This window comes from Microbacterium sp. EST19A, assembly GCF_019969685.1.
Lineage (GTDB): Bacteria > Actinomycetota > Actinomycetes > Actinomycetales > Microbacteriaceae > Microbacterium.
This window is the reverse complement of the sequence record NZ_JAHXYZ010000002.1, coordinates 113,710-225,851: the sequence shown is the minus strand read 5'-3', so window position 1 is coordinate 225,851 and position 112,142 is coordinate 113,710. Positions and strand designations below refer to the sequence as shown.

Annotated in this window: 113 protein-coding genes and 3 tRNA genes (2 of these 116 only partly in view); 71 read left to right on the top strand and 45 right to left on the bottom strand. The window is 68.8% G+C overall.

All coding sequences use genetic code 11. From position 1 onward, the window contains the following. Positions 1-549: the 3' portion of a bifunctional DNA-formamidopyrimidine glycosylase/DNA-(apurinic or apyrimidinic site) lyase gene (gene mutM / locus LC452_RS11090; RefSeq protein ID WP_223625127.1), read on the top strand. Its footprint begins 315 nt before the window's first position; 549 of the gene's 864 nt are visible here — the last part of the coding sequence; the start codon falls outside the window, past its left edge; its stop codon occupies positions 547-549. A gap of 12 nt (positions 550-561) precedes the next feature. Here mutM and LC452_RS11085 read toward each other — a convergent pair whose 3' ends face one another. From LC452_RS11085 to LC452_RS11065, 5 genes are all read right to left on the bottom strand, one after another. Continuing rightward, positions 562-1,884, bottom strand: coding sequence for an FtsX-like permease family protein (locus LC452_RS11085; protein ID WP_223625126.1), 1,323 nt, complete (start codon positions 1,882-1,884; stop codon positions 562-564). Then, entirely contained in the window at positions 1,881-2,576 is a 696-nt protein-coding gene (locus LC452_RS11080) for an ABC transporter ATP-binding protein (protein WP_223625123.1), read from the bottom strand. Before LC452_RS11080 ends, LC452_RS11085 begins: the two co-directional genes overlap by 4 nt. Before the next feature lie 99 nt (positions 2,577-2,675). After that, positions 2,676-3,755 carry a GNAT family N-acetyltransferase gene (locus LC452_RS11075; RefSeq protein ID WP_223625121.1) on the bottom strand — a complete coding sequence of 360 codons (1,080 nt, stop codon included), beginning with the start codon at positions 3,753-3,755 and terminating at the stop codon, positions 2,676-2,678. Next, on the bottom strand, positions 3,752-4,840 hold the full coding sequence (locus tag LC452_RS11070) for a GNAT family N-acetyltransferase (protein WP_223625120.1): 1,089 nt from the start codon (positions 4,838-4,840) through the stop codon (positions 3,752-3,754). The genes LC452_RS11075 and LC452_RS11070 overlap by 4 nt, the downstream gene beginning before the upstream one ends. Before the next feature lie 14 nt (positions 4,841-4,854). Then, the gene (locus tag LC452_RS11065) at positions 4,855-5,136 is read right to left on the bottom strand and encodes a hypothetical protein (protein ID WP_223625117.1); all 282 of its coding nucleotides are present in this window, start codon (positions 5,134-5,136) and stop codon (positions 4,855-4,857) included. A 527-nt stretch (positions 5,137-5,663) separates the two neighbouring features. Between LC452_RS11065 and smc the strand changes: the two genes are divergently transcribed. Continuing rightward, entirely contained in the window at positions 5,664-9,209 is a 3,546-nt protein-coding gene (smc, locus tag LC452_RS11060; protein ID WP_223625116.1) for a chromosome segregation protein SMC, read from the top strand. Here smc and LC452_RS11055 read toward each other — a convergent pair. Continuing rightward, the gene (locus LC452_RS11055) at positions 9,146-9,508 is read right to left on the bottom strand and encodes a hypothetical protein (protein WP_223625115.1); all 363 of its coding nucleotides are present in this window, start codon (positions 9,506-9,508) and stop codon (positions 9,146-9,148) included. The two genes, smc and LC452_RS11055, sit on opposite strands and share 64 nt — an antisense overlap. Before the next feature lie 28 nt (positions 9,509-9,536). On the opposite strand from LC452_RS11055, the gene ftsY reads away from it, so the two are divergent. Genes ftsY through LC452_RS11040 form a run of 3 tightly spaced genes read left to right on the top strand, consistent with a single transcriptional unit; the run spans position 9,537 to position 11,885 of the window. After that, the gene (ftsY, locus tag LC452_RS11050) at positions 9,537-10,409 is read left to right on the top strand and encodes a signal recognition particle-docking protein FtsY (protein WP_223625114.1); all 873 of its coding nucleotides are present in this window, start codon (positions 9,537-9,539) and stop codon (positions 10,407-10,409) included. 43 nt (positions 10,410-10,452) lie between these two features. Then, positions 10,453-10,953 (top strand): DUF2004 domain-containing protein, encoded by a 501-nt coding sequence (locus LC452_RS11045; RefSeq protein ID WP_223625113.1) that lies wholly within the window; start codon positions 10,453-10,455, stop codon positions 10,951-10,953. A gap of 59 nt (positions 10,954-11,012) precedes the next feature. After that, positions 11,013-11,885: an aminoglycoside phosphotransferase family protein gene (locus LC452_RS11040; RefSeq protein ID WP_223625112.1), complete on the top strand. Its 873-nt coding sequence runs from the start codon at positions 11,013-11,015 to the stop codon at positions 11,883-11,885. Between the two features lie 22 nt (positions 11,886-11,907). Here LC452_RS11040 and lipA read toward each other — a convergent pair whose 3' ends face one another. Together lipA and lipB are read right to left on the bottom strand one after the other, a co-directional pair. After that, positions 11,908-12,897 carry a lipoyl synthase gene (lipA, locus tag LC452_RS11035; RefSeq protein ID WP_223625111.1) on the bottom strand — a complete coding sequence of 330 codons (990 nt, stop codon included), beginning with the start codon at positions 12,895-12,897 and terminating at the stop codon, positions 11,908-11,910. Beyond that, a complete protein-coding gene (gene lipB, locus LC452_RS11030; protein WP_223625110.1) occupies positions 12,894-13,553 on the bottom strand; it encodes a lipoyl(octanoyl) transferase LipB in 660 nt (219 codons plus the stop codon). Before lipB ends, lipA begins: the two co-directional genes overlap by 4 nt. A gap of 97 nt (positions 13,554-13,650) precedes the next feature. Between lipB and LC452_RS11025 the strand changes: the two genes are divergently transcribed. From LC452_RS11025 to ffh, 4 genes are all read left to right on the top strand, one after another. Further along, the gene (locus LC452_RS11025; protein ID WP_223625108.1) at positions 13,651-14,238 is read left to right on the top strand and encodes a TetR/AcrR family transcriptional regulator; all 588 of its coding nucleotides are present in this window, start codon (positions 13,651-13,653) and stop codon (positions 14,236-14,238) included. Positions 14,239-14,302: 64 nt separating this feature from the next. Next, on the top strand, positions 14,303-14,929 hold the full coding sequence (locus tag LC452_RS11020) for a hypothetical protein (protein WP_223625106.1): 627 nt from the start codon (positions 14,303-14,305) through the stop codon (positions 14,927-14,929). Then, on the top strand, positions 14,926-15,426 hold the full coding sequence (locus LC452_RS11015; protein WP_223625104.1) for an RNA polymerase sigma factor: 501 nt from the start codon (positions 14,926-14,928) through the stop codon (positions 15,424-15,426). The genes LC452_RS11020 and LC452_RS11015 overlap by 4 nt, the downstream gene beginning before the upstream one ends. 13 nt (positions 15,427-15,439) lie before the next feature. Beyond that, complete coding sequence (gene ffh, locus LC452_RS11010) at positions 15,440-17,002, top strand: signal recognition particle protein (protein WP_223625102.1); 1,563 nt, start codon at positions 15,440-15,442, stop codon at positions 17,000-17,002. A gap of 5 nt (positions 17,003-17,007) precedes the next feature. On the opposite strand, the gene LC452_RS11005 is transcribed toward ffh, so the two are convergent. Next, entirely contained in the window at positions 17,008-17,922 is a 915-nt protein-coding gene (locus LC452_RS11005) for an EamA family transporter (protein ID WP_223625100.1), read from the bottom strand. Between the two features lie 79 nt (positions 17,923-18,001). Here LC452_RS11005 and LC452_RS10995 point away from each other — a divergent pair, with 79 nt between their 5' ends. Together LC452_RS10995 and LC452_RS10990 are read left to right on the top strand one after the other, a co-directional pair. Continuing rightward, positions 18,002-18,883, top strand: coding sequence for a LysR family transcriptional regulator (locus LC452_RS10995; RefSeq protein ID WP_263294033.1), 882 nt, complete (start codon positions 18,002-18,004; stop codon positions 18,881-18,883). A 123-nt stretch (positions 18,884-19,006) separates the two neighbouring features. Further along, a complete protein-coding gene (locus LC452_RS10990) occupies positions 19,007-19,924 on the top strand; it encodes a hypothetical protein (RefSeq protein ID WP_223625098.1) in 918 nt (305 codons plus the stop codon). 67 nt (positions 19,925-19,991) lie between these two features. Here LC452_RS10990 and glpK read toward each other — a convergent pair whose 3' ends face one another. From glpK to LC452_RS10975, 3 genes are all read right to left on the bottom strand, one after another. Next, the gene (gene glpK, locus LC452_RS10985) at positions 19,992-21,506 is read right to left on the bottom strand and encodes a glycerol kinase GlpK (protein WP_223625096.1); all 1,515 of its coding nucleotides are present in this window, start codon (positions 21,504-21,506) and stop codon (positions 19,992-19,994) included. 46 nt (positions 21,507-21,552) lie between these two features. Then, on the bottom strand, positions 21,553-22,308 hold the full coding sequence (locus tag LC452_RS10980; protein WP_223625093.1) for an MIP/aquaporin family protein: 756 nt from the start codon (positions 22,306-22,308) through the stop codon (positions 21,553-21,555). A 92-nt stretch (positions 22,309-22,400) separates the two neighbouring features. Beyond that, a complete protein-coding gene (locus tag LC452_RS10975; RefSeq protein WP_223625091.1) occupies positions 22,401-24,110 on the bottom strand; it encodes a glycerol-3-phosphate dehydrogenase/oxidase in 1,710 nt (569 codons plus the stop codon). 102 nt (positions 24,111-24,212) lie between these two features. Between LC452_RS10975 and LC452_RS10970 the strand changes: the two genes are divergently transcribed. Then, positions 24,213-25,184: a sugar-binding transcriptional regulator gene (locus LC452_RS10970; RefSeq protein ID WP_223625089.1), complete on the top strand. Its 972-nt coding sequence runs from the start codon at positions 24,213-24,215 to the stop codon at positions 25,182-25,184. A gap of 3 nt (positions 25,185-25,187) precedes the next feature. On the opposite strand, the gene LC452_RS10965 is transcribed toward LC452_RS10970, so the two are convergent. After that, positions 25,188-26,339 (bottom strand): glutamate--cysteine ligase, encoded by a 1,152-nt coding sequence (locus LC452_RS10965; protein WP_223625086.1) that lies wholly within the window; start codon positions 26,337-26,339, stop codon positions 25,188-25,190. A 206-nt stretch (positions 26,340-26,545) separates the two neighbouring features. On the opposite strand from LC452_RS10965, the gene rpsP reads away from it, so the two are divergent. The 4 genes from rpsP to trmD are packed head-to-tail and all read left to right on the top strand — an operon-like array spanning position 26,546 to position 28,569. Next, a complete protein-coding gene (rpsP, locus tag LC452_RS10960; protein WP_223625084.1) occupies positions 26,546-26,986 on the top strand; it encodes a 30S ribosomal protein S16 in 441 nt (146 codons plus the stop codon). Positions 26,987-26,992: 6 nt separating this feature from the next. Then, positions 26,993-27,223: an RNA-binding protein gene (locus LC452_RS10955; protein WP_017830729.1), complete on the top strand. Its 231-nt coding sequence runs from the start codon at positions 26,993-26,995 to the stop codon at positions 27,221-27,223. A gap of 1 nt (position 27,224) precedes the next feature. Further along, entirely contained in the window at positions 27,225-27,839 is a 615-nt protein-coding gene (gene rimM, locus LC452_RS10950) for a ribosome maturation factor RimM (protein ID WP_223625082.1), read from the top strand. A 19-nt stretch (positions 27,840-27,858) separates the two neighbouring features. After that, positions 27,859-28,569, top strand: a complete 711-nt coding sequence (gene trmD, locus LC452_RS10945) for a tRNA (guanosine(37)-N1)-methyltransferase TrmD (RefSeq protein WP_223625080.1) — start codon at positions 27,859-27,861, stop codon at positions 28,567-28,569. Between the two features lie 11 nt (positions 28,570-28,580). On the opposite strand, the gene LC452_RS10940 is transcribed toward trmD, so the two are convergent. After that, on the bottom strand, positions 28,581-29,174 hold the full coding sequence (locus tag LC452_RS10940; RefSeq protein WP_223625078.1) for a histidine phosphatase family protein: 594 nt from the start codon (positions 29,172-29,174) through the stop codon (positions 28,581-28,583). Positions 29,175-29,216: 42 nt separating this feature from the next. Then, positions 29,217-29,999: a type I methionyl aminopeptidase gene (gene map, locus LC452_RS10935; RefSeq protein WP_223625077.1), complete on the bottom strand. Its 783-nt coding sequence runs from the start codon at positions 29,997-29,999 to the stop codon at positions 29,217-29,219. Between the two features lie 109 nt (positions 30,000-30,108). Between map and LC452_RS10930 the strand changes: the two genes are divergently transcribed. The 9 genes from LC452_RS10930 (at position 30,109) to LC452_RS10890 (ending at position 37,215) form a co-directional block, all read left to right on the top strand. Further along, on the top strand, positions 30,109-30,597 hold the full coding sequence (locus LC452_RS10930) for an MFS transporter permease (RefSeq protein ID WP_223625076.1): 489 nt from the start codon (positions 30,109-30,111) through the stop codon (positions 30,595-30,597). Between the two features lie 168 nt (positions 30,598-30,765). Next, a complete protein-coding gene (gene rplS / locus LC452_RS10925; protein ID WP_223625075.1) occupies positions 30,766-31,113 on the top strand; it encodes a 50S ribosomal protein L19 in 348 nt (115 codons plus the stop codon). A 118-nt stretch (positions 31,114-31,231) separates the two neighbouring features. Further along, on the top strand, positions 31,232-31,963 hold the full coding sequence (gene lepB / locus LC452_RS10920) for a signal peptidase I (protein WP_223625074.1): 732 nt from the start codon (positions 31,232-31,234) through the stop codon (positions 31,961-31,963). Beyond that, positions 31,960-32,619, top strand: a complete 660-nt coding sequence (locus LC452_RS10915; RefSeq protein ID WP_223625073.1) for a ribonuclease HII — start codon at positions 31,960-31,962, stop codon at positions 32,617-32,619. Before lepB ends, LC452_RS10915 begins: the two co-directional genes overlap by 4 nt. Before the next feature lie 69 nt (positions 32,620-32,688). Further along, a complete protein-coding gene (locus LC452_RS10910) occupies positions 32,689-33,015 on the top strand; it encodes a DUF2469 family protein (protein ID WP_045280377.1) in 327 nt (108 codons plus the stop codon). Between the two features lie 131 nt (positions 33,016-33,146). Beyond that, positions 33,147-33,509, top strand: coding sequence for a YraN family protein (locus LC452_RS10905; RefSeq protein ID WP_223625071.1), 363 nt, complete (start codon positions 33,147-33,149; stop codon positions 33,507-33,509). Beyond that, complete coding sequence (locus LC452_RS10900) at positions 33,506-35,035, top strand: YifB family Mg chelatase-like AAA ATPase (protein ID WP_223625070.1); 1,530 nt, start codon at positions 33,506-33,508, stop codon at positions 35,033-35,035. The genes LC452_RS10905 and LC452_RS10900 overlap by 4 nt, the downstream gene beginning before the upstream one ends. Further along, complete coding sequence (gene dprA / locus LC452_RS10895) at positions 35,032-36,228, top strand: DNA-processing protein DprA (protein ID WP_223625069.1); 1,197 nt, start codon at positions 35,032-35,034, stop codon at positions 36,226-36,228. Before LC452_RS10900 ends, dprA begins: the two co-directional genes overlap by 4 nt. A gap of 84 nt (positions 36,229-36,312) precedes the next feature. After that, positions 36,313-37,215, top strand: coding sequence for a tyrosine-type recombinase/integrase (locus tag LC452_RS10890; protein WP_223625068.1), 903 nt, complete (start codon positions 36,313-36,315; stop codon positions 37,213-37,215). Between the two features lie 25 nt (positions 37,216-37,240). On the opposite strand, the gene LC452_RS10885 is transcribed toward LC452_RS10890, so the two are convergent. Beyond that, a complete protein-coding gene (locus LC452_RS10885; RefSeq protein ID WP_223625066.1) occupies positions 37,241-37,765 on the bottom strand; it encodes a murein hydrolase activator EnvC in 525 nt (174 codons plus the stop codon). A gap of 306 nt (positions 37,766-38,071) precedes the next feature. Here LC452_RS10885 and rpsB point away from each other — a divergent pair, with 306 nt between their 5' ends. The 9 genes from rpsB (at position 38,072) to LC452_RS10840 (ending at position 44,826) form a co-directional block, all read left to right on the top strand. Next, on the top strand, positions 38,072-39,046 hold the full coding sequence (gene rpsB / locus LC452_RS10880; protein WP_223625064.1) for a 30S ribosomal protein S2: 975 nt from the start codon (positions 38,072-38,074) through the stop codon (positions 39,044-39,046). Positions 39,047-39,092: 46 nt separating this feature from the next. Then, positions 39,093-39,920 carry a translation elongation factor Ts gene (gene tsf, locus LC452_RS10875; protein WP_223625061.1) on the top strand — a complete coding sequence of 276 codons (828 nt, stop codon included), beginning with the start codon at positions 39,093-39,095 and terminating at the stop codon, positions 39,918-39,920. Between the two features lie 92 nt (positions 39,921-40,012). Continuing rightward, positions 40,013-40,729: a UMP kinase gene (gene pyrH, locus LC452_RS10870; protein ID WP_017202017.1), complete on the top strand. Its 717-nt coding sequence runs from the start codon at positions 40,013-40,015 to the stop codon at positions 40,727-40,729. A gap of 68 nt (positions 40,730-40,797) precedes the next feature. Then, positions 40,798-41,352, top strand: a complete 555-nt coding sequence (frr, locus tag LC452_RS10865) for a ribosome recycling factor (RefSeq protein WP_116635057.1) — start codon at positions 40,798-40,800, stop codon at positions 41,350-41,352. A 5-nt stretch (positions 41,353-41,357) separates the two neighbouring features. Continuing rightward, entirely contained in the window at positions 41,358-42,497 is a 1,140-nt protein-coding gene (locus tag LC452_RS10860; RefSeq protein ID WP_223625059.1) for a phosphatidate cytidylyltransferase, read from the top strand. Continuing rightward, positions 42,497-43,078, top strand: coding sequence for a DivIVA domain-containing protein (locus LC452_RS10855; protein WP_223625056.1), 582 nt, complete (start codon positions 42,497-42,499; stop codon positions 43,076-43,078). The genes LC452_RS10860 and LC452_RS10855 overlap by 1 nt, the downstream gene beginning before the upstream one ends. 66 nt (positions 43,079-43,144) lie before the next feature. Next, the gene (locus LC452_RS10850; RefSeq protein WP_223625054.1) at positions 43,145-43,810 is read left to right on the top strand and encodes a transglycosylase SLT domain-containing protein; all 666 of its coding nucleotides are present in this window, start codon (positions 43,145-43,147) and stop codon (positions 43,808-43,810) included. Positions 43,811-43,819: 9 nt separating this feature from the next. Further along, positions 43,820-44,107 carry a hypothetical protein gene (locus tag LC452_RS10845; RefSeq protein ID WP_223625052.1) on the top strand — a complete coding sequence of 96 codons (288 nt, stop codon included), beginning with the start codon at positions 43,820-43,822 and terminating at the stop codon, positions 44,105-44,107. A gap of 2 nt (positions 44,108-44,109) precedes the next feature. Beyond that, a complete protein-coding gene (locus LC452_RS10840; RefSeq protein ID WP_223627633.1) occupies positions 44,110-44,826 on the top strand; it encodes an alpha/beta hydrolase in 717 nt (238 codons plus the stop codon). A 6-nt stretch (positions 44,827-44,832) separates the two neighbouring features. Here LC452_RS10840 and LC452_RS10835 read toward each other — a convergent pair whose 3' ends face one another. Further along, positions 44,833-45,894 carry an AI-2E family transporter gene (locus LC452_RS10835; protein WP_223625050.1) on the bottom strand — a complete coding sequence of 354 codons (1,062 nt, stop codon included), beginning with the start codon at positions 45,892-45,894 and terminating at the stop codon, positions 44,833-44,835. A gap of 179 nt (positions 45,895-46,073) precedes the next feature. Between LC452_RS10835 and LC452_RS10830 the strand changes: the two genes are divergently transcribed. Together LC452_RS10830 and LC452_RS10825 are read left to right on the top strand one after the other, a co-directional pair. Further along, positions 46,074-48,080: a glycosyl transferase gene (locus tag LC452_RS10830; protein ID WP_223625048.1), complete on the top strand. Its 2,007-nt coding sequence runs from the start codon at positions 46,074-46,076 to the stop codon at positions 48,078-48,080. Next, entirely contained in the window at positions 48,077-49,000 is a 924-nt protein-coding gene (locus tag LC452_RS10825) for a tetratricopeptide repeat protein (protein ID WP_223625046.1), read from the top strand. Before LC452_RS10830 ends, LC452_RS10825 begins: the two co-directional genes overlap by 4 nt. A gap of 46 nt (positions 49,001-49,046) precedes the next feature. Here LC452_RS10825 and glgB read toward each other — a convergent pair whose 3' ends face one another. From glgB to glgX, 3 genes are all read right to left on the bottom strand, one after another. Beyond that, positions 49,047-51,251 carry a 1,4-alpha-glucan branching protein GlgB gene (glgB, locus tag LC452_RS10820; RefSeq protein WP_223625045.1) on the bottom strand — a complete coding sequence of 735 codons (2,205 nt, stop codon included), beginning with the start codon at positions 51,249-51,251 and terminating at the stop codon, positions 49,047-49,049. Next, entirely contained in the window at positions 51,248-53,245 is a 1,998-nt protein-coding gene (locus LC452_RS10815) for an alpha-1,4-glucan--maltose-1-phosphate maltosyltransferase (protein WP_223625044.1), read from the bottom strand. Before LC452_RS10815 ends, glgB begins: the two co-directional genes overlap by 4 nt. A 143-nt stretch (positions 53,246-53,388) precedes the next feature. Next, the gene (glgX, locus tag LC452_RS10810; RefSeq protein ID WP_223625043.1) at positions 53,389-55,461 is read right to left on the bottom strand and encodes a glycogen debranching protein GlgX; all 2,073 of its coding nucleotides are present in this window, start codon (positions 55,459-55,461) and stop codon (positions 53,389-53,391) included. 100 nt (positions 55,462-55,561) lie between these two features. Between glgX and LC452_RS10805 the strand changes: the two genes are divergently transcribed. Genes LC452_RS10805 through LC452_RS10790 form a run of 4 tightly spaced genes read left to right on the top strand, consistent with a single transcriptional unit; the run spans position 55,562 to position 60,663 of the window. Beyond that, the gene (locus tag LC452_RS10805; RefSeq protein ID WP_223625042.1) at positions 55,562-56,737 is read left to right on the top strand and encodes a cysteine desulfurase family protein; all 1,176 of its coding nucleotides are present in this window, start codon (positions 55,562-55,564) and stop codon (positions 56,735-56,737) included. Between the two features lie 9 nt (positions 56,738-56,746). Further along, positions 56,747-57,844, top strand: a complete 1,098-nt coding sequence (mnmA, locus tag LC452_RS10800; RefSeq protein WP_223625041.1) for a tRNA 2-thiouridine(34) synthase MnmA — start codon at positions 56,747-56,749, stop codon at positions 57,842-57,844. A 39-nt stretch (positions 57,845-57,883) separates the two neighbouring features. Then, positions 57,884-60,199 carry an NAD-dependent DNA ligase LigA gene (gene ligA, locus LC452_RS10795; protein WP_223625040.1) on the top strand — a complete coding sequence of 772 codons (2,316 nt, stop codon included), beginning with the start codon at positions 57,884-57,886 and terminating at the stop codon, positions 60,197-60,199. Next, the gene (locus tag LC452_RS10790) at positions 60,196-60,663 is read left to right on the top strand and encodes a hypothetical protein (protein ID WP_223625037.1); all 468 of its coding nucleotides are present in this window, start codon (positions 60,196-60,198) and stop codon (positions 60,661-60,663) included. Before ligA ends, LC452_RS10790 begins: the two co-directional genes overlap by 4 nt. Positions 60,664-60,762: 99 nt before the next feature. On the opposite strand, the gene LC452_RS10785 is transcribed toward LC452_RS10790, so the two are convergent. Beyond that, complete coding sequence (locus LC452_RS10785; RefSeq protein WP_374197770.1) at positions 60,763-62,610, bottom strand: DEAD/DEAH box helicase; 1,848 nt, start codon at positions 62,608-62,610, stop codon at positions 60,763-60,765. Between the two features lie 47 nt (positions 62,611-62,657). Beyond that, complete coding sequence (locus LC452_RS10780; RefSeq protein ID WP_223625035.1) at positions 62,658-64,358, bottom strand: long-chain-fatty-acid--CoA ligase; 1,701 nt, start codon at positions 64,356-64,358, stop codon at positions 62,658-62,660. A gap of 69 nt (positions 64,359-64,427) precedes the next feature. On the opposite strand from LC452_RS10780, the gene gatC reads away from it, so the two are divergent. The 6 genes from gatC to LC452_RS10750 all read left to right on the top strand — a co-directional run bounded on the left by gatC (position 64,428) and on the right by LC452_RS10750 (position 70,013). Then, positions 64,428-64,727 (top strand): Asp-tRNA(Asn)/Glu-tRNA(Gln) amidotransferase subunit GatC, encoded by a 300-nt coding sequence (gene gatC, locus LC452_RS10775; protein ID WP_136054997.1) that lies wholly within the window; start codon positions 64,428-64,430, stop codon positions 64,725-64,727. Continuing rightward, a complete protein-coding gene (gene gatA, locus LC452_RS10770) occupies positions 64,724-66,241 on the top strand; it encodes an Asp-tRNA(Asn)/Glu-tRNA(Gln) amidotransferase subunit GatA (protein WP_223625033.1) in 1,518 nt (505 codons plus the stop codon). Before gatC ends, gatA begins: the two co-directional genes overlap by 4 nt. Continuing rightward, positions 66,241-67,755 carry an Asp-tRNA(Asn)/Glu-tRNA(Gln) amidotransferase subunit GatB gene (gene gatB, locus LC452_RS10765; protein WP_223625031.1) on the top strand — a complete coding sequence of 505 codons (1,515 nt, stop codon included), beginning with the start codon at positions 66,241-66,243 and terminating at the stop codon, positions 67,753-67,755. Before gatA ends, gatB begins: the two co-directional genes overlap by 1 nt. 81 nt (positions 67,756-67,836) lie before the next feature. Then, positions 67,837-69,093, top strand: coding sequence for a DNA polymerase IV (gene dinB, locus LC452_RS10760; RefSeq protein WP_223625029.1), 1,257 nt, complete (start codon positions 67,837-67,839; stop codon positions 69,091-69,093). Positions 69,094-69,130: 37 nt separating this feature from the next. Beyond that, positions 69,131-69,448, top strand: a complete 318-nt coding sequence (locus tag LC452_RS10755; RefSeq protein WP_116635034.1) for a hypothetical protein — start codon at positions 69,131-69,133, stop codon at positions 69,446-69,448. Then, complete coding sequence (locus tag LC452_RS10750; protein WP_223625027.1) at positions 69,432-70,013, top strand: hypothetical protein; 582 nt, start codon at positions 69,432-69,434, stop codon at positions 70,011-70,013. The genes LC452_RS10755 and LC452_RS10750 overlap by 17 nt, the downstream gene beginning before the upstream one ends. A gap of 3 nt (positions 70,014-70,016) precedes the next feature. Here LC452_RS10750 and LC452_RS10745 read toward each other — a convergent pair whose 3' ends face one another. The 8 genes from LC452_RS10745 to LC452_RS10710 all read right to left on the bottom strand — a co-directional run bounded on the left by LC452_RS10745 (position 70,017) and on the right by LC452_RS10710 (position 73,563). Next, a complete protein-coding gene (locus tag LC452_RS10745; RefSeq protein WP_223625025.1) occupies positions 70,017-70,517 on the bottom strand; it encodes a DUF2017 family protein in 501 nt (166 codons plus the stop codon). Further along, positions 70,514-70,810, bottom strand: a complete 297-nt coding sequence (gene clpS / locus LC452_RS10740; RefSeq protein ID WP_223625023.1) for an ATP-dependent Clp protease adapter ClpS — start codon at positions 70,808-70,810, stop codon at positions 70,514-70,516. Before clpS ends, LC452_RS10745 begins: the two co-directional genes overlap by 4 nt. After that, the gene (locus LC452_RS10735; RefSeq protein WP_223625021.1) at positions 70,807-71,154 is read right to left on the bottom strand and encodes a metallopeptidase family protein; all 348 of its coding nucleotides are present in this window, start codon (positions 71,152-71,154) and stop codon (positions 70,807-70,809) included. Before LC452_RS10735 ends, clpS begins: the two co-directional genes overlap by 4 nt. Before the next feature lie 41 nt (positions 71,155-71,195). Next, on the bottom strand, positions 71,196-71,825 hold the full coding sequence (locus LC452_RS10730; RefSeq protein ID WP_223625019.1) for a LysE family transporter: 630 nt from the start codon (positions 71,823-71,825) through the stop codon (positions 71,196-71,198). A 77-nt stretch (positions 71,826-71,902) separates the two neighbouring features. Continuing rightward, positions 71,903-71,978 (bottom strand) — tRNA-His (locus LC452_RS10725). A gap of 36 nt (positions 71,979-72,014) precedes the next feature. Continuing rightward, complete coding sequence (gene orn / locus LC452_RS10720; protein ID WP_223625017.1) at positions 72,015-72,641, bottom strand: oligoribonuclease; 627 nt, start codon at positions 72,639-72,641, stop codon at positions 72,015-72,017. Between the two features lie 33 nt (positions 72,642-72,674). Next, positions 72,675-72,750 (bottom strand) — tRNA-Arg (locus LC452_RS10715). Positions 72,751-73,293: 543 nt separating this feature from the next. Beyond that, a complete protein-coding gene (locus tag LC452_RS10710; RefSeq protein ID WP_223625014.1) occupies positions 73,294-73,563 on the bottom strand; it encodes a hypothetical protein in 270 nt (89 codons plus the stop codon). A gap of 204 nt (positions 73,564-73,767) precedes the next feature. Between LC452_RS10710 and LC452_RS10705 the strand changes: the two genes are divergently transcribed. The 5 genes from LC452_RS10705 (at position 73,768) to LC452_RS10685 (ending at position 77,593) form a co-directional block, all read left to right on the top strand. Next, on the top strand, positions 73,768-74,313 hold the full coding sequence (locus LC452_RS10705; protein ID WP_223625012.1) for a single-stranded DNA-binding protein: 546 nt from the start codon (positions 73,768-73,770) through the stop codon (positions 74,311-74,313). A 77-nt stretch (positions 74,314-74,390) separates the two neighbouring features. Beyond that, a complete protein-coding gene (locus tag LC452_RS10700; RefSeq protein WP_223625010.1) occupies positions 74,391-74,888 on the top strand; it encodes a hypothetical protein in 498 nt (165 codons plus the stop codon). 63 nt (positions 74,889-74,951) lie between these two features. Beyond that, positions 74,952-76,631, top strand: coding sequence for an energy-dependent translational throttle protein EttA (ettA, locus tag LC452_RS10695; protein ID WP_223625009.1), 1,680 nt, complete (start codon positions 74,952-74,954; stop codon positions 76,629-76,631). Next, on the top strand, positions 76,631-77,107 hold the full coding sequence (locus LC452_RS10690) for a thioesterase family protein (protein WP_223625007.1): 477 nt from the start codon (positions 76,631-76,633) through the stop codon (positions 77,105-77,107). The genes ettA and LC452_RS10690 overlap by 1 nt, the downstream gene beginning before the upstream one ends. A 111-nt stretch (positions 77,108-77,218) precedes the next feature. Next, the gene (locus tag LC452_RS10685) at positions 77,219-77,593 is read left to right on the top strand and encodes an HNH endonuclease (protein ID WP_223625005.1); all 375 of its coding nucleotides are present in this window, start codon (positions 77,219-77,221) and stop codon (positions 77,591-77,593) included. On the opposite strand, the gene LC452_RS10680 is transcribed toward LC452_RS10685, so the two are convergent. Next, positions 77,590-78,474 carry an acyl-CoA thioesterase II gene (locus LC452_RS10680; protein ID WP_223625003.1) on the bottom strand — a complete coding sequence of 295 codons (885 nt, stop codon included), beginning with the start codon at positions 78,472-78,474 and terminating at the stop codon, positions 77,590-77,592. The genes LC452_RS10685 and LC452_RS10680 overlap by 4 nt on opposite strands. Before the next feature lie 50 nt (positions 78,475-78,524). On the opposite strand from LC452_RS10680, the gene LC452_RS10675 reads away from it, so the two are divergent. Beyond that, the gene (locus LC452_RS10675; RefSeq protein WP_223625000.1) at positions 78,525-79,190 is read left to right on the top strand and encodes a hypothetical protein; all 666 of its coding nucleotides are present in this window, start codon (positions 78,525-78,527) and stop codon (positions 79,188-79,190) included. Between the two features lie 12 nt (positions 79,191-79,202). Here LC452_RS10675 and LC452_RS10670 read toward each other — a convergent pair whose 3' ends face one another. The 4 genes from LC452_RS10670 to pepN all read right to left on the bottom strand — a co-directional run bounded on the left by LC452_RS10670 (position 79,203) and on the right by pepN (position 85,022). Continuing rightward, positions 79,203-80,861: an FAD-binding dehydrogenase gene (locus LC452_RS10670; protein WP_223624998.1), complete on the bottom strand. Its 1,659-nt coding sequence runs from the start codon at positions 80,859-80,861 to the stop codon at positions 79,203-79,205. Further along, positions 80,858-81,307 carry a globin gene (locus LC452_RS10665; protein WP_223624996.1) on the bottom strand — a complete coding sequence of 150 codons (450 nt, stop codon included), beginning with the start codon at positions 81,305-81,307 and terminating at the stop codon, positions 80,858-80,860. The genes LC452_RS10670 and LC452_RS10665 overlap by 4 nt, the downstream gene beginning before the upstream one ends. Continuing rightward, positions 81,304-82,374, bottom strand: coding sequence for a mechanosensitive ion channel family protein (locus tag LC452_RS10660; RefSeq protein ID WP_223624994.1), 1,071 nt, complete (start codon positions 82,372-82,374; stop codon positions 81,304-81,306). The genes LC452_RS10665 and LC452_RS10660 overlap by 4 nt, the downstream gene beginning before the upstream one ends. Positions 82,375-82,469: 95 nt before the next feature. Next, on the bottom strand, positions 82,470-85,022 hold the full coding sequence (gene pepN, locus LC452_RS10655) for an aminopeptidase N (protein WP_223624992.1): 2,553 nt from the start codon (positions 85,020-85,022) through the stop codon (positions 82,470-82,472). A 125-nt stretch (positions 85,023-85,147) separates the two neighbouring features. On the opposite strand from pepN, the gene LC452_RS10650 reads away from it, so the two are divergent. The 5 genes from LC452_RS10650 to LC452_RS10630 all read left to right on the top strand — a co-directional run bounded on the left by LC452_RS10650 (position 85,148) and on the right by LC452_RS10630 (position 90,015). Further along, complete coding sequence (locus LC452_RS10650) at positions 85,148-86,332, top strand: ferrochelatase (protein WP_223624989.1); 1,185 nt, start codon at positions 85,148-85,150, stop codon at positions 86,330-86,332. Between the two features lie 38 nt (positions 86,333-86,370). Next, entirely contained in the window at positions 86,371-86,856 is a 486-nt protein-coding gene (locus LC452_RS10645) for a ribose-5-phosphate isomerase (RefSeq protein ID WP_223624986.1), read from the top strand. Between the two features lies 1 nt (position 86,857). Further along, a complete protein-coding gene (locus LC452_RS10640; protein ID WP_223624984.1) occupies positions 86,858-87,856 on the top strand; it encodes an Fpg/Nei family DNA glycosylase in 999 nt (332 codons plus the stop codon). Positions 87,857-87,880: 24 nt separating this feature from the next. After that, complete coding sequence (locus LC452_RS10635) at positions 87,881-88,522, top strand: FMN-binding negative transcriptional regulator (RefSeq protein ID WP_223624982.1); 642 nt, start codon at positions 87,881-87,883, stop codon at positions 88,520-88,522. A 68-nt stretch (positions 88,523-88,590) separates the two neighbouring features. Beyond that, on the top strand, positions 88,591-90,015 hold the full coding sequence (locus LC452_RS10630) for an amidohydrolase (protein WP_223627629.1): 1,425 nt from the start codon (positions 88,591-88,593) through the stop codon (positions 90,013-90,015). A 65-nt stretch (positions 90,016-90,080) separates the two neighbouring features. On the opposite strand, the gene LC452_RS10625 is transcribed toward LC452_RS10630, so the two are convergent. After that, positions 90,081-90,566 carry a Dps family protein gene (locus LC452_RS10625; RefSeq protein WP_223624980.1) on the bottom strand — a complete coding sequence of 162 codons (486 nt, stop codon included), beginning with the start codon at positions 90,564-90,566 and terminating at the stop codon, positions 90,081-90,083. Positions 90,567-90,697: 131 nt separating this feature from the next. Here LC452_RS10625 and LC452_RS10620 point away from each other — a divergent pair, with 131 nt between their 5' ends. The 3 genes from LC452_RS10620 to LC452_RS10610 all read left to right on the top strand — a co-directional run bounded on the left by LC452_RS10620 (position 90,698) and on the right by LC452_RS10610 (position 91,724). Continuing rightward, complete coding sequence (locus LC452_RS10620; protein ID WP_223624978.1) at positions 90,698-91,234, top strand: gamma carbonic anhydrase family protein; 537 nt, start codon at positions 90,698-90,700, stop codon at positions 91,232-91,234. Between the two features lie 30 nt (positions 91,235-91,264). Then, positions 91,265-91,338, top strand: a tRNA-Ile gene (locus LC452_RS10615). 125 nt (positions 91,339-91,463) lie between these two features. Next, positions 91,464-91,724 (top strand): DUF6458 family protein, encoded by a 261-nt coding sequence (locus tag LC452_RS10610; protein ID WP_136054969.1) that lies wholly within the window; start codon positions 91,464-91,466, stop codon positions 91,722-91,724. A gap of 41 nt (positions 91,725-91,765) precedes the next feature. On the opposite strand, the gene LC452_RS10605 is transcribed toward LC452_RS10610, so the two are convergent. The 3 genes from LC452_RS10605 to LC452_RS10595 all read right to left on the bottom strand — a co-directional run bounded on the left by LC452_RS10605 (position 91,766) and on the right by LC452_RS10595 (position 93,996). Next, positions 91,766-92,083: a hypothetical protein gene (locus LC452_RS10605; RefSeq protein ID WP_223624976.1), complete on the bottom strand. Its 318-nt coding sequence runs from the start codon at positions 92,081-92,083 to the stop codon at positions 91,766-91,768. Positions 92,084-92,226: 143 nt separating this feature from the next. After that, on the bottom strand, positions 92,227-93,186 hold the full coding sequence (locus LC452_RS10600) for an AraC family transcriptional regulator (protein WP_223624974.1): 960 nt from the start codon (positions 93,184-93,186) through the stop codon (positions 92,227-92,229). A gap of 87 nt (positions 93,187-93,273) precedes the next feature. Beyond that, a complete protein-coding gene (locus tag LC452_RS10595; RefSeq protein ID WP_223624972.1) occupies positions 93,274-93,996 on the bottom strand; it encodes an exonuclease domain-containing protein in 723 nt (240 codons plus the stop codon). Between the two features lie 66 nt (positions 93,997-94,062). Here LC452_RS10595 and LC452_RS10590 point away from each other — a divergent pair, with 66 nt between their 5' ends. Continuing rightward, positions 94,063-94,962, top strand: coding sequence for an alpha/beta fold hydrolase (locus LC452_RS10590; protein ID WP_223624970.1), 900 nt, complete (start codon positions 94,063-94,065; stop codon positions 94,960-94,962). Here the strand turns inward: LC452_RS10590 and LC452_RS10585 are convergent. Continuing rightward, positions 94,934-95,407, bottom strand: a complete 474-nt coding sequence (locus tag LC452_RS10585; RefSeq protein WP_136054964.1) for an Lrp/AsnC family transcriptional regulator — start codon at positions 95,405-95,407, stop codon at positions 94,934-94,936. The genes LC452_RS10590 and LC452_RS10585 overlap by 29 nt on opposite strands. Positions 95,408-95,577: 170 nt before the next feature. On the opposite strand from LC452_RS10585, the gene pdhA reads away from it, so the two are divergent. Genes pdhA through LC452_RS10570 form a run of 3 tightly spaced genes read left to right on the top strand, consistent with a single transcriptional unit; the run spans position 95,578 to position 99,085 of the window. Next, a complete protein-coding gene (pdhA, locus tag LC452_RS10580) occupies positions 95,578-96,693 on the top strand; it encodes a pyruvate dehydrogenase (acetyl-transferring) E1 component subunit alpha (protein WP_223627627.1) in 1,116 nt (371 codons plus the stop codon). A gap of 2 nt (positions 96,694-96,695) precedes the next feature. Next, positions 96,696-97,706 carry an alpha-ketoacid dehydrogenase subunit beta gene (locus LC452_RS10575; RefSeq protein WP_223624968.1) on the top strand — a complete coding sequence of 337 codons (1,011 nt, stop codon included), beginning with the start codon at positions 96,696-96,698 and terminating at the stop codon, positions 97,704-97,706. Beyond that, positions 97,703-99,085, top strand: a complete 1,383-nt coding sequence (locus LC452_RS10570) for a dihydrolipoamide acetyltransferase family protein (protein ID WP_223624966.1) — start codon at positions 97,703-97,705, stop codon at positions 99,083-99,085. The genes LC452_RS10575 and LC452_RS10570 overlap by 4 nt, the downstream gene beginning before the upstream one ends. Here the strand turns inward: LC452_RS10570 and LC452_RS10565 are convergent. After that, on the bottom strand, positions 99,078-99,701 hold the full coding sequence (locus tag LC452_RS10565) for a TetR/AcrR family transcriptional regulator (RefSeq protein WP_223624964.1): 624 nt from the start codon (positions 99,699-99,701) through the stop codon (positions 99,078-99,080). The two genes, LC452_RS10570 and LC452_RS10565, sit on opposite strands and share 8 nt — an antisense overlap. 112 nt (positions 99,702-99,813) lie before the next feature. Between LC452_RS10565 and LC452_RS10560 the strand changes: the two genes are divergently transcribed. Genes LC452_RS10560 through LC452_RS10540 form a run of 5 tightly spaced genes read left to right on the top strand, consistent with a single transcriptional unit; the run spans position 99,814 to position 105,730 of the window. Beyond that, complete coding sequence (locus tag LC452_RS10560) at positions 99,814-101,367, top strand: carboxyl transferase domain-containing protein (RefSeq protein WP_223624961.1); 1,554 nt, start codon at positions 99,814-99,816, stop codon at positions 101,365-101,367. A gap of 5 nt (positions 101,368-101,372) precedes the next feature. Next, on the top strand, positions 101,373-103,277 hold the full coding sequence (locus tag LC452_RS10555) for a biotin carboxylase N-terminal domain-containing protein (protein ID WP_223624958.1): 1,905 nt from the start codon (positions 101,373-101,375) through the stop codon (positions 103,275-103,277). Positions 103,278-103,279: 2 nt separating this feature from the next. Next, on the top strand, positions 103,280-104,428 hold the full coding sequence (locus LC452_RS10550) for an acyl-CoA dehydrogenase family protein (RefSeq protein WP_308116485.1): 1,149 nt from the start codon (positions 103,280-103,282) through the stop codon (positions 104,426-104,428). Between the two features lie 10 nt (positions 104,429-104,438). Further along, positions 104,439-104,924, top strand: a complete 486-nt coding sequence (locus tag LC452_RS10545; protein WP_223624955.1) for a MaoC family dehydratase — start codon at positions 104,439-104,441, stop codon at positions 104,922-104,924. Next, complete coding sequence (locus tag LC452_RS10540; RefSeq protein ID WP_223624952.1) at positions 104,921-105,730, top strand: CoA ester lyase; 810 nt, start codon at positions 104,921-104,923, stop codon at positions 105,728-105,730. Before LC452_RS10545 ends, LC452_RS10540 begins: the two co-directional genes overlap by 4 nt. On the opposite strand, the gene LC452_RS10535 is transcribed toward LC452_RS10540, so the two are convergent. The 3 genes from LC452_RS10535 to LC452_RS10525 all read right to left on the bottom strand — a co-directional run bounded on the left by LC452_RS10535 (position 105,723) and on the right by LC452_RS10525 (position 108,552). Continuing rightward, positions 105,723-107,063, bottom strand: coding sequence for an erythromycin esterase family protein (locus LC452_RS10535; protein ID WP_223624950.1), 1,341 nt, complete (start codon positions 107,061-107,063; stop codon positions 105,723-105,725). The two genes, LC452_RS10540 and LC452_RS10535, sit on opposite strands and share 8 nt — an antisense overlap. Before the next feature lie 65 nt (positions 107,064-107,128). Further along, positions 107,129-107,716: a histidine phosphatase family protein gene (locus tag LC452_RS10530; RefSeq protein ID WP_223624948.1), complete on the bottom strand. Its 588-nt coding sequence runs from the start codon at positions 107,714-107,716 to the stop codon at positions 107,129-107,131. Beyond that, positions 107,713-108,552, bottom strand: a complete 840-nt coding sequence (locus LC452_RS10525; protein ID WP_223624946.1) for a Sir2 family NAD-dependent protein deacetylase — start codon at positions 108,550-108,552, stop codon at positions 107,713-107,715. The genes LC452_RS10530 and LC452_RS10525 overlap by 4 nt, the downstream gene beginning before the upstream one ends. An 81-nt stretch (positions 108,553-108,633) precedes the next feature. Here LC452_RS10525 and LC452_RS10520 point away from each other — a divergent pair, with 81 nt between their 5' ends. Further along, positions 108,634-109,434, top strand: a complete 801-nt coding sequence (locus tag LC452_RS10520; RefSeq protein WP_223624944.1) for an RNA methyltransferase — start codon at positions 108,634-108,636, stop codon at positions 109,432-109,434. Between the two features lie 13 nt (positions 109,435-109,447). Here LC452_RS10520 and LC452_RS10515 read toward each other — a convergent pair whose 3' ends face one another. Next, positions 109,448-110,275, bottom strand: coding sequence for an SGNH/GDSL hydrolase family protein (locus LC452_RS10515; protein ID WP_223624942.1), 828 nt, complete (start codon positions 110,273-110,275; stop codon positions 109,448-109,450). A 147-nt stretch (positions 110,276-110,422) separates the two neighbouring features. Between LC452_RS10515 and LC452_RS10510 the strand changes: the two genes are divergently transcribed. Beyond that, positions 110,423-112,142, top strand: partial view of a DEAD/DEAH box helicase gene (locus LC452_RS10510; protein ID WP_223624940.1) — the 5' portion only. It continues 23 nt past the right edge of the window; only the first 1,720 of its 1,743 coding nucleotides appear in the window; it begins with the start codon at positions 110,423-110,425; its stop codon lies beyond the right edge, outside the window.

Here is a 112,142-nt window from a genome sequence, read left to right as displayed (position 1 = left end):
CCGACGCACGGCGAGCTCGCCATCGTGTTCGCCGATCAGCGCACGTTCGGCTCTCTCGCCGTCGACGCTCTCATCCATGACGGTCCGTCGCTCATTCCGACGCAGGTGGGCCACATCGCCCGAGACCCCGTCGACGAGGCCTTCGACGACGATCGCTTCCGGCATGCTCTCACGCGCAAGAACAGCGCGATCAAACGGGTGCTGCTCGATCAGGGCGTCGTCAGCGGGATCGGGAACATCTACGCCGACGAGGCTCTCTGGGCGGCGAAGATCCATCCGGAGACACCGGCGAATCGTCTCTCCACGCCCGCGGTGCAGCGACTCCTCGCCGAGGTCCGTGCCGTCCTCGCGAAGGCTCTCGCCGAGGGCGGGACCAGTTTCGACGCGCAGTACGTCAACGTGAACGGCCAGGCCGGCTACTTCGCGCACTCCCTGAACGCCTACGGCCGCGGCGGGCAGCCGTGTCCGCGCTGCGGGACCCCGATCCGCCGCGAGTCGTTCATGAACCGCTCCTCGCACTACTGCCCGCGCTGCCAGCGTCGCCGCTGACGCTCGGCTCCTTCACGCCTCCTGGAACGCGCCGGTCAGCAGCGGGCGCGTGGCCCAGGTGCTCGCCCAGACGACGCCGATCCCGACCGCGACGACGGCCGCGATGGTGAGCAGGGAGACGGGTGCGGTGATCAGCGCGATCCCGACCAGGGGGAGCACCAGCACGCCGCCGCACAATGCCGATCCGATCGCCGTGACGAGCAGCGGCGACATGATGGCCCGGCGGCGGGCGCGGTCGACGGTCTCCAGCGGCATCCCCAGATGATGCAGGCTGCGGTGCAGATCACGCTGATCGAGCACGTCCGATGCCTGATTGACACCGACGGATGCCGCCACCATGAGGAACGACCCGATGAGGGTGATGACGAGTCCGGTGCGGATGTCGTCTGCCAGGGCGAGGTCAGACGCGGCGGCGCCCTCGGCGCTCATGACGTTCAGGAGCGCGACGCCCGTGCCGGCGAACACCGCCATGAAGCTGGCCATCGCGATGCCGCCCACCTGCCGCCATGCGGCCTTCGGGGAGTCCAGGACGATGCGGGCGGCGAGGAGTCGCTCGGGCTTCTCGGCGCGACGCAGCTGCCGCGATGCCGACACTTTGAGCACCCAGGGGCCGACGACGTTCAGCACGGCCAGCACGCCGGCGAACAGGCCCGCGAGGACCACGATCGTGCCGACGAGGCCACCCACCGACGGGAACACCTTGATCACGACGAACGCGATCGCGATGACCCCCGCGGCGATGACAGCCCGGATCCAGTGCACTTTCGACGCCGTGGTGCGAGTGCGCACGCCCAGCGGCGAGATCACGACGCGTCGGAGCCCGATGACGGCGCTGGCGGCGGCGAGGAGCAGCACTCCGCCGAACACCGCGACGATGTGCAGCGGCGACAGGACCACGGCCGCGAATCCGAGCGGCTCGCCGCGGAACGGGATCAGCCCGATCAGAGGACTGAGCGCGAGGTGCCCGACGACACCGGCCAGGGCTCCGGCTCCGGCCACGAGGACAGATTCGGCGACGGTCGCCACGGTGACGCCGGCGGGGGAGACACCGAGAAGGCGGAGGGTCGAGAGCCGTTCGTCCCGGCGCCGGGCCGAGAGGCGCGCTGCCGCACCTCCGAGCGACATGAGCGGGACGACGAGCAGCACGAGGGCGATCGCGGCCAGCGCCTGATAGACCGGCGCGAACTCGTCGGTCCAACCCCAGAACGACTGCGCACCGCCGATCACCGTGAGCACGAGCGTCGTGACCACGCCGAAGGCGACGACCGGAAGCGCGAGCACGCTGTTCTGCCCGGGCGCCGGACGCAGCAGCAGGGCGAGCACGTTCACGTTCATGCGGCCACCGCCGAGGAGACGATGCGGCCGTCGCGCACGGCGATCGTGCGCGTGCAGCGTGCGGCGACCTCGGGGTCGTGGGTGACCACGACGAGCGTGCGTCCCTGCCCGGTCGTCGACCACAGCAGCGCGTCCATCACCTCCGCCGAGGTGTGCGAATCCAGCGCGCCGGTCGGCTCGTCGGCGAACACGAGTTCCGCACCGGTCGCCTGCGCGCGCGCGATCGCGACACGCTGAGCCTGGCCGCCGGAGAGCTCGCCGATGCGGCGGTCCTCCATCCCGGCGAGGCCGAGTGCCGCCAGCCAGGCGGCGGCATGCTGCACGGCATCCTGGCGCCGGACCTCGTTGATCATCGACGCCAAGACGACGTTCTCGACGGCGGTCAGCTCGGGGATCAGCAGACCCTGCTGGAAGACGAACCCGAAGCGCTCCCGTCGCAGTCGAGAGCGAGCCGATTCTCCCAGTGCGGTGACCTCGACGGGGGCGCCCTCCGCCGGACGGAAGGTCACGGCGCCGGCATCCGGAGCGATGATCCCGGCCAGCACGTGCAGGAGCGTTGTCTTGCCGGACCCCGACGCTCCCATGATCGCGACGGACTCGCCGCGCGTGACGGCGAGGTCGACACCGGCGAGGGCGCGGGTCGAGCCGAAGTTCTTGAGCAGGGCATGGGCTTCGATCACGGGGATGTTCATATATCCAGCGTCGTCGCCTGCCGCGCCGTCGTCGTCCGTCAGGCGGATGAGGATGCGGACCCGACGTCATCCCGGAGAATGAGATCGGGTCCGCCGCCGTCAGATCCTCTTCTGCCACGCTCCCGCGTAGGAGACGGGCACGAAGCCGATGGCCTCGTTGATGCTCAGCATCGGCCGGTTCTCCTCGGCGTTGAACGTCGAGACGACCGCCGAAGCCGGCATCAGCTCGCGCCAGTGCAGCAGGTTGGCGCACTTCACGATCATGCCCAGCCGGTGCCCACGGTGCTCCTTCGAGACCAGCGTGCCGAACTGGTGCGTGACGCCGGCACGGTCCGCCGAGATCAGCAGCTCGTTGTAGGCCACCAGGTCTCCGGTCGGCATGTGCTCGACGGCCACCACGGACACCGCCTGACCCGCGCCCGTGAGCTGAGCCTCGCGCCGCACCACGCGGTCTGCGTCCCATTGCTCCGCGACGAAGTCCATGTCGCCGCTCGGCGCATCCGTCGACAGTCGAGCGAGCACGGCGGCGAAGCCGTCGCGGAACTCCGGCGGCGTCGGGAGCATCCACTGGACGACACGGTAGTCGGCGCCGGCGAACGACTGCGCCTCGGCGAGGGCACGACGCAACGGGGTGGGATCGGCGCGCAGGTCGAACTCGCTGTTGCGTTCGACCTGTTCGAGGTCGTAGCCACGCGCCTCGAGCAGGTCGCTGAGACCGATGGCGGGTACCCGTCCCCAGCCGGTGCGAGGGACCAGCATCCGCTCCGACTCCTCAGGACGGTGCAGGCTCCAGATCTGCAGGATGCTGCGCCCGCGCACGCGCGCCTCGTCCTCGGCTCGCGCGAGCAGCGCGTCTTCGATGCCGCGGCCCCAGTGTTCTGCCGGAACGAGCATGTCGATCTCGGCGGCGTGCGCCTCGGCCTCCTGCGCGAAGGACGCCGTCACCATGCCGACGATCCTCCCGTCCGCGCGCGCGACGAATCCGGTCTGCAGCGTGTCGGTGCTGTCGTGCCAGGCGGGGAGCATCTGCGCGGCATCCGGTGCCAGGTCGGGGAGCCCGACCGCTTCGTCGCAGATCTGCCGGTTGAGTTCCCCGTAGGCGAGGAAGTCGGCGGCATCGGCGTCGTCGAGAGAGCGGGGGACGGTGAGCGGCGCGATGGTCAGCGCGATGGTGTTCATGTCAGTTCCTTCTTCCAGGCCCCCTCGTAGGCGGTGGGCGTGAAGCCGATGGCCTCGTTGATGGAGAGCATCGGCCGGTTCTCCTCGGCGTTGTAGGTGATCACGCGGGGTGAGCCAGGCGCGATCTGGGGCCAGGCGAGCAGAGCGGCGGTCTTCACCAACAGGCCGAGTCGGTGGCCGCGATGCTCGCGCAGGACGAGCGTGTCCTCCTGGTGCGTGACCTCGTGCGTGTCCGGTCCGATGGCGAGTTCCGAGAACGCGCACAGCTCGCCGGACGCGATGTGCTCCGCCGCGGTCACGAGCACGGTCCGGCCCATCTCGGCGATGCGCTGCTCACCTGCCGTCAGGCGGTCGACATCCCACTTCTCCTCGTCCATCTCGAGACCGGCCGCGGGGGCGTCGGTCGACATGCGCGACTTCATCCACGCATACCCGGCCGCTCGCTCGGGCGGTGTCGGGAGCATCCACTGCACGACGCGGTAGTCGGCGGATGCCGCGCGCGCCTGCGCGCCCAGTTCGTGCGCGCGTTCCAGAGCGCCCGCCGTCAGCTCCAGATGGCTCACGCGGTAGACCTGCTCGAGGCGGAAGCCGTGCCGGACGAGGAAGCGCGCCACGTGATCTTCGGGAACGCTGCCGAAGCCCGTCGGCGAATCGATGCGCGGGCCGTCGCTCGGCTGCTGCTCATTCCAGTTCTGGATGACGGTGCGGCCGTGCTCACGTGCCACGGCCTCGACATGCGGCAGCACTGCGCTTCCGATGCCGCGTCCCCAGACCCGCGGGAGCAGTTCGATCATCGCGACGGCGACGCGCGAACCCTCCTCGTGCGGGATGTTGACGACTGCACGGCCGACGATCCGATCATCGATACGGACGACCCAGGAGACGGTCGTGCGCTCGGGACGCGAGCGCAGGATCGGCAAGAGGGCCTCGGGAGTCAGGTCTTCTTCGCGACGACCGGTGATCTCCCGGTAGACGGTGTTGCGGACGCGGGCGAGTTCGCGGAACTCGCCCGCGTCCGCTGCATCCGCCCGTGCCGGGAGCACGAGCGGATGCAGGGTCGCGCCTGCGATGAGCGGGATTGTCATGTTCCGATCTCCGATCAGCGCATTCCACGCTGCATGTCGTAGGTGAACAGCGCGTAGGTCTCCGCAGCGGAGCGATCGCGCTCCCCGAGGAACCACGAATCGGCGGATGCGATGTGCAGGCTCCTGCGTTCACGCCGAGGACGCTGCGCCCTCTGGAACAGCCAGAGGCCGATCCGTAGGGAGAGACGATCAACGAGAGCGAGCTCTCGCAGTTCGTCGGGGCGGGGGATCTGGAGGACCGTCTGGTCCTCGATATCGGGCGGGTGGGTGATGCCGCGGTGCAGCGTCGTATTCACGATGATTCCTTCGAGATGTGAGGGAGATGGGTGCGGAAGCGCCGTCGCAGGACAGCGGATGCGGTCCGGGAACGGAGCGGAAGCGGGCCACGGAGACGGTCGCTGGAGTCGCGGAGCCGAGAGTGGCGGGGACCCATGATCCGAGGTCGGATCAGAGGGGGAGCGCGGCGGAACCGACGAGCGAGGGGCCCAGGACGGGCCCGGATACTCGGGATGCGGTTCTATGCGAGCGCGCTGGAACGGTCGCCGAAGGCTACCGATGGCGCGAGGCGCGGCGCAGAGTGCGCGGGCGCGACGAGGCCTGTGGCCTGAGCGTTGAGCTGAATGAACATCATGGGTAACCTCCTTTCGTGTGGCGATCCGGACGTTACCGTAGCGAACGTCAGCGGGTGCCGTCAAGCACATCGGCGTGGGATCGGCGTGTCGCGTCTGTGCCGGGTTCTGCCCGTGACCGCGCGGGATCACGGGACTGCGCCGGGATTCCGGTAGCGTAGCGGCGTGATTCTCCCCGGACGAGCGGTGCCCGCATGCATCTGAAGAGCCTGACGCTCAAGGGGTTCAAGTCGTTCGCCCAGCCGACCAGTTTCGTGTTCGAGCCGGGCGTCACCTGCATCGTCGGACCGAACGGATCCGGCAAGTCGAACGTCGTCGATGCACTCGCCTGGGTGATGGGCGAGCAGGGCGCCAAGACGCTTCGCGGCGGCAAGATGGAGGACGTCATCTTCGCCGGCACGTCGACGCGCGGGCCTCTCGGTCGCGCGGAGGTGCAGCTGACGATCGACAACGCCGACGGCGCCCTCCCGATCGAGTACGCGGAGGTCACGATCAGCCGCACGCTCTTCCGCAACGGATCGAGCGAGTACGCGATCAACGGCGACAGCTGCCGCCTGCTCGACGTGCAGGAGCTGCTGAGCGACTCGGGGCTCGGGCGGGAGATGCACGTCATCGTCGGGCAGGGTCGGCTCGATACCGTTCTTCAGGCGTCGCCCGAGGATCGCCGCGGCTTCATCGAAGAGGCCGCAGGCATCCTGAAGCATCGACGTCGCAAGGAGAAGACTCTCCGCAAGCTCGATGCCATGGAGGCGAACCTCACGCGCCTCAGCGATCTCGCCGGCGAGATCCGACGTCAGCTGAAGCCGCTCGGACGCCAGGCCGAGATCGCTCGCGAAGCGCAGACCATCGCCGCCGTGGTGCGCGATGCGAAGGCGCGCATCTTCGCCGACGACGTCGTCGCCCTGCGATCCGCTCTCGCCGACCACACCCGCACCGAGCACGAACGGCACACCGAGCGACTGGTGCTCTCCGATCAGGCCGAGACCGTGCGTGCGAGCATCGCCCGGCTCGAGCAGGACCAGAACTCCGTCGCCGTCGACCAGGCGCGGGGAGTGGCTTTCGGGCTCGAGCAGGTGCAGGAGCGCATGCGCGGTCTGTACACGCTGGCGAACCAGCGTCTCGCACTGCTGGGCTCCGAGGAGGACGACGCCGCGGTCACCGCGGTGACCGTGACCCAGGGCACGATCGATGAGGCGAAGGAGGAGATCGACCTGATCTCCGCCGGCCTGGGTGACGCGCAGGATGCGGCGGTGGCGGCGAGTCGGGAAGTTGTGCACGCCAGGGCCGAGCTCGACACGCTCGACGTGGACATCGCCGAGCAGAGCGCTCTCGTCTCGGAGTACGACATGCGACTCTCGACGCTGCGCGGAACGGCGGATGCCGCGGCTTCCGCTCTCGCCGCCGTACGGGGGGCCGTGCTCCGGCAGGAGAATGCGCTCGAAGCGGCGAACGTGCGCCGCAGAGAGGCCACGGAGGCGCTCGAGGCGATCGACGATGCGGAGGCCCCGGAAGGAACAGCGGCCGAACACGCCGCGTCGTACGACAGCGCGCAACGGGCGTCGTCGACCGCCGAGGCGGAGCGCGAGGCGCTGCGGGAGCGGCTGCATGCCGCCGAGCGTGAAGTCGACTCCCTGACGGCGAAGGCGGCGGCGCTGAGCAGCGCATTGGCGTTGTCGGGCGGTGCAGCCGAGATCGTCAAGGCGGGTGGCGCCGGTGTGCGCGGGCTCGTGGGCGATGCCGTCCAGGTGCGCTCCGGGTTCGAAGCGGCCATCGCGGCCGTCCTCGGCCCGCTCGCGGAGGGCGTGCTCATCGATTCCTCGGCCGATGCCTTCGACCTGGCCGCCGAGGCCGCGGAACAACGTCGGGGCGTCGTCGACTTCGTGGTGGCGGATTCCCTTCGTCCCTCGGTCGCCCTGCCCGTGATCGATGGCGTGACCCCGGCCATCGAGACCGTCACGGCGCCTGACGGCGTGCTCGGCATCCTCTCGCACGTGCTGATCGCCGGCGACCTCGACGCGGCACGCGCGGCACGTGCGGCTCTCGACACCGCGGGCGACACGACGACGACCATCGTCACGATCGGCGGGGACGTCGTGACCGCCCAGACGCTCCGGACCGGCTCAGGTGGCGAGAGGTCGCGTCTGGAGCTCGCGGCCGAGCGCGATGCCGCGCGCGAGCGTCTCACCGAGATCCAGATCGTCGTCGATTCGCTGCGAGAAGCCCGCGAAGACGCGAACGAGGCCGTTGAGATGACGCGCCGCCAGGCGAAGGACGCACTGCGCGCGCTTCGCGAGCACGACGCGGCGCTGGCGAGCCACGCGGAGCAGGTGAACCGGATCACCGTGCGCCATGAAGCCGCCGTCGCGGAGTGCGAGCGTCTGGAGACCGGGCTCGCGCAGGCACAGGCTGCGGTGTCGGATGCCGAGGCGAAGGCGCAGGCTGCGAAGGACGAGGTGGATGCGGCGATCGCGGCGCCGCGTCCGGTGCTCGACGCGACGGCGCGCGATGGACTGCTCGACGCGCTCGAGGCGGCCCGCGAAGACGAGGTGCGAGCGCGACTCGAGATCGAGACGCTCAGAGAGCGCGTCCGTGCCGCGCAGGCGCGGGTGATGAGTCTCGAGCGTCAGCGCGAGCAGGAGCGAGACGCCGCGGCCGAGACTGCGCGCAGGGCGGTCATCCGTCGGGCCCAACGTGAGGCCGCTTCGGGTGTCGCGGCGGAGCTGCCCCGCATCCTCGACTCGCTCGATCGCTCCGTCACCGAGGCGCGTGTCGCGCTGGGGGAGGCGGAGGCCGCGCGCTCGGCGCAGAACGAGGAGCTCGTCGCGCTGCGCGCGCAGGAGACCTCGCTGCGAGAGCGGCTGACCGGGCTGACCGAGAGCGTGCACGGGCTCGAGCTGCAGATCCACGAGAAGAAGCTCCACCTGAACAGCCTGCTCGAGCGAGTGGCTTCGGAGTTGGCGCTCGACGAAGATATTCTCGTTGCGGAATATGGACCTGATCAGCTTGTTCCCCGCGATCCGGGCGTCGAGCCCTCGGCCGAAGAGCTCATCGACGACACGGCGATTCCGTTCGACCGTCGCATTCAACAGCGTCGGCTCGCCGAGGCCGAGCGCAAGCTCGCGCAGCTCGGTCGAGTCAATCCGCTGGCCCTTGAGGAGTTCGCCGCGCTCGAGCAGCGTCATGCGTTCCTGACCGAGCAGCTGGCCGACCTGACGCAGACGCGGCAGGATCTGCTGACGATCATCGGCGACCTCGATGAGCGGATGCAGACGATCTTCGCCAGCGCCTTCGAAGACACCAGGGAAGCGTTCCACCAGGTGTTCCCGCTGCTGTTCCCCGGTGGAGTCGGGAGCATCTCGCTCACCGATCCCGAGAACATGCTCACCACGGGGATCGAGGTATCGGTGCGGCCGGTGGGCAAGAAGATCGAGCGCCTGTCCCTGCTGTCAGGTGGTGAGCGCTCCCTCGCGGCCGTCGCGCTGCTCGTCGCGATCTTCAAGGCGCGGCCGAGCCCGTTCTACATCCTCGACGAGGTCGAGGCCGCGCTCGACGATGCCAACCTCGGACGCCTGCTGACCGTGTTCGAGCAGTTGCGCGAGAGCTCCCAGCTGCTCGTCATCACGCACCAGAAGCGCACGATGGAGATCGCGGATGCGCTCTACGGCGTCTCCATGCGTCAGGACGGCGTGTCGGCCGTCGTGGGCCAGCGGGTCGGCGACAGGGCGGCCGCCGCGAGCTGACCCCGCTCAGCCCAGGGACCGCTCGAAGCCCTCGACGGCAGCGCGAACGGCGGCAGGTCCTGCGGCCGATGTGCGGCGCCGTCGATCACGACGTGCTGTGCGCCGCGCGCGTCGAGGATCGCGGCGATCCTCTCGTGCTCGGCGTTCCAGCCGCCGGTCACCACCAGGGTCGGGATGCCGTCCAGCATCCGGTCTCGCACGCCGTGCCCCCAGGGCAGGTTGATGGTCGCCCAAGCGTCCTCGCCGCGACGTCCACCGCCGTGGACGTAGAGACGGTCGAGGGGCTGCGCGCGTTCCATCCCGGGATGCTACCCGTAGGCTGGAGTCATGGCGGAGAAGTCCTGGTCTCTCGGTCGCGCACTGCGCGGCATGTTCGTCAAGCCCACCATCGACGAGACGACCTGGGAGGACCTCGAGACCGCGCTCATCACCGCCGACTTCGGTCCGGACATCAGCGAGCGGGTCGTCGAGGAGCTCCGCGAGAAGGTCGAGCGCTTCCGCACGACCGATCCGCAGGACCTGCAGCGGATGCTGCGCGAGACGCTGGAAGAGCATTTCGCGAAGTTCGACACCACGCTCAAACTCACTGAGCGCCCGGCCGTCGTGCTGGTCGTCGGTGTGAACGGCGTCGGCAAGACGACCACGATCGGCAAGTTCACCAAGTTCCTGCGGGGCTATCAGCGCAGTGTCGTGGTCGGCGCGGCCGACACGTTCCGTGCCGCAGCCGTCGATCAGCTCGCCACGTGGGCGCAGCGCGGGGGAGCAGCGATCGTGCGTCCTCAGCAGGAGGGTCAGGATCCGGCATCCGTCGCCTTCCAGACCGTCGACTACGCCAAGCGCGAGGGGATCGAGATCGCGATCATCGACACTGCGGGACGGCTGCACACCAAGGGCGGCCTCATGGACGAGCTCGGCAAGATCCGCCGCGTGGTCGAGAAGCAGGCCCCGATCAGCGAGGTGCTGCTGGTGCTCGATGCCACCACGGGGCAGAACGGCGTCATGCAGGCCGAGTCCTTCCTGGAGCACGCCGGCGTCACGGGTCTCGTCCTGACCAAGCTCGACGGCTCCGCCAAGGGCGGTTTCGTCCTCGCCGTGCAGGAGCGCACCGGCATCCCCGTGAAGCTCCTGGGGCAGGGTGAGGGCATCGACGATCTGACCGGTTTCACCCCCCACGTCTTCGTCCAGTCGCTGGTCGGCTGAGACGGGACTACCGCCGTGAGCACGAGGCTGGTTTCATAGCGTTATGGCGATCGAACACGACTACTTCGGACTCCTCTCGTCAGGACCCGACGGCTCGATCTTCTGGTCGGAGACCGTGGAGCTCGGCGACCAGAGCGTCACCGTGGATCTGACGGCTCCTGACCAGGACGACGTGTCTGCGGACGCGCTCGACATCGCCGCGAGCCTCATCGCGGGCTTGGAGAGCGTCGACGACACCGCCCGGCGAGGAATGCTCGCCGAGGTGGACGATCGCACCAGCGAGGTGACGGAATACATCCTGCAGCAGCAGGAGACCTACGGCGAGGATCTGCCCGACGTCCTCGTCGATGTCTCCGGTGACGCGGCGGTCGACATCATCCGCTCCCTCCGCCTGATGAGCATGACGATCCTGGCCGACGAGCACGGTGGCTCGGAGCCGTTCGCCGTGCTCGAGTATGCGCTCGACGACAGCTCGACCGACGACGTCCTGCTCGTGAACCTCGGCTCCGACGGAAGTGTGCAGTCGGTGATGAGCGCCGACTAGGGCGTGTCTCCGATATCTCGGTGAGGGTCGCGTCAGTCTGGTGCGAAAGACGGGACGCGATGGACAGAGTCACGATCGACGAACGACTGGTGGCGGGACTGGTCGCCGACCAGTTCCCGGAGTGGGGCGCGTTGCCGGTCAGGGCGGTCGTGCCGGGTGGCAACGACAACCGCACCTTCCGCCTGGGCGCCCATCTTGCGGCGCGCCTGCCGAGCGCCCCCGGTTACGCGGCTGCCACCGAGAAGGAGCAACGATGGCTCCCGGTCATCGCGCAACACACGCCGCTGCCCGTGCCCGTTCCGGTCGCGATCGGCGCCCCCGGGCGCGGATACCCGTTCGCCTGGTCGGTGAACCGATGGATGCCGGGGGAGACCGCCGATGTGGGCAGGGTGGGCGATCTGGTCGAGTTCGCCGTGGACCTGTCAGGCTTCCTGCGTGCGTTGCAGACCGTACCGACTCGGGGAGCCCCGCCGGCCGGCGAGCACAGCTTCTGGCGCGGTGCCGGTCTCGAGCACTACGACGAGGAGACGCGACGCGCGATCGCAGCTCTGGGCAGCCGGATCGACGGCGCACGGGCACTCGCGCTGTGGGAAGAGGCTCTCGGGGCCACCTGGCGAGGCGACCCCGTGTGGTTCCACGGCGACGTCTCGTCGGGCAACCTGCTGGTGAACGGCGGCAGGCTCTCGGGCGTCATCGATTTCGGGACGAGCGGCGTCGGCGACCCGGCATGCGACTGCTACATCGGGTGGACCTTTCTCTCGCCCGAGGCGCGGCGCGCGTTCCGTCTCGGGCTGGGCGCGGATGAGGGTATGTGGGCGCGCGGGCGCGCGTGGACCCTGTGGAAGGGCCTCATCACGGCCGCGAACCAGATGGCGGACCAACCGTCGTGGGGAGTCAGGGTCGTCGAGGAGATCATCGCCGACCCCGGATGAACGGGGCGGCCCGAGACAGGCCCTAGACAGCCTGTGCGAACCCGAGATCGGCGCTCTCGGCGATGTGCGAGAGGTGGGCGGGGATCTCGCGTCCCTTCGAGACCATGGACTGCGCCCACAGGCGTCCGGCACGGTACGACGAGCGGACCAGCGGACCGGCGAGCACTCCGAGGAACCCGATGCGCTCCGCCTCCTCCTTGAACTCGACGAACTCCGCGGGCTTCACCCAGCGGGACACCGGCAGGTGGCGCGGCGTAGGGCGGAGGTACTGCGTGATGGTGATGATGTCGCAGCCCGCGTCGTGCAGGTCGTGCAGCGCCTGCACGACCTCTTCCGGCTCCTCGCCCATGCCGAGGATGAGGTTGGACTTGGTGATGAGTCCCGCGTTGCGGCCCTGTGTGAGCACGTCCAGCGACCGCTCGTAGCGGAAAGCCGGGCGGATCCGCTTGAAGATGCGCGGCACGGTCTCGACGTTGTGCGCGAACACCTCGGGCCGCGCATCGAAGATCTGGCCGAGGAAAGCCGGATCGGCGTTGTGCTCGTTCGCGAGGAGCTCGACGCCGGTGTTCGGGTTGAGCTCGTGGATCTTGCGCACCGTCTCGGCGTTGAGCCAGGCTCCCGTGTCGGCGAGGTCGTCGCGCGCGACGCTGGTGACGGTGGCGTAGCGGAGTCCCATCTTCTGCACGCTCTCCGCGACGCGCCGGGGCTCGTCGGTGTCGTAGGCGTCGGGCTTGCCGGTGTCGATCTGGCAGAAGTCGCAGCGCCTCGTGCACTGCGAGCCGCCGATGAGGAAGGTCGCCTCTCGGTCCTCCCAGCACTCGAAGATGTTCGGGCAGCCGGCCTCCTGGCAGACCGTGTGCAGGTCCTCGCTCTTCACGAGCGAGTGCAGGGCCGTGTACTCCGGACCCATCTTCGCTTTGGTCTTGATCCACTCCGGCTTGCGCTCGATGGGGGTCTCGGCGTTGCGGATCTCGAGACGGAGGAGCTTGCGTCCCTCGGGTGCGGCGGTCATGCGGATGCTCCTGCGAGGTCGGCGCCGGCGTCGGCGTAGTCGGCGGTGAAGGCGGTGATCACGGCGTCGACGAGGTCGGCCGGGGTGACCGTCCGACCGGCAGCCTCGCTGACCGTGGTGACTCCGGCGTCGGTGATCCCGCAGGGGATGATGCCTCGGAAGCCGGCGAGCGAGTTGTCGCAGTTGATCGCGAAGCCGTGCATCGTCACGCCCTGCTGGACGCGCACGCCGATGGCGGCGACCTTGTCTTCGGAGAGCGGGCGGCGCACCCAGACGCCGCTGCGCCCCTCCACCTGATAGCCCTCGACGCCGAACGGTCGGAGCACGTCGATCAGGAGCCGTTCCAGGCGCCGTACATGGGCGACGACATCCATCGGCTCGGGGAGCCGCACGATCGGGTAGCCGACGAGCTGCCCGGGACCGTGCCAGGTGATCTTTCCGCCGCGGTCGACATCGACCACGGGTGTGCCGTCCTGCGGGCGCTCCTGGGGCTCGGTGCGCTTCCCTGCCGTGTACACGGCCTCATGCTCGAGCAGGATGAGCGTGTCCGGGCGGGTGCCTTCGACGACGTCGGCATGGATGCGTCGCTGCAGCTCCCAGCCCTCGGTGTACGGGACCGGGTTCGGCGTGAATCCGGGAGTGAGGATATCGAGCATCAGGTCCCCCTTCATGGGGTAGTTGGGTTGGGTCTAACAATACTCCTGATCGTGGATCCGGATCTCATCACGCCGCGCCGGGCGGTAGCGTGAGGGCATGAACTCCACCGGTCGCGCAGGTCGCCCCAAAGCGTCATCGCGGGAGACACTGGCCGAGGCCGCGTGTGAGCTCTTCCTCGAGCGGGGGTACGACGCGACGTCGGTGGCCGACATCACCCAGCGAGCCGGCGTGAGCCGCTCGAGCTTCTTCAACTACTTCACGTCCAAGAGCGACGTGCTCTGGTCCGGCGTGGACGAGCGCATCGGGCAGGCGATCGCGTCGCTCGAGAGCCTCGGCAGGGAGGCGACCGGAGACGCCGTGCGCGGCATCCTGCTGGTCGTCGTGCGGGATTTCGAACCGGACCCCCTCGCCCTCGCCCTCCGCAACGCGGCGGCGATGGGCCTGCAGGAAGAGCTCGTGCGCGACACCGGCCTGCGCCTCGCTCGACTCTCGACCGCGGTCGCCCGAGCCGCGAACGCGTCGGGCGTCGACATCGTCCGCGCCGACATCCTGGGCGCGGCCCACGCGGCCGCCGTGTTGTCCTCCCTGCGCGTCTGGGCGGAGCACGGTGCCGGCCAGGGCACGCCCGAGGCCGTGCTGCTGCAGGCGCTCGGCACGATCCACGACCTTCCGTGGTCAGGCTGACCCGCGCGGACGAAACGCCGTGTGCCGGACACGTCATGAGTGAACCCACCCCGAGGAGGAACTCATGACCCGCGATCAGCTGGACGATCTGCTGGATGCATCGGCGCCGGCCGCGCGCGCGATCGACCCGAATCATCTGCACACGATGGTCGTCGAGGCGCGGGCGGAGTCTTCCACGCCGAAGCGACGGCGACGGGTGGCGATCCTCACGGGCACGCTGGCCTTGCTCCTCGCCGGGGGCGCCGGGGTGGCAACTGCTGCCGGAGACTGGCTCTGGGGCGACGGTCTCGAGAACCCTGATCGCAGCTACACGTACACCTCGCCGACCTGGGGTCAGTGCGAGATCCGGTTCAGCGGCCTCGAGACCCACAACATGTTCACGCAGGCCGACGTGAACACGATCGTCGATGAGTGGTTCGCGACGACCGATGTGGAGGCTGCCGCCGCGCCGTTCGTCGACAAGCACTTGGCGGTGGTGGAGGAGTCGCAGGAGGCCGCCCCGGAGGTGCAGAACGACCCGCGCGCGGCGGATCTCAACGCCTGGACGGCTCACGAACAGGCCCTGGGTGAGGCGCTCTACAACGAACTGCGCGAGCAGGGGTTCGACTCCGATCGGCTCGCGGGATCGGAGTCGCACAGCCAGGTGCACTGCGACGGGGAGGACTGGGGCGGCGAAGGCGGCGCGCCGTGAGCCGGTCCGAGGAGCCGCTCACCCGAGCCCTGATGCACAGCAGCGCCGACATCCTGAGCTATCTCACTCGACGCGTCGGACACGACGACGCGCCCGACCTGCTCGGCGAGACGATGGTCACGGCCTGGCGCCGGGTCCGCGAGCTTCCGGACGACCCTGAGCGCGCGCGGATGTGGCTCTTCGGCATCGCTCGCGGGAATCTGCAGAACCATGCTCGGGGCGAACGCCGCCGATGGGCGCTGGCCGACCGCGTCCGCGGACACGTGCGCGCCGACGCGTCAGCGCCCGCTTCGGATGCCGGAGCCGAAGTCCGCGACGCGATCGCGCGGCTCGAGCCCGATCTCGCCGAGCTCGTGCGGTTGGTCCACTGGGACGGGTTCTCGCTGACGGATGCCGCCGACCTGCTGGGCATCCCCGCCTCCACGGCGCGCGGTCGGTACCAGCGGGCGAAGAGCGAGCTCCGTGCCGCGCTGAGCATGGAGGCTCCGCTCGCGTAGAATCGACAGCACCATGGCTACCTTTGGCACGCTCTCCGATCGGCTCACCGAGACCTTCCGCAATCTGCGCACGAAGGGGAAGCTCACCGCGGCCGACGTCGACGGCACGGTGCGCGAGATCCGTCGCGCCCTGCTCGACGCCGACGTCGCGCTCGTGGTGGTGAAGGACTTCACCGCCAAGGTGCGCGAACGCGCGCTCGGCGACGAGGTGAACAAGGCGCTCAACCCGGCTCAGCAGGTCGTGCAGATCGTCAACGAGGAGCTCGTGCAGATCCTCGGCGGCGAGCAGCGTCGCCTGCAGTTCGCGAAGACCGCACCGACGGTCATCATGCTCGCGGGCCTCCAGGGCTCCGGAAAGACGACCTTCGCGGGCAAGCTCGCCAAGCAGCTCGAGTCTGAGGGACACACCCCGCTTCTCGTCGCGGCCGACCTTCAGCGTCCGAACGCGGTCAACCAGCTCCAGGTCGTGGCGCAGCAGGCGGGTGCCGCGGTCTACGCGCCGGAGCCCGGCAACGGAGTCGGAGACCCGGTCAAGGTCTCCCGCGACGGCGTCGAGCACGCACGTCGCCAGCAGCACGACGTCGTCATCATCGACACGGCGGGTCGCCTCGGCGTCGATGCCGAGCTCATGAAGCAGGCCTCCGACATCCGCAAGGCGGTCGACCCCGACGAGGTCCTGTTCGTGATCGACGCCATGATCGGTCAGGATGCCGTCAGCACGGCGAAGGCATTCCAGGAGGGTGTCGACTTCACCGGTGTCGTGCTGTCGAAGCTCGACGGCGATGCGCGCGGTGGGGCGGCGCTTTCCGTGGCATCGATCACCGGCCGCCCGATCATCTTCGCGTCGACCGGTGAGCGTCTCGAAGACCTCGAGCCCTTCTACCCCGACCGCATGGCGAGCCGCATCCTCGACCTCGGCGACATCCTCACCCTCATCGAACAGGCGCAGAACGCCTTCGATGAGGAAGAGGCCACGAAGATGGCCGAGAAGCTCGCCAACGAGGCGTTCACTCTCGAGGACTTCCTCGACCAGCTTCAGCAGATGAAGAAGATGGGCTCGATGAAGAAGATGCTCGGGATGCTCCCGGGCATGGGGCAGATGAAGCAGCAGCTCGACGACTTCGACGAGCGCGAGATCGACCGCACCGAGGCCATCATCCGTTCGATGACGCCCGGCGAGCGGCGCAACCCGAAGGTGCTCAACGGCTCACGTCGCCTGCGCATCGCGCGAGGTTCCGGCATGACCGTGACCGACGTCAATCAGCTCGTGCAGCGCTTCGAGCAGGCCGCGAAGATGATGAAGACGGTTGCCCGCGGCGGCACGCCGAACATCCCCGGCATGGGGCCGGTCCCGGGCATGGGGCGCCCCGGCGCCTCGTCGAAGCGAGGCAAGAAGGGCAAGACCTCGGGCGGCTCACGGTCGGGCAACCCGGCCAAGCGGGCAGCCGAGAACGCCGGCCTCGCCCCGGCGGCGACGCCCACGGGTTCCGGCTTCGGTCTCGGTGGCGGCAACGCGGCTCAGGCTCCGAGCGAAGCCGATCTCGCCGAGATCCAGAAGCTCTTCGGCAAGGGCTGATCCGTTCAGCGCGGGGCGACCAGCGCCGGTGCCGCAGCGGGTTCCGCCGCAGGCGGTGTCACGCGTCCTCGGCGGGCGAAGAACTGTCCTGACACCAGCGCGGCGAGTGTGATGGCGAACCCGATCGCCTGGATCGGGGTGAACGCCTCTCCGGCGACCAGTGTGCCCAGGACGGTCGCGACGATGGGGGAGAGCAGAGCCAGAAGACCCGGGGCGATGACCGGGAGCTGCTGGATGCCGCGGAACCAGAGCGTGTACGCGACGATCCCGCCGGCGGTGCCCAGCCACAGGTAGCCGAGGATGGCCCCGCCGTCGATGGCCGCGGGCACGCCCTCGACGAGGAGCGTCACCGGCAGCAGCAGGAGGCCGCCGGACGTGAGCTGCCAGCCCGCGTAGGCGATCGGACCGACTCCGCTCGGGCGCCCCCAGCGCTTGGTGAGGATGATCCCGACGCCGGTGGCGGAGACTCCGCCGAGCGCTGCCAGGATGCCCCAGAGATCGAGCTCGGCAGCAGGGCCCAGCACGACCAGCGCCACGCCACCGGCGCCGGCCACCGCGGCCGCCGCCGTCGTCGCACGGATCCGCTCCTGCAGGACGAGGGCCCCGAGCGCGAGGACGATCAGCGGTTGTGCGCCCGCCACGGCAGCCGCCACACCCCCGGGGAGCCGCTCCGCCGCGAGGAACAACAGCGGGAAGAACGCTCCGATGTTGAGCGCGCCGAGGGCGAAGGCCTTCCACCACCATGCGCCGTGTGGGAGCCGACGACTGATCGCCACGGCGAGAAGCCCGGCGGGAAGGGAGCGGAGCAGGCCCGCGAACAGCGGATGCCCGGCAGGCAGGAGCTCGGTGGTGACGAGATACGTCGTTCCCCAGGCGATCGGCGCGAGTGCGGTGAGAAGCACGATGGTCAGTCTGTTCATGCTTTCCAGATTCCTCGCACGATGATCATGAGTCCAACGCATGCTTGTCACGCTCTTGATGAGCAGGGATCATGGATGCATGGACCTCCAACAGCTCCGCTACGTGGTCGAGGTGGCAGCCACGTCGAGCTTCACGCGCGCGGCCGAGCGCTGCTTCGTCACGCAGTCCGCGCTCAGTCACCAGATCGCCGCACTCGAGCGTGAACTCGGTCAGCGGCTCTTCGTGCGATCGAGTCGCAGTGTGCGTCTGACCGAGGCGGGGGAGGCGTTCGTGGTGCCGGCACGCACCGCTGTGCTGGCGGCCGAGCAGGCCAAGGAGGATGCGGCGGCGGCCGTGGGCGATGTCGTCGGCACGCTCCGACTGGGTGTCATCCCCACGGTCACCGCGGTCGACGTGCCCGCGCTGCTGCTCGCCTACCGTTCCGCGCACCCCTCGGCGAGGGTCGAACTGCGGGTCGGGAACAGTGATTCGCTGATGGCGGCGATCCGGCGTGGTGGCCTGGATGCGGCTCTCCTGGGCCTCCGCGAAGAGGTTCAGCCGACCGGCGTCGCCTCGCGGCTGCTCGCCTCCGACCACCTGGTGGCCGTCGTCCCGTCCGCACATGCCTTGGCGGAGGCGGCATCCGTCGGGATCCGAGACCTCGCCGGGATGACGTTCGCCGACTTCCCCGCGGGCACATCCGGGCGGGCGCAGAGCGACGCCGCTTTCGCCGCCGCAGAGGTGGAGCGAGATGTCGCGTTCGAAGCGGACTCTGCGGAGCTCATCCTCGGTCTCGTCGCGGCCGGTCTCGCCGTCACGCTGCTGGCGCCCGGAGTGGTCGCCCGTGCGAAGGCCGACGTCGTCACGGTGGATCTTCATCGGGGACCCGTCCGGAACGAGTACGTCGCGTGGGACGCAGCCGCACCTCGCAGCGTCGCCCGGGCATTCCTCTCTGTCCTCGCGGGACACGAACCTCGCTGACCGCGGGTTCGACGACTGTCCACAGGGCGGCCGACCCTCGGCGGCGCGTTGCGCTACTCTGGGCGGCTGCGAGTCGGGGCAGAAGAGATCCTCCTGCCGACGACCGCAGGAGGAGAGTACGGCGTGGGATTCCTGAACTTCGGAAAGAAGAAGTCGGCGCAGCAGATCGACGCCGATCTCGACGATCTGACCGTCGAGGAAGCGGACTTCCTCCGCCGACTGTTCGCCGAGATGTGGCCGGCATCCGAGGGAACGATCACACTCCACGGGGAGTACGCGCAGAGCTCGTCCGGAGGGCAGTTCGGGCTCTACAACCTCTCGCGTGCGGTGAAGCTCGAACCGCAGCAGAACTGGCCGCAGGTCGTCGAACGGCACATCTCGGGGCTGCTGAGCCGCGGCGCTGCGCCGAAGGACGCGGAGCTGACCGACGACGAGGTCCTGTCGCTCGTGAAGGCCCGACTGGTTCCGAGCACGTACCTGCCCGAGAGCCACCGCGAGGCGTTCACGTATCGGCGCACGATCGCCGACGGACTCGAGGCCATCCTCATGCTCGACTTCCCCGAGACCACGAGCGCCATCCCCGATGCCATCGTCAGCCGGTTCGAGGCGGATTCGCTGTGGAGCACGGCGATCGCCGCGGTGACGGCGGAGCCCCTCGGGGAGATCCAGACCGTGGATGCCGGATCAGGACCGTTCGCGATCGCGATCACCGACTCGATGTTCACGGCGAGTCACGTTCTCGACCTCCCGGCGCTCCTGACTCAGGCAGGCATCGCGTCGGCACCGCAGGGAGTGCTGTTCGCCGTGCCGTCCCGTCATCACCTCGCGTTCCATGTCGTGGAGAGCGTGAGTGCGATCCACGTCGCGCACGAGATGTCCCAGTTCGCTCAGATGGCCTTCGGGCAGGGCGTCGGCGAGATCTCGCCGAACATCTACTACTGGAGCGACGCCGGGTACGAGCAGGTCACGTCTGTCGATCAGGAGGGAAACCTTCGCGTCGACGGCACGGGGGCATTCTTCTCGGCCGTCAACAGCTTCTGAGCGCCCGCGCGAAGACACGAAAGCGGGCCCGGAGAATCCTCCGGGCCCGCTTCTGCGTGATGTGCGACTACTTGACGTCCTCGTCGACCCAGTCCATGGACTTGGTGACGGCCTTGCGCCACAGCCGCAGCTGACGGTCGCGCTCGGCGTCTTCCATCGAGGGCTCCCAGCGCTTGTCCTCCTGCCAGTTGGCGGACAGGTCGTCGAGACCGCTCCAGAAGCCGACCGCGAGGCCCGCGGCGTACGCGGCGCCCAGCGCCGTCGTCTCCGCGACCACCGGACGGACCACCGGAACACCGAGCACGTCGGCCTGGAACTGCATGAGCGCGTCGTTCGCGACCATGCCGCCGTCGACCTTGAGCTCGGTGAGATCCACACCGGCATCCGCGTTCACGGCGTCGAGCACATCGCGCGTCTGGAACGCCACGGACTCGAGTGCCGCGCGAGCGATGTGGTTCTTGTTCGCATAGCGGGTGAGGCCCACGATCGCGCCGCGGGCGTCCGGCCGCCAGTACGGCGCGAACAGTCCGGAGAACGCCGGCACGATGTAGACGCCGCCGTTGTCCTCGACCTGCTCGGCCAGCTTCTCGACCTCGGGGGCCGAGGAGATGATGCCGAGCTGGTCGCGCAGCCACTGGATCAGCGATCCGGTGACCGCGATGGAGCCCTCCAGTGCGTAGTGCGTCGGGCCGTCGCCGAGCTTGTACCCGACGGTCGTGAGCAGCCCGTTCTTCGAGTGGACGATCTCCTCGCCCGTGTTGAAGATCAGGAAGCAGCCCGTGCCATAGGTGTTCTTGCTCTCACCCGTGTTGAAGGCCGCCTGCCCGAACGTCGCCGCCTGCTGGTCGCCCAGGATGCCGGCGATCGGCGTCTCACGCAGCAGCGAGGAGTCCTCCGCGTTGCCGTACACCTCGGAAGAGGAGCGGATCTCCGGCATCATCGAGCGCGGTACGCCGAACACCTCGAGGATGTCGTCGCGCCACTCCAGCGTCTCGAGGTCCATGAACATCGTGCGGGAGGCGTTGGTGACGTCGGTCGCATGCACGCCGCCGTCGACGCCGCCGGTGAGGTTCCACAGCACCCAGCTGTCGGTGGTGCCGAAGGCCAGGTCGCCGGCTTCCGCCTTCTCCCTGGCACCTTCGACGTTCTCGAGGATCCAGGCGATCTTCGTGCCCGAGAAGTACGTCGCCAGAGGCAGGCCGACGATGTCCTTGAACCGGTCGCCGCCGCCGTCCGCCGCGAGGCGGTCGACGATCTCCTGGGTGCGCGTGTCCTGCCAGACGATCGCGTTGTACACCGGCTTGCCGGTGGTCCTGTCCCAGACCACCGCGGTCTCGCGCTGGTTCGTGATGCCGATCGCGGCGATGTCGTGACGGGTGAGGTCGGCGCGGCTCAGCGCCAGGCCGATGACCTCCTGGACGTTGCGCCAGATCTCGGCGGCGTCGTGCTCCACCCAGCCGGCCTTCGGGAGGATCTGCTCGTGCTCCTTCTGACCCGACTCGATGATGCTCCCCTTCTTGTCGAAGATGATGGCGCGGCTCGAGGTCGTTCCCTGGTCGATGGCGATGATGTAGTCAGCCACTGTGCTTCTCCTTTGAATAGCGTGCGGATGCGTGATGCGTCAGGTGTCAGCCGGCGAGGCCGAGCAGCGCGGGTGCGGCGAGGGCGGCGATGACACCACCGATGAGCGGACCGACGACGGGGACCCACGAGTAGGACCAGTCGCTGGCGCCCTTGCCCTTGATGGGCAGGATGGCGTGGGCGATGCGCGGACCGAGGTCACGGGCCGGGTTGATCGCGTAGCCGGTCGGTCCACCGAGCGAGGCGCCGATCGCGACCACGAGCAGGGCGACCGGAAGGGCCGTGAGCGGTCCGAGGCCTCCCGGCGTGCCGACCTCGATGTCGCCGTAGTCGGCGAACGCGAAGATGACGAACACCAGCACGAAAGTGCCGATGATCTCCGTGATGAGGTTCCAGCCGTAGGAGCGGATCGCAGGACCGGTGGAGAAGACGCCGAGCTTGTTGGCGGGCTCCGGCTCCTCGTCGAAGTGCTGCTTGTACGCCAGCCAGACGAGGATCGCTCCCAGGATCGCTCCGAGCAGCTCCGCGCCGGTGGCGACGAGGAACATCACGAAGGAGATCTTGCCGGCGACCAGGAGGCCGATGCCGACGGCGGGGTTGAGGATCGCACCGGAGTACGCGGAGACGAGCACACCGGCGAAGACCGCGAGGCCCCATCCCCAGTTGACCATCAGGAAGCCGCCGCCGAAGCCCTTGTTCTTGGCGAGGGCGACGTTGGCGACGACACCACAACCCAGGAGGATCAGCATCGCTGTGCCGACGAGCTCCGACAGGAAGTAGAGACCGAGATTCACATCAGCCATGTCTTCATTGACCTTTCTTGAGTGCCGGGGCCCCTCTGCCCCGACACGGTGAGGGAGATGCGCCGCGAGGAGGGCGGCGGTCGGATATCTCGTCAGCCGCGGGTGCGGGACGGGATGTGGAGCCCATGTCGTTCGTTCAGCAGCACGCGGGTCTGCTCGAGCTCGGCGTCATGCCGCGCGCGGTCCCAGCCGAGGAGCGGTGCGAGCGCGTCGGCGATCTCGTCGAGCACCTCGGCATCCGCGTTTCCGAGGAAGGCGATGCTCGTGCGGCGCAGCACGACGTCCTCCAGGCGCGCGACCATCTCGTGCTCGACCATCCACTCCAGTTCACGGGTGGAGAGGTCGCCGCCGGCCAGAGGTGCGTCCGCACCCTGCTCGACGTACTCCCAGACCTGCGCCGCGCGGGTGCCGTAGCGCGCGAGCAGTCGCTCCGCACGCGGGCCGGCGCCCGGAAGGTTCTCCTGGATCCAGATCCGCCTGGCCTTCTCGGTGCGCGGGAAGTCGCGTCCGCCGCCGATGGCGCGTCCGACCGTCGAGACGGTCCGGGTGCGCTCGACGAGTCCGAGCACGATGTCGGACAGCGACTCTCCCAGCGCACGGAACGTCGTCCACTTGCCTCCGACGAGGCTCACCAGGGGAACGGAGCCCTTGTCGTCGACCTCGATGCGGTAGTCGCGCGAGACGAATCCGGGAGCCGTGTCCTCGTGCCGGGGCAGCGGGCGGATGCCGGAGAACTTGTAGACGATCTGGTCCTTCGAGACCGGGATCGACGGGAAGACGTGGTGCACCAGCTCGAAGAAGTAGTCGACCTCCTCGTCGGTGCACACCGCGACCTCGCTCGGGTCGGCATCGATGTCGGTCGTGCCGACCAGCACGCGCCCCTTGAGCGGGTAGATGAGGACGATTCGGCCGTCGGAGTGCTCGAAGAAGATCTCGCGTCCCTGCGTCGCCTCGAGCAGTTCCGGGTGATCGAGCACGATGTGGGAGCCCTTGGTGCCGCCCATGAAGCGGCTGTCGACGCCCAGCGCGTCGTTCGTCAGGTCGGTCCACGGACCGGAGGCGTTCACGACCACGTCGGCCTTCACCGGGAACTCGGTGCCGCTCTCGCGGTCGCGCAGCACGACCTCGTCGCCGTCACGCGCGATCGCCTCGACGTAGTTGAGCGCCTGCGCTCCGGGATGCGCCGCGAGACCGTCCTGCAGGACGTCCAGGGCGAGGCGCTCCGGGTCGTGCATGGAGGCGTCGTAGTACGTCGCGGTGTACTTGATGTTCGGGTCGAGCGAGGGCAGCTCCGCCAGCGCCTTCTTGCGGCCGAGGAATCGGTGCCGGGGAACCATGCCGCCGTCGCGCGAGAACGTGTCGTAGATCGTCAGGCCGACCTTGATCAGGAATGCGCCGCGCTCCTGCGGCTTGCCGCTCTTGTGCGTGAGGAAGCGCAGCGGAGCCGAGAGGATGCCCGAGAACGTGGAGTAGATCGGGATCGTCGTCTGCAGCGGCTTGACGTAGTGCGGCGCGATCTTCAGGAGGCCGTTGCGCTCCTGCACGGATTCGCGCACGAGCCGGAACTCGCCGTTCTCCAGATAGCGGATGCCGCCGTGGATCATGTGGCTCGACGCGGACGAGGCACCGGAGGCGAAGTCGCCGCGCTCCACGAGGAGCACGTCGACGCCCTGCAGCGCCAGATCCCGGAACGTCGAGATGCCGTTGATCCCACCGCCGATGACGAGGACGCTCGTCCGGCCGGATTCGCGGACTGTGCGGACCTCGGCCCGCTCCGCCGATGAGTGTGTCGAATCGTTCATTCTCGAACTCTCTTCCTTGCTTGCCCCCAGCATCGACCTCCACGACCATCGTGCGCAACCCCACTGCACATATGTGCAAGGATCGAGGTCGAGGAGGATGTCATGGCCGGTCCCGGAGCGCAATCACGCGACGCGAAGCTGATCGCGGCGCTCACCGCCGCGCAGCTCTACTACATGCAGGACAAGACCATGGAGGTCATCGCGCAGGAGCTGCACACGTCGCGCTCATCGGTCTCGCGACTGCTGAGCTTCGCGAGGGAGAGCGGACTCGTGGACATCCGCATCAACTCGCCGCTGGAACGCCTCGGCATGCTGGAGCAGCGCATCCGCGACCGGTACCGCGTCGCGGCCCACGTGGTCCCGATGCCGGAGATCGTGAGTGAAGTGGAGCGCCTCGAACGCGTGGCGCTGACGGCGGGCCGACTGCTCTCGCAGTTCGTCGACTCGAACATGATCATCGGTGTCGCCTGGGGCTCCACGATCAGCGCGGTCAGTCGCGGTCTCACGCAGAAGCAGACCCACAACACGACGTTCGTGCAGCTCAACGGCGCCGGCAACACGCAGACCAGCGGCGTGGAGTACTCCAGCGACATCCTGCAGCGTTTCGGCAGCGCGTTCGGCGCGCAGGTGCAGCAGTTCCCGGTGCCCGCGTTCTTCGACGACCCCGCGACGCGGGAGGCGATGTGGCGGGAGCGGAGCACGCGCCGGGTGCTCGACCTGCAGGCGAAGATGGACATCGCGGTCTTCAGCCTCGGCTCGCCGGCCGCCGAGGTGCCGAGCCGCGTGTACGTGGGCGGCTACCTGGGGCGCGAGGACTATCGGAGCCTGCGCGAGGACCATGCCATCGGCGACGTCGCCACGGTGTTCTTCCGAGCTGACGGCACCTGGCGCGACATCCGAGTGAATGCTCGGGCGACGGGCCCCGGACTCGACCGCCTCCGTCGCGTGCCGCGGCGGGTGTGCGTGGTCTCCGGCATCCCGAAGCTCGTGAGTCTGCGTGCCGCGATCGCGGCCGAACTCATCACCGACGTCGTGCTGGACGAGGGACTCGCCCGCCGCCTCGTCGAGGACTGAGGCCTACGGCTCGTCGATCGACGATTCCGGTCCGGAGCGGAACTCCCGGATGAGGTGCTGCACGACAGCGCCGAGGTCGCCGCCGGTCGCGTTCGCGATCGTGAGCTGGCGCTCATAGCTCGCGCCGTCGTCGAGCGTCGTGGCGACGCCGCCGAACTCGCGGCCGCAGCCGAGTTCGACCGCCACGGGGCTCAGCCGCTCGAGGATCTCCGTGAGGTGCTCCCGCACCGGGCGCTGCGTTCCGGCCGCATCCACGATCACCCGGGCATCCATCCCGTATCGCGCCGCTCGCCACTTGTTCTCCCGGTGGAACCACGCCGGCATCTCCGGAAGAGTGCGCCCCTCGTCGAGTTGACGGGAGAAGTCCTCCACCAGCACCTGGACGAGCGCGGCGATCGACGCCAGCTCGGGAAGCGACGACATGCCGTCGCAGGCCCGCACCTCGATGGTGCCCCAGCGCGGCGCCGGACGGATGTCCCAGCGCACCTCCGTCGCGTCGGCCATGACACCCGTGCGCACCATGTCGTCGAGATAGGACTCGTACTGCGACCAGTCGTGCAGTGGCCAGGGGAGTCCGGCGGTCGGCAGCTGCTGGAACACGAGGGCGCGGTTGGACGCATACCCCGTGCGCTCGCCCGCCCAGAACGGGCTCGAGGCCGCGAGTGCCTGCAGATGGGGGAGGTAGCCGGACAGGGCGTTGACGATGGGGAAGACCTTGCGGTGGTCCTCCACGCCGATATGGACGTGGATGCCCCAGATCATCATGTTGCGCCCCCACCACTGGGTGCGCTCGATGAGGGTGTGGTAGCGGGTCTTGTCGGTCACCTCCTGGTCGAACCACTGCGCGAAGGGGTGGCTGCCGGCGGACAGGAGCTCGATTCCCGCAGGGTCCGTGGCCGAGCGGACGGCCGTGATCGCACTCGCGATGTCGTCGATCGCGTGAGCGACCGAGTCGCCGACGCCGCTCGTGACCTCGATGGTGTTCGTGAGGAGCTCGCCCGTGACGGTGTGCCGTTCATCCTCGCTCTCGGCCTCGAGCGCGGCGAGCAGCTCAGGGGCGCGGCCGACGAGGTCACCGCTCTCGGGGTCCGCGAGCATGATCTCCCATTCGATGCCGACGGTGGATCGGGCCGAAGGAGCGAATTCGAGCTTCACGAGCACAGTCTGACACGCACGCGCCGCGACACGATCAGCGCGGTTTCCCCGCGTTTCGCGCCTGGGGCGGGCATCTGGCAGAATAGAAGGTCGGACGACCTGCTCGACCCTCTATCCAGCAGTTGACCACTCATTGAGCTTCCGCCGGGTGTGCACCCCACGCTCCAGGCGATCAGTTCCTTCCTTCCACACAATTCAGGAGAATCGTGGCTGTAAAGATTCGTCTCAAGCGCCTGGGCAAGATCCGCGCGCCGTACTACCGCATCGTCGTCGCCGACTCGAAGACCAAGCGCGACGGTCGCGTGATCGAGGAGATCGGCAAGTACCACCCCACCGAGGAGCCCTCCTTCATCGAGGTCGACTCCGACCGGGCGCAGTACTGGCTCTCCGTCGGCGCGCAGCCGACCGAGCAGGTCGCCGCCATCCTCAAGCTCACGGGCGACTGGGGCATCTTCAAGGGTGACAAGGACGCGAAGTCCACCGTCAAGGTCAAGGAGCCCAAGGCGCCCTTCGAGATCGACGGTTCGAAGAAGTCGGTCGTCAAGCCCAAGGTCGAGAAGAAGGCAGAGGCTCCCGCTGAGGAGGCTCCCGCCGCTCCCGCCGCCGACGCGGAGGCCGCTGAGGCTCCCGCCGCCGACGCAGAGTAATCCGTCGTGCTCGCCGCCGCGCTCGAACACATCGTCAAGGGGATCGTCGATCACCCGGAGGATGTCCGCATCAACGAATCCACTTCGCCGCGAGGCGACCTCCTCGAGGTGCGTGTGCACCCCGATGACCGTGGACGCGTGATCGGGCGCGGCGGCCGCACCGCGAAGGCTCTTCGCACCCTCGTCAGCGCTCTGGCCGACGGGCGTCGCGTCCGCGTCGACGTCGCGGACGACTGACGTGGTGCCGAAAGACCGCAACCAGGGCAAGAACCAGCTGCGCGTCGGGCGTCTCGTCAAGGCCCACGGCCTCAAGGGCGCGCTCAAGCTGGAGCTGTACACCGACAACCCGGAGCGGCGATTCGTCCCCGGGGCCTCATTCACGTTGCAGGTGCCCGAGGCATCTCCGTGGCACGGCAAGGAACTGACTGTCCGCGAATACCGCGTGATGAACGGCAACCCCGTCGTGTTCTTCGACGACGTCGACGACCGCGACGGCGCTGAGAGCCTGGTCAAGGCGATCCTCTGGATCGATCAGGACGAGAACGAGGTCGAAGACGACGCCTGGTTCGACCACCAGCTCGTCGGACTCGACGTCGTCCGCGACGACGTCGTCGTCGGTCGCGTCGCACGGGTCGAGCACTTCCCGGCACAGGATCTCCTCATCGTGAACACCTCGTCGGTCTCGGCATCCGGTCATGAGGTCATGGTGCCGTTCGTGTCGGCCATCGTGCCGACGGTCGACGTCGCGAACGGCCGCGTCATCGTGACGCCGCCTCCCGGTCTCTTCGAAGAGCTGCCGGATGCCGTCGACAGCGAAGCGGACGACGCAGCGGCCGCCGCCGCGTCCGAGTGACCGCTGATACGGTTCCCCCGTGCGCATCGACGTCCTCTCGATCTTCCCGTCGTACTTCGACGGCCTGACGCTCTCCCTGCTCGGGAAGGCGCAGGCGACAGGTCTCCTCGACCTGAAGGTGCGCGATCTTCGGGAGTGGACGTCCGACCGGCACCGCACCGTCGACGACACGCCGTACGGCGGCGGCGCCGGCATGGTCATGAAGCCCGAGCCGTGGGGTCTCGCCCTCGACGAGCTGGCGGCGACCTCGTCGGACGAGCCGCCGACGATCATCTTCCCCTCGCCCGCCGGCGAGGTCTTCACGCAGAAGACCGCGCGCCAGCTGTCCACGCGTCAGCACCTGATCTTCGGCTGCGGACGCTACGAGGGCATCGACGAGCGGGTCTTCGAGTACGCCGCCGCGCTCGGCGAGGTGCGCCTGGTCAGCCTCGGCGACTACGTCCTCAACGGGGGAGAGGTGGCGACCATGGCGATGATCGAAGCCATCGGGCGCCTCATCCCCGGTGTCGTGGGCAATCCCGAGAGTCTCGTCGAGGAGAGCCACGAGGACGGTCTCCTCGAGTACCCGTCCTACACGAAGCCGTCGGTGTGGCGGGAGCGCGCGGTGCCCGACGTGCTCCTCAGCGGCAACCATGCGGTCATCGCCTCCTGGCGGCACGAGCAGCAGCTCGAGCGCACGCGGCGCCGTCGGCCCGACCTGCTGCCTGACGAGGAGCCGACCGAGCGCTGAGCGCCGTGCGCTCAGAGCATCCGCTCGACGCCGCGCTCGATCTGGAAGACCACGCCCTGCGGATGCCGGAGCGACAGCGCGGTGGAGGCATCGAGACCGCGCAGCTCGGCGCGCAGCATCCGTCCGATCATCTCGTGGCTGACGAGCAGAGGGACACCGGCCGACGCCCAGCCGCAGCTGCTGAGGGCTTTGCGGGCGCGCGCTCGCGCCTGGGCATAGCTCTCGCCGCCCGGGAACGCCCACCCGTAGCGGTTGGCGGCCCGTTCCTCCCTGGCGCCGGGGAACTCCTCGTCGATCTCGTCCCAGGTCTTTCCGGCCAGTGTGCCGTGATGCACCTCGGCGAGCTCCGGAACCTCGACCAGGTCGGCGCCGAGCCGATCGGCGATGATGACCGCCGTGCGCAGCGCTCTTCCGAGCGGGCTGCTGCAGACCGTGACGACGCCGGAGTCGGCGAGGTGCTCCGCCATCGCCGTGGCCTGCGCGATCCCGTCGGCGGTGAGCGGGGAGTCGAGCTGACCCTGCAGGCGATGCTCGAGATTCCAGGTCGTCTGGCCGTGCCGGGCCAGGAAGAGGCGCTCCGGCACGTGACGGTCCTGCGGGATCATGGACTCAGGATGGCACAGAGGATGTGCCGACGTCGTGTCCGGTCAGTCGACGCCGAGGAACGACCGGTCGGTCAGGACGATCGGGCCGGTCTCGGTGATCGCGATCGTGTGCTCGGAGTGCGCGCCGCGCGACCCGTCCACACTGCGCAGCGTCCATCCGTCGGGATCGGTCACCAGCTCATCGGTGGTCGCGAGGAGCCAGGGCTCGAGCGCCAGGACGAGACCGGAGCGGAGGGGGAAGCCTCGGCCCGCGCGCCCGTCGTTCGGGACGTGCGGATCTCCGTGCATCGTGCGGCCGACGCCGTGGCCGCCGAAGTCGGTGTTGATCGAATAGCCCTCGCCATGGGAGATCTCAGCGACGGCGGCCGAGATGTCGCCGATGCGGTTGCCGACGACAGCGGCAGCGATCGCGGCGTCGAGGGCGCGCTCCGTGGTCGCGATGAGTCGCAGATCCTCCTCGCGCGGTGCGCCGACGACGAAGGAGACCGCGGAGTCCGCGACCCAGCCGTCGACCGACACGGCGAAGTCGAGGGTCACCAGGTCGCCGTCGCGCAGCGTGTAGTCGTGGGGGAGGCCGTGCAGCACGGCGTCGTTGACAGAGGTGCAGATGACCTTGCCGAACGGGCTCGCGCCGAACGACGGGTGATAGTCGATGTAGCAGGACTCCGCGCCGGCCTTCCGGATCATGTCGTGCGCCCGGCGGTCGATCGAGAGAAGGTTGGTCCCCACCTTCGTCTCGTCGCGCAGGGTCGCCAGGGTCTCGGCCACGAAGCGCCCGGCGGCGCGCATCTCGTCGATCTCGGCAGGGGTGCGCAGTTCGATCATCGGGTGTCCTCTCGTCACCTCCATTCTCCCTGATGGGACGACGGACGGATCCCGCGCGCTCACAGCGAACACCGGGACTCGGACCGGATCGGCGACGTACGATCTGAGCATGTGGTTGCGTCAGGCGTTCTTCCGGTGGCTCTTGCCGGCCGCTTTCCTGCTGCCTCTGTGGCTGCTCGTCGGATGGGGCGTCTTCCAGGGCGGCTGGTCGATCCTCTGGGTGCTCTTCATCGCCATCCCGTCGGTCTTCGTCGGACAGCTCGTGCTCACCCTCCTGACGCGTTCCCGCCCGTCCGTGCGGATCGAGCGTGCGGTGTCCTGGTGGGATGTCGCCGGCTTCACCCTCTGGCACGGCCTCACCATCGCCGTCGGGTTCTTCATCGACGGTGCTTTCGGCTGGCTGCTCGCCGCCGCGATCGTCGTCGGCATCGCACTCATCTGGCTGCAGCTGTGGCAGCTGTGGAACGAGGCCAAGGGGAGTGGCACGCGACTGCGCGAGACGATCTCCTGGTCCACCATCCCGACGGTCGATGAGCAGGCTCCGCCGACGCGCGCGCACGAGGTCATCGTGGTCAAGGAGACCGAGCACCGCGACTGACGCCGCCGTTTTGGCCGCCGGCGGCATCCATGGCAGAATGGATCTTTGTGCCGTGACCGGCTCTGCCTCAGGGGAGCTCGCGGTCGCGTCAGCGCCGTACGGCACAACCCATTCTTGTTCCTTTGAATTCATGCACCCGACCTGTGGCGAGTGCAGAGAGAGATGATCATGCACATCCTCGACGCTGTCGACGCGGCTTCACTCCGCTCCGACATCCCCGTCTTCCACCCCGGTGACAACGTGAAGGTCCACGTGAACATCACCGAGGGAAACCGCTCCCGTATTCAGGTCTTCCAGGGCGTCGTCATCGGCCGCCAGGGCGACGGTGTGCGCGAGACCTTCACGGTCCGCAAGATCAGCTTCCAGGTCGGCGTCGAGCGCACCTTCCCGGTGCACTCCCCGGTGATCGACCACATCGAGGTCGTCACCCGCGGTGACGTGCGCCGCGCGAAGCTCTACTACCTCCGCCAGCTCCGTGGCAAGAAGGCGAAGATCAAGGAGAAGCGCGACCGCTGAGTCGCAGCATTTCCACAGCACCCCGGGACACGATGTCCCGGGGTGCTTTGTTGTGTCCTGGGTGTGCGAACCTTGATACGTCCGCGATCTCGGCGGTGTAAGACTGCGAAGGAACCTGATGACCGAATCCCCGACAGCGCCCGCGTCCGCGTCACGACGACGCCGGGGGTTCCTCGTCTTCCTTCGCGATGTTCTCGTCATCATCGTCATCGCCGCGCTTGTCTCGTTTGTCGTGAAGTCCTTCGTCGTGCGGTCGTTCTACATCCCGTCGGCATCGATGGAGCGCACTCTGCTCATCAACGACAGGATCCTCGTCGACGAGCTCACCCCGCGGTGGACCGGATACGAGCGCGGCGACGTCGTCGTCTTCAAGGACCCGGGGGGATGGCTCGACCCCCAGCCCCAGAAGCCCCCGCAGCCCCCACTGATCCAGGCGGTCGACTGGGCGCTGAACTTCGTCGGCATCTCGGCGACGGACTCGCAGGACCATCTCGTCAAACGTGTGATCGGTGTGGCGGGTGACCGCGTCGTCTGCTGCAACGCGCTCGGACAGATCACCATCAATGGTGCGCCGATCGACGAGCTCGACTATCTGAACCTTCCCGAGGGCGACACGGCCGCCTCGAACGAGCCGTTCGATGTCGTCGTGCCGGAGGACTCGGTGTGGCTGCTGGGCGACAACCGGGACCGTTCCCGCGACTCGCGCGCTCATCAGGAGCTGCCGAGCGGCGGCTTCGTTCCCCTGGGCAATGTCGTCGGGAAAGCCTTCCTCACCACCTGGCCGCTCGATCGGATGGGGGCCATCGACGGCCACCACGAGATCTTCAACGGAGTTCCGGATCCGGAATGACCGTCGCGACGCCGAGACTGACCCTGGAGCGCAGGCTCCTGGGCGAGTGCGAGCTGATCATCTCGCTCGACGAGGTGGGTCGCGGGGCACTCGCCGGGCCCGTCGCGGTCGGTGCGGCGGTGATGGATGCCGCCGGTGCGCGTCGTCGTGTGCCCGAAGGTCTTCGCGACTCGAAGCTGGTCACAGAGAAGCGCCGACCCGACGTCGCGGCTCGCGCAGCGGCGTGGGTCCAGGCTTCGGCGGTCGGTTGGGCGACAGCGGCCGAGATCGACGAGGTCGGAATCATGCGGGCGCTCGGCCTGGCGGCCTCTCGCGCCGTGCAGGCTGTGGTCGACCAGGGCGTGCTCGTGGAGAATGCGCTCGTGCTCCTCGACGGCAACCACGATTACGTGTCGAAGGTCCACCCCGTACCGCTGCAGGTGCGGCCGGTGATCAAGGCGGATCGCGACTGCGCGTCGGTGTCGGCGGCATCCGTCATCGCGAAGGTCGCGCGCGACGGCCTCATGACCGAGCTCCACGACAGCCATCGCGAGTACCAGTGGGACCGCAATAAGGGGTATGCGAGCCTCGAGCACCGCGAGGCGATCCGCAGCGTGGGCCTGTCTCCGTTCCACCGGGCATCCTGGGCGATCACCGACGCGCCCACTCTGTTCTGATCGACGACGGCGCCCCACGGCTCCACGGATGCCGCGCAGCGCGTCGCGCGACTCTAGGATGGACACATCATGGATGAGGAAGCCTTCGACGACTACGACCGCGAGCTCGAGCTCGCGCTGTTCCGTGAGTACCGGGACGTCGTGTCCCAGTTCCAGTACGTTGTCGAGACCGAACGCCGGTTCTATCTGGCGAACGAGGTCAACGTCGTGCGCCGCGACACCGAGCACGACTTCTACTTCGAGATCTCGATGAGCGACGTGTGGGTGTGGGACATCTACCGCGCCGATCGTTTCGTCAAGGCCGTGCGGGTTCTCACGTTCAAAGACGTGAACGTCGAGGAACTGCAGCGCCGCGAGTTCGAGATCCCGCAGGAGCTCTCCCTCGACGGCGAGTGACGTCTGCCGCGGTTTCGCCGCCGTGTCACTTCTTCTGCACGAGGGCGCTCGATGGAGCTCTTGTCCCGAGCCGCCGTGAGTAGCCCGGATCCGCGTCTCGAATCGTCTGCGGATCGCAGGATGCTGTCGACATGGCAGCGAAGGACGATCTTGGAAGAGCCGGTGAAGAGCGCGCAGCGCAGCACCTGACGCAACACGGCTACACCGTGCTGGACAGGAACTGGCGGTGCACGCAGGGCGAGATCGACATCGTCGCCGAGCATGGCGCGCATCTCGCCGTGGTCGAGGTGAAGACGCGGCGCTCTGCGGCGTTCGGGCATCCTTTCGAGGCGATCGACGAGAGGAAGCGCCGCAGACTCTGGGCTCTCGCCTTCGCATGGCGGGCCGAGCATCCCGACCTCGCCCGCGGCCTCCACATCCGCGTCGAGGCGATCGGCATCATCGGGACGGATCCGGCGGTCGGCGTCCTCGAGCACCTCGTGGACATCTCGTGACCACGGCACGCACGTGGGCGGTGGCTCTCACCGGCGTGGATGGGCATCTGATCGAGGTCGAGGCCGATCTCTCGAACCAGACGCCCGAGTTCAAGATCATCGGTCTCCCCGACAAGTCGCTCGGCGAAGCGGTCCAGCGCGTCCACAACGCCTGCAAGAACGCCGGGCTCGATCTGCCTCGCCGCCGTCTCACGGTGAACCTGTCGCCGGCCAGCCTGCCGAAGCACGGGGCCGGGTTCGACCTGAGCATCGCCGTCTCGACTTTGGCCGCCGGCGGCTCGATCGAACGACGCGCCATCGCTCACACGGTGCACATCGGCGAGCTCGGTCTCGACGGTCGGATCCGTCCGGTTCCCGGTGTGCTTCCTGCCGTGTTCGCGGCTGTCAGGGCGGGATTCGAACGAGTGATCGTCCCGCGAGGCAACGAGGCCGAGGCGCGGCTCGTGCCCGGCGTGGAGGTGCGGGCCGCCGCGTCGCTCGCCGAGGTCGCGGTCTGGCACGGCGCCGACGTCGAGGTGCCCGACATCGAGACGGTCGCCGTGGCCGCAGGCTCATCGGTCGACGAAGAGGTCCTCGACCTCGCTGACGTCGTCGGACAGGAGGATGCCGTCGAGGCGCTGATCGTGGCAGCCGCGGGTGGCCATCACCTGCTCCTGAGCGGACCGCCGGGGGCGGGGAAGACGATGCTCGCCCGGCGGCTCCCCGGAATCCTTCCGCCTCTGAGCGAGCAGGAGGCCCTCGAAGTCGCGTCGATCCGGTCGCTGAGCGGTGAGCCGGTGACGTCCCTCGACTCGCTTCCTCCGCTCGAGGCGCCGCATCACAGCGCATCCGTTGCGGCGCTCGTCGGTGGCGGATCGCGGGTCGCGCGACCGGGAGCCATCGCCCGCGCGCACTGCGGCGTGCTTTTCCTCGACGAGGCGGCGGAGTTCTCGCGGGTCGCTCTCGACGCACTTCGGCAGCCTCTCGAGGCGGGCGTGATCGAGGTCCACCGCGCCGGCTTCACCGCGAGGTTCCCGGCGCGGTTCCAGCTTCTCCTGGCGATGAACCCCTGTCCGTGCGGGAACTACGGCCTGCGCGGCGCGGAGTGCGTGTGCCCGCCGGCGGCGATCCGACGCTACGCGACACGTCTCTCCGGGCCGCTGCGTGATCGCGTCGACATCGACCTTCCCGTGACGCGGGTCGCTGCGTCGAGGGCGACATCCGGAGGGCGTGCCGAGGTGACCACCGCCCAGGCGCTGACTCGCGTCTCTGAGGCACGGGAACGCGCCGCTCACCGCTGGAGGAGCACGCCCTGGCGCCGCAACGCCGACGTTCCGGGTACCTGGTTGCGTCAGGGTGCCCTTCGCCTTCCGCCGGCTGTGCGGACGTCTCTGGATCGGGCGCTCGAACGAGGGGCGCTGACGCTCCGGGGGTACGACCGCGTGCTGCGGCTGGCGTGGACGATGGCCGACCTGGCAGAACTCGAGCGCCCGGGGATCGACGAGATCGGGCGGGCGCTGCACCTGAAGAGAGGAATGAACCCATGATGGAGGAGCTGCTCGGCGACGCCGAGATCGTCGACGCCGCACGTCGGCTTCGACGGGAAGACGATATCGGAGAGGCTGTCGCGAGGGCGGCCTGGTCGGTGATCGCCGAGCCCGGGGATGCCGTGGTCGGGACACTGATCCACGAACTCGGTGCCGCGGACGCCCTGACCTTCGCGCTGAGAAGCCGCCCCGAGGGCACGGTCGCCTCGAGTGTCGATGGGAGTGCCGTCGCTGCGCGGCGCGCTCTCTCCGAAGGTCGCAAACGGTGGCGTCCTCGAGCCGATCCTCGGGGCGTGCGGGACGCCTTGCGAAGTGCGCACGATGTCGAGGCAGTGCTGCTCATTCCCGGCGACGAGAACTGGCCCGAGGCACTCGACGATCTGGGCGCGAGTGCACCGAGCGCTCTGTGGGTGCGCGGGCGTCCGGAGCTGCTCATCGCCGAGCCTCGAGTCTCGCTCGTCGGCGCGAGAGCCTCCAGCGGATACGGAGAGCACGTGGCAGCCGAGATCGCCGGAGACCTCGCCGCGACCGGTGCGGTCGTCGTGTCCGGCGGGGCCTACGGCATCGACGGTGCTGCACACCGTGCGGCGCTGGGCGTGCAGGGGGCGACCGTCGCCTTCCTCGCCGGGGGCGTCGACCGCGCGTATCCCGCCGGACATCAGCAGCTGATCCGTCAGATCGCCCAGGAGGGTGCGGTCGTCAGCGAAGCTCCCTGCGGCGCGGCTCCCACGAAATGGAGGTTTCTCGCGCGTAACCGTCTCATAGCGGCACTCGGGCAGGCGACCGTCGTGATCGAGGCAGGGTGGCGCAGCGGATCTCTCAACACCGCCGGGCATGCCGCAGCGCTGGGGAGGCCCCTCGGCGCCGTGCCGGGGCCGGTGACATCCGCATCGTCCGCGGGCTGCCATCGTCTGCTGCGTGAGTACGACGCCCTGTGCGTGACATCGGCGGCCGAGGTGCGAGAGCTCTGGGGGACGTCTGCTGCCGCCGCATCGCTGCACCAGGACCCGGTCGACCCGGAGCGCGTCCGCCTCTTCGATGCGATGAGCACGAGGTCGAGCGTGTCCGTCGAGGAGCTCGCCCGCCGGGCGGGACTCGCACCTGATCGGATCCGAGCCCTGCTCGGACTTCTCCAGCTCGAGGGTGAAGTCCGACGTGACGAGGACGGCTGGCGGCGCGTGTCCGGCGCCTGAGACCGAGGCGAGGCACGATCGAGATCACCACGGTCGGCGGCGAGGCGACGGCCGCGGCGTGGCCATGGCGGGCAAGCTGGGGGCATGGAACTCGCGGTCGCTGCCGAGGCGTTCGCCGATCACCTCGAGAGGGTGCGACGACTCTCGCCGGCGACCGTCAGGGCCTACCGCTCGGACCTGCGAGACCTCGGTGCCTCGGCCGGAGCGATCGCGCTGGAAGAGGTGGATCTCGAGGTGCTTCGAGACTGGCTCTGGCACGCCACGCAGCGCGGAGATGCGCGATCGACTCTCGCGCGACGTGCCGCCGCTGCGCGGTCGTTCTTCAGCTGGGCGCAGGAGCAGGCGCTCATCGTCCACGACCCCAGCCTTCGGCTGATCGCACCGAAGAAGGGCCGGACGCTCCCGACCGTCGCGTCGCGAGACGGCATGGCGGAGCTGCTCGACGCTCATCGTTCCGCCGCAAGCGCAGGAGACCCGGTCGCGATGCGGGACCATGCGATCCTCGAGATGCTCTACGGCTCCGGCATCCGCGTATCGGAGCTCTGCGGTCTCGACATCGACGACCTCGACCTCGATCGGGCGACAGCGCGCGTGCTCGGCAAGGGCGCCAAAGAACGCGTCGTGCCGTACGGAGCGCCGGCGCGCGACGCCCTGCGCGCCTATCTGACCCGTGCGCGTCCCGCCCTCATCGCTCGGGCGACCGCGACGACGCCCGCCGTGATGCTCGGCTCGCGGGGCGGGCGAATCGGTCCGCGCACCGTGTACACGCTCGTGGCGAGGGTCCTTGCGCCGATCGTGGGTGCCGAGACCGTCGGCCCACACGCTCTGCGTCACACCGCGGCCACCCATCTCCTCGACGGCGGAGCAGACCTGCGCGCGGTCCAGGAGATCCTCGGGCACGCCAGTCTCGGCACCACCCAGATATACACGCACGTCTCCGCAGAGCGGTTGACCGTCACCTACCGCCTGGCGCACCCGCGAGCCTGACCGCAGCGGGCTGCGCTCATCGGGCTCACAGTGGCGCGCAGCAGGGGAGGAGAACTGCTCTCGGCACGCCTCCGAACAGGAGCATCGGGTTGATGTACTCCCCGTCGAGTCGCACGCCGAGATGCAGCGCCCCCACCGTCGCGTGGCCGCCGGTCGCGACGACGCCGACCTCATCCCCGGCCGCCACCGCGTCGCCGGGCTGCAACGTCGACTCGAGAGGTTCGAACGTCGTCACCAGGCCTCCCGCATGCTCGATCGTCAGCAGCGGGCGGTCGACGACGACGCCGCGAAAGGCGACGATTCCGTCGGCGGGAGCGCGGACGACACCATCCGGAGGCGCAGCCAGATCGATGCCCCGGTGCCCCGCGCCGAACGCGTGCGCCGGGGCCCGGAACGGTTCCAGGACCTCGCGGTCGCCGTGCACCGGCCAGAGCCAGGACGGCTGATCGTCGGATCGGGCCGCAGGGCTCGCCGGGATCGGATCGGAAGTGCTCAGGGCCACGGTGACGGCGAGGAGGACCCCGAGGAGGAGCCGTGAGGAGGCGTGCATATCGGCATCCTGATCGCTCGAACGGTCATGCCGGGAGCAGGAGGCTCCCGAGAGGCGCGAACGGGGGAGAAGCCCCGAGGATTCCGTGGAGTGCAGCGCGAGTCGGGCCCCCGGCATCCTGTATGCTGGAGGAGCACCTCGATATCGGGGTGACTACGCGTGCCCAGAGCGACTTCGGTCGTGGCATCCACTCCCACAGGTCCCCTCCATGAGCGGGCGGGTGTGCGCCGGGCACCAGGAAGTCCGATCACACGATCGGCAGACAACCTCAACGGCGCAGTAACGCGCCAGAACCAGGAGACGACCATGGCTGTGGTCACCATCCGCCAGCTGCTCGACAGCGGCGTGCACTTCGGACACCAGACCCGTCGGTGGAACCCGAAGGTGAAGCGCTTCATCCTCACCGAGCGCAGCGGCATCCACATCATCGACCTGCAGCAGTCGCTGGGCTACATCGACAAGGCCTACGACTTCGTCAAGGAGACCGTCGCCCACGGTGGCACGATCCTCTTCGTCGGCACCAAGAAGCAGGCGCAGGAGATCCTCGCCGAGCAGGCCACGCGCGTCGGCCAGCCCTTCGTGAACCAGCGCTGGCTCGGTGGACTCCTCACCAACTTCCAGACGATCTCCAAGCGTCTCGCACGCATGAAGGAGCTCGAGGAGCTCGACTACGAGACCCCGGCGAACAGCGGCTTCACCAAGAAGGAGCTCCTGCTCAAGAAGCGCGAGCTCGACAAGCTGCACAAGTCGCTCGGCGGAATCCGCAACCTCACCAAGACGCCGTCGGCTCTCTGGGTCGTCGACGCCAAGCGCGAGCACCTCGCCATCGATGAGGCCAAGAAGCTCGGCATCCCGGTGATCGGCATCCTCGACACCAACGCCGACCCGGACGACTTCCAGTACCCGATCCCCGGCAACGACGACGCGATCCGCTCCGTCTCGCTGCTGACCCGCATCATCGCCGACGCTGCGGCCGAGGGCCTGCAGCAGAAGCACAACCCGGAGTCGGGCGACGCCGAGCCGCTGGCCGAGTGGGAGAAGGAGCTTCTCGAGACCCCGGCCGACGAGGCACCCGCCGCTGAGGCTCCCGTCGTCGAAGAGTCCGCTGACGCCGCCGAGATCGTGACCGCCGAAGACGAGGCTGCCGTCGTCGAGACCCCTGCTGCCGACGAGACGGCCGCTGACGAGGCCGGCGCCGAGGCGCACGACGAGGCGATCGCCGCCGCTTCCGGTGAGGAGACCGCCGAGGTCGCCGCCGCCGAGGCTGAAGACGCCAAGTAATCCCCTCGTACACACACATACATAACGAAGCAAGGAGCCACCACACATGGCCAACTTCACCATCGCCGACCTCAAGGCGCTGCGCGAGCAGCTCGGCACGGGCATGGTCGACACCAAGAAGGCGCTCGAGGAGGCTGACGGAGACGTCGAGAAGGCCACCGAGATCCTGCGCCTGAAGGGTGCGAAGGGCAACGCGAAGCGCGCCGACCGTTCCACCAGCGAGGGACTCATCGTCGCTCGCGAGCAGGACGGCACCGTGACGCTCATCGAACTCGCCTGCGAGACCGACTTCGTCGCGAAGAACGAGCGCTTCATCACGCTCGCCGACAAGGTCGCCGACGCTGTCGCAGCCGTCAAGGCCGACTCGGTCGAGGCCGGCCTCGCCGCCGCAGCCGGTTCGCAGACCGTCGAGCAGCTGATCTCGGAAGAGGCGGCGATCATCGGCGAGAAGGTCGAGCTGCGTCGCGTGCGCACGATCTCGGGCGACAAGGTCGAGGTCTACCTGCACCGTACGAGCAAGGACCTGCCGCCGCAGATCGGTGTCGTCGTCGCGTACAGCGGTGACGACGCGGAGACCGCGCGCAGCATCGCCCAGCACATCTCGTTCGCCAACCCGTCGTACCTCGCCCGCGAGGACGTTCCGGCGGACGCGGTCGAGAAGGAGCGCGAGATCGTCACCGAGATCTCCCGCAACGAGGGCAAGCCGGAAGCGGCTCTGCCCAAGATCGTCGAGGGCCGCGTGTCCGCGTTCATCAAGCAGGTCGCCCTGCTCGAGCAGGACTACGCGAAGGACAACAAGCTCTCCGTCGCCCAGGTGGCGAAGGACGCCGGTATCACCGTGACGGACTTCGCGCGCTTCAAGGTCGGCGCGTAACACTGTCGAAGGGGTTCGGATCATCGAGATCCGAACCCCTTCTTCGTGCCCACGAGGCACTATCTTGAATCGGGACGAGAGGACACCCCCACATGACTGAACGAACCGGACGCCGCCGCGTCCTTCTCAAGCTCTCCGGAGAGGCATTCGGAGCCGGTCAGCTGGGCGTCAGCCCCGATGTGGTCTCTCAGATCGCGCGCGACATCGCCGCGGCGGTCGACCGTGTCGAGGTCGCGATCGTCGTCGGCGGCGGGAACTTCTTCCGCGGCGCAGAGCTCAGCCAGCGCGGCATGGACCGGGGTCGCGCCGACTACATGGGCATGCTGGGCACCGTCATGAACGCCCTCGCCCTGCAGGACTTCCTCGAGCAGGCGGGTGCCGCGACGCGCGTGCAGTCGGCGATCTCGATGACCCAGGTCGCGGAACCGTACATCCCGCGCCGCGCCGAGCGCCACCTCGAGAAGGGCCGCGTCGTGATCTTCGGCGCCGGCGCCGGACTCCCGTACTTCTCCACCGACACCGTGGCGGCGCAGCGCGCCCTCGAGATCGGTGCGCAGGAGGTGCTCGTCGCCAAGAACGGCGTCGACGCCATCTACACCGCGGATCCCAACAAGCACGCCGACGCGGAGCGCATCGAGCGGGTCACCTACCGCGACGCTCTGCAGCGCGGTCTCAAGGTCGTCGACTCGACGGCATTCAGCCTGTGCATGGACAACAGCATGGACATGCGCGTGTTCGGCATGGAGCCCGCAGGCAACGTCACGCGGGCTCTGCTGGGCGAGCCCATCGGCACACTCGTCACCGCCTGAGCGCAAGACCGGGCGGAGTGCGCTTCGCCCGATAGAATTTCCAGAACACCCCGACGATAGGAGTCACCGTGATCGCGGATGTCCTCGCTGAAACCACCTCCCGTATGTCGCGGGCGGTCGAGGCTGCCAAGGAGGACTTCTCCACGGTGCGCACCGGCCGTGCGAACCCGCAGCTGTTCCAGAAGCTGCTCGTGGACTATTACGGCACGCCGACCCCCTTGGCCCAGCTCGCCTCGCTGGCCAACCAGGAGGCTCGCACCCTCATCATCACGCCGTACGACAAGTCGGCGCTCAAGGCGATCGAGCAGGCCGTGCGCGACATGCCGAACCTCGGCGCCAACCCGACCAACGACGGCAACCTGGTCCGAGTGACGATGCCCGAGCTCACCGCCGAGCGGCGCAAGGAGTACGTGAAGCTCGTCAAGTCCAAGGGCGAGGACGCCAAGGTGCACGTGCGCGGCATCCGTCGCAAGGCGAAGGACGAGCTCGATGCGCTCAAGAGCGAGATCGGCGAGGACGAACTCGCGCGCGGCGAGAAAGAGCTCGATGCTCTGACGCGCCAGCACGTCGACCTCATCGACGACGCTCTCAAGCGCAAAGAGGCCGAACTCCTCGAGGTGTAGTCCGGATGTCCGACGACACGCGAGATGCCGAAGAGGGACAGCCGCAGACGCGCCGAGACGGGCGCGACGCGGTGACCTCCGACGACGGCATCCCGCTCGCAGATGCGGCGTTCCCGTCGTTCGATGCGGCGAGCATCCCGCCGCGGCCTCCGCTGCCGCCCGCCGAGCCGGAGCCCGGCGCAGGGCCGCTGGACACCGCCGACCACAACGCGATCAGGGAGCAGTGGCGGGTACGACGTGACGAGCTGAACAGCCACGTCTCGTACGCACGCGACCAGATCGATCAGGCGAACGAGCGCATCAAGGAGCGCACGGGCCGTGATCTGATCGTGGCGATCCTGATCGGCCTCGCCTTCGGTGCCGCCCTGCTGGGATCGCTGCTCTTCATCAAGGTTCTGTTCGTGCCGTTCGCTCTCGCGGCGGCGCTTCTCGGGGTGTACGAGCTGTCCCGCGCGCTGCGCGCCTCCGGCCGACGAGTCGACGTGGTTCCGCAGCTCATCGCGGCATCGGTGCTCGTGCTCTCCGCATATTTCGCGGAGCCGTGGCTCTGGTGGGTCGTCCTCTTCGTCGCCGTGGCGTTCGTCATCGTGTGGCGCCTGATCGGCCAGATGGTCGTCAAGGACGGCCGCACGTACGGCGAGGTCCTGGCGGATGCCGTCATCGGCGGATTCGTGCAGATCTATGTGCCGTTCCTCACCGGTCTCGCCCTCATCCTGCTCGGACAGGAGGGCGGGCAATGGTGGGTCCTCGGGTTCATCGCGATCGCCGTCGCCGTCGACACGGGCGCGTACGCGGCGGGTGTGGCGTTCGGTCGTCATCCGATGGCGCCCCGGATCAGTCCGAAGAAGACGTGGGAGGGCTTCGCCGGCGCCGTCCTCGCGTCTCTCGCCGTCGGCGTGCTGCTCGCGCTCTTCCTGCTCGATCTTCCCTGGTGGGCGGGGCTCATCTTCGGCGCGGCCATCCTGCTCACGGCGACGCTCGGCGATCTCGGCGAATCGATGCTCAAGCGCGACCTCGGCATCAAGGACATGAGCTCCTGGCTTCCCGGGCACGGCGGGCTGCTCGACCGGCTGGACAGCATCCTGCCGTCGACCATCCCCGCTCTCGGCCTGTACTTCCTCCTCTCTCCCTGGGTGGTTCTCTGATGAATGAAGACCTGATCGACGAGCAGACGGACCCGGAGGCCCCGCCGGCGTTCGCGCTCACCACCGGGCGAACGCGCGGTTATCACCGAACGGCTGTCGACACCTTCCTCGCCTCGGCTCGCCGGGCTTTCGAGACGGGACGCGATGACCTCGGTGCCGTCGACGTGCGCACCGCCTCGTTCCCGCTCGTCAAGAACGGCTACGTCGTCGCCGACGTCGATGCGGCGCTCGGACGGGTGGAAGACGCGTTCGCGGCGCGGGAGCGAGAGCGCGTCGTGCGCTCCCGTGGCGCGGGAGTGTGGGTGGAGCAGGCCCGAGAAGACGCGCAGCTCATCCTCGATCACCTCGCCCGCCCTCGTCGCCACCGCTTCGCGCGCACGGGTGTGCTCACGTTCGGCTACCGGGTCGACGAGGTCGATCACGTCGCCACGCGTATCGTGCGATACCTCCGCGACGGCGAGGGTCTGACGGCCGAACAGCTGCGCTCTGCGGCGTTCCGGATGCAGCGCGGCGGCTACCGCGAGGAGCAGGTCGATGCCCTCCTCGACGCAGCGATCGACGTCATCCTGGCCGTCCGCTGACGTTTCTGATGGCCGTCTCAGCAAGGTCTGCGTAGACTGTCACCCATCGTGAACTCCCGAAACGACATGACTCTCGAACGAAGCCACTCCTCGCTTGTGCCCGCAGCGACGGTGAATTCGGCGCGCAAGGGCACGCGACGGTGGTCGCGACGACGCGGTGTGGTGGGCGTGTTCAGTGCCCTGGCCGTCGTCGGCTTCGCCGGTGCGCTGGTCGCTCCGACGGGCGTGGCACTGGCCGAGCCCGCGCAGGCCGAGGCACCGGATTCGGTGTACGCGGCTGCTCTGGCCGACACGCAGAACCTGACCGTGACGGTCGAGGGCGCGGAGATCGCACCCGTCGTGCGCGGCACCTTCGAGGTCTACGTGAAGCCCAAGCCGAAGCCCGTCCCCGTGGTCGCCTCTTCGCCGACCGGCGGATCCTCGGGCGGCGGCGGACCCCTGTACTACACGGGTGGAGGCGCTCCGGCCGAATGGATGGCCGCCGCCGGCATCGCCGAGGCCGACTGGGGATACGTCGACTACATCGTCTCCAAGGAGAGCGGCTGGAACCCCAACGCGACGAACAAGTCGTCCGGGGCCTGCGGCTTGGTGCAGGCGCTGCCGTGCAGCAAGGTGCCCGGCAACGGATACGACCCTGTCGACAACCTGCGCTGGGCCACCGGTTATGCGACCGGTCGCTACGGCAGCTGGGCCGGCGCGTACGGTTTCTGGACGAAGAATCACTGGTGGTGAGCCGGCATCGTGCCACGCTCCCATCGACGCCGTCCGACGCGCCCTGACACCGAAGACTCCCTCGACCGCCTGATCGCGGGCTGGAAGCGCACGGAGACCCGCCGCGGCACCGAATGGACGGTGCAGCCCGTCTCCGCACCGCAGGCGCAGAAGGACTACCGGTGCCCCGGGTGCGCACAGGACATCGAGGCCGGTACACCGCACCTCGTCGCCTGGCGAGCCGACGGCGTCCTCGGGGATGCCGCGGATCTCGCGGCACGTCGTCATTGGCATACGCACTGCTGGAGGATCGCATGAGCATGGAGATCAGGGGACCGCTGGAGCTTCCCGCGCTGCGCGAGGAGATCGAACTCCAGACGGCGGACGGCCTGACCCTCGTCGGCGAGCTCGCCCAGCCGGAGCACGCCGCGCCGGTCGCGACGCTCGTGACGCTGCATCCCTTGCCCACCGCAGGCGGGTTCATGGACTCCCACATCCTCCGGAAGGCGGCGGCACGTCTGCCCGCTCTCGCCGATCTCGCGGTGCTGCGCTTCAACACCCGAGGCACGAGCTCGCAGCGCGGCACGAGCGACGGTGCTTTCGACGGCGGTGCGGCCGAGCAGTTCGACGTGGCTGCCGCCATGGACTTCGCACGCGATCGCGCGCTCCCTCGACCGTGGCTGCTGGGCTGGTCGTTCGGTACCGAGCTCGCTCTGAAGTACGGCCGTGAGCACGACATCGAGGGCATCATCCTGCTCTCGCCGCCGCTGCACAGGGCGACGGAGGCAGAGGTCGCCGCATGGGGGAGCACGGATCGTCCTGTCGTCGTGCTGGTGCCCGAGCTGGACGACTACCTCCGCCCCGAGGAGGCGCGCGAGCGGTTCGCGTCGATTCCGCAGGCGCAGCTCATCGCGGTCGACGGGGGCAAGCATCTCTGGGTCGGCGAGACGCAGACCCGGCGGGTGCTCACCGAGATCGTGGCCGCCGTGAATCCGGCAGCGCTCCCGCTGGCGACGCACTGGCCGCCGCTCGACTGAGACGCGTCAGAGCTCGTTCATCCGCGGAATGAGCACCTGACGATAGATGATCAGGATGCTGGCCGCCACGGGGATCGCGATGAGGGCGCCGAGCAGACCCAGCAGACTGCCGCCCGCGAGCGCGGCGACCACGACCACGGCACCAGGAACGGAGACCGCGCGGCTCATGATGCGCGGGGAGATGATGTACGCCTCGATCTGCATGTAGATCAGGTAGTAGATCCCGGCGGCGATAGCCGTGGCCGGGGAACCCAACCCCGGGATGAGGCACACCAGGACGATGATCGTGGATCCGGTCAGCGTTCCGACCAGGGGGATGAGCGAGAAGAAGAACGCGATGACGGCGAGGACGGCCGGGAACGGCGCCTTGATGATCGACAGGTAGATCGCACTGAGCACGCCGTTGATCACGCCCTGCGTGACCTGTCCCATGACGTAGTAGCCGACGGAGTCGGTGATCTGATCGGCGAGGTCGATGAACCGGTCGCGCTTCGACGCGGGGGAGAGCTGGTAGACCGCCCGCTTGAGCGACGGCGTCGAGGCGGTGAGGTAGATCGTGAGGATCAGCACGATGAAGGCGCCGAACAGGCCACTGAGGACCGCGCCGCTCGCGACGAGGACGCCCTGGCCGATGGATCCGCCGATCTCAGCGAGGTTGGTGTTCAACCAGTCCTCGACGTAGCTGAAGACGTCGTCGACGCGCAGGTTCGGGAACGCGCCCTTCATCCATTCCTTGAGGTCGTCGATCGCTGTTCCGCGCTGGACTATCGCCGAGATCTGGGCGATCAGCTGGGAGATCTGGTCGACGAGAACCGGAAGGACGATGAGCACGATCCCGACGAACACGGCGAGCACCGCGACGATGGTCGTGAGCACCGCGAGCCAGCGGGGGAGCCGGCGCCGCTCGAGGAACGAGACGAGCGGGTCGAGACCGAGACTCAGGAACAGCGCCGTCCCGAGGTACAGGAGCACGCTCGAGAGCGTCTGGACGCTGCCGATCAGCAGGATGCCCAGACCCACGCCGAGCGTCGCCACCAGGGCGGTGCGGAAGGGATTGTGGATCTTCATCGGGGCTCCTCGAAACGGCTGTGTTCAGGCTATCGAGCCGCGCCACGAGGTCGCGTGCGACGTGCCGGGAGGGAGTGCAGCGGGACCTGCTCGTGGGCAACACACAGGAGGTTTCGCTAGTCTGAAATGTCGAGTGTTGCGGCCCGGGTGGATATCCGCGCTGCGTGAGGAGACTATTCGTGCGTTTCGTATGGGCCGTTGTGGCCTTCGTACTTGCCGCGGCGCTGATCGGGGCCGGGATCGCCCAGCGAACCATCTTCCTGGGTCCGGAGTCGCAGAAGACCCAGGTCGAGATCGAGGAACCGGCGCCCTTCGTGCTGCTGGACGGCGACGTTCTCCGGGCTCACCCCGGGGCGCAGACGCTGCTCATCAAGGGCGAGGGAGAGATCTTCGCGAGCTATGGTCGCACCCCCGACATGGAGGCGTGGCTGGCCGACTCCGACTACAACCACGTGACAGCGGGCAAGAACGGAGCCCTCGACGTCGAGCACGTGACGGCATCCGCCACCGAGGAGACCGCCCCGTCGGACGAGGCGGACGCGACGCCCGCCCCCGAGGACACCGCCGCGCCCGAAGCCACCACCGAGCCCGAAGCGGGTACCGACGCCGAGGCCGGAGACGCCGACGCCGAGGAGCCCTCCGGACGCAATCCGGCCGGTTCCGACCTGTGGCTCGACTCGTTCGGCGACGAGAACTCTCTGATCGCCGACAACATGCAGCTCCCCGAGGGCACCAGCATGCTGATCGCCTACGACGGCACGAAGGACGCCCCCGACGACATCGCGGTCTCGTGGCCGCTCGACACCACGACGCCGTGGGCGGGTCCGCTCATGGTGGCCGGTGGTCTCGTGCTGCTGGTCGGCCTCATCCTCTACGTGCTCGGCATCCGGCACCAGCGTCGCGGCCGTGGTCCGCGTCGCAAGGGTCCCGGTCCGCTTCCTGTGACGGAGCCGATCGATGTCGCCGCACTCCCGCCGGCCGAGCGTGCCGCGATCGAATCGTCCGAGCCCGACGCGCCCGTGAGTGCTCCCGAGCAGCCCGCGATCGAGGATGCCGAGATCGTCGACGAGAGCACCGAGCCGGAGTCGAAGAATTCGATGCGCGCGGAGCGTCCGGCACGTCGCCGGCGGCGGATGCTGGTGATCCCCGCCCTGGGGCTCACCGCACTGCTCGCCGCCGGGTGCTCGGCGGAGTCCTGGCCTCAGTTCGGCGCGGAGTCGCCGTCGCCGTCGCCGAGTCCGACTGTCATCGCGCCCGACAATCAGAAGCCGCCTGCCGTCACCGACGCCCAGGCGACGCGGATCCTGCAGACGATCTCCAGCACGCTCGAGGAGGCCGACACCGCCCTCGACGTGGATCTGGCGTCGACCCGCCTCGACGGGCCGGCCCTCGCCGCGCGCACCACCGAGTACGCGCTGCGGACGCAGATCACCGATTCGCCGCTCCCGTCCGTGATCCCGACCGATGAGGTCGAGGTCGTGCTCCCGGAGGCGACCGACAAGTGGCCGCGCACGGTGCTGATGCTCTCCAAGGGGACCAGCGACGACACGGTCCCGCCGGTCATCCTGACGATGACGCAGGCAGATCCGTGGTCGAACTACAAGGTCACCAACATGGCCGAGATGTCGGCCGACGCCGCATTCCCGGCTGTCGCGGCCACGTGGCTCGGCACGTCGCTCGTGCCGCAGGACTCCGCGTTCCTGCGGGTGGCGCCGGGTGAACTCGCCACCACCTTCGCCGACATCGTCGATCAGGGCGAGCAGAGCCCCTCGTACGACCTGTTCGACGAGCAGTCCCTCAACCTGGCCAAGTCCATCGTCGACAGCCGCCAGGCGGTCGTGCAGACGCTCGCCGACAACGGCGCGGCGGAGACATCGCAGGCGACCTTCGACATGGCGCCCACGACGTCCGTGCCGGTCTCGATGACCACTCTCGACAGCGGCGCGATCGTCTCCGTGTCGTTGACCGACACCGAGACCGTGGCGCCGACCTCGGCCGATGCGGTGATCCGGTTCGGCGACAACGCGCAGGCCAAGGCGCTGACGGGGGTCTCGGAGTCCGCCAAGGGCGTCGCCACGACGTACGAGTTCCAGCTGTTCTTCTCGGTCCCCGCTCAGGGATCGACGGAGCAGATCAGGCTCCTGGCCGTCCGCCAGGATCTTCTGTCCGTAGAGGTGATCAAGTGAGTGAAATCTCCCCGGCCGCGCTCCGCGGCGCCGTCGACCTGTCGAGCCTGCGCAATCGCCCGGCTCCCGCTCCCGCCGGAGCCCCGGCGCCCGGCGTGGTGGATCTCGTGGTGGATGCCACCGACGAGACGTTCGGCCAGATCCTCGAGCTCTCGCGCACCGTGCCGGTCGTCGTCGATCTGTGGGCCGAGTGGTGCGGGCCCTGCAAGCAGCTGAGCCCGATCATCGAGAAGGTCACGCGTGAGCTCGGCGGACGCGTGCTGCTCGCCAAGGTCGATGTCGACGCGAACCCCCAGCTCGCCCAGAGCTTCCGCGCGCAGTCCATCCCGATGGTCGTCGCGCTGATCGCCGGCCAGCCCGTCCCGATGTTCACCGGTGCCGTGCCGGAGGAGCAGGTGCGCGAGGTCTTCGCACAGCTGCTCCAGGTGGCCGCGCAGAACGGTGTCACCGGGACGCTGTCGGTCGGCGGAGACGCCGATCCCGAGGCTCCGGTCGAGGAACCGCCGCTTCCGCCGCTGCATGCCGAGGCGTTCGCCGCGATCGAGACGGGCGACTACGCCGCCGCCATCCGCGCGTACGAGAAGGCCCTCGCGGAGAACCCCCGCGATGAGGATGCGATCGCCGGCCTTGGGCAGGTGCGCCTGCTCGACCGGGTGCAGGGCCTCGATCTGCAGGAGGCTCGTGCGGCGGCCGCCCAGGCACCGCTGGACGTCCAGGCGCAGTTCGCCGTCGCCGATCTCGACCTCGCCGGCGGCCACGTCGACGACGCCTTCGGACGACTGCTCGATCTGTTCGCCCAGCTGCCGTCCGACGAGCGTGCGCCCGTCCGTGAGCGTCTGGTCGAGCTGTTCGGGCTCATCGGCGCTGCTGATCCTCGGGTCGTCTCGGCGCGCAACCGCCTGTCTTCACTGCTCTTCTGACCGCCTGAGAGTGCTCCGACCGGCCGTGCGCCGGCCGGAGCGCGGCTCAGCCGTGGCTGATCGTCGGGACGTGCGGGTCCTGCTGATGACGCAGCCACAGCGTGGAGAGCGCGGGAAGCGTCAGTGTCGCCGTCGGTGCTCCGTCGTTCTCGGCGCGGGCGACGACCACTCCGAGGTTCCCCGACCCGCGTCCGCCGTAGTCTGCGGCATCCGTGTTGAGGATCTCCTGCCACACGCCCTCGCGGGGCAGCACGAGACGATGCCCGGTGCGCTCGACGCCGGAGAAGTTGCTGATGACGACCACTCTGCCGCCGTGGGCGTCGCGGCGTTCGAACGCGATGACCGTCGGCTCCCAATCCGGCGCGCCGAGACGGGAGAAGGAAGAGCCGTCGCTGTCGCGCTCCCACAGCGGGGCCTGCGCGCGATAGGTGTGGTTGAGGGCTCCGACGAAGCTCTGCAGCTGCGCGTGCGAGGGCTGATCGAGGAGCCACCAGTCGAGCTCTCGCCCCTCCGACCACTCGGCCAGCTGCCCGAACTCCTGCCCCATGAACAGCAGCTTCTTGCCCGGGTGACCCCACATGTAGGCGAGGTAGGCCCGCACGTTGGCGAGTTTGTGCCAATGGTCGCCGGGCATCTTCGCCAGCAGGCTGCCCTTCCCGTGCACGACCTCGTCGTGGCTGATGGGCAGCAGGTAGTTCTCGCCGAACGCGTAGACGAACGAGAAGGTCATCTCGCCCTCGTGGTGCGAGCGGTACATCGGGTCGCGCTCGATGTACTGGAGCGAGTCGTTCATCCACCCCATGTTCCACTTGAAGCCGAAACCGAGACCGGCGTGGTCGGTCGGCGCGGTCACTCCGGGGAAGCTCGTCGACTCCTCGGCGATCATGACGATGCCGGGGTTCAGACGGTAGGCGGTCGCGTTGACCTCCTGCAGGAAGCGGATCGCCTCGAGGTTCTCGCGGCCGCCGTGGATGTTCGGCTCCCACTCACCGGCGTTGCGGGAGTAATCGAGGTACAGCATCGAGGCCACGGCATCGACCCGGAGCCCGTCGACGTGGAATTCGCTGAACCAGTAGAGGGCGTTCGCGACCAGGAAGTTGCGCACCTCGTTCCGGCCGTAGTCGAAGATGAGGGTGCCCCAGTCCTGGTGCTCGCCGCGCCGCGGATCCGGGTGCTCGTAGAGGGCCTGCCCGTCGAAGCGGGCCAGCGCGAAGGCATCCTTCGGGAAGTGGCCGGGGACCCAGTCCATGATCACGCCGATGCCGGCCTGGTGCAGCCGGTCGATCAGGTGGCGCAGGTCGTCGGGTGTGCCGAACCTGCTCGTCGGTGCGTAGTATCCGCTGACCTGGTAGCCCCAGGAACCGCCGAACGGGTGCTCGGCGAGCGGCATGAACTCGACGTGCGTGAAGCCGGCATCGGTGACGTGCTGGATCAGCGGGTCCGCGATGTCGCGGTAGCCGAGGCCGGCTCGCCACGACCCGAGGTGCACCTCGTAGATGGAGAGCGGCTGCGCGACGGCGTGGGTCGCCGCCCGGCGCGTCATCCAGGCGCCGTCGGTCCAGTCGTAGGACGACTCCGCGACGACGGATGCCGTGTTCGGCGGGACCTCCGCCGCGAGAGCCATCGGGTCCGCCTTGAGGATCCAGGAGCCGTCGCGGGTGCGGATCTGATACTTGTACTTCGAGCCGGCGGTGAGATCCGGGATGAACAGCTCCCAGACGCCGCTGCCACCCATGGAGCGCATCGGGTGGGACTCGCCGTTCCAGCCGTTGTGATCTCCGACGACGCGCACGGCGGAGGCGTTCGGAGCCCAGACGGCGAAAGAGACGCCCCGCTCGCTGTCGAGCGTGCGCGGGTGCGCGCCCAGCACCTGCCACAGGCGCTCGTGCCGCCCCTCGGCGATCAGATGCAGGTCGATGTCGCCCAGGACGGGGGAGTGGCGGTAGGGATCGCCCTGGACCGTCTCCTCGTCGTCGCCGTACGCCGTCGCGATGCGATACCGGACCGGGGGTCCTGCGTGCTGGGCCTCCCAGATGCCGTGGGCGACGTGCGCGAGGGCCAGGCGGCTTCCGTCGTCGAACACGGCCTCCACGGACGACGCGAGAGGACGACGGGCCCGGACGACCGTGACAGTGCGATCGGCCGCATCCTTGATCGGATGGGCGCCGAGAACGGCGTGCGGGTCATGGTGCTCGGCGGAGGCGACGGCCTCCCAGTCGGCGGACGCGGTGGCGTCTTCCACGTAACTCATGATCGCTCCCTCACCTTCAGGATGTGCACCGGCTCGGCGAAGGCGTCGAGCCGCACGTAGTTGTGGTCGCTCCAGTCCCACACGGCACCGGTGAGCAGATCCTCCACGACGAAGGACTCGCCGAGCGGCACGCCCCAGAGCGTCGTGTCGAGATGGACCGTCGTCTCCCGCACGGAATGCGGATCGACGTTGGCCACGACGATGATCGTGTCGTCGCGACCGGTGCCGGTGAATGCGGCATCCAGGTGCTTGCTGTAGACGAGGACCGAGTCGTCGTCGCTCCAGTGCGCCGAGAAGTTGCGCAGCTGCCGGAGGGCCGGATGCGCGGAGCGGATCTCGTTGAGCCGGCGCAGCAGCGGCGCGAGCGACTCGCCGCGCTCTTCGGCACCTGCCCAGTCGCGCAGCTTGAACTCGTACTTCTCGTTGTCGATGTTCTCTTCGGAACCCGGTCGGGCGACGTTCTCGAACAGCTCGTAGCCGGCGTACACGCCGTAGATCGGAGCGGCCGTGGCGGCGATGCACGCGCGGATGCGGTACGCCGCCCTCCCGCCGAACTGCAGGTACTCCGTGAGGATGTCGTGCGTGTTCACGAACAGGTTCGGCCGCATGTAGTCGCTGGTCTCGTGCGAGACCGAGGTCAGGAACTCCTCGAGCTCGGCCTTGGTGTTGCGCCACGTGAAGTAGCTGTAGCTCTGCTGGAAGCCGACGGCGGCGAGTGCCCGCATGACCGCCGGGCGGGTGAACGCCTCGGCGAGGAAGATGACGTCGGGATCGGCGGCGTTGACGGTGCCGATGAGCCACTCCCAGAACTGCAGCGGCTTGGTGTGCGGGTTGTCGACGCGGAAGATCTTCACGCCCTGGGCGACCCAGTGCTGCACGATGCGGAGCATCTCGGCGTAGATGCCGGCGGGGTCGTTGTCGAAGTTCAGCGGATAGATGTCCTGATACTTCTTCGGCGGGTTCTCCGCGTAGGCGATGGTGCCGTCGGGGAGTGTGGTGAACCACTCGGGGTGCTCGGCGACCCAGGGGTGATCGGGCGAGGCCTGCAGCGCGAGGTCGAGGGCGACCTCGAGCCCTTCCTTCTGCGCGGCGCGGACGAACGCGCGGAAGTCCTGGGCGGTGCCCAGGTCGGGGTGGATGGCGTCGTGCCCGCCCTCCGCGGCGCCGATCGCATACGGTGAGCCCGGATCGGTCTCTTCGGCGACGAGGGTGTTGTTGCGACCCTTGCGGTTCGTGGTGCCGATCGGGTGGATCGGCACGAGGTAGATCACGTCGAAGCCCATCTGCGCCACACCGGGCAGCCGCTTCGCCGCGGTGCGGAAGGTGCCGGTCTTCACGCTGCCGTCCTTGAGGCGCTTGGCGCCCTCGGACCGGGGGAAGAACTCGTACCAGGCGCCGACTCCGGCGGTGACGCGCTCGACCAGCAGCGTCTGCTCCGGAGCGGCGGAGCGGAGACTGGCGACGGGGCGCTCCGCGAAGATCTGCGCGAGTGCGGGATCCGTGGAGAGGGCGATGGTCGTGGCGGCATCGCCGTCGGCCAGAGACGCGGCATCCGCCTGCAGGCGCTTGCGCTGTGCTGCCGGGCGGTCCTTCTCCGAAGCTGCGGCGGTGAGCAGCTGCGCACCGAGAGCCGCCATGATCGGCACATCGACGTCGGCAGCGACCTTCAGCTCGGCGGCATGCGCCCAGGTCGCGAAGTCGTCGGAGAAGGCCTCGAACCGATATCGCCACGGTCCCTGGGCGTCGAGTGCGATCTCGGCCGACCAGGTGTCGGTGCCGTCGAGCCGCGGTGCGAGGCGGTGCAGGGTCTCCTCGCCACCGGGCGACGTCAGCCGCACATGCACGCCGATGATGTCATGGCCTTCGCGGAATGCGACGACGCTGAACGGGACCACCTCGCCGACGAACGCCTTCGCGGGGAAGCCGCCGGGCACCGAGGGAGAGCCGTTCAGGAGCGGGATGCGCGGCGCTCGCGTATCCGTGACTCTCGTCATCTGACCCGATGGGCGCGTCGGGATCTGCGCGGGACTCCGGAGAGCCGGGGGCGGGGTGTTTCCAGCGCGTGCAGCCACAAGCCGAATCTACCTCCCTGGTCGAATACGGCGCAGCGGGTGGACAACGGCGCCGTCGCTTGACATCATTCGACGCGGAACAGCCGCATGGACGTTCCGGAGGTCGGCAGGACATCGCCCGGCGCGAAGACTTCGGCGGCGTCGGAGGGCTGCTCGTCCGCGCTCGACCACAGCGACACGAAACGCGTCGCGCCCTCGATCTCCTCGGGAAGACGCACGTCGATCGGCGACTCCGTGCCGTGCACGATCAGCAGGATCCTGTTGGCGGCTTCCTTGTCGGGTGTGGATGCAGCCACGTACTGGAGCGTGCGGTTGCGGGGATCGGCCCACTGCGCGCTCTCCATGGTCTCGCCGTTCTGGTCGTACCAGTCCATGACGGACGCGTTCGGGATGTGCTCGCCGAGCCGTGCGTACTTGCTCGGCCGGAGCGCCGGATTCTCCGCACGGAGGCTGATCAACCGTGCCACGTGCGCACGGAGGTCCTTCTGCCAGGGCTCGAACTCCCAGGCGAGCCACGTCATCGCCGAGTCCTGCGCGTAGGCGTTGTTGTTCCCGCGCTGCGTGCGTCCCACCTCGTCGCCCGCGGTGAGCATCGGGATGCCCGCCGAGAGCAGCAGGGTGCCGAGCAGGTTGCGCATGGCCTTCCTGCGGGCCGTGAGGATCGTCGGGTCGTCCGTCGGTCCTTCGACGCCGTGGTTGAACGCGCGATTCATGTCGGCGCCGTCGCGGTTCTGCTCGCCGTTCGCCTCGTTGTGCTTGACGTCGTACGAGACGAGGTCGTGGAGGGTGAATCCGTCGTGGGCGGTGACGAAGTTCACGCTCGCGAGCGGACCGCGTGCCTCGCTGAAGGTGTTCGACGATCCGGCGAGCCGGGTGGCGAAACCTCCGATGCCGACCGGGGCGGATGCGCGACGTGCATAGTCGATGTCACTGAGCCAGAAGTTGCGGACGCGGTCGCGGTACCGGTCGTTCCACTCGTGCCATCCGGCCGGGAAGTTGCCGGTCTGCCAGCCGCCCATTCCCACATCCCACGGCTCGGCGATGAGCTTGGTCTCGGCGAGGATCGGATCGTTCGCGATGGCGGTGAGCAGCGGATGCTCCGGCGTGAAGGTGTGCGCGCCGTCCCGGGCGATAGCGGCGGCGAGATCGAAGCGGAAGCCGTCGATCTGCATCTCCTGGGCCCAGTAGCGGAGGGAGTCGAGAACGAGCCGTGCACCGGCGTCCGTCGACGTGTTCACGGTGTTTCCGCAGCCGGTGGTGTCGATGTAGACGCCGGTGTCGTCCTGGCGGTAGTAGCTCGAGTTGTCGATGCCGCGGAAGCTCGATCGAGGACCGCCGATGCCTTCCTCGGAGGTGTGGTTGTAGACGACGTCGAGGATCACCTCCAGGCCGGCTTCGTGGAGCAGGCGCACCATGCCCTTGAACTCGGCGAGGATCGCCTCAGGGCCCTCCTTGCGCGACTCCTCCGTCGCGTAGGCGGTGTGCGGGGTGAAGAAGTTGAGGGTGTTGTATCCCCAGTAGTTCGTGAGGCCGCGCTCGAGAAGGCGCGGCTCGGGGACGAACGCGTGCACCGGCAGCAGCTCGACGGATGTGACGCCGAGGGAGTGGAGATACTCGATCATCGCCGGGTGCGCGAGACCCGCATAGGTTCCGTGCAACGCCGGCGGCACGTCCGGGTGGCGCTTCGTGAGTCCCTTGAGATGACCTTCGTAGATCACGGTGCGATCGAGGGGCACGCGCGGCTTCTGCGAGTCGCCCCAGTCGAAGCCGTCGACGATGACGACCGAGCGCCATTCCTCATACCCGTCGCCCTGTGCCAGGCCTCGCGCGTACGGGTCGAGGAGCAGGCTCTCCGGGTTGAACGTGTTGCCGGGACCATGCGGGCCTCCGACGCGCACCGCGTAGCGCACGCCGGCCTGCAGCAGCGGCGTCGTGATCTCCCAGATTCCGCCGGGACGGCGTTCGAGGGGTGCGACGTCGGTCGCCCAGTCCAGGTCGGTGGCATCGAACACGACGAGCTCGACGGAGGAGGCGTTCTGCGACCAGATGCGCAGCGTTCCGACGCCGTCATGCAAACGGACGCCGAGGTTGTCGAGGGCTGGACCGCCGGGCGCGGTGAAGTCTCGGGACTCGGGCATGAGTACACCTTAGGGGTGCGCGTCCCAGTCCCACGACCCAGCGCACTCAGTGCCAGGAGGTCGTGGCCGCGGAGGCTCGGATTCGCGAGAGAATCGAGGGATGCGGCACTATCTGGACCATGCGGCGACCACGCCTCTGCGGCCCGAGGCGCGCGATGCGTGGCTGACGGCGTCCGAGACGATCGGCAACGCCTCGTCGACCCACGGGGCCGGCCAGGACGCGCGTCGTCTGCTGGAGGAGTCGCGCGAGCGCGTGGCGGCCGTGCTGGACGCCGACCCGATCGAGGTCGTCTTCACGTCCGGCGGCACCGAATCGATCAATCTCGCTCTGCAGGGGCTGTGGCGTTCCCGGCTCGACGGCACGGACGCGATCGTGCTGCCGGATGCCGAGCACCACGCGACGATGGACACCGTTGCGGCCCTCGCCGACGAGGGCGCCCTCGTGCGCGTCGTCGGCGTCACGCCGTCGGCCGGCATCGACGTCCCGTCGTTCGCCGCGCAGCTGCCGGGCGCCGCCCTCGCGACGGCCCTCGTCGCCAACAACGAAGCGGGCACGCTCAACGATGCATCCGCTCTCTCTGCTGCGAGTGCGGACGCGGGGGTGCCGTTCCACCTCGACGCGGTCGCCGCGCTCGGCCACGTCGCGCTGTCCTTCCGTCGGCTGCGATCGGATGCCGCGCCCGGAGTCGGGCTCGTCGCGATGAGTCTTGCGGGGCACAAGATCGGCGCGCCGGTCGGCGTCGGCGTTCTCGTCGCCGCGCGGACCGCCCGGCTCACCGCGCTGCTCCGTGGCGGCGCTCAGCAGCGCGGGCTCCGCGCCGGTACGCAGGACGTGGCAGGCGCTGCCGCGTTCGCCACCGCACTGGAGCTCGCCGAGGCGGAGCGTGAGGCGGAGGCGGCGCGGCTCTCGGCGATGCGTGACCGTCTGGTGACCGGCATCCGCGCCGCTGTTCCTGCCGCGCAGCTGCTCGGCGATCCGATCCACCGGCTTCCCGGCAATGCGCACGTGCTCTTCCCCGGCGCCGTGGGGGAGAGCCTCCTGTTCCTGCTCGACGTCGCCGGTGTCGCGGCATCCACCGGTTCGGCATGCCAGGCGGGCGTCGCCGAGCCCTCCCACGTCGTGATGGCGATGGGCAGGAGCGAGCGCGATGCGCGGAGCGTGCTGCGATTCTCGCTCGGCCGCACCTCGACGGATGCCGATGTCGACGCGGTCCTCGCCGCGATCGCCGACGCCTACCTCCGCGCATCCGGGTCCGGCACAGGCGCGCGCTCGTAGACTGGACCCATGCGGATCCTGGCAGCCATGAGTGGGGGAGTGGACTCCGCCGTCGCGGCCGCACGTGCCGTGGAGGCGGGGCATGACGTCGTTGGCGTGCACCTGGCGCTCTCCCGAGCCGGCGGCACGCTCCGCACCGGCAGTCGGGGCTGCTGCACGATCGAGGACGCCCTCGATGCCCGTCGCGCCGCCGACCTGCTCGGCATCCCCTTCTACGTGTGGGACTTCTCCGAGCGGTTCCGCGACGACGTGATCGGCGACTTCATCGCCGAGTACCAGGCCGGCCGCACGCCGAACCCCTGCATGCGCTGCAACGAGAAGATCAAGTTCGCCGCTCTCCTGGAGCGCGCGATCGAGCTCGGCTTCGACGCGGTGTGCACCGGTCACTACGCCACGCTGATCGACGGCGAGCAGGGGCTCGAGCTGCATCGCGCGTCGGACAACGCCAAGGACCAGTCCTATGTGCTCGGCGTGCTGACCGCGGAGCAGCTGGCGCACACCTACTTCCCGCTCGGTACCACCCCGTCGAAGGCGATCGTGCGTGCCGAGGCGGAGGCACGGGGGCTCACCGTGGCGCAGAAGCCCGACAGCCACGACATCTGCTTCATCCCCGACGGCGACACGCGCGGCTGGCTGGCCGAGAAGGTCGGCACCGCCACGGGCGAGATCGTCGATCGCAGCGGAGCGGTCGTCGGCTCGCACGAGGGAGCGCACAGCTTCACGGTCGGGCAGCGCCGCGGGCTCAAGCTCGGCGTACCGGCGTCAGACGGGAAGCCGCGTTTCGTGCTCGAGGTCCGTCCCGTGTCGAACACCGTCGTCGTGGGCCCGAAAGAGGCGCTGGCGATCGCGGAGATCGCGGGCGAGCGGTTCAGTTGGGCCGGCGCGGCGCCGACGGACGAATCGTTCGCGTGCCACGTGCAGATCCGCGCGCACTCGGAGCCCGTCCCTGCGATGGCATTCGTGGGCCCCGACGGCGTGCGGGTCGTCCCCGAGGTTGCGCTCGACGGTGTCGCACCCGGGCAGACGGCCGTGCTCTACACCGGCACCCGGGTGCTCGGTCAGTTCACGATCGACACCACGGTCTCGGCCGTCCCTGTCGGCGCGTAGGTCTCGATGGATGTCGGCGCCCGCTCCTAGACTGGCGGGGTGCCGGAGAACATCTCGCTGGAAGACGCCCGAACCGAAGCCGAAGAGCTGACCACTCGCATCCTCGAGGCGAAAGACGCCTATTACGGGCGCGACACCTCGGTGGTCGACGACTTCACGTATGACGGGTGGATGCATCGCCTCGAAGAGCTCGAGCGTCTGCATCCCGAGCTGCAGGGTCAGGATTCCCCGACGCAGATGGTCGGTGCCGCCGAGGCGACCGGCCTCGCGACGATCGAGCACGCCGAGCGCATGCTGAGCCTCGACAACGTCTTCTCGATCGAGGAGCTGAGGGAGTGGGCCGCGAAGACGCAGGCGTCGGCTGGGCGTCAGGTGGCCTGGCTCACCGAGCTGAAGATCGACGGACTCGCGATCAACCTGCGCTACGAGAACGGCGTGCTCACCTCGGCTGCCACCCGGGGCGACGGGCGCGTCGGAGAGATCGTCACGGAGAACGCGCTGCGGCTGCCCGAGATCCCCGCACGCCTCACCGGCGAGGGGCACCCGACGATCGTCGAGGTCCGCGGAGAGGTGTTCATCCCCGTCGCCGCGTTCGAACGTCTCAACGCCGCGCAGGCGGCGTTCCGCGAGCGCGCCTACACCGACGCCCTCGCGCGCTGGGAGGCCCGTGGCGGCGCGAAGAAGCCGTTCGAGGAAGAGAAGGCCCGCACCGCCGCCGCACGGCGATTCCCCTCGTTCGCGAACCCGCGCAATGCGGCGAGCGGCGGTCTCCGCCAGCAGATCGACAAGAAAGACGGCCTCGAGCTCGAGGCCGGTCTCCTGCGCATCGAATCGCTCGCCCTCTACGTGCACGGCGTCGGCGCCTGGACGAACCCGCCGGTCGAAGCCCAGAGCGAGGTCTACGAGCTCCTGGCCGGATGGGGCCTCCCGACGAGCCCGCACACCAAGGTCTGCGCGTCGATCGACGAGGTCGCCGCGTTCGTGGAGTACTTCGGCGAGCACCGGCACGACATCGAGCACGAGCTCGACGGGATCGTCGTGAAGGTCGACGAGCTCGAGCTGCACGATGAGCTCGGAGCGACCAGTCGCGCGCCGCGCTGGGCGATCGCCTACAAGTACCCGCCCGAAGAGGTGCAGACGAAGCTGCTCGACATCGTCGTCTCGGTCGGTCGCACCGGTCGCGCGACCCCGTTCGCGGTGATGGCCCCGGCGCAGGTCGCGGGTTCGGTCGTGCGGCAGGCGACCCTGCACAACAAAGACGTGGTGAAAGCGAAGGGCGTGCTCATCGGCGACACCGTCGTGCTGCGGAAAGCGGGCGACGTCATCCCCGAGGTCCTCGGCCCGGTGGTCGAGAAGCGCGACGGCACAGAGCGCGAGTTCGTCATGCCGGTCGAATGCCCGGAGTGCGGCACGCCCCTGCGCCCCATGAAAGAGGGCGACATCGACCTCCGCTGCCCGAACGCCCGATCGTGCCCTGCACAGGTGCGCGGACGCGTCGAGCACATCGGGTCGCGCGGAGCTCTCGATGTCGAGGCACTCGGCGAGGTGACGGCCGCGGCGCTGACCCAGCCGACCTCGCCCGAGGTGCCGCCGCTGCAGACCGAGGCCGGACTCTTCGCCCTGACGATCGAGCAGCTCGTGCCGATCGAGCTCTTCGTGCGCGACGCCGAGACCGGACTCCCCAAGGAAGACGAAGACGGACTCGTCAAGACGCGGGCGCCGTTCCGACGGAATCCGACGGCCGCCGAGAAGAAGAAGGGCGTCGAGGGGCCTCAGCCGTCGTCCCAGGCCATCACGCTCCTCGCCGAACTCGAGAAGGCGAAGACCAAAGACCTCTGGCGCCTGCTCGTGTCGCTGAACATCCGTCACGTCGGTCCGTCCGCGGCTCGGGCACTGGCGCAGTGGTTCGGCTCACTCGAAGCCATCCGCGCGGCATCGCGCGATGAGCTCGCATCGGTCGAGGGCGTCGGCGGCATCATCGCCGACTCGCTCCTCGCGTGGTTCGAGATCGACTGGCACCAGGAGATCGTGCAGCGCTGGACGGAGGCGGGCGTGCAGTGGGCGACGCCCGGGCACCCGGGTCCTGGCGGTGCGATCGCGGCGGGCGGGGTGCTCGAAGGCCTCACGATCGTCGCCACCGGGTCTCTCGACGGGTATACCCGCGACGGGGCGCAGGAGGCCATCATCACGGCGGGCGGCAAGGCGGCCTCGAGCGTGTCGAAGAAGACGGACTTCGTGGCGGCCGGACCGGGTGCGGGCTCCAAGCTCGCGAAGGCCGAGGAACTCGGCATCCGCATCCTCGACGCCGCGCAGTTCCACATCCTCGTGACCGAAGGGCCCGACGCCCTCGCATGAAGCGCTATGGACCGCTGATCGCCGTCCCCGATGCTCTGGCCGTCGGCGACCCCGGCCGGAATCACCTGCGGCTGACGCCGGATGCGGTGATCCTTCGGGCGGGAGTGGAGAATCGCGGCATCGTGACGTGGGGAGGGCTCGACAGCATCACGCTCGAGGTGCCGACCACGAGGTTCCGGTTGCCGGGGCTCGTGGGCACCATCGTGCTCGGGGCGTTGACGGCGATCTCGCTGTCCGACCTGGGCGTCGACCCCGACGACGGGTCGGTGACGCTCGTCGTCGACGGGGAGCCTCGCGTGACGCCGCTGAGTCGCCATCACGTCGGGGGCTACTGGGGTCCGACCGTGGACGGCGCGCATCGCCTGCTCGCGCACCTCATCGCCAACCCCGAGCAACGGGCGCTCCTCGCGCACCCTGAGCCGTTGATCGACATCGCCGCACAGCTCGCGCGCGAATCCGTCTGAACGTCCGGGGCGCAGCCGAAACCTCGCAGAACGACACGAACCTCGCAGAGATCCCGGGGGATTCCTGCGAGGTTCGTGTCGTTCTGCGAGAGTTCTTCGTCAGCCCTTGTGCCGCGGCTTGCGGAACGGCTTCTCGTCGCGGTCGCCGTTGCGCGCCGGTCGCTCGTCGCGGCGCTCCGGACGGTCGCGACGCTCGAACCGATCGCCGCGGTCGTCACCGTCGCGCGGGCCGCTGCGGCGGGCACCGGGACCGCGGTCGGGCTTGATCTCGATCAAGCGGCCGGAGATGCGGGTGTCGCGCAGCTTCTCGAGCACCGCAGAGCTGAGGTTCGCCGGCAGTTCGACGGTCGAGAAGTCGGGACGGATGTTGATCACGCCGAAGTCATCGCGACCGAGGCCGCCCTCGTTGGCGAGAGCACCGACGATCTGACGCGGCTCGACGCGGTGACGACGGCCGACCTCGATGCGGTACGCCGTGTAGTCGCCACGGCCACGACGTTCGGTGCGCGGCTCGCGGGCGTCACGGGTTCCGCGCTCGCGCGGCGGTCGGTTGTCCGCCTCCACCGCCTTGCTCAGCGGATCGTTGGCGGGGTCGAGGAGCAGCGGCTTGTCGCCCTGCGCGACGACGGCCAGGGCGGCGGCCACGTCGCCCTCGGGAACATCGTGGTGACGCACGTAGTGGGCGACGATGTCGCGGAACGCCTCGATGCGACCGGTCTCGGACAGCGCGGTGGTGATCGCGTCGTCGAAGCGGTTGAGGCGCGTCGTGTTCACGTCTTCCGTGCTCGGGAGTTCCATCTGCGCCGGCTGCTGCCGGGTCGCCTTCTCGATGTGCTTGAGCAGGTAGCGCTCGCGCGGCGTGATGAAGCTGATGGCATCGCCCGAGCGTCCGGCGCGTCCGGTGCGACCGATGCGGTGCACGTACGACTCGGTGTCGGTGGGGATGTCGAAGTTGATGACGTGGCTGATGCGCTCGACGTCGAGGCCGCGGGCAGCGACATCGGTGGCGACGAGGATGTCGAGCTTGCCGTCCTTCAGCTGGTTGACGCTGCGCTCGCGCTGCACCTGGGCGACGTCACCGTTGATGGCTGCGGCCGAGTAGCCGCGGGCACGGAGCTTCTCGGCGAGCGTCTCGGTCTCGTTCTTCGTGCGGACGAAGACGATCATGCCGTCGAAGTTCTCGACTTCGAGGATGCGGGTGAGCGCGTCCACCTTCTGCGCGTACGACACCACGAGGTAGCGCTGCGTGATGTTCGTGCCGGTCGCGGTCTTCGACTTGATGCTGATCTCTTCCGGATCGCTCAGGTACTTCTGCGCGAGGCGGCGGATCTGCGGCGGCATGGTCGCCGAGAAGAGGGCGACCTGCTTCTCGGACGGGGTCTGCGCGAGGATCTGCTCCACGTCCTCGGCGAAGCCCATCTTCAGCATCTCGTCGGCCTCGTCGAGTACGAGGTACTTGAGTTCGGAGAGGTCGAGGGTGCCCTTCGCGAGGTGATCCATGATGCGACCGGGGGTGCCGACGATCACGTGCACACCGCGACGAAGCGCGGACAGCTGCACGCCGTAGCCCTGGCCGCCGTACACGGGGAGGACGTGGACGCCCTTCATCTTCGAGGCGTACGACTCGAACGCCTCGCACACCTGCAGGGCGAGCTCGCGCGTCGGCGCCAGCACGAGAGCCTGCGGGATCTTCTGGGAAACGTCGAGGCGCTCCAGCACGGGGAGCGCGAAGGCCGCGGTCTTACCCGTTCCGGTCTGCGCTTGTCCCACCACGTCGCGACCCGACAGGAGAGTCGGGATGGTCGCGGCCTGGATCGGCGAAGGCGTCTCGTAGCCGAGATCCTTGATGGCTTTGAGGACGGGCCCGGTGATGCCGAGTTCCTCGAATCCGGGGGTCGCGGGGGAGTCCTCGGGGGCGTCGGTCAGCACTGCATCTTCAGGAGTCACTTCCCAAGGGTAGCGCCCCGGCGCTGTCACCGCCTGTGAGGGCGTCCTCAGGAGCCCGTCGTCAGCGCGACCAGCTTCTCCTTCACCTGCCGGCGGAGGACCTTTCCGATCAGCGACTTCGGCAGTTCGTCCACCACGAAGATGCGCCGCGGCACCTTGTACGGCGTGAGGATGCTGCGCGCGAACTCGCGGATCGCCTCGACGTCCACGTCGGCCTCGCTGTCGACGACGATCGCCGCGACGACCTCTTCGCCGGAGTGCTCGCTCGGAAGACCCACGACCGCGGCATCCGCCACCTGAGGATGCTGACGCAGGGCGTTCTCGACCTCGGTCGGTGCGACGTTGAAGCCGCCGGTGATGATGAGCTCCTTGATGCGATCGACGATCCGGATGAAGCCCTCTTCGTCGATCCTGACGATGTCGCCGGTGCGGAACCACCCGTCGACGAACACCGCGTCCGTCTCCTCCGGCTTGCCGTAGTAGCCCGAGAAGACCTGCGGCCCACGCACCACGAGCTCACCGGGAGACCCGTCCGGCACGTCTGCCGTCGGGTTCTCCGGGTCGACGACACGGCATTCGGTGCCGGGCAGCGGCAGCCCGACCGTGCCGGGCACGCGGTGCGCGGCGACCGGATTGGCCATCAGCACGGGCGAGCACTCGCTCAGCCCGTAGCCCTCGACGAGGTAGCCGTGCGTGGCCTCCTCGAAGGGCACCACGAGTTCGTGCGGCAGCGCCATCGCACCGGAGATCGCGACCTCGATCCCGTCCAGCGACACGCCCTTGGACCGGGCGGCGGCGAGCAGCCGGTCGGCGATGGGCGGGACCAGCGGCAGGAAGGTGGCGGGGTGCTTCTTCATCACGTCGAGCACGAGGTCGGGGTCGAACTTCGGGAACAGCACGAGGCGGGCGCCCATCGACATCGCGAAGGTCAGGCACAGCGTGAGCCCGTAGGCGTGGAACATCGGCAGCACGGCGTAGACGACGCAGCCCTTGCCGCGCTGGATCGACGGCACCCAGGCCTTCGCCTGTGCGGCGTTCGCGAGCAGATTCCGATGGGTGAGCGAGGCGCCCTTCGGGGTGCCGGTGGTCCCGGAGGTGTACTGGATGATCGCCAGGTCGTCGGTCGACGGCTTCGGATGGGATGCCGCGATCGGTTCGGAGCGTACGAGGGCATCCCATGTCACGGTGCCGCGCACCTTCTCGGTGAGCGCCGTCCGGGACTCGCGGGCCTTGGCGACCGGCAGCCGCAGCGCGACGCGCGTGAGGAAGGGCATCGCGCGCGTCACGTCGACCGAGATGAGGTTCGTGACGGCGAGGTCGGTCGGGAACTCCTGAACAGTGCCGACGACTTTGTTCCACACGATCGCGTGCTTCGCGCCGTGGTCCTCGAACTGCTTGCGGAGCTCGCGCGGCGTGTAGAGCGGGTTGTGTTCGACCACGACGGCACCGAGACGGAGCACGGCGTAGAACGCGACGATGTGCTGCGGGCAGTTCGGCAGCACGATCGCGACCGGATCACCCGCCTTCACGCCCAGATCGCGAAGACCCGCAGCGGCACGATCGATCGCGTCCTGGAGCTCGGCGTAGCTCGTCTCCCTGCCGAAGAACTGGAGAGCAGGAGCCTCGGGATAGTCCCTGGCGGATGCCGCGACGATGTCGATGAGCGAGCCCTCGACGGGTGCGAGGTCTTCCGGGACTCCGGCGGCGTAGCTGGCGACCCATGGGCGAGGAGGCTGGAACTGGCTCACGTGCCCAGCATAGGGGCGTGGGGTCGCCTCAGGGATGGGACGCACGAGGACGCCAACTAGACTGGGGACGTGTCTGAAATCACCCCTGATCTCGTGCGCCATCTCGGCGTGCTCGCGCGTATCCAGCTGAACGACGACGAGGTGACGCGGCTCACCGGCCAGCTCGACGCCATCGTCGACAACATCGCCAAGGTGTCGGAGGTCGCGACCGCCGACGTCGTCGCGACGAGTCATCCGATCCCGCTGAGCAACGTCTTCCGCCCCGACGTGGTGGGCGAGACCCTGACGCACGAGCAGGTGCTGCAGAACGCCCCGGATGCGGCCGACGGCCGCTTCCGCGTCACCGCGATCCTGGGAGAAGAGCAGTGAGCGACATCATCCGCCTGACCGCCGCGGAGCTTGCAGAGAAGCTCACCGCCCGCGAGATCTCGAGCGTGGAGGCCACGCAGGCCCACCTCGACCGCATCGCGGCCGTCGACGGCGATGTGCACGCCTTCCTGCACGTGAACGAGGGCGCTCTGGCGGCGGCCGAGGCCATCGATGCCCGGCGCGCAGCGGGCGAGCAGCTCGGTCCGATCGCGGGTGTTCCGCTGGCGATCAAGGACGTGCTCGTCACCGACGATCAGCCGACCACGAGCGGATCCCGCATCCTCGAGGGCTACCGTTCGCCGTACGACGCGACGGTCGTCGCCCGCTCACGTGCGGCCGGCCTCATCCCGCTCGGCAAGACCAACATGGACGAGTTCGCGATGGGTTCCTCCACGGAGCACTCCGCATACGGTCCCACCCGCAACCCGTGGGACCTCGACCGCATCCCCGGCGGCTCCGGCGGAGGCTCCGCTGCCGCTGTCGCCGCCTTCGAGGCGCCGCTCGCCCTCGGCTCCGACACCGGCGGCTCGATCCGCCAGCCCGCGCACGTCACGGGCACGGTCGGCGTGAAGCCCACCTACGGAGGGGTGAGCCGCTACGGCGCGATCGCCCTGGCATCGAGCCTCGACCAGGTCGGCCCCGTCACCCGCACGGTGCTCGACGCCGGTCTCCTGCACGATGTGATCGGCGGACACGACCCGAAGGACTCCACGTCGCTGCGCGATGCGTGGCCTTCGTTCGCGGATGCCGCCCGTGAGGGTGCCCGTGGCGACGTGCTCAAGGGGCTCAAGGTCGGCGTCATCCGGGAGCTGCCCGACAGCGGCTTCCAGCCCGGCGTCGCGGCATCCTTCCGCAGCGCGCTCGCGCTGATGGAGGCGCAGGGTGCGGAGATCGTCGAGATCGGCGCACCGCACTTCGAATACGGCGTCGCCGCGTACTACCTGATCCTCCCGGCTGAGGCCTCCAGCAACCTGGCGAAGTTCGACTCCGTCCGCTTCGGTCTGCGGGTCACTCCCGACGGCAACCCGACCGTCGAAGACGTCATGTCGGCGACGCGTGACGCCGGGTTCGGCGACGAGGTCAAGCGCCGCATCATCCTCGGCACCTACGCCCTCTCGGCGGGTTACTACGACGCCTACTACGGCAGCGCGCAGAAGGTGCGCACGCTGATCCAGCAGGACTTCGCGAACGCCTTCGCCGAGGTCGACGTCATCGCGACGCCGTCGGCGCCCACCACAGCGTTCAAGATCGGCGAGAAGATCGACGATCCGCTGCAGATGTACCTGAACGACGTCACGACCATCCCGGCGAACCTCGCCGGAGTCCCGGGAATCTCGATCCCGAGCGGCCTCGCCGAGGAAGACGGGCTGCCGGTCGGCATCCAGTTCCTCGCACCTGCCCGCGAAGACGCTCGCCTGTACAAGGTCGGTGCCGCACTCGAGACAGTGCTGCTCGACACCTGGGGTGCTCCGCTCCTCACCCGCGCACCCCAGCTGACCGGAGGAACCCGCTGATGGCCGCCGCCAAGCTCATGGACTTCGACAAGGCGCTCGAGCTGTACGAGCCCGTCCTCGGTTTCGAGGTGCACGTCGAGCTCAACACGAACACCAAGATGTTCTCGGACGCGCCGAACCCGGCGAACGAGAAGTACCACGCTGCCGAGCCGAACACCCTCATCGCTCCCGTCGACCTCGGCCTTCCGGGATCGCTGCCCGTGGTGAACGAGACGGCGATCCGCTCATCGATCAGCCTCGGCCTCGCGCTGGGCTGCTCGATCGCCGAGTCGAGCCGCTTCGCGCGGAAGAACTACTTCTATCCGGACCTCGGCAAGAACTACCAGATCTCGCAGTACGACGAGCCGATCGCGTATGAGGGGTCGGTCGAGGTCGAGCTCGAAGACGGCACGGTCGTGACGATCCCGATCGAGCGCGCGCACATGGAGGAGGACGCCGGCAAGCTCACCCACATGGGCGGGGCGACCGGACGCATCCAGGGGGCCGAGTACTCGCTCGTCGACTACAACCGCGCGGGCGTTCCGCTGGTCGAGATCGTGACGAAGGTGATCACCGGGACCGAGCATCGCGCCCCTGAGGTCGCCAAGGCGTACGTTCAGACGATCCGCGACATCGTCCGCGGTCTCGGCATCTCCGAGGCCCGTCTCGAGCGCGGCAACCTGCGCTGCGATGCGAACATCTCGCTCCGTCCGCGCGGAACCGAGAAGCTCGGCACCCGCACCGAGACGAAGAACGTGAACTCGATGCGCTCGGTCGAGCGCGCCGTCAAGTACGAGATCCAGCGCCAGGCGCAGATCCTCGCCGACGGCGGGTCGATCACGCAGGAGACGCGGCACTGGCATGAGGACACCGGCACGACGTCGCCGGGTCGTCCCAAGTCGGATGCCGACGACTACCGGTACTTCCCGGAGCCCGACCTGCTCCCCGTCGAGCCGGCCGCCGAGCTGATCGAAGAGCTGCGTGCAGCCCTGCCCGAGCAGCCCGTCGCCCGCCGTCGTCGTCTTATGACGGAGTGGGGCTTCACCGACCTCGAGTTCCAGGACGTGCGCAACAACGGTGTCCTCGAAGAGGTCGCCGCGACCATCGCCGCGGGCGCGACCCCGGCGTCGGCGCGCAAGTGGTGGACCGGCGAGATCTCCCGCCTCGCGAACGCCCAGGAGAAGGATGCGGCCGAGCTGATCAGCCCGGAGAACGTCGTCGCGCTGCAGAAGCTCATCGACGCGGGAACGCTCACCGACAAGCTCGCACGCCAGGTGCTCGAAGGCGTCATCGCGGGAGAGGGCACTCCTCAGGAGGTCATCGACGCGCGTGGCCTCGCCGTCGTCTCCGACGACGGCGCGCTGATCGCGGCGATCGACGAGGCCTTCGCCGCGCAGCCCGACGTGCTCGCCAAGATCAAGGACGGCAAGGTGCAGGCCGCCGGAGCCGTGATCGGCGCCGTCATGAAGGCGATGAAGGGCCAGGCGGACGCCGCACGCGTCCGTGAGCTCATCCTCGAGCGCGCCGCGCAGTAGCACTCGACAGGCTCGGGAGGCCTGACGGTCTCCCGAGCCTGTCGCGGGCGCCACGTCCGACGCCCGGGAGAGAATGGACGTATGGGACACGGCGACGGCAGAGGGCAGATCACCTCTGCCACCGACGCCGACGACACCGGGACCCGCATCCTGCACGTCGACATGGACGCGTTCTATGCGGCCGTCGAGGTCCTCGATGACCCGAGCCTGCGGGGGCTGCCGCTGATCATCGGCGCACCCGACGGCCGTTCCGTCGTGTCCAGCGCCTCCTACGAGGCACGGCGCTACGGCGTCCACGCGGCGATGCCGGTGGCGCAGGCGCTGCGGCTCTGTCCCTCGGCACGCATCGTGTTGCCGCACTTCCACCGGTATCAGGAGGTCTCGCGCCAGGTGATGGCGATCTTCGAGTCGTTCACGCCGTTGGTGGAGCCGCTGTCCGTCGACGAGGCGTTCCTCGATGTGCAGGGCGTCCGGCGCCTGTGGGGGAGCCCCGCGCGGATCGCCGGCCTCATCCGTGAGCGCGTGCTCGACGAGGTGGGGATCACCTGCAGCGTGGGTGTCGCGGCCACCAAGCACGTGGCGAAGATGGCCTCGACCATCGCGAAGCCCGACGGGATGCTGGTGGTCTCGGCCGCCGACACCCTCGACTTCCTTGCTTCACGACCCGTCCGGGCGATGTGGGGAGTGGGGCCGAAGGCCGCCGAGGCGCTGGAAGCCCGCGGCATCCGCACCATCAAGGACATCCGAGAGTCCTCGCCCGAGATGCTCGAACGTGCGGTCGGTCCGGCGCTCAGCGGTCGCCTCGCACAGCTCGCACGGGGCGAAGACCCGCGTGAGGTCGAGACCGAGCGCATCGAGAAGAGCATCGGCCATGAGGAGACGTTCGACCAGGACATCCTCGACCGGCAGTTCCTCCGTGCGGAACTGCTCCGGCTCGGTGACCGCGTCGCCGCCCGGCTGCGACGGGCCGAGTGGGAAGCGGCGACCGTGTCGATCAAGGTGCGCTTCGACGACTTCCGCACGCTGAACCGCTCCCAGACGCTGAGCGAGCCGTCTGCCGTCGGACAGCGGATCGGGGAGGCCGCGCAGACTCTCTTCGAGCAGATCGAGCGCCGCGATCCCGTCCGGCTGCTGGGAGTCCGCGCGGAGAACCTGCGGCCCGCCGGCGGCGGTGGCCTCGGGCTCTGGGACGATGACGAGGACTGGCGCAAGGTCGAGGGAGCCGTCGACGAGGCGGTCGCGCGGTTCGGCACGGCCACGATCAGTCGGGCCCGCCATATCGGTCGTGGCGACGGCCGCGGTGCGGCACAGCACCCGAAGGCCCACGGCATCGATTGACCGCGCGCGTGCGCGATTCGTGGGCTAGCGTGGGACCATGCCGAACATTGCACTGGAACTGGGAAAGCAGATCGCGTCCTTCGGCGTGAAGAGCGCGTACGGTGAGCCGCAGGACGTCGACGGGGTGAGCATCACTCCGGTGTCCCTCACCTACTCCGGCTTCGGCGGCGGCAGTGCGGAAGGCGGCGAAGGCGGTGGCGGCGGTGGGGTCTCGATCCCCGTCGGCGTGTACGTGCGTCGCGAGGAAGGTCTGCGGTTCGAGCCGAACATCGTCACCCTGCTCGCTGTGGCTGTGCCGTTCGTCTGGGTCACCGGGCGGGCGCTCTCGCGCATCATCCGTGCACTCAAGAAGTGACGATCCGGTCGCGACAGCGCTCGACCGCGCCGCGACGCTGATCGCACAGGATGTCGTCGCACTGTCGGCGGCGAATCCGGTCGTGCTGATCGATGGCCAGAGCGGTGCGGGGAAGTCGTCTCTCGCCGCGCGGCTCGCGTCCCGTTGGCCGCTGGCCGGTCGGGTCCAGTTGATCGCTCTGGATTCGCTCTATCCGGGCTGGGACGGTCTCGATGCCGGTGTCGAGCGGGCGCTCGACGGGGTTCTCCGTCCGCATGGCCGCGGTTATCTCGGCACCTGGCAGCGGTGGGACTGGATGCGGGAGACGGAAGCCGAGAGCCACGCCGTCGATCCCTCGCTCGGTGTCATCGTCGAGGGCAGCGGGCTGCTCACGCCATCGACGTCCGCGCTCGGTGACGTGCGCGTCTGGGTCGAGTCGGCCGAGACCGCACGCAAGGCACGAGCGCTCGCCCGTGACGGTGAGACGTACTGTCCGCATTGGGATCGGTGGGCGGCGCAGGAGAAGATCCACGTGGAGCGGGACGACCCTCGGGCTCTTGCGACGCGGGTCGTCGACGTTCCCTAGCCTCTATCGGCCTCGGCGCTCGTCCACCTCGTCGGCCGCCTGGATCAGCAGTTCGAGGCGATAGCCGAGCCAGTCGTAGATGTCGCCTCGACCATCTTCGTCGGTCTGGTCGTCCTCCGTGATCCCGAGCCGATCGGCGATCACCAGTCGGATCGCGGTGAGTGTGCGCAACCAGCTGTCGAGATCGTCTTCGGCGATGACGAGATCGCGAGGCGCCAAGGCCTCGTCTTCGGACAGCGGCTCCACGTCGACGTCGAACGGTGCGAGTGCTGTGCGGACGGTCACCGCGTCCGCGAGCCTGCGGTCGAGGAGATCGTCGCGGGTGCTCTCGGCGAAGGCCCGGGCTGCGTCCTGATCGTCGGGATACGCGCTGGGCGTCAGACGCCGGACGGCGGAATCGTCGGTCTCGCGCTCGGTGAGCAGGTCACGGAAGTCGTCCACGAGCCGTGCGAGATGAACACCCTCCAGGACGGCGATGGACAGGACGACGTTGCGCGCGCTCATCGGGATGCCTTCCGCACCGTGGCCCAGAGCCCGTAGTCGTGCATCGCCTGCGCGTGGACCTCCATCGTCTCGCGGGGCCCGGTCGCCACGATCGCGTGTCCGTCCTGATGGACGGCGAGCATGAGGGCGGTCGCGCGCTCGACGGAATACCCGAAGTACGTGCGGAACACCCGGACGACGTAGCTCATGAGGTTCACCGGGTCGTTCCAGACGACCACCTCCCAGGGTTCGAGGGGAGCGGCGCTGAGGTCGGTGACCTCCTCGAGATCCGGGGTCGCGATGGGGGTGCTCATGCCCAGCCCATCTCGTGCAACTGCTCGTCGTCGAGACCGTAGAAATGCGCGATCTCGTGAACGAGGGTGGTGTGGATCTCATCGCGAAGCTCCGACTCGGTCTCGCACTGAGCCAGGTGCGGCTCGCGGAAGAGCACGATCCGGTCGGGGAGCTCACCCATGCCGTACTGGGTGCGTTCGGTCAGAGCGAGCCCGTCATACAGTCCGAGCAGATCGAGGGAGCCGTCTTCCGGGCGATCCTCCACGACGAACACGACGTTCTCCAGCCCGTCGACCATATCGTCGGGCAGCTGGTCGAGCTCGTCGATCACGAGCGCCTCGAAGGCTGCGGCATCCATGTCCATCGTGTCCAGCCTAGGGGCGGATGCCGAGCCGGACGGCGGCGTCAATGGAGGAAGACGAGCAGCGCGGCCACGGCGATGAAGAGCACGCCGAACACGGCGTTGAGGATGCGCTGGCCGCGCACCGAGCGGGTCAGGCGGCGGAACGGGCGGGCGGCCGCGGCGAAGAATCCCCACATGACGATCACATCGACGATGATCACCGTCGCGATGAGAGTGAGGTACTGCGGGAGGGGAGGCTCGTCGAGCCGGATGAACTGGGGGATGAAGGCGAGGAAGAAGACGATCGCCTTCGGATTGAGCAGGTTGACCCAGAACCCTCGTCGGATCATCGACCAGTGACTCTCCCGGGAGTCGACCGGTGCCACCGAGTCATCCGGGATCTCGGACGGCTTCGCCAGGATCAGGCGGATGCCGAGGAACACGAGATACGCGGCGCCGGCGTACCGGATCGCCGTGAAGAGGAAATCGGAGCGCGCGACGAGGAGTCCGACACCGGCCGCGACGATCGCGACGTGGACGATGAGCGCGATCTGCTGACCGACGATGCCCCAGATCGAGCGGCGCCAACCCTGGTTGAGAGCGTTCGACATCGTGTTGATCGCGCCGGCACCCGGCGTGAAGCTGATGACGACGGAGGCGGTGAGGAGGGAGAACCAGACCGCGAGCGACACGCTCTCAGTCTAGAGCTCAGGGGAGGGGGCGCCGAGACGCAGAAGAGGCCCGAACCTGACGATTCGGGCCTCTTCGATGGGGTGAGTAACGGGACTCGAACCCGCGACATCCGGCACCACAAGCCAGCGCTCTACCAGCTGAGCTATACCCACCATGTGCCCACCGGAGCGGGCAACCAGATGAGTCTATTACATGTTGGGGGTGAACTCCGACACGGTGCGGGCGGCGATGTCGCGCGCCTCATCGCTCGAAGGACCGGGCTCATCGACGAAGACCGCCTCGCGGTAGTAGCGCAGCTCGCGGATCGACTCGAGGATGTCGGCGAGGGCACGGTGGCCACCGTCTTTCGACGGCGCCTGGAAGAACACGCGGGGGTACCACCGGCGCGAGAGCTCCTTGATGCTGGACACGTCGACGTTGCGGTAGTGCAGCCACTGATCGACCTGCGGCATGTACTTCGCGAGGAACATCCGATCGGTGCCGATCGTGTTTCCCGCCAGGGGTGCCTTGCGCTCGAGCGGCACGAATCGTCGGATGTACGCCAGCGTCTGCGCCTCGGCCTCTTCCAGGGAGACGCCGAGCGGGATCTCGTTGATCAGTCCGGACGTCTCGTGCATCTTGGTCACGAAGTCGTTCATGTGCGCGAGGGCCGTGTCGTTCGGGCGGATCACGATCTGAAAGCCCGGGTCGATGGGGCGCAGCTCGAAATCGGTGATCACGACGGCGATCTCGACGAGTTCGTCGACCGCGAGATCGAGCCCCGTCATCTCGCAGTCGATCCATACGAGACGATCGTTCTCCGACGCAGTTACCATTCCGCCATACTATCGACGGGCCCGACATCGGCCTGGCCCCCCAGGCAGGGTTCGAACCTGCGACCGGCGACTTAGAAGATCGATGCTCTATCCACTGAGCTACTGGGGGTCGGTGTCCAGACTAGCGAAACTTCCGCCAGAGTCTCCGACGGTCCCGCCGTCGGCCGCGGCACGACGCCGAGCAGCGGCCGCGGCGCGAATCTCTCGTGAATAGGCGTTGCGTCGCTCGCGGCAGGGCTCGCAGGCGCACCCTCGCCGCCCTTTCACGCCTTCTCCGTGAGCCACCTCGACACGGTGAGAAGGCAAGCGAGGGGGAGCCGGCGGTTCGAGGCCGAGGGAGACGAGATGCTTTCGGCTGCCGGCCCGGAGCGCCGTCCTTCTTCGGTGGCAATTCGCGCACACGACCTCGCACTTCGCGATCTCCCCAAGAATCGTCGACCACGCGCGAGTCGATGCATTGACCGCCCGAGCGATCTCGAACCGCTTCTCGTGCTCGGGCATGTGATCGAAGTCGAGCACCACGGGGTCGGGTTCGCCACAATCGCGACACGGGTGCTCACGGAGATACTCGATCATCCGAGTGAAGTTCTGATGCCGGTGCCACGCTTGCATCGCGTACAGGCGCTCTCCGGAGCTGGGCACGCTGCGGTCCCTACGAATAGCGGAGAGCGGCGACCGCATCGTCGGGGCGCCAGAACTCTCCGACGAGGCGGAAGGTGCCCGTCGCGAGGTGCAGACGCTCGGCGCGGTAGCGGAGGCCCAGCGGGTCGGCCACGATGCGCAGGTGACCGAGCACTCGCTCCCTGCGGTCTTGCACGCGCCAGAGGTGGTCGGCCGCCCGGACGAGGTGCTCGCGCGCGGAGGAGAGCCGAGGCGTCGAATACGGAACCTCGGGCAGATAGGTGGTCAAGCTGTCGGACATCGGAACTCCCTTCTGATTCGAACATATGACCGACCACCGACATTCCGACGGCCTGGGCCCGCGGGAAGGCGTCGGCTCTGCTCCTGCACGGGAGAGGATCTGCGATTTCCTTCCACAGCTCGCGTTTTTCCGGGGTTCGAGACTCGAGGAGAGGAGGCACGCTGGAGCGATCCGAGCAATCGACTCGGCATCGAGAGGACTGAGATGAACGACACCGTGACAATCGTGGGAAGAGTCGCCACTGACCCGACGCAGGGTCAGACCGGGGGAGGCGACCCGGTCACGAACTTCCGGCTGGCCAGCACGCATAGGCGATTCGACAACGCGACGCAGACCTGGACCGACTCCGACACGAACTGGTTCTCGGTCGCGGCGTTCCGTCAGCTCGGCGAACATGCCAAGGCCTCGCTGCGAACCGGTGACAGCGTCATCGTCACCGGCCGCCTCCGGATCCGCACCTGGGAGAGCAACGGCAAGCAGGGCACGAGCGTCGACATCATCGCCGAGGCCATCGGACACGATCTGCGCTGGGGAACGACGGCCTTCCTGCCGCGCAGCCGGGCGGCCAACGCCGGAGCCACCGGATCTGCGCCGGACCAGCGGGCGGCCGATTCGGACGGCGGCCCGGATGCCGACGACGACGTGGATGCGCAGGATTCCGGGGACGGCGACGGCGAGCTGTCCGACCTCGACATGTCCTGGGCCGAAGTCCCGGCCGGCAGCGTCAGCGCACCCGCCACGATGCACTGAGCGAACGGCCCGGACGCGAACGGATCCAGACCGGTCGGCGTGGCTATGCGTGAGGTGGCTGCACGTAGACTCAGCACGTGCTTCGTCGACCGGTCTCTGCGGCGCCGCGTACGGCCGCCTCCCTCGTGGCTCTCGCCGCCGCGCTGCTCGTGCTCTCCGCCTGCGGGCCGGGTCCTGATGTCTCCGCCACGCCGTCGGCTGAGGCCTCGCCGTCACCGGGCGCCACCGCACCCGTCGAACCGGAACTGGTGCCGGACGGCACCGCGGAAGACAACCTCCCGGTCTTCACGAGCGTCTCCGAGGCTGTCTGGGCGACGGAGCAGCGCGGAGCGGGTCGTGCGTACATCGACGCGCTCATCGGGGCGGGCTTCGACCGCGCAGACATGCAGGTGACGCAGGACGTGTCCACGGTGGGCAACACCGCGGAGAGCCTGCTGTTCTCCGTGCGATGGGGTGACGAGGAGTGCCTGATCGGACAGGTCGGACCGTCGACCGGACAAGTGGTCACCGCGGTGATGCCGCAGCTGGCAGAAGGGCGCTGCCTCGTCGGCAGCACTCGTCCCATCGACTGGTGACACAGCCGAGGGCCGGTAGGCTGGAGTGTCGATCTTCGACGCCAACAGAAGGAGCGGTTTTCGGTGGCTGAGTACATCTACTCGATGGTGCGTGCACGCAAGGCAGTGGGCGAGAAGCTCATCCTCGACGACGTCACCATGGCATTCCTTCCTGGCGCCAAGATCGGCATGGTGGGTCCGAACGGCGCCGGAAAGTCGACGATCCTCAAGATCATGGCCGGCCTCGACACGCCGTCCAACGGCGAGGCGAAGCTGTCTCCCGGTTTCACGGTCGGCATCCTCATGCAGGAGCCCGAGCTCGACGAGTCGAAGACCGTGATCGAGAACATCCAGGACGGCATCGCGATCAAGGCGAAGGTCGACCGCTTCAACGAGATCTCGGCGCTCATGGCCGATCCCGACGCCGACTTCGACGCCCTCCTCGCCGAGATGGGCGGTCTCCAGGAGGAGATCGACGCCGCCGACGGCTGGGACCTCGATTCGCAGCTCGACCAGGCCATGGATGCGCTGCGCACCCCGCCTGCCGACGCCGCCATCGCGCCGCTCTCGGGTGGTGAGAAGCGCCGCGTGGCCCTCGCCAAGCTGCTCCTCCAGAAGCCCGACCTGCTGCTCCTCGACGAGCCCACCAACCATCTCGACGCGGAGAGCGTGCTCTGGCTCGAGCAGCACCTGCAGGCGTACAAGGGCGCGGTGATCGCGATCACCCACGACCGGTACTTCCTCGACCACGTCGCCGAGTGGATCGCCGAGGTCGACCGCGGTCGTCTCATCGGCTACGAGGGCAACTACTCGACCTACCTGGAGAAGAAGGGCGAACGCCTCGAGGTCCAGGGCAAGAAAGACGCGAAGCTCGCGAAGCGCCTCAAGGAAGAGCTCGAGTGGGTGCGCTCCAGCGCCAAGGGCCGCCAGACCAAGTCGAAGGCTCGTCTCGCCCGGTACGAGGAGATGGCCACGGAGGCCGAGCGGACCCGGAAGCTCGACTTCGACGAGATCCAGATCCCGGCAGGCCCGCGCCTCGGTGGCATCGTCATCGACGCCAAGAAGCTGCAGAAAGGCTTCGACGACCGCGTGCTGATCGACGGCCTCAGCTTCAACCTGCCGCCGAACGGCATCGTCGGTGTGATCGGCCCGAACGGTGTGGGTAAGACCACTCTGTTCAAGACGATCGTCGGGCTCGAGCCGCTCGACGGGGGCGACCTCAAGATCGGTGAGACGGTCAAGATCAGCTACGTCGACCAGTCGCGCTCGAACATCGACCCGAACAAGACGCTGTGGGAGGTCGTGTCCGACGGGCTCGACTACATCCAGGTCGGCAAGACCGAGATCCCCTCGCGGGCGTACGTCTCGAAGTTCGGCTTCAAGGGTCCCGACCAGCAGAAGAAGGCGGGTGTGCTCTCCGGTGGTGAGCGCAACCGACTGAACCTCGCCCTCACGCTGAAAGAGGGCGGCAACCTGCTGCTCCTCGACGAGCCCACCAACGACCTCGACGTCGAGACGCTGAGCTCGCTCGAGAACGCGCTGCTCGAGTTCCCCGGCTGCGCCGTGGTCATCACCCACGACCGGTGGTTCCTCGACCGCATCGCGACGCACATCCTCGCCTACGAGGGCACCGACGAGAACCCCGGCCAGTGGTACTGGTTCGAGGGCAACTTCGAGGCCTACGAGGAGAACAAGGTCGATCGCCTCGGGGCCGATGCTGCGAAGCCGCACCGCTCCACGCACCGCAAGCTCACGCGCGACTGATGTCCACCCCGCGTCTGCACATCCCGATCCACCTCCGCTGGGGCGATCTGGATGCGTTCAACCACGTCAACAACACCTCGATGCTCAAGCTCCTCGAGGAGGCGCGGGTGCGGGCGTTCTGGCGCGCCGGTCCCGGGGAGGAGGCGCCGACCACGGCCGTCCTCGACTCCGGGATCGACGAAGGCATCCTGACGCTCATCGCGCGCCAGGAGATCGAGTACCTGGCGCCGGTGCCCTACCAGCGCCGTCCGCTCGAGGTGCAGATGTGGTTCGGGAAGCTCGGCGGATCGAGCGTCGAGGTCTGCTACGAGGTCCACAACGATCCGGCCGCGGAACCCCGGACCATCTACGCTCGATCGACAGCGGTGATCGTCCTGGTGGACGCCGCAAGCGGCCGGCCGACGCGGCTGACGCAGGAGATGCGCGACGCGTGGGAGCCCTTCGTCGGCCCGTCGATCGAATACGCCCACCGCTGAGCCTGCGCGCGCCCCGCGTCCGCATGATGGGGGAGGTGCCCGGTGACGGACTCCTCCGCCACGCGGCGGGAGGTGAGCGGAGACCGCCTGTCGGCGCGATACCGTCGAGCCGTGCCTTCGCGTCGCAAGTTCCCTGCCGCCGGACCGTCGAAGGCTGCGCGGGCCCGGTACGCGAAGCGCCGTAAAGGTCGACTGGACCGCGTGGACAACGACCTCACCGCGCCGCAGTGGGCCGACATCGTGGCCGCGTGGGGAGGGTGCGCCTATTGCCGATCAGAGGATGACGGCCGGCTCCAGCGCGACTGCGTCATGCCGATCTCTCGCGGCGGGCGCTACACCATCGACAACGTCGTGCCCGCCTGCGCGTCCTGCAATGCGAGCAAGAGCAACAGCGAGGTCACCGGGTGGCTGCGACGGAAGAAGCTCGACGAGCGCGACTTCCTGCTGCGCTACGCGACGATCCTCCCCGCCCTGCTGGCGGACTAGGCCTCCGGCACGCGGATCATGATCTCCTGCGCGACACTGGCGACGAGAGCGCCCTCCCGCGAGTAGATGCGTCCGGTCGCGAGGCCCCTGCCACCGCGTGCATTCGGGGACTCCTGCACGTAGAGCAGCCACTCGTCCACGCGTGCAGGACGATGCCACCACATCGCATGATCGAGACTGGCGACCTTGAGCCCGGGCATCGCCCAGTACACCCCGTGGGCGCGCAGGATCGACTCCTGGATCGTCATGTCGCTCAGGTAGGCGAGCGCAGCGCGGTGCAGTCGCTGATCGTCGGGCAGCGGAGCGCGCAGGCGCATCCAGACCGCCTGCCTGGCGACCTTCGCGTCATCGCTCGGCAGGTAGAGCGGGTGATCGACGTGCCGGATGTCGGCGGCCCGTTCGCTCAGCATCCGCGCCGTCCCGTCGGGGAGACCCTCCACCCTTTCCTCGTCCGGCGCGAGGTCCTCCGGCGCCGGCACGCCATCCGGCATCGGCTCCGCGTGCTCCACCCCCGGATCCTGGTCCTGGAACGACGCGATCATCGAGAAGATCGGCACACCGTTCTGATACGCCTGCGAACGCCGCGTCGAGAAGGATCGGCCGTCGTGGATGCGGTCCACCGCGATCGTGATCCCCTGGCTCGCGTCTCCCGGGCGAAGGAAGTAGCCGTGCATCGAGTGGACGGCCCGATCCTCGGGCAACGTGCGCTCGGCGGCGATGAGACTCTGCGCGAGGACCTGACCGCCGTAGATCCGACCGCTCGGCATCGGGTGCGAGGCACCCGTGAAGATGTCCTCCGTGGTGCGGGCCTGCGTGAAGTCGAGGTCGAGCACCTCGAGCAGGCGCTCGACGGTCTGGATGGCGTGGTCTTCCGGGCTCATCGGTTCCTCTCCGCGACCGTGGGCACCGGTCCGTTGGTAGTTTAGAACGCGTGCCGCATCACCTTCTCCTCGCCGACCCCGACACGGCAAAGGACGTTCTGACGTTCGTGGGACGAGCGACGAGGATCACGGACGACGGTGTGCGGCTGCAGGCGTCGAACGGCGTGCTCGCGCTGACCACGGCCGCCCTCGCCCCGCACGGCCTGTTCGACAACACTCCGACCGTCCTCGCGATGCGCATCGTGCACGCCGACCCCGAACTCGAATGCGACATCGTCGTGGACCAGCTCACCGCGTCAGACGACCCGCTGCGGCTGAATCTCCCGGAGACGGGCCTCTCGCCCGCCTGGGCAGGGGTCGCCCCGCCCCGCGGGGACTGGAAGCCGGGGTCGATGCTCCCCGCAGCCATGGTCGCCCAGCGCGCCCAATGGGGGATCTCCGCTGTCGCGCGCGGGGCCATCCCTGGCTCCGGCGAGGAGGCCGTCCGCGCGCTCAGGGCGGCGATCTGGGGCGAGCCGGATGACGACCTCGACGGTCTTCCCCGCGGAATCGCCTTCGCGGCCGACGCGATGGGATTCATCTCCGGAGAAGAGGACGTTCCGGTCATGCGGTCCGGACGGTGGTCCAGGCTCGCGTTCCGCCGCGGTCACGTGCTGGCACGCGGGCCGGTGGCATCCGGTTTGACCGCCGTTCGCGACACGCGCGCTGCCGGCTAGCGCCCGCGGGAATCAGCGCGCCGCGGCGCGTCCGGCCTGTCGACCCGAGAACAGGCATCCGCCGAGGAAGGTGCCCTCCAGCGCGCGATACCCGTGCACGCCTCCACCGCCGAACCCGCTGGCCTCTCCGGCCGCGTAGAGCCCGGGAATCGGCGTTCCGGTGGCATCCAGCGCGCGTCCGTCGAGGTCGGTGTTGATCCCGCCCAGCGACTTCCTCGTCAGCACATGCAGCTTGACGGCGACGAGAGGACCGGCGGCAGGATCCTGCAGCCGATGCGGGGCCGCGGTGCGGATCAGCTTGTCGCCGCGGTAGCTGCGCATCGAGCGCAGCATCCCGATCTGGGCATCCTTGGTGAAGTCGTTGTCCATCTCGCGGTCGCGGGCGACGACCTCGCGGCGCACGTTGTCGATGTCGAGCAGTTCGCCACCCGGATGCTGTCGCATCTGCTCGAGGAGGGACTCCAGGTCGCTCTCGACGATGAAGTCCTCGCCCTCGTCGAGGAACGCCTGCACCGGGCCGGTCGGCCCCTTCGCGAGCCGGGACTTGAGCAGCAGCCCGACGTCCTTGCCGGTGAGGTCGGGATTCTGCTCGCTGCCGGAGAGCGCGAACTCCTTCTCGACGATGCTCCGCGACGTCACGAACCACGAGTGATCGTGCCCTGTCGTGCGCAGGTGCGCGAGCGTGCCGAGTGTGTCGAAGCCGGGGAACAGCGGCACGGGCAGGCGCTTTCCGGTCGCGTCGAGCCATAGCGACGACGGCCCGGGCAGGATGCGGATGCCGTGCGACGGCCACACCGGATCCCAGTTCGTGATGCCCTCGACATAGTGCCACATCCGGTCGCCGTTGATGAGATGAGCGCCCGCCGCCTCGCTGACGCCGTGCATGGAGCCGTCGACGTACGCCGGGACGCCGGTGAGCATGTGCTCGGGCGGGGTGCCGAGCCGTGAAGGCCAGGCCGCGCGGACGAGGTCGTGGTTGCCGCCGATGCCGCCCGAGGAGACGATCGTGGCGCCCGCGCTGATCTCGAAGTCGCCGATCACCTCGCGCGACGACTCGACGCCGCGTGCGGCGCCGCTCGTCGCCAGCACCTGGCCGCGCGCGCCCGTGACCGCTCCGTCCGTGACGATCAGCTCCGCGACGCGGTGGCGGGGGAGCACGGTGAGTCGCCCTTCGCGTTCGCCCTGCTCGACGGCGGCGGCGAACGGCGCGACGATGCCGGGACCGGTTCCCCAGGTGATGTGGAAGCGGGGGACCGAGTTGCCGGGCCCGAGTGCCCCGTATCCGCCGCGTTCCGCCCAGCCGACGACCGGGAAGAAGCCGACGCCGCGTTCGCGCAGCCAGGAGCGCTTCTCACCGGCTGCGAACTGCAGGTACGCGTCCGCCCACCGCCTCGGCCATTCGTCTTCCGGACGATCGAACGCGGCGTTGCCGAACCAGTCCTGCGTCGCCAGCTCGAGCGAGTCCTTGATCCCCATCCGCCGCTGCTCGGGGGAGTCGATGAAGAAGAGACCGCCGAACGACCACCAGGCCTGCCCGCCGAGGTTCGTGCGCGGCTCCTGGTCCACGATGATGACACGACGGCCGGCGTCGAGCGCCTCGGCGGCGGCGACCAGCCCCGACAACCCCCATCCGATCACCAGGACATCTGCGGACAGGGGCGTTGTCGTCATGAGGTCTCCGTTGATTCCTGACGTGATCGGGTCTCGAGCGTCGGGCGCCCGCCAGAGGTGGTACCGATGCCCGACGGCTCCATGGTGTTCACCATGGCATAGGCCGCGCGCTCCAGGTAGTCCCAGAGCGTCGTTTCGTGGAGGGGCGACAACTGCGCCTCGTCGACGGCGGTACGCATGTGACGGAGCCAACGATCGCGGGCATCCGGATCGACGCGGAAGGGCATGTGCCGCATGCGCAGGCGAGGGTGGCCGCGTGTGTCGCCATAGGTGGTCGGGCCGCCCCAGTACTGCTCGAGGAACATCAGCAGGCGCTGCTCGGCAGGACCGAGATCCTCCTCCGGGTACATCGGCTTGAGCACCGGATCGAGCGCGACCTCGCGATAGAAGACGGAGACGATCTTCGCGAACGTCTCGCGTCCGCCGACCTCGTCGTAGAACGTCACTTCTGAGGGCTCCCGTCGTCGGTCGTCTTCTTGCGCCGCCAGATCCCGCGGTCGGGGATGACCGGCACACCGGTCACCGCATTCGGGCGGGTGCGCGGCGGATTCGCGCCGCGGACGCGACGCGCACCGTCGAGCCCCGTCGGAACGACATCGACCAGGCTGGGCACCGCGATCTCCTTCTCGATGAGCGCGGCCCGGAGCCGTCGGCGCAGCTCCTGCGCGACGTCGTCCTTCGCGTTCGCGCGCGTCTTCACCACGATGCGGACGACGAGGGCATCGCCGCCGATCGACTCGAGGCCCCAGAGCTCGGGCTTCTCGACGATACGGGTGCGCCACTTGGGATCCTTGGCGAGCCCCTGCGCCGTCTCCAACATGGTGTGCTCGACCTGTTCGAGATCGGAGTCGGCGGGCACGCCGAGATCGATGATCGTGCGGGCCCAGCCCTGCGACATGTTGCCGATGCGGGTGACCTCGCCGTTGCGCACGTACCAGAGAGTGCCGTTCACATCGCGCACCTGCGTGATGCGCACGCTGACGTACTCGACCACTCCGCTCGCGAGGCCGAGATCGACGACGTCGCCGATGCCGATCTGGTCCTCGGCGACGATGAACATGCCGTTGAGCACGTCTTTGACGATGTTCTGCGCCCCGAAGCCGAGACCGGCGCCGACGGCAGCCGTGAGCAGCGTCAGGGAGCCGAGGAGGCCAGGAGAGAGTGTGCCGACGACGAGCACGAGCGCGATCACGACGAGCATCACGTTCACGATGTTCTGCAGGATCGAGCCGAGCGTGCGGGTGCGCTGAACCAGCCGCATGTCGGCAAGGGGCGATCGCTCGAGGGCCTGGGTGTCGTCGACATCCGCCTTGTTCTTCGCGCTGTCGACGATGCGGTGCACGACGCGGCGGATGACGACCCGCAGCACGAAGCCGATCACGATACAGCTGACGATGATGATCGCGACGGTGAGCGCCGTCATGCCGACTTGGCCGAGCACACGGAGCATGTCGGCCCACCAGACGGGCAGCACTGTAGCGGGCGGATCGGTGACTTCGAGGGGGATCATCATCACCACCGATCCTAGCGATCAGGCCTCTGTGCGGGCTGGGTACGACGAAAGGCTCAGCAGCCCGTTCCCGGGTCGCTGAGCCTTTCGAGAAGGGGTCAGTCGTCGGCGTCGCGCGACTGCGCGGCCAGCGCCCGCTCGACATCGGCGAGGTTCTCCAGCACGAGGCGGCGGAGCGCCGGCGCGGCATCCTGGTTCGCTGCGAGCCAGCCACGCGTCGCGTCGCGCAGCGCGACGTCGGCGAGTGCGGTCGGGAACAGGCCCACCACGAGGTACTGCGCGATCTGGTAGGTCCGCGACTCCCAGATCGGGAGCAGCATGTCGAAGTACTTCGGCACGAACTCGCCCAGGACCGCGGCTCCGGCCGGGTGGACGAAGCCCAGGGCTGCAGAGCGCACGATCGTGTTGGGTGCGTCGTCGCGCTCGATGAGCGACGCCCAGGCGGCGTTCTTCGACGCGGAGTCGGGAAGAGCGGCACGTGCCTGAGCGGCGAACTCGCCGCCCTTGGCGGTGTTGTCGGCGGCGAGAGCCGCGTCGATGGTGGCGGCATCCGTCGCGCCGATGGTGGCGAGTCCGACCAGCAGCTGCCAGTTCAGGTCTGCGTCGATCTCGAGACCAGGGAGCGTCTCCTCGCCGGAGCGCAGGCGGCCGACGATTCCGGCGTGCTCGGGCGTGACGAGGGCATTCGCGAACGCCGTGACGAACTGGAGCTGGCCGTCGCTGCCGGGCTCTGCCGCTTCGGCCAGCGCCCAGATCCCGTCGGCGACCTTCAGGCGGGCCGACTCACGGTCGGCGGGTGCGACGTACAGGGTCGCTGCCGTGCGCAGCTGGCCGAGCGTGGTGCGGACGGTGGTGGACTCGGTCTCGCGGCCGATGTTGCCGAGGACCAGATCGATGTAGGCGGATGCCGGTGTCTCGGCGTCGCGTGTCTGATCCCAGGCCGCGCCCCACACCAGCGAACGCGCGAGCGGGTCGTGGATGTCGGCGAGATGGGCGATCGCCGTGGCGAGTGACTTCTCGTCGAGTCGGATCTTCGCGTACGCGAGATCGTTGTCGTTGAGCAGCACCAGGTCGGGCCGGGCGATGCCCTGCAGCTCCGGCACCTCGGTGCGGTCGCCGTCGACGTCGACCTCGACGTAGTGCGTGCGGGTGAGCGAGCCGTCGGTCAGCGTGTAGAAGCCGATGCCGAGGCGGTGCGGACGGATCGTGGGGTAGTCGGCGGGTGCCGTCTGCGTCACGGCGAACCGGGAGATCTTGCCGTCGCCGCCCTCCGCGATGACCGGTTCCAGCGTGTTGACGCCCGCCGTCTCGAGCCACTTCTTCGACCACGTGCTGAGGTCGCGACCGCTGGTCGCCTCGAGCTCGGAGAGCAGGTCGCTCAGCTCGGTGTTGCCCCAGGAGTGCTTCTGGAAATACTGCGAGACACCGCCGAAGAACGCCTCGATGCCGACCCACGCGGCCAGCTGCTTCAGGACGGAACCGCCCTTGGCGTAGGTGATGCCGTCGAAATTGACGAGGACGTCCTGCAGATCGTTGATCTCCGCGACGATCGGATGCGTCGACGGGAGCTGATCCTGGCGGTAGGCCCAGGTCTTCTCCATCGCATTGAACGTGGTCCACGCGCCGGTCCACTCGGTCGCCTCGGCCGTGGCGATCGTCGACGCCCACTCCGCGAACGACTCGTTGAGCCAGAGGTCGTTCCACCACTTCATCGTGACGAGGTCACCGAACCACATGTGCGCCAACTCGTGCAGGATCGTGACGACGCGACGCTCCTTGACGGCGTCGGTGACCTTGCTGCGGAACACGTAGGACTCGGTGAACGTGACAGCACCGGCGTTCTCCATCGCGCCGGCGTTGAACTCCGGGACGAAGAGCTGGTCGTACTTCGCGAACGGATACGGCACGCCGAACTTCGACTCGTAGTACGTGAAGCCCTCGCGCGTCTTGTCGAAGATGTAGTCGGCGTCGAGGTGCTGCCACAGGCTCTTGCGACCGTAGACCCCGAGCGGGATCACGCGGCCGGAGGCGCTCGTGAGCTCGGAGAAGGTCGACTCGTACGGGCCGGCGACGAGCGCGGTGATGTACGAGGAGATGCGCGGGGTCGGCTCGAAGCCCCAGGTGGCGGTGATGTCGTCGTCGTGCACGATGGGCTCGGGCGTGGGGGAGTTCGACACGACCTTCCATGCCGACGGCGCGGTGACCGTGAACTGGAAGGTGGCCTTCAGATCGGGCTGCTCGAAGACGGCGAACACGCGCCGGGAGTCGGGAACCTCGAACTGCGAGTAGAGGTAGACCTCGCCGTCGACCGGGTCGACGAAGCGGTGCAGGCCCTCGCCCGTGTTCGTGTAGAGGCAGTCGGCGTCGACGACGAGCACGTTGTCGGCCTGGAGACCGGAGAGAGCGATACGGGAATCAGCGAAGACCTCGTCGGGATCCAGCTGCTCGCCGTTCAGGGAGATCTCGCGCACCTCGCGGGCGATGAGGTCGACGAACGTGAAGCTCTCCGGGGTCGCCGTGAAGCGCACGACGCTCCGGGAACCGAAAACCTCGGCGCCCTTGGTCAGATCGAGGGCGACTTCGTACGACTGCGTGTCGATGACGTCGCGGCGCTCCTGCGCTTCGATGCGGGTGAGGTTCTCTCCAGGCACAGATCTACTCCCAGGGGTGAGGGGATGTCGCCGGAGTCGGGCGCTGTCGGCGCCGACGGCAACCATGACAGCCTACGCCAGAGCGAACGGCCGTTCTCCCTCCGGCGAGGTGAAAGGATGGAGGGGTGACTGCGACCGAGCCGAACACCGTTCCCTTTGCCTCGCCCGCTGCGGCCGGCGGTGCCCCCTACGTGACGACCCCGGTCGCCTACGACGGCATCCTGCTGGCAGGATTCGGCGGTCCGGAGGGACAGGACGACGTGATCCCCTTCCTCCGCAACGTCACGCGCGGCCGCGGCATCCCGGACGAGCGACTGGAGGAGGTCGCGCACCATTACCGTCACTTCGGCGGCGTGAGTCCGATCAACGGTCAGAACCGTGTGCTCAAGGAGGCTCTCGAGGCGGAACTCGCTGCTCGCGCCATCGATCTTCCCGTGTACTGGGGGAACCGGAACTGGGCGCCGTACCTGGAAGAGGTCGTGACCGAGGCCTCCGCGCAGGGGCACAACACGCTCCTCGCGTTCGCGACGAGCGCTTACAGCTCGTTCTCCAGCTGCCGCCAGTATCGCGAGGACTTCGCCCGCATCCTCCAGGACACCGGGCTCGGCGAGACGGTCACGATCGACAAGATCCGCCCGTTCTACGACCACCCGGGCTTCGTGGAGGCCTTCGAGACCGGGGTGCGCGAAGCGGTCGAGGGGTTCCTCGCCGACGGCATCGCGGCCGCGGACATCCAGATCCTCTTCTCCACCCACAGCATCCCGACGGCAGATGCCGAACGCTCGGGCGCGCGCGACATCGACTGGGGCGAGGGCGGCGCGTACGCGGCGCAGCACCTGGCCGTCGCCGCCTGGGTCATGGACCGTGTGCGCGAGAGCGTGCCGGCAGCGGCAGATGTCTCCTGGGAGCTCGTCTACCAGTCGCGTTCCGGACCCCCGTCCCAGCCGTGGCTCGAGCCCGACGTCTGCGACGTGATCGGGGAGCTGTCGTCGCGCGGTCGCAAGGCGGTCGCCGTGGTGCCGGTGGGATTCATGAGCGACCACATGGAGGTGCTCTGGGACCTCGACACGGAGGCCGCCGAAGCCGCGGAGGAGGCCGGACTGGCGTTCACCCGCACGCCGACGCCGGGTGTCTCGCCGTCGTTCGTCGCCGGCATCGTCGATCTGATCGAAGAGCGCCTGCAGGGTCGCCCGAACGAGCAGCGCCCGCATGTGACGTCGCTTCCCGGCGGCTTCGATGTGTGCCGTCCGGGGTGCTGCGAGAACATCCGGGCCGGGTTCAAGCCCGCCGCCGCGGGCGTCGCGCCCTGACATCCCGCCGATCGTCCGCCGCTTCTAGGATGGGAGCCATGCGCATCCACATCGCCACCGATCACGCCGGTCTCGACTTCTCCACGCAGCTGCAGGACCATCTGCGCGCCGCAGGGCACGACGTCGTCGATCACGGCCCGATCGTCTACGACGCGGTCGACGACTACCCCGCCTTCTGCATCCGCGCCGCTCAGGCCGTCGTCGCCGACCAGTCGTCGGGTGTCGAGGCGCTGGGTATCGTCTTCGGCGGGTCCGGCAACGGCGAGCAGATCGCGGCCAACAAGGTGCAGGGCGTCCGCGCGGCGCTGGTCTGGAATCTGTCGACCGCAGAGCTCGCCCGCGAACACAACGATGCGAACGTCATCTCGATCGGCGCGCGCCAGCACACGTACGACGAGGTGACCGGCCTGATCGACCGGTTCATCGCGACGCCTTTCTCCGGCGAAGAGCGCCATGTGCGCCGGATCGGTCAGATCGCGGACTTCGAGCGCGACGGGTCGCTTCTCCCGGACCCGAGGGCCTGACATGCCTGAGGGGCATTCCGTCCACCGGATCGCGCGTCAGTTCGACCGGAACTTCGTCGGGAAGACGCTGCATGCCTCGAGCCCGCAAGGGCGGTTCGCCGAGGGTGCGGCTGTCCTCGACGGGCGGGCGGCCGTCAGCGTCAAGGCTGTCGGCAAGCAGATGTTCCTCGAGACCGAGGGCGACCTCTGGCTCCGCGTGCACCTGGGCCTCTACGGCGCGTGGGACTTCGCGGGCGAGATCCTGCTCGACCCCACCATCGCCTCGGCGAACGGACGGATGGGTCAGACCAATCAGCGCGGGACGGTGCTCGACGAGTCCATCCTCGATGACGCCGGCGAGAACTCGCTGTCGTCGATCGGAGCGCCTCGTCGCGCGCGGGTGCACGTGCGGATGTCGGAGCAGACCAAGGGGCTCTCCGACGAGGGCATGGAATGGCCGCCTCCGATCGTGGGGCAGGTGCGTCTGCGGCTCATGACGGACATCACGGCTGCCGATCTGCGCGGCCCGACCGCCTGCGTGCTGCAGACGCCGGACGAGATGCTCGCCACCGTCGCCAAGCTCGGTCCCGATCCGCTGGTCGGCGACCCGGTCGAGAACGAGGAGCGGTTCGTCCGCGCGGTCCGCAAGACCCAGACGGTCATCGCGCTGCTTCTGATGGACCAGTCGGTCGTGAGCGGCATCGGCAATGTCTATCGCGCGGAGATGCTCTACCGTCAGCGTCTGAACCCGCACACGCCCGGTCGTGACGTGCCGGAGGAGATCGTGCGGGCTCTCTGGCACGACTGGGTGCGTCTGCTCGCGATCGGCGTCGAGACCGGCCAGATGATGACGATGGACGACCTCTCGCCGGACGAGTACCGCGCTGCCATGGCCAGCCGGGACGACCGTCACTGGGTCTATCACCGGGCCGGCCTGCCCTGCCGTGTGTGCGGCACCGAGATCGCTCTCGAGGAGATCGGCGCACGCAAGCTGTACTGGTGCCCGCGCTGCCAGGCGTGACCGCACCGCTCTAGGCTTGATCGCATGCGACAGAATCCGAGCTTCACGCTGGCCGACGTCACCGAGATCCGCCGCGTCGTCGACGCGAACCCGTGGGCGACGATCGTGAGCGCGGCGGATGACGGACTCGTCTCATCGCACTATGTCGTCCTGCTCGACGAGACGCGCGACGACCTCACGATCGTGGGGCACGTCGGCCGACCCGACGACCTGATCCACGGAATGGGGGAGCGCGAGCTCCTGGTCGTCTTCCAGGGGCCGCACGGCTACGTGTCGCCGGGCTGGTACGGCGACGAGAAGGCGGTGCCGACCTGGAACTACACCGCCGTGCACCTGTCCGGTGTGCCGGAGATCCTGAGCGCGGAAGAGAACCTCGCGGTGCTGGATCGACTGGTGGCACGTTTCGAAGGTCGGATGCCGGATCCGCGTCTCATGTGGGAGCGGCCGAACGACCCCGCGTACGTCGAGCGTCTCGCTGCCGGCACGGTCGGTTTCCGGCTGACCCCGGCGCGCGTGGTCGCCAAGCGCAAGCTGAGTCAGAACAAGCCGACGGAGACGATCGAGGCCGTGATCTCTGCGCTGTCGGCAGAGGGCCCGTACGCGAATCGCGCGCTGGCGGATGAGATGCGGCGCGCACAGGACGCGCGAGCCGGAGCACAGCGTTGACCGAGCGGGAGACGGTGATCGGCACGGTCCGCGCTGTCCGGATCGCGGGACCCGGTCGTGAGTTCCTGATGGACGACGAACCCGTCGACATCGTGCTCGAGGACGGGCGTATCGCCGACATCGCGCCGACCGGTGCCCTGCGGGCGCAGGGAGAGGTGTTGGACGCGGAGGGCGCGTGGGCGGTGCCCGGCCTGTGGGACAACCACGTGCACACAGTGCAGTGGGCGCTGGCGGCTGAGCGCCTGGCGCTGGGCGCGGCCGGATCCGCGGCCGAAGCCGCCCAACTCATGAGCGCCGCGGCGGTGCTTCCCGACGGACGGCGCGTCGGCAGCGGCTTCCGCGATGCCCTCTGGCCGGACGCGCCGACCCTCGCGCTGCTCGACCGCGAGACGGGCGTCGTGCCGACCTACCTGATCAACGCCGACGTGCACAGCGTGTGGCTGAACTCCGCCGCGCTCGCGCGGGAGGGATTCCGCAGCGCGGACGGGATGCTGCGCGAGGAGGACGCGTTCGAGATCTCACGGCGCCTCAACGCCGCAGACCCCGTGCACAGCGACGTCGCCGTGCAGGCGGCCGGCGACCGTGCGGCGATGCGGGGCGTCACCGGACTCGTCGACTTCGACATGGCGTGGAACGCCGACGCGTGGCCCCGACGTGTCGGCGCGGGATTCGCTGCGCACCGCGTCGAGTTCGCGATCTATCCCTTCGACCTCGAGCGAGCGATCTCGGCGGGGCTGCAGACCGGGGAGCCCCAGGAGGATCCGACCACGCCGGAGACGGCCCGCGGCCTCGTTCGGGTGGGCTCGCTCAAAGTCATCACCGACGGTTCGCTGGGCACGCGCACGGCGGCCTGCTCGCACGCCTACCCCGGCGATCCGCAGAACTTCGGCATGCTCACGGTTCCGCCGGAGGAACTCGTCGACCTGCTGACCCGGGCCGCCGGTGCCGGACTGTCGGCGGCCGTGCATGCGATCGGCGACCGTGCCACCACCTCGGCATTGGATGCGTTCACCGTCTCGGGCGCGGTCGGCACCATCGAGCATGTGCAGCTGGTTCGGCACGCGGACCTCGCCCGCTTCGCCCGCCTTGGCATCATCGCGAGCGTGCAGCCGCAGCATGCGCTCGACGACCGCGACCTCGCCGCCACTCTCTGGGCCGGGCAGACGGCGATCGGCTATCCACTCGCCTCACTGCGGAACGCGGGGGCGGATCTCCGGTTCGGGTCCGATGCCCCTGTGGCCGATCTGGATCCGTGGCAGGCCATCGGTGCCGCGGTGCACCGCACGGACGATGACCGTGGCCCCTGGCATCCGGAGGAGACGCTCACCGTCGATCAGGCTCTCGAGGCGAGCGTGCGCTCCGCACTCCGCCCCGGGGAGCCCGCCGACATCGTGCTCTGCGCGTCGGACCCGCGAAGCGCCGGCGCCGAGGACCTCCGCACCATGCCGGTCATCGCGACGTTGCTCGCCGGACGGGTCACGCACGCCTCATAAGAACCGCGCACGCGAAAGGGCGGGCCCCGGCATCACGCCGAGACCCGCCCTTTCGTCGTCGTGCGTCAGGCCGCGATGTGCGAGACGAGGAACCAGCGGTCCTTATCGAGGCCGCGCTGGATCTCGATCGCGACGTCCTGGCTGGTGAGGTCGACCTCGTCGAGGCCGTCGACTGCCGCGCGGACGTCGACGAGGATCGCGTCGATGTCGGCGATGACCGCACGGATGAGGTCGTCGGACTGGGTGAACCCGGCCGGGACGCCGGTGGCGCCCGCCTTGGCGGCGACCGCGCTCACGCGGGCGTCGATCGGGAGGCCGAGAGCGACGATGCGCTCCGCAGCGGTGTCGGCGAAGTCGCCGGCGTGGGCGACGATCGTGTCGAGCAGCTCATGGACCCCGACGAAGTTCGCGCCACGGACGTGCCAGTGCGCCTGCTTGCCGTTGATGGTCAGCGCCTGAAGGCCGAGAACGACGGGGGAGAGGAACTGCGCGGCGCCGGCGGCGGCGGTCGGGTCGATGGCGGTGGTGGAAATGGTCTGTGCCTTGCTCATCTTGTGCTCCTCCGGGAGGGAAATCTCGTATCTGTTGAAGACAACGCTACTCAGGCTCAGACATTCCGCAAGCAAGCTGAGGCTGGGCTCACTTCCGCGTGATTCCGCGGAAGTGAGGGTAGTCTCACCTCATGACCATCGCCTCCGGAGCGTCTGTGCTCAGCCTGCCGAACAGTACCCCCTCGATCGATGACTCCGCTTTCGTCGCGGACGGCGCACGCATCATCGGAGAGGTGAGTCTCGGAGCAGGCGCCAGCGTCTGGTACAACGCGGTGCTGCGGGGTGATTCCGCCGGCATCCGCATCGGCGCGGGGAGCAACGTGCAGGACAACGTCTCGGTGCACGTCGACGCCGGGCATCCGGTGGTCGTGGGCGCGAAGGTGTCGATCGGACACAACGCGGTGGTGCACGGCTGCACGATCGGAGACGGGTCGCTCGTCGGGATGGGGTCGGTGATCCTCAGCGGTGCCGTGATCGGCGAGGGCTGCCTCATCGCGGGCGGCGCGGTCGTCCTCGGCGGTACGGAGATCCCGGCCGGATCGCTGGTCGCCGGGGTGCCCGCGAAGGTGCGCCGCGCGCTCAGCGACGAAGAGCGAGCCGGGCTCATCGCGAACGCCGACATCTATCTCGACCACCTTCAGACCCACGCCGCGGCTGCTCCGGCGTGAACGGGCCGGCCGCTAGGCTGGAGCCCGTACGGGGCGGTGGCCAAGCTGGTTAAGGCAGTGGGCTCATAACCCAACGATCGCGGGTTCAAGTCCCGCCCGCCCTACCGAGATCGCACTGCCTCCACACAGAATGCGAAGCGGATGCCCGCTGTCAAGGCCCTCCCGGGCGCCTCCGCTCCGCGGCACTCTCGGTTTCGTGCGGCAACTTCGCCGCGGAACGGGAGGCATCATGAGCATCGGCACAGGAATCGCGCTCTTCGTCATCGGAGCGATCCTCGTCTTCGCCGTGAACGTCGAAGTACCGTGGGTCAACCTCGACATGGTCGGCTACATCCTGATGGGTGCGGGCGTCGTGGTCTTCCTCATCGGCATCATCCTGCTGGCGCGACGTCGGCGCACCGACACGGTGTCGCGCACGTCCGTCGACCCGGCCACGGGTGAGCCGGTCACGCGCCGATCAGTGCGCGCGACCAACGACGACGTGGTGTGACCGCGTGGGCTGACGGCATCCGCCTTTCGCAGGGGATGTCGTCAGTCTGCGGCGAGGCTCTCGAGGTGCTCTTCGATGAGCGTGATCCCGCCGCTGGAGTTCGCGGAGTGCGCGAGATCCTCGATCCAGTTCCTGCTCAACTCGGGCGTCTCCGGTTCCTGGAAGACGAACCGCAGGGGGATGGAGGGATGCAGCCAGAGCGTCGAGCGCCCCGGTGTGTCGCCCTCGGGGTGCCGCCACGACAGGGTGAAGCTCTCGTTGCGTCGGAGTTTCGTCGCGATCACGACCTTCAGATGCGCGAGCGCACGATCCTCGATCTGGATCGGATCCTGGGCGTCGCCGTAATACAGGGCTCCCACGGGTCAGCCCGCGTCGCGGAAGATGACGGTCGAGTGGCTCATATGACTCCTCGGTGCGTGCGTTGGAGGACAGACGCAGTCCGGGCGTAGTTGCACTCTATCCAACTGCGACGGTTCCTCCTGCCATACCCGGTGACCCGCCGTCACGTGCGAACAGAATCTTCGCCTGGCGTCACACGCCGCGCCGAATCGGCCACTGCAGCAGGAGTCCCGCCGTACGCATCGCGGTAGGCCGAGGTGAATCGGGAGGGGTGGCTGAACCCCCACCGGCGTGCGATCACGCGGACGGACGCGCCGTCACCGCGCTCGAGATCACGGTGTGCTCCGTCGAGTCGGACTCGCCGCAGAGCCTCTGTCGGGGTCATGTCGAGGGCGCGCCGGAACGCGTACTGCAACCCCCGGGTCGAGATGAACGACGCGCTCGCGACGTCATCCACTGTGATCGGCAGGTGCGCGTTCTCTTCGATGTAGGCGAGAGCGCGTCGCACCGTCAACGGTGCTCCCGAGCGCTGCGGCGTTCGCTGCAGGGCGTCGGTCATGGTCGTGGCGAACGTCGCGAGCGTCGTCATCAGCGCGTGCCGTTCGAACTCGGCACGGAGGATGCGGTCGTCGCCGACTTCGTCGTCGACGGAGGCGTCGAGGTAGTGGAACATCCGCTCCCACTGCACGGCGGCGGCAGCAGAACGCGGCGCGAAACCCGTCGCACGCAGCTCGACGCCGTCGTCGCCGGTGACCTGTCGAGCACGATCCTGCGCCGCGACGCGGTCGAACACGAGCGCTCGGACGCGTGCCGAGTGCAGCCACTGAGCCTGGACGGCAGCACCGTCGGTGAGCCATGGCGCGCTCGCGTCGAGATCTCGATCCTTCGACCAGACCCGGGCGTCGGGGGAATCGACTCGGCACGCGAGCAGCTGATCGTGCGGCTCGGCGGTGGAGTGGATCTGTGCGGCGAGCTCGTAACGCACCAGGGACGCGGATCCCAGGTCGGCAGAACGCCACTCGAATCGGAACCGTTTCGGATCGACCTTCTGCAGCGCGGCGGACGGGACGTACTGCCGCCAGGTGGACTCCACGTCATCGACGTTCCTGGACGTGAACTGCATCGCCTGCTTCCTCCTCACACCGCGCGAAATGGCGCCAGAAGGGAGATTAGTCGAAGCCGGAGACAGCGATGAGCACCCGTCGGGAGGTCAGTCGGCGGGCGGACTCGTGCGCACCGGCCACGTGCCGTCGAGCCGCTCCTCGGGCTCGAGCCGGCCCACGCTGATGAAGTACTCCGTGAGGCTCGCGGCCTGTGAGCGCGCCCAGCCGATCTGGCGGGTGTGCAGCTCGGTCAGCGTCGGCGGAAGCGAGAACTGACGCGCGAGCGCCTGAGCGACGCGTCCTGCGGCGATCGCGTCAGCCGCCGCTTCATGCGCCCCGTCGAGCGGCACGGCATAGTGCTCGGCGACGACCTCCAGTGTGCGCTTGCCTCGGCGGTACCGGTCGTACGCCTTGTCGATGACGAACGGGTCGATGACCGGAGCGGGGTCGATCAGCGGTTCGATCCCGTGGCGGAGAGCCTCATGGGGGAGGAGGGAGAAGTCGTAGGAGGCGTTGTAGGCGACGACCGGAACGCCCTGGCTGAGGAGAGAGCGAAGGGCGGAGGTGACCTCGCCGACGACCTCGGCTGCCGGTCGACCGTGCGCGCGGGCGTGGTCGGTGGTGATGCCGTGCACGGCGGTGGCGCCGTCGGGGATGACGATGCCGGGATCGGCGAGCCAGGAGCGTGCAGCGATCTGCCAGCCGTGGGCGTCGAGGACGCCGACATGCGCGCTGACCACCCGGTCGGAGGTGACGTCGACCCCGGTGGTCTCCAGATCGAACACCGCGACACGCGTGAGCCAGGCCGGAAGCGCGGGACGGGGTGACATGCCCTCACGGTAGATCCGCCCTCGGACATTCAGGGGAAGGCGCACGGCGGCTCGTAGACTCGGAGCATGACCGTGCCATCGCCCTACACCGACCGTCTCCGACTCCTTCCGGTGCGCAGGCACGAGGTGTCGGTGCGCGGCGGAGTGACCGTCTACTGGGAGTACGGCCCGGAGGATGCCGAGACCACGATCATCGCCGTGCACGGCTTCCGCGGCGAACATCACGGCCTGGAGCCCGTGCTCGCCTTCCTGCCCGAGGTCCGCGTGATCGCGCCCGACCTCCCCGGCTTCGGCGAGACAGCGCCCCTCCCGCAGCGCACGCACGACCTCGATGAATACGCGGCGTGGCTGACCGATTTCGCCGCCGCCGTCGCGCCCGGCGCCGTGATCCTCGGGCACTCCTTCGGATCGATCGTGACGGCTGCCGCGGTGGCCAGAGGACTCGAGACGCCGAAACTGATCCTGCTGAATCCGATCGGCGCGCCTGCGCTGGAGGGTCCCAAGGGCGTGATGACCCGACTCGCGGTGTTCTATTACACGCTCGGCGCGCGTCTTCCCGAGCGGCTCGGCACCCCCTGGCTGCGCAGCCGTCTGATCGTTCGGGTGATGACCGTCACCATGGCGAAGACGAAGGATCCGGTGCTCCGCCGCTTCATCCACGATCAGCACGACACCTACTTCTCCCGGTTCTCCGATCGTGACGTGCTGCACGACGCGTTCGTCGCGAGCGTGTCGCACGACGTGCGGGAGTTCGCCGCCGACATCGACGTGCCGACCCTGCTCGTCGCCGCCGAGCGCGACGACATCACGCCGATCGAGGCCGAGCGGAAGCTGGCGACGATGTTCGACGACGCCACCCTGGTCGAGATCGCCCACGTGGGGCATCTCATCCACTACGAGACCCCGGCGGAGGCCGCCGGTGCAGTGCGACGCTTCCTCAGGATTCCCGTCGAGCGAGGCCGATGAGCCCTGCCACCCGGAACGGGATCACCTCGCCCATCGCGAGAGAGGTCTCCGTCCGCTCGACGCCTTCGATCGACAGGATCCGCGCGTCGGTGTCGAAGAGGTGTCTCGCGTCGCGACACGCGACACGAGCGAGAAGGTCGATCGAGCCGCTGAGACCGTGGGCCTGGACGATCTCCGGAATGCGCGCGAGCTCGTTGATGATGCGGGGCAGCTCGGGCTGGCGCACGCCGATGTTGACGAAAGCCTGCAGCGGAAAGCCCAGCACGTCGGGGGAGAAGGACCGCTCATAGGAGAGGAAGACTCCCGTCTGCTCCAGACGCGCCATCCGGGCCTGGATGGTATTGCGGGAGAGCTTGAGGTTCTCCGCGAGCGCGACGATGGTGATGCGCGGATCGGCGGCGAGCGCGGCGAGAAGTTCGAGATCGATGCGGTCCAGTCCAGACATAGTGCCAAACCCTAGCAGCACACGGATGCCGAATATTGAGCAACATGCTCAAGCGCATTGCAATTGCTTGAGCGAGGTGCTGAACGGACGTAGCCTCAGACCATGCCGGTGCTGAAGCCGGTGCCAGCGCCGAGGCTCCATGAGGGCCGTTGAGGACAGGGAGGACGATGATGTCACCGCAGATCACGCCCATCGCCGACACCGCACAGGATCTCGAGCTCTCCGAGCGCATCCTGGCGCCGGACGGATCGCGCATCGCGAACCCCCGGCTCGACCCGTTCGTCGCCGACGTGGATGCCGCTCAGCTGCGCGCTCTCCACCGCGACATGATCATCCTCCGCCGGATCGACTCCGAGGGTGTGGCCCTCCAGCGCCAGGGACAGCTCGGCCTCTGGGCGCCGTGCCTCGGCCAGGAAGCCACGCAGATCGGCACCGCGCGCGCCCTGGCTCCGCAGGACTACGTCTTCCCGAGCTACCGCGAGACCGGCGTCATCTATGCCCGCGGGGCGCAGCCCGGCGACTACGTCCGCATGTGGCGTGGCGAGGAGGGCGCCGGCCACGATCCGGAGGCACTCCGGGTCGCTCCGCTGCAGATCATCATCGGCGCGCAGACGCTTCACGCGGTCGGCTACGCGCTCGGCATCCGCCATGAGGGCGCCGACGAGGTCGCCGTGACCTACTTCGGCGACGGCGCCACCAGCCAGGGCGACGTGAACGAGGCGATGATCTTCGCCGCGTCGTACCAGGCGCCGGTCGTCTTCGTCTGTCAGAACAACCACTGGGCGATCTCGGAGCCGGTCGCGGTGCAGTCGCAGTTCCCGATCGCCGGACGCGCACCGGGATTCGGAATCCCCAGCCTGCGGGTCGACGGCAACGACGTCCTGGCCTGCATGGCCGCGATGCGCTGGGCTCTCGATCACGCGCGCTCCGGCAAGGGCCCGGCGTACATCGAGGCCGTGACCTACCGCATGGGTCCGCACACCACGGCGGACGACCCGACGCGCTACCGCGATGAGGTCGAGCTCGACTCGTGGCGCCGGCGCGACCCGATCGCGCGGCTCGAGGAGTACCTCCGCGCGACGGGCGAGTTCAGCGACGAGCACGTCGCCGAGACCCAGGCCGCAGCGGATGCCGTCGCAAAGGAGATGCGCGCCGCCTGCCTCGGCATGGTCACGCGTCCCCCGCTCTCGGTCTTCGAAGGCGTCTACGCCGAGCCCCACGCGGGTCTCGAGCGCCAGCGCGACGAGTACGCCGCGTACCTCGCGACCTTCGACGTGGAGGCATGACGATGACGGAGATGGCTCTCGGAAAGGCCCTCGGAGCAGGCCTCCGCCAGGCGATGCGCGACGACGACAAGGTCGTGCTGCTCGGCGAGGACATCGGCAAGCTCGGCGGCGTCTTCCGCATCACGGACGGCCTGCTCGACGAGTTCGGCGCCGCTCGCGTGATCGACACCCCTCTCGCGGAGTCCGGCATCGTCGGCATGGCGGTCGGACTCGCGTTCCGTGGCTACCGGCCGGTCGTCGAGATCCAGTTCGACGGTTTCGTGTACCCCGCGTTCGACCAGATCGTGGCGCAGGTCGCGAAGCTGCACTACCGCACGCAGGGGCGCGCGAAGATGCCCATCACGATCCGGATCCCCTGGGCGGGCGGCATCGGTGCGGCCGAGCACCACTCGGAATCGCCCGAAGCCTACTTCGTGCACACGCCCGGCCTGCGCGTGATCGCGGTGTCGAACCCGGAGGACGCGTACCGCAGCCTCCGCCAGGCCATCGCCAGCGACGACCCCGTGATCTTCTTCGAGCCGAAGCGGCTGTACCACCACAAGGGCGAGGTCGACCTCGACGCGCCACTGGCCGATGCGTCGCCGATGGGGCTCGCCCGCGTCGTGCGCACCGGGACGGATGCCACGCTGATCAGCTATGGCGCCATGGTCTCGACCGCGCTGCAGGCGGCGGATGCCGCGGAGGACGAGGGAATCTCACTCGAGGTCATCGACCTGCGCTCGCTCTCGCCCGTCGACTACGACTCGGTCGCGGCATCCGTGCGCAAGACCGGACGCGTCGTCGTCGCCCACGAGGCGTCGCGTGAAGCAGGAGTCGCCGCGGAGGTCATCGCGAGCATCACGGAGCGCTGCTTCGAGTACCTCGAGTCCGCTCCGCTCCGCGTCACCGGGCACGACATCCCGTACCCGCCGGCGAAGCTCGAGAAGTACCACCTGCCCGATCTCGACCGGCTGCTCGACGCCGTGGACCGCGTGCTCGACCGTCCGAACAGCCTGACGGGAGCGGACGCATGAACGCGGAGTTCCGTCTGCCGGACCTCGGTGAAGGACTGACCGAGGCGGAGGTCGTGCAGTGGCTCGTCGCTCCTGGCGACACGGTCGCCCTGAACCAGACGCTCGCCGAGGTCGAGACGGCGAAGGCCATCGTCGAGCTGCCGTCGCCGTACGAGGGGACGGTCGCGACCCTGCACGCCGGAGCCGGCGAGACGGTGGCCGTCGGTGCACCGCTGATCGACTTCGACGTGGAGGGCGAGGAAGAACCGGCACCCCAGAACGATGCGGGGGAGCAGGCCGCGGTCGAGAAAGCGCAGCCGAACCTCGTGGGATACGGCGCCGCACCGACCGCGTCCGGTCGTCCGGCGCGCCGGGCGCGCCGTGTCGGCGCGTCCAGCGTGTCCGCGGACACCGCTGTTCTGGAGGCCGCTCCGCATGATGCGCGGCCCACGGCGAGCACCGACACGGTCGTCGAACGGCCGCGTTCCACCCCGCCGGTCCGCGCGCACGCCAAACGGCTCGGCATCGACCTGGTGCTCGTCGCCGCAGAGGTCGGGGATCGGGTGATCACCCGGAACGACGTCGACGCCTACGCGCAGCGCATCGGGTCCGTCTCCTCGACAGCGGCGGCTTCGGTGCCGGCCGAGGCCGTCGCACCCGCGACTCCGGAGCCCCTGTTCGCTCCGACTAGGTCAGGTGAGCGGGAGACCCGCATCCCGATCCGCGGCGTGCGCAAGCACACGGCGGCGGCGATGGTGCAGAGCGCCTTCACGGCCCCGCACGTGACCGTGTTCCACACCGTCGATGTGACGGCGACGATGGATCTGCTCGCGAGCCTTCGCGAGGACAGGTCGCTCGCCGAGCACCGGATCGGTCCGCTCGCCGTCATCGCGAAGGCCGTCTGCCTCGCGCTCGGTCGCGCGCCGGGCCTCAACTCGCGCTGGGACGAGGCAGCGGGAGAGATCGTCCAGTACAACTTCGTCGACCTGGGCATCGCTGCGGCGACGGATCGGGGCCTCATCGTCCCGAACATCCGCGACGCGGATCAGCTGAGCCTGACCGGGCTCGCCACGGCGCTGAAGTCCCTCGCGGAGACGGCACGATCGGGCAAGACCTCACCGGCAGAACTCGCCGGCGGAACGTTCTCGATCTCCAACATCGGCGTCTTCGGTGTGGATGCGGGAACCCCGATCCTGCCCCCAGGGCAGTCCGGCATCCTGGCGGTCGGCGCTGTGCGCCGTCAGCCGTGGGAGTACCAGGGCGAGATCGCCCTGCGCCAGGTGATGACGCTCAGTCTCTCGTTCGATCACCGACTCGTCGACGGGGCGGAAGGTGCGCGGTTCCTCAAGGACGTCGCCGATGTGCTGCAGGAGCCCGGTCGCGCGATGCTCCTCAGGTAGAGGCGCGCAGCGCGGCATCCGCCATCGCGACGAGGACGCTCGCGGTGGCGGCATGCCGCCGGGCGGCGGCGCGCGTGCTGTGCGGAGTCGAGTTGATCAGACCGAAGCAGGCCTGCACCCGCAACCGGAGTTCGTCGCGACCGGCCTTCGCCGTCTCGTCGGTGGCGTCGCCGAGCTGATGCAGTGGCTCGAGCGTGTCCATCCACAGCTCGATGTACGCGCGCTGCAGTCGGCGCACCTCGGCGCGATCGGTCTCGGAGAGGTGAGCGACATCGCGATCCTGCACCTGGATGACCTCGGCGTTGCCGAGCGCGAAGTCGACGTGGAAGCGGATGAGCGCCTGCATGCGCGCGTCGGGCGTCGAGGCGCCCTCGGAGACCTGCCGGCCGCCGAAGATCAGGTCCTGGCTGACCTTCACCAGGACCGCGCCCAGCAGCGCCTGCTTGCCGGCGAAGTGACGGTAGACGGCGGGACCGGACACCCCGACCGCGGCGCCGATGTCTTCGAGGCTCACGCCCGTGTAGCCGCGCTCGGCGAAGAGACGAGCGGCGGCGTGAAGGATCGCGTCGGAGCGCTCGGCCTTCGCGCGGTCTCGGGCGGTGACCGGGCTTGTCATCTCAGTTAATCCTCGCTAACCTGAATCAACGGGTTAGTGAACACTAACCGAAAATGCATGCACTGCGCCAGCACCTTCGCCGGCGCCGACGTGGGTCGAGGAGGACATCACGATGCCGGCAACCCAGGAGTCGCTCGCCGAGGAGCTGCGGAATCGCCTCGCGACCGCTGCGCGCGGCGGACCCGAGGCGTCGAGAGAGCGCCATCTGGCTCGCGGAAAGCTGCTCCCGCGCGACCGTGTCGCACGACTCCTCGACGAGGGCAGTCCCTTCCTCGAGGTCGCGCCGCTCGCCGCGGACGGACTGTACGGGGGAGAGGCGCCGGGCGCGGGAGTGATCGCCGGGATCGGGCTCGTCCACGGTCGCCACGTGATGGTGGTCTGCAACGACGCCACCGTCAAGGGCGGCACCTACTATCCGATGACGGTGAAGAAGCACCTGCGCGCCCAGGAGATCGCTCTCGAGAACAGACTGCCCTGCCTCTACCTCGTCGATTCGGGCGGAGCCTTCCTGCCGAGGCAGGACGAGGTGTTCCCCGACCGCGAGCACTTCGGGCGCATCTTCTTCAACCAGGCGCGGATGTCGGCGGGGCGCATCCCGCAGCTCGCGGCGGTGCTCGGGTCCTGCACCGCCGGCGGCGCGTATGTGCCCGCCATGAGCGACGAGACCATCATCGTCCGTGGCCAGGGCACGATCTTCCTCGGCGGTCCGCCGCTCGTGAAGGCCGCGATCGGTGAGATCGTGACCGCGGAGGAACTGGGTGGCGGAGAGCTGCACGCCCGTCGCAGCGGCGTCGTGGACCACCTCGCCGAAGACGACGAGCACGCCCTCGAGATCCTCCGCGACATCGTCGCGACGCTCCCGCCGCCGCAGGCACCCGCATGGGAGGTGCTCGACAGCCGTGTCCCGTCCGAGCAGTCGCCCCTGTACGACATCGTGCCGGTCGACGTGAACGCGGCCTACGACGTGCGCGAGGTCATCTCCCGCCTGGTCGACGGCGACAGCTTCCGCGAGTTCAAGGCCGAGTACGGCACGACCCTGGTCACCGGCTTCGCCCGCCTGCACGGACATCCGATCGGGATCGTCGCCAACAACGGCGTGCTGTTCAGCGAATCCGCTCTCAAGGGGGCGCACTTCATCGAGCTGTGCGACCAGCGCGGCATCCCGCTGCTCTTCCTGCAGAACATCACCGGCTTCATGGTCGGATCGGATGCCGAGGCCGGCGGTATCGCGAAGGACGGTGCCAAGATGGTCACCGCCGTCGCGAGCACCCGCGTCCCGAAGCTCACGGTCATCATCGGCGGGTCCTTCGGGGCCGGCAACTACTCCATGTGCGGCCGTGCGTACTCGCCGCGCTTCCTCTGGACGTGGCCGGCCAGCCGGATCTCGGTGATGGGCGGTGCGCAGGCGGCATCCGTCCTCGCGACGGTCAAGGAGGATCAACTCACCGCCCGCGGCGACGACTGGAGCGCCGAGGATCGGGCATCGTTCGAGGCGCCGATCCGCGAGCAGTACGAGCAGCAGGGTGAGCCGTACTACGCGACCGCCCGACTCTGGGACGACGGCATCGTCGACCCGGCTCAGACCCGCGACCTCCTGGGCCTCGCCCTCGACGTCGTCGCCCGCAGTCCGCTGCCCGAACCGCGCTTCGGCGTCTTCCGGATGTGAGTGCCATGTACTACGACACCGTCCTCGTCGCGAACCGCGGGGAGATCGCCCGACGCGTGATCCGGACCCTGCGCGAACTCGGCATCCGCAGCGTCGCCGTGTACAGCGACGCCGACGCCGAAGCGCCCCATGTGCGCGAAGCCGACGACGCCGTGCGCATCGGTCCGGCTCCGGCCGCCGAGTCGTACCTCGACATCGACGCGGTGATCGCCGCCGCGCGCACCTCGGGCGCGCAGGCGATCCATCCCGGCTACGGGTTCCTCTCCGAGAGCGTCGGCCTCGCCGAAGCATGCGCCGAGAGCGGGATCGTGTTCATCGGCCCGTCCGTCGAGGCGCTGCAGATCATGGGTGACAAAGCACGGGCGCGCGATCATGTGATGCGCTACGGCGTGCCCGTGGTGCCCGGGTTCGACGCCCGCGGTCTGTCCGACGCCGAGATCGCGGAAGAAGCGGCGCGCGTCGGGTTCCCCCTGCTGGTCAAGCCGAGCGCGGGTGGCGGAGGGAAGGGCATGGAGGTCGTGTCGGATGCCGCCGGTCTCACCGGCGCGCTGGCGTCGGCGCGTCGGGTCGCAGCTGCGGCCTTCGGCGACGACTCCCTCATCCTCGAGCGCCTGATCCGGCGCCCGCGGCACATCGAGGTGCAGGTCTTCGGTGATGCCCACGGCACCGTCGTCGCGCTGGGCGAACGCGAGTGCACCCTCCAGCGGCGGCACCAGAAGGTGATCGAAGAGGCGCCGTCCGCAGGGATCCCGGAAGAGACGCGCGAACGTCTGCTCGCTGCAGCCGTCCAGGCGGGGGAGAGCGTCGCGTATGTCGGCGCCGGGACCGTGGAGTTCCTGGTCGACGCGGATTCGCCGGAAGACGTCTTCTTCATCGAGATGAACACGCGGCTGCAGGTCGAGCATCCGGTCACCGAGGAGGTGACGGGTCTGGATCTCGTCGCGCTGCAGTTGCGGGCCGCCGCCGGGCTGCCGCTCGACGTCACCCCGACGCTCCGTGGTCACGCCGTCGAAGCGCGCGTATACGCCGAGTCCCCGGAACGCGGGTTCCTCCCCTCGACCGGAACCGTGCTGCTGTTCGACCCGCCCGCGGGCGTGCGCGTGGACGCGGCGATCGAGACCGGCAGCGAGGTGACCGGGTTCTACGACCCCATGATCGCGAAGATCATCGCGTTCGCCGAGGATCGCACGACGGCACTCCAGCGCCTCGACGAGGCGCTGTCGAAGACCATCGTGCTCGGCGTCGACACGAACATCGCGTTCCTGCGCCAGCTGTGCAACGACGCGCGCGTCATCGCCGGCGATCTCGACACCGGCCTCATCGAGACGCTGCTGCCGGTGACCGCGGAAGCGCCTTCGACGGCGATGCTGACGGCTGCCCGGGCCGTCGCACCCCGAGCGGCGGAGCCCGTCCGCACGAGCGCACTCTGGCGGGAGCTCCCAGGCTGGCGCCTCGGCGCGGTGCCCATCGAGCGCGAGACCTTCTCGATGCTCACCGATGACGACCAGATCATCGAGGTGCCGGCAGACGAAGGCGGGGCGACGCGGACGAATGCGCGTGCCGCTGTGGATGCCGATGGTGCGATCTGGGTATCCGAAGACGGCAGGACCGCTCGACTGCGTCCGCTCGACCGGCGTCAGCGGATGCGGCGCCGGCATGCCGCGCACGATCGCGGTGCTGCGGCGACGGAGCCGGAGGCCCGCGCCCCGATGCCGGGGAGCGTCGTCGCCGTGCACGTGGAGGACGGCGCGACCGTCTCCGCAGGCACGCCGCTGATCGCCATCGAGGCGATGAAGATGGAGCACCCCGTGCTCGCGCCGCACGACGGCGTGGTACAGCTGCTGGTCGCCGTGGGCGATCAGGTTCGACGCGACCAGCCGGTCGCGCGTGTGACGACAGAAGAGAGCTGATGATGGAAGACCTGACCGAGGAGGAGCGCGAGCTCGCCGCCATGGTGCGCGAGTTCGCCGAGACCGTCGTCGCGCCGCAGTCGTACGAGGCCGATCGCACGCACACCCTGTCGATGGACGTCGTGGCGCAGATGGGCGACCTGGGCCTGTTCGGACTGCCTTTCCCCGAGGAATACGGCGGTCAGGGCGGCGACTACATGGCGCTCGGCGTCGCGATCGAGGCGCTCGGCCGTGTCGACCAGTCCATCGCGATCACGCTCGAGGCGGGCGTGAGTCTCGGTGCCATGCCGATCTTCCGCTTCGGCACCGAGGAGCAGCGGCAGGAGCTGCTTCCCGACCTCCTCGCGGGCCGCGCTCTCGCGGGATTCGGTCTCACCGAGCCCGAGGCGGGCAGCGATGCCGGTGCGACGCGCACCACCGCGCGGCTCGAAGGCGACGAGTGGGTGATCGACGGCTCCAAGCAGTTCATCACCAACTCCGGCACCCCGATCACGCGGTTCGTGACCGTGACCGCGGTCACCGGCGTCGAGAACGGCCGCAAGGAGATCTCGACGATCATCGTTCCCAACGGCACGCCGGGATTCACCGTCGAGCCGCCCTACGACAAGGTCGGCTGGAACGCATCCGACACGCATCCGCTGAGCTTCCAGGGTGCGCGCGTTCCCGCATCGAACCTGGTGGGAGAGCGCGGACGCGGATTCAAGAACTTCCTCAGCATCCTCGACGAGGGACGCATCGCGATCGCCGCGCTCTCCACGGGTGCGGCGGAAGGGTGCCTGGAAGCCGCGGTGGACTACGCGAAGAGCCGCACGATCTTCGGCAGTGCCCTGAGCTCCCGCCAGAACGCCCAGTTCACCCTGGCGCGCATGCGGGCGCGGGTGCACACGGCGCGACTCGCCTGGCATCACGCGGCACGACTGCGCGATGCCGACAAGCCTTTCGCCGAGGCAGCCGCGATCGCGAAGCTCGTCGCCGGCGAGGCCGCGATGGACAACGCCAGGGACGCGACCCAGATCTTCGGCGGCAACGGCTTCATGAACGAGTTCCCGGTCGCGCGGCACTACCGCGATTCGAAGATCCTCGAGATCGGCGAGGGCACCACCGAGGTGCAGCTCCTGGTGATCGCGCGCGGGCTCGGTCTCGCCGGGTAGCGTGAGCGGCATGGGTACCCAGGACATCATCCAGCGGGGGCTCTACTACGAGGAGTTCGTGGCAGACGCCCGCTATCTCCACCGACCGGGTCGCACCGCGACCGAGGCCGACAACGTGCTGTTCACGACGCTGACCATGAACACGCAGGCGCTGCACCTCGACGCGGCGTTCGCCGATGCGCAGGCGCCGTTCCATGCTCGGCTGATGAACTCGATGTGGACGCTGTCGACCATGGTGGGGTCGTCGGTGGCGCAGCTGACGCAGGGCACGCTCGTGGCGCAGCTCGGTTTCGGCGACATCGCGTTCCCGCATCCGCTGTTCGCCGGCGACACGCTCTACACCGAGAGCGTCATCGTCGAGAAGCGGCTGTCGTCGTCTCGGCCCGGCCAGGGAATCGTGCAGATCGCGCACACCGGCCGCAATCAGGACGGCACGGTCGTCGCCACCGCGACGAGGAGCGTGCTCGTGCACTGTCTTCCGGAGGTCTCCGTATGACCGCGTTCGACCTCGGTCCCGCGTTGCTGTTCTGCCCGGCCGACCGCCCGGAGCGCTTCCGTACGGCGCTGGAGAGGGCAGACGCGGTTATCCTCGACCTCGAGGACGCCGTGCTGCCCGACGCCAAAGCCGCAGCGCGAGTCAACCTCATCGCGGCCGACATCGATCCCGAACGCGTGATCGTGCGGGTGAACACGCCGAGCAGCGAGCACTTCGCTTCAGACCTCGACGCTCTCGAGCAGACGCCGTTCCGCACGGTGATGGTGGCGAAGACCGAGAGCGCCGACGGTCTTTCGGAGTTCGACGACCGGTTCTCGCTCATCGCGTTGTGCGAGACGGCTCGCGGGGTGCACGCGGCGCCCGAGATCGCCGCGCATCCGCTCGTCGTCGCCATGATGTGGGGCGCGGAGGACCTCGTGGCTTCGCTCGGCGGCACCTCTTCCCGCACGACCGGCGGCGCCTACCGCGAGATCGCCCGCTACGCCCGCTCGCGGGTGCTGCTGGAATCCGGCGCGCACGGCAAGGCGGCGATCGACGCCGTGCACATCGACCTCGGCGACCTCGAAGGTCTCGAAGAAGAGGCGACGGATGCCGCGGCGTCCGGCTTCCGCGCCACCGCCTGCATCCACCCGAACCAGGTCGCCGTCATCCGCGCGGCCTATCTGCCGGATGAGGCGACGGTCGAGTGGGCGCGAGCGGTCCTCCACGCTGCGGAGAGCGAACGCGGGGTCTTCCGATTCGATGGGCGGATGGTCGACGAGCCGGTGCTGCGGCACGCGCGGTCGGTGGTGGCCCGGGTCAACTGACGGGTTCCGCCGTCTCCCAGTGCCCGTGGGCGTCGATCCAGGTGTGCCACGGCGACACGCGATCGACATGCAGGATCAGGTCGAAGGACGCGCGGACGTCCGCGACCTCGAGTTCGGTGCCGTTGTGGGTCCCGTGCACGCCGTCGAGCGATGCCGCGACCTCTGCGGGCGCTGATCTCAGGTCGATCAGACGTGTGCCGCGTCCGGCCTCGGCCAGGTGTCGATCCAGGCTGTCCGGGCGAAGGGTGCCGATCTCTGCGGTGAAGGGCGTCGAGTGCCCGGGCGGATCGTCGGGACCCGGGCGGTGGAGCCACGCCTCCCCGCCGCCGAACGTGGTTCCGATCACCGTGTAGTCCGCACCCAGCCGGGCGCTCAGATGCGTCCCGACCGTCGCGAGCGGCTCGGTGACGAACGGCGGGGCCAGATAGGGCGTCTTCCGGACGTGCCCGTTGGCCGCGAACAGGAGGAGTCGTTCCTCGCGCTCGAGAATCCACTCCACCGTGTCGGCCATTGTCGAGTCCCGGATGTTGGCTGCGGGCCAGGTGCGTGTCGGGCCCTCGACCATGGCGGCGAGAAATGCGTCGGCACCGCGCGCGACCTCCGCCGTCCGCACCGCGCGGTCGATGGCATCCGCGGCGAGGCCGTTCGCCCGATAGTCCGTCCGACGCGCACGGATCCGTTCGACGAGTCCGGCTGTCCCGGCGGTGATCGCCTGGCGGCGCGCGTCATCCAGCGCCAGATAGGACTGGATCGCGGGGGCGGCGCGAGCGAGACCCGACCTGTCGGACGGAAGGTGATCGTGAGCATCGATGACGGTCCGACGCACATGCTCGGCGTATTCGGGATCGGCGACGGCGAGGAAGTCGACCGCAGCGGTCACCGCAGGGAGTGCTGATGCGGCGGAGTCGGGAATGTCGACGCCGTAGAAGCGCACGGGGGAGCCGGAGGTGACGCTGCGCTCGCGCATCCACACCGCGAGGTCGAGCGCCTCCTGGCACTTCCCGAAGTGGTACGTGATCCCCTCATCGAGCGCCGGTCGGAGTCCTCCCTCGCCCGCGACGACCCATCGATCGACCCGTTCCGCCTCGGGAAAGCCGCTCTCGATCGCCAGAGCGGTGAACCCGGCGCGTTCGACGAGGAAGCGGAGGAGACGCTGTCTCCACGCCAGGAACTCGTGAGTTCGGTGCATCGACTCGCCCAGTGCCACGACGCGCGACGATCCGATCATGTCGAGCAGAGGTTCGAGCGAGGAGTCGGGGACGTCTTCCGGAGCGGTGTCCGGAAAGGGCGGCGCGGTGCGGTTCAGCCAATCGGCGAGGGCATCGCGGGTCATGCTCTCGACGATATTCCTCCGACGTCGAGGTCACAGTGGTGGTTCGCCGTCAGCGGAGCACCTGCTCAGAGGACCAGGGTCTCCTCGAGCAGTCGCAGCGACCCCGGGGAGGCCTCGAACCGGTGAGCGGAGCCGTTGGCGATGACCTCGCCGTCGCGGGGGAGCGTGCCGCCCGAGACCAGGTCGATCACCGAGCGGATCACACCGCCATGCGCGACCACGATCACGGACTCGGCGCGAGGTGCCGTCCGGCGTCGTGAATCGCGGGCGATCGCATGCAGTGCCGCGATGGCCCGCACGCCCACATCGTGGAGGGACTCGGCGCCGGGAACCTCGGCATGCCAGTCGCCGTACGTCGAGATGTAGTCGGAGACCAGCATCCCCTCACCCTCGCCGAACTCGCGCTCACGCACGTCGGGTACGACCCCGGCGAGTTCCAGCCCGAGATCGGCGGCGATGATCTCGGCAGTCTCCTTCGCCCGGAGCAGCGGGCTCGAGTAGATCGCGTCGTGCGGCGTCTCCGCGAGATGCGTGGCCGCCCGATGAGCGTCGGCCCGGCCCTTCTCGTTCAGCGGGATGTCGGTGGAGCCCTGGATGCGACGGGCGAGGTTCCAGTCGGTCTGTCCGTGGCGGATGAGGGTGATGAAGGTCACGAGAGGAGTTCCTGAAGGGCGGGCAGCACGTCGCTCGTGCCGGCGGAGATCGTGAGATCGGCCCAGGCGTCGGCGCGGGTCGGCTCACGGTTGACGATGATCAGCGGGATGCTGCGACGACGGGCGCGCTCGACGAGACGGACTCCCGAGTTCACCACGAGCGAGGAGCCGGCGACGATGAGTGCCGAGCTGGAGCGCAGCAGCGACTCCGCGGCACGGAAGCGATCCTGCGGCACGTACTCGCCGAAGAACACGACGTCGGGCTTCAGCATCCCGCCGCACACCGTGCAGGTCGGGATGAGGAAACCCTCGGTGCTCTCCGGCAGCACATCGCCGTCGGGATTGAGCGCCACATTCTCGGGCACGGTGATCCAGGGGTTGAGCTCCTCGATCTGCACCGCGACGTCGCGGCGGTCGAACACCTGGCCGCAGTGCAGACAGAGGACGCGACGCATCGTGCCGTGCACCTCGATGACGTGCGAGCTGCCCGCGCGGAGGTGCAGGCCGTCCACGTTCTGTGTGATGACGCCCGAGACCGCACCGGCGGCCTCCATCTCGGCCAGGGCGACGTGGCCGGGATTGGGGTCGGCTCGCGCGAACGCGCGCCATCCCAGGTGTCCGCCGACCCAATAGCGACGCCGGGCGGCCTCGTCGCCGAGGTAGGTCTGGATCGTCATCGGATCGCTGCGGGTCCTGGCGCCCTCACCGCGATACGCGGGGATGCCGGAATCGGTCGAGATTCCCGCGCCGGTCAGGAGCGCGATCCGCCTGCCACGAAGCAGCCCTGCCGCCTGGGCGAGGGTGGCCGACAGCTCGGCAGTGCTCGATGCGCTCACAGGACCTCCCCGAGCGAGTCTACGACGTGCCGCGGGGGTGGGTCGTGCCGGGCGTCGCCCGCCGGGTGGCAGAGTGGCTTCGTGGAACTCTTCTCCGTGGCCGACGCCGCAGACCCCCGGCTGGACGACTATCGCGGACTCACCGACACCGCTCTGCGCACGGTGAGCGATCCGACGGGTGGCCTGTACATCGCCGAGTCGACGAAGGTGATCGCCCGTGCGGTCGCCGCCGGTCACCGTCCGCGCTCCGTGCTGCTGCAGCAGAAGCGGGTCGAAGAGATCCGCGGGATCCTCGGCGATCTCGACGTGCCGGTCTACGTCGTCCCCGACGAGGTCGCCGAGGCCGTGACGGGCTTCGCCGTGCACCGCGGAACGATCGCGTCGATGCACCGGCCTGAGCTGCCGACGGTTCGCGAGGTGCTCGAGGGCGCCCGTGTCGTTCTGATCCTCGAGAACATCGGCGATCACACGAACGTGGGCGCCGCCTTCCGTGCAGCGGCCGGCCTCGGTGCCGACGCCGTGCTGGTCTCGCCCGGCGGAGCCGACCCGCTGTACCGCCGCAGCGTGCGCGTGAGCATGGGCACCGTGTTCCAGGTGCCGTGGACGCGGATCACGGACTGGGACGCCGCCGTGGCCGACCTTCACACCGCAGACTTCGACATCGCGGCGCTCGCGTTGCGCGACGATGCCGTGACGCTCGACGCCTATGTCGCCGACCGCCCGGAACGGGTCGCGCTCGTGATGGGCTCGGAAGGCGACGGGCTGTCCCGCACCGCGCTCGAGGGCGCCGATCACGTGGTCACGATCCCGATGAGCGGGGGAGTGGACTCGCTCAACGTGGCGTCGGCCGCCGCCGTCGCGCTCTGGGCGCTGCAGCGCTGAGGACCGACCGGGTTCAGTCCTGCTCGAGCCGGATCATCCGGGAGGGCTCCGGTCGCTTCGCGACGACGTGATCACCGGAGGACTGGTGCCGCAGCCGGCGCAGAACCCAGGGGACGAAGTGCTCGCGCGCCCACCCGAGGTCCTCGGATCGTGCCTCGCGCCAGGTCCGCAGCGGGATCGGTTCGGGCTGCATCGCCTCCAGGTCGTTCGGCACGTTCAGGGCGCGCAGCACCATGCGGGCGACCTCGTGGTGGCCGAGCGTGTTGTAGTGCAGCCGGTCGGCGTCGAAGAAGCGCGTGTCCTGCACGACCTTCAACGCCCACTGATCGGCGACGATGCAGTCGTGCCGGTCGGCGATCGCGCGCACGTTCTCGTTGTAGATGGCGACCTTGCCGCGGAAGGCACGGAACACCGGGGTGAAGCCGGTGTCGATGCCCGTGAAGAGGATCACGGTCGCGCCGGTGGACGCCAGCCGTGCGACGGCATCCTCCAGCTGCACGGCGATCGCATCCGGATCGGTTCCCGGTCGGATCACGTCGTTGCCGCCCGCGCAGATCGACACCAGATCCGGTCGCAGCGCCACGGCAGGCTCGACCTGGTCGGCGACGATCTGCGCGATCAGCTTCCCCCGCACCGCGAGGTTCGCGTAGGCGAAGTCGTCGACCTGCTCGCCGAGCACTTCGGCGACGCGGTCGGCCCACCCTCGGTGATTGCCCGGGACCGCCGGATCGGGGTCGCCGATGCCCTCGGTGAAGGAGTCTCCGATCGCGACGAATCGTCGCCACGGGTGCACGTTCTCGTTGTCGGGGTCGGGGGTCCGGGTCGAATCCTGGTCTGTCATCCAGCTCTCCTTCGCGAACAGATGCACGCGGCGGTGGCCGCAGCGCAAGGACTGAGCCTACCCGCGCATGGCGTCTCGCGGGAGGTCTGCGTGGCGCGTCGGCGCGAGTGCGCTGCGGTGTCCGTGGGAGCGATTATCGTTGACTCGATGCTCTCTCCCTCCTTCCCTCAGCGCGCCCCCTGGGGGACGGCGAGCAAGCTGCGGGCATGGCAGCACGAGGCCCTCGAGGCCTACTTCGAGGCCGACCAGCGGGACTTCCTCGTCGCCGCGACGCCGGGCGCAGGCAAGACGACTTTCGCGCTGACGCTCGCGGTCGAGCTGATGCGCATGGGCGAGGTCAACCGCATCATCGTGGTCGCTCCGACAGAGCACCTCAAGACGCAGTGGGCCGATGCGGCGGCACGCGTGCACATCCGCCTCGATCCGCGTTTCCGCAACAGCCATTGGGCGCCGGCGCGCCACTATCACGGCGCCGTCGTCACGTATGCGCAGGTCGCGGCGAAGTCGTCCGTGCATCGGCACCTGACCGAAGACGCGAAGACCCTCGTGATCCTCGACGAGGTGCACCACGGCGGCGACGCCCTGAGCTGGGGCGATGCGATCCGCGACGCCTACGGGCCGGCCACGCGGCGGCTGCTGCTGTCCGGTACCCCGTTCCGCAGCGACACTGCACCGATCCCGTTCGTCGAATACCACCCCGACGAATCCGGGGCGCGGATCTCGCGCACCGACTACAACTACGGATACGGCCGGGCCCTCGCCGACGGCGTCGTGCGTCCGGTGCTGTTCCACATGTACGCCGGCAAGATGCGCTGGCGCACGACCTCGGGCGATGAGCTCGAGACCCACCTCGGCCAGGACAACACGAAGGATGTCACGTCCCAGGCCTGGCGCACGGCGCTCGACCCGGAGGGCGAGTGGATGCCGGCGGTGCTGTCGGCCGCCGACCGTCGCCTCACCGAGATCCGTCATCATGTGCCGGATGCCGGTGGGCTCGTGCTCGCGAACGATCAGACGGTCGCGCGCGCCTACGCGAAGATCCTGCACAGCATCACCGGGCAGCAGCCCACGATCGTGCTCTCCGACGATGCCACCGCATCGGAGCGCATCGAGAAGTTCAGCGCCGGCGAGCAGCGCTGGATGGTGGCGGTGCGGATGGTGTCCGAGGGTGTGGACGTGCCACGCCTCGCCGTGGGCGTGTACGCCACCTCGTCGTCGACGCCGCTGTTCTTCGCGCAGGCCATCGGCCGGTTCGTGCGGGCCCGACGCCGCGGTGAAGCCGCCAGCGTGTTCCTGCCGCAGGTTCCTGTGCTCATGGGCCTCGCGAACGAGATGGACAAGGAGCGGGATCACGCGCTCGACCGCCACTCGAACGATGAAGACGGCCTCGACGACTCTCTGCTCGAGAGCGCGAACCGTGAGGATGAAGCCTCCGACGCGCTCGAGCAGGAATTCAGCTACCAGGCGCTCTCGTCTGTCGCCCACTTCGACCGCGTGGTGTTCGAGGGGCAGGAGTTCGGGCAGCTCGCCGAGCCCGGCACACCGGAAGAGGAGGAGTTCATCGGGTTCCCGGGACTCCTCGAGCCCGAGCACGTGCATGAGCTGCTCATGCAGCGTCAGACCCGGCAGTCCCGCCTCCGAGAGGCACGCGAGGCTGCCGCGGGGCCGACCGAGACGACCACGCTGCCCGCGCCCCTCCACCGCACGCTCAAGGAGCAGCGTCAGCTGCTGAACAGCCTCGTGGGCCTCTACGCCCGGCAGAAGGGCGAGCCTCACGGCGCGGTGCACGCCGAGCTGCGACGCATCTGCGGAGGACCGGCGGTCGCGCAGGCCACCGTGACGCAGCTGCAGTCGCGCATCGACGTGC

What these genes read in the sequence shown, in the direction of transcription:
- LC452_RS11085 (WP_223625126.1), bottom strand. Translation starts at nt 1,884, where the DNA reads ATGAACGTGAACGTGCTCGCCCTGCTGCTGCGTCCGGCGCCCGGGCAG.
- LC452_RS11080 (WP_223625123.1), bottom strand. Translation starts at nt 2,576, where the DNA reads ATGAACATCCCCGTGATCGAAGCCCATGCCCTGCTCAAGAACTTCGGC.
- LC452_RS11075 (WP_223625121.1), bottom strand. Translation starts at nt 3,755, where the DNA reads ATGAACACCATCGCGCTGACCATCGCGCCGCTCACCGTCCCCCGCTCT.
- LC452_RS11070 (WP_223625120.1), bottom strand. Translation starts at nt 4,840, where the DNA reads ATGACAATCCCGCTCATCGCAGGCGCGACCCTGCATCCGCTCGTGCTC.
- smc (WP_223625116.1), top strand. Translation starts at nt 5,664, where the DNA reads ATGCATCTGAAGAGCCTGACGCTCAAGGGGTTCAAGTCGTTCGCCCAG.
- LC452_RS11055 (WP_223625115.1), bottom strand. Translation starts at nt 9,508, where the DNA reads ATGGAACGCGCGCAGCCCCTCGACCGTCTCTACGTCCACGGCGGTGGA.
- ftsY (WP_223625114.1), top strand. Translation starts at nt 9,537, where the DNA reads ATGGCGGAGAAGTCCTGGTCTCTCGGTCGCGCACTGCGCGGCATGTTC.
- LC452_RS11045 (WP_223625113.1), top strand. Translation starts at nt 10,453, where the DNA reads ATGGCGATCGAACACGACTACTTCGGACTCCTCTCGTCAGGACCCGAC.
- LC452_RS11040 (WP_223625112.1), top strand. Translation starts at nt 11,013, where the DNA reads ATGGACAGAGTCACGATCGACGAACGACTGGTGGCGGGACTGGTCGCC.
- lipA (WP_223625111.1), bottom strand. Translation starts at nt 12,897, where the DNA reads ATGACCGCCGCACCCGAGGGACGCAAGCTCCTCCGTCTCGAGATCCGC.
- lipB (WP_223625110.1), bottom strand. Translation starts at nt 13,553, where the DNA reads ATGCTCGATATCCTCACTCCCGGATTCACGCCGAACCCGGTCCCGTAC.
- LC452_RS11025 (WP_223625108.1), top strand. Translation starts at nt 13,651, where the DNA reads ATGAACTCCACCGGTCGCGCAGGTCGCCCCAAAGCGTCATCGCGGGAG.
- LC452_RS11020 (WP_223625106.1), top strand. Translation starts at nt 14,303, where the DNA reads ATGACCCGCGATCAGCTGGACGATCTGCTGGATGCATCGGCGCCGGCC.
- ffh (WP_223625102.1), top strand. Translation starts at nt 15,440, where the DNA reads ATGGCTACCTTTGGCACGCTCTCCGATCGGCTCACCGAGACCTTCCGC.
- LC452_RS11005 (WP_223625100.1), bottom strand. Translation starts at nt 17,922, where the DNA reads ATGAACAGACTGACCATCGTGCTTCTCACCGCACTCGCGCCGATCGCC.
- LC452_RS10995 (WP_263294033.1), top strand. Translation starts at nt 18,002, where the DNA reads ATGGACCTCCAACAGCTCCGCTACGTGGTCGAGGTGGCAGCCACGTCG.
- LC452_RS10980 (WP_223625093.1), bottom strand. Translation starts at nt 22,308, where the DNA reads ATGGCTGATGTGAATCTCGGTCTCTACTTCCTGTCGGAGCTCGTCGGC.
- LC452_RS10975 (WP_223625091.1), bottom strand. Translation starts at nt 24,110, where the DNA reads ATGAACGATTCGACACACTCATCGGCGGAGCGGGCCGAGGTCCGCACA.
- LC452_RS10970 (WP_223625089.1), top strand. Translation starts at nt 24,213, where the DNA reads ATGGCCGGTCCCGGAGCGCAATCACGCGACGCGAAGCTGATCGCGGCG.
- LC452_RS10940 (WP_223625078.1), bottom strand. Translation starts at nt 29,174, where the DNA reads ATGATCCCGCAGGACCGTCACGTGCCGGAGCGCCTCTTCCTGGCCCGG.
- map (WP_223625077.1), bottom strand. Translation starts at nt 29,999, where the DNA reads ATGATCGAACTGCGCACCCCTGCCGAGATCGACGAGATGCGCGCCGCC.
- LC452_RS10930 (WP_223625076.1), top strand. Translation starts at nt 30,109, where the DNA reads ATGTGGTTGCGTCAGGCGTTCTTCCGGTGGCTCTTGCCGGCCGCTTTC.
- rplS (WP_223625075.1), top strand. Translation starts at nt 30,766, where the DNA reads ATGCACATCCTCGACGCTGTCGACGCGGCTTCACTCCGCTCCGACATC.
- lepB (WP_223625074.1), top strand. Translation starts at nt 31,232, where the DNA reads ATGACCGAATCCCCGACAGCGCCCGCGTCCGCGTCACGACGACGCCGG.
- LC452_RS10915 (WP_223625073.1), top strand. Translation starts at nt 31,960, where the DNA reads ATGACCGTCGCGACGCCGAGACTGACCCTGGAGCGCAGGCTCCTGGGC.
- LC452_RS10910 (WP_045280377.1), top strand. Translation starts at nt 32,689, where the DNA reads ATGGATGAGGAAGCCTTCGACGACTACGACCGCGAGCTCGAGCTCGCG.
- LC452_RS10905 (WP_223625071.1), top strand. Translation starts at nt 33,147, where the DNA reads ATGGCAGCGAAGGACGATCTTGGAAGAGCCGGTGAAGAGCGCGCAGCG.
- dprA (WP_223625069.1), top strand. Translation starts at nt 35,032, where the DNA reads ATGATGGAGGAGCTGCTCGGCGACGCCGAGATCGTCGACGCCGCACGT.
- LC452_RS10890 (WP_223625068.1), top strand. Translation starts at nt 36,313, where the DNA reads ATGGAACTCGCGGTCGCTGCCGAGGCGTTCGCCGATCACCTCGAGAGG.
- LC452_RS10885 (WP_223625066.1), bottom strand. Translation starts at nt 37,765, where the DNA reads ATGCACGCCTCCTCACGGCTCCTCCTCGGGGTCCTCCTCGCCGTCACC.
- rpsB (WP_223625064.1), top strand. Translation starts at nt 38,072, where the DNA reads ATGGCTGTGGTCACCATCCGCCAGCTGCTCGACAGCGGCGTGCACTTC.
- tsf (WP_223625061.1), top strand. Translation starts at nt 39,093, where the DNA reads ATGGCCAACTTCACCATCGCCGACCTCAAGGCGCTGCGCGAGCAGCTC.
- pyrH (WP_017202017.1), top strand. Translation starts at nt 40,013, where the DNA reads ATGACTGAACGAACCGGACGCCGCCGCGTCCTTCTCAAGCTCTCCGGA.
- LC452_RS10860 (WP_223625059.1), top strand. Translation starts at nt 41,358, where the DNA reads ATGTCCGACGACACGCGAGATGCCGAAGAGGGACAGCCGCAGACGCGC.
- LC452_RS10855 (WP_223625056.1), top strand. Translation starts at nt 42,497, where the DNA reads ATGAATGAAGACCTGATCGACGAGCAGACGGACCCGGAGGCCCCGCCG.
- LC452_RS10850 (WP_223625054.1), top strand. Translation starts at nt 43,145, where the DNA reads ATGACTCTCGAACGAAGCCACTCCTCGCTTGTGCCCGCAGCGACGGTG.
- LC452_RS10840 (WP_223627633.1), top strand. Translation starts at nt 44,110, where the DNA reads ATGGAGATCAGGGGACCGCTGGAGCTTCCCGCGCTGCGCGAGGAGATC.
- LC452_RS10835 (WP_223625050.1), bottom strand. Translation starts at nt 45,894, where the DNA reads ATGAAGATCCACAATCCCTTCCGCACCGCCCTGGTGGCGACGCTCGGC.
- glgB (WP_223625045.1), bottom strand. Translation starts at nt 51,251, where the DNA reads ATGAGTTACGTGGAAGACGCCACCGCGTCCGCCGACTGGGAGGCCGTC.
- LC452_RS10815 (WP_223625044.1), bottom strand. Translation starts at nt 53,245, where the DNA reads ATGACGAGAGTCACGGATACGCGAGCGCCGCGCATCCCGCTCCTGAAC.
- glgX (WP_223625043.1), bottom strand. Translation starts at nt 55,461, where the DNA reads ATGCCCGAGTCCCGAGACTTCACCGCGCCCGGCGGTCCAGCCCTCGAC.
- LC452_RS10805 (WP_223625042.1), top strand. Translation starts at nt 55,562, where the DNA reads ATGCGGCACTATCTGGACCATGCGGCGACCACGCCTCTGCGGCCCGAG.
- mnmA (WP_223625041.1), top strand. Translation starts at nt 56,747, where the DNA reads ATGCGGATCCTGGCAGCCATGAGTGGGGGAGTGGACTCCGCCGTCGCG.
- LC452_RS10790 (WP_223625037.1), top strand. Translation starts at nt 60,196, where the DNA reads ATGAAGCGCTATGGACCGCTGATCGCCGTCCCCGATGCTCTGGCCGTC.
- gatB (WP_223625031.1), top strand. Translation starts at nt 66,241, where the DNA reads ATGGCCGCCGCCAAGCTCATGGACTTCGACAAGGCGCTCGAGCTGTAC.
- dinB (WP_223625029.1), top strand. Translation starts at nt 67,837, where the DNA reads ATGGGACACGGCGACGGCAGAGGGCAGATCACCTCTGCCACCGACGCC.
- LC452_RS10755 (WP_116635034.1), top strand. Translation starts at nt 69,131, where the DNA reads ATGCCGAACATTGCACTGGAACTGGGAAAGCAGATCGCGTCCTTCGGC.
- LC452_RS10745 (WP_223625025.1), bottom strand. Translation starts at nt 70,517, where the DNA reads ATGAGCGCGCGCAACGTCGTCCTGTCCATCGCCGTCCTGGAGGGTGTT.
- clpS (WP_223625023.1), bottom strand. Translation starts at nt 70,810, where the DNA reads ATGAGCACCCCCATCGCGACCCCGGATCTCGAGGAGGTCACCGACCTC.
- LC452_RS10735 (WP_223625021.1), bottom strand. Translation starts at nt 71,154, where the DNA reads ATGGACATGGATGCCGCAGCCTTCGAGGCGCTCGTGATCGACGAGCTC.
- orn (WP_223625017.1), bottom strand. Translation starts at nt 72,641, where the DNA reads ATGGTAACTGCGTCGGAGAACGATCGTCTCGTATGGATCGACTGCGAG.
- LC452_RS10710 (WP_223625014.1), bottom strand. Translation starts at nt 73,563, where the DNA reads ATGTCCGACAGCTTGACCACCTATCTGCCCGAGGTTCCGTATTCGACG.
- LC452_RS10705 (WP_223625012.1), top strand. Translation starts at nt 73,768, where the DNA reads ATGAACGACACCGTGACAATCGTGGGAAGAGTCGCCACTGACCCGACG.
- LC452_RS10690 (WP_223625007.1), top strand. Translation starts at nt 76,631, where the DNA reads ATGTCCACCCCGCGTCTGCACATCCCGATCCACCTCCGCTGGGGCGAT.
- LC452_RS10680 (WP_223625003.1), bottom strand. Translation starts at nt 78,474, where the DNA reads ATGAGCCCGGAAGACCACGCCATCCAGACCGTCGAGCGCCTGCTCGAG.
- LC452_RS10670 (WP_223624998.1), bottom strand. Translation starts at nt 80,861, where the DNA reads ATGACGACAACGCCCCTGTCCGCAGATGTCCTGGTGATCGGATGGGGG.
- LC452_RS10660 (WP_223624994.1), bottom strand. Translation starts at nt 82,374, where the DNA reads ATGATGATCCCCCTCGAAGTCACCGATCCGCCCGCTACAGTGCTGCCC.
- LC452_RS10645 (WP_223624986.1), top strand. Translation starts at nt 86,371, where the DNA reads ATGCGCATCCACATCGCCACCGATCACGCCGGTCTCGACTTCTCCACG.
- LC452_RS10640 (WP_223624984.1), top strand. Translation starts at nt 86,858, where the DNA reads ATGCCTGAGGGGCATTCCGTCCACCGGATCGCGCGTCAGTTCGACCGG.
- LC452_RS10635 (WP_223624982.1), top strand. Translation starts at nt 87,881, where the DNA reads ATGCGACAGAATCCGAGCTTCACGCTGGCCGACGTCACCGAGATCCGC.
- LC452_RS10630 (WP_223627629.1), top strand. Translation starts at nt 88,591, where the DNA reads ATGGACGACGAACCCGTCGACATCGTGCTCGAGGACGGGCGTATCGCC.
- LC452_RS10625 (WP_223624980.1), bottom strand. Translation starts at nt 90,566, where the DNA reads ATGAGCAAGGCACAGACCATTTCCACCACCGCCATCGACCCGACCGCC.
- LC452_RS10620 (WP_223624978.1), top strand. Translation starts at nt 90,698, where the DNA reads ATGACCATCGCCTCCGGAGCGTCTGTGCTCAGCCTGCCGAACAGTACC.
- LC452_RS10610 (WP_136054969.1), top strand. Translation starts at nt 91,464, where the DNA reads ATGAGCATCGGCACAGGAATCGCGCTCTTCGTCATCGGAGCGATCCTC.
- LC452_RS10600 (WP_223624974.1), bottom strand. Translation starts at nt 93,186, where the DNA reads ATGCAGTTCACGTCCAGGAACGTCGATGACGTGGAGTCCACCTGGCGG.
- LC452_RS10595 (WP_223624972.1), bottom strand. Translation starts at nt 93,996, where the DNA reads ATGTCACCCCGTCCCGCGCTTCCGGCCTGGCTCACGCGTGTCGCGGTG.
- LC452_RS10590 (WP_223624970.1), top strand. Translation starts at nt 94,063, where the DNA reads ATGACCGTGCCATCGCCCTACACCGACCGTCTCCGACTCCTTCCGGTG.
- LC452_RS10585 (WP_136054964.1), bottom strand. Translation starts at nt 95,407, where the DNA reads ATGTCTGGACTGGACCGCATCGATCTCGAACTTCTCGCCGCGCTCGCC.
- pdhA (WP_223627627.1), top strand. Translation starts at nt 95,578, where the DNA reads ATGTCACCGCAGATCACGCCCATCGCCGACACCGCACAGGATCTCGAG.
- LC452_RS10575 (WP_223624968.1), top strand. Translation starts at nt 96,696, where the DNA reads ATGACGGAGATGGCTCTCGGAAAGGCCCTCGGAGCAGGCCTCCGCCAG.
- LC452_RS10570 (WP_223624966.1), top strand. Translation starts at nt 97,703, where the DNA reads ATGAACGCGGAGTTCCGTCTGCCGGACCTCGGTGAAGGACTGACCGAG.
- LC452_RS10565 (WP_223624964.1), bottom strand. Translation starts at nt 99,701, where the DNA reads ATGACAAGCCCGGTCACCGCCCGAGACCGCGCGAAGGCCGAGCGCTCC.
- LC452_RS10560 (WP_223624961.1), top strand. Translation starts at nt 99,814, where the DNA reads ATGCCGGCAACCCAGGAGTCGCTCGCCGAGGAGCTGCGGAATCGCCTC.
- LC452_RS10555 (WP_223624958.1), top strand. Translation starts at nt 101,373, where the DNA reads ATGTACTACGACACCGTCCTCGTCGCGAACCGCGGGGAGATCGCCCGA.
- LC452_RS10550 (WP_308116485.1), top strand. Translation starts at nt 103,280, where the DNA reads ATGGAAGACCTGACCGAGGAGGAGCGCGAGCTCGCCGCCATGGTGCGC.
- LC452_RS10545 (WP_223624955.1), top strand. Translation starts at nt 104,439, where the DNA reads ATGGGTACCCAGGACATCATCCAGCGGGGGCTCTACTACGAGGAGTTC.
- LC452_RS10540 (WP_223624952.1), top strand. Translation starts at nt 104,921, where the DNA reads ATGACCGCGTTCGACCTCGGTCCCGCGTTGCTGTTCTGCCCGGCCGAC.
- LC452_RS10535 (WP_223624950.1), bottom strand. Translation starts at nt 107,063, where the DNA reads ATGACCCGCGATGCCCTCGCCGATTGGCTGAACCGCACCGCGCCGCCC.
- LC452_RS10515 (WP_223624942.1), bottom strand. Translation starts at nt 110,275, where the DNA reads ATGACAGACCAGGATTCGACCCGGACCCCCGACCCCGACAACGAGAAC.